The organism is Nocardiopsis flavescens (assembly GCF_900141985.1).
GTDB lineage: Bacteria > Actinomycetota > Actinomycetes > Streptosporangiales > Streptosporangiaceae > Nocardiopsis > Nocardiopsis flavescens.
In genome coordinates, this window is sequence record NZ_FQZK01000006.1 from 170655 (window position 1) to 263689 (window position 93035).

At 73.7% G+C, this 93035-nt stretch carries 81 protein-coding genes (1 of these 81 only partly in view); 34 read left to right on the forward strand and 47 right to left on the reverse strand.

Annotated elements, in window-relative coordinates; genetic code table 11:
• Positions 1-522, forward strand: the 3' portion of a protein-coding gene (locus BUE45_RS31250; RefSeq protein WP_084737188.1) for a hypothetical protein. 39 nt of this gene lie to the left of the window's left edge; 522 of the gene's 561 nt are visible here — the last part of the coding sequence; its start codon lies beyond the left edge, outside the window; its stop codon occupies positions 520-522.
• Positions 523-683: 161 nt separating this feature from the next.
• On the opposite strand, the gene BUE45_RS12955 is transcribed toward BUE45_RS31250, so the two are convergent.
• From BUE45_RS12955 to BUE45_RS12965, 3 genes are all read right to left on the reverse strand, one after another.
• Positions 684-1478: a helix-turn-helix domain-containing protein gene (locus BUE45_RS12955; RefSeq protein ID WP_073379397.1), complete on the reverse strand. Its 795-nt coding sequence runs from the start codon at positions 1476-1478 to the stop codon at positions 684-686.
• 46 nt (positions 1479-1524) lie between these two features.
• Positions 1525-1944 carry a hypothetical protein gene (locus BUE45_RS12960; RefSeq protein WP_073379399.1) on the reverse strand — a complete coding sequence of 140 codons (420 nt, stop codon included), beginning with the start codon at positions 1942-1944 and terminating at the stop codon, positions 1525-1527.
• 430 nt (positions 1945-2374) lie between these two features.
• The gene (locus BUE45_RS12965) at positions 2375-2875 is read right to left on the reverse strand and encodes an Lrp/AsnC family transcriptional regulator (RefSeq protein ID WP_073379401.1); all 501 of its coding nucleotides are present in this window, start codon (positions 2873-2875) and stop codon (positions 2375-2377) included.
• Between the two features lie 67 nt (positions 2876-2942).
• Here BUE45_RS12965 and BUE45_RS12970 point away from each other — a divergent pair, with 67 nt between their 5' ends.
• Positions 2943-3548, forward strand: a complete 606-nt coding sequence (locus BUE45_RS12970) for a LysE family translocator (RefSeq protein ID WP_178378519.1) — start codon at positions 2943-2945, stop codon at positions 3546-3548.
• A 104-nt stretch (positions 3549-3652) separates the two neighbouring features.
• Positions 3653-3907, forward strand: coding sequence for a DUF305 domain-containing protein (locus tag BUE45_RS12975; protein ID WP_178378520.1), 255 nt, complete (start codon positions 3653-3655; stop codon positions 3905-3907).
• 57 nt (positions 3908-3964) lie between these two features.
• On the opposite strand, the gene BUE45_RS12980 is transcribed toward BUE45_RS12975, so the two are convergent.
• Positions 3965-4180 (reverse strand): hypothetical protein, encoded by a 216-nt coding sequence (locus tag BUE45_RS12980; protein ID WP_378664190.1) that lies wholly within the window; start codon positions 4178-4180, stop codon positions 3965-3967.
• A 346-nt stretch (positions 4181-4526) separates the two neighbouring features.
• Between BUE45_RS12980 and BUE45_RS12985 the strand changes: the two genes are divergently transcribed.
• Complete coding sequence (locus BUE45_RS12985) at positions 4527-5822, forward strand: L,D-transpeptidase (protein ID WP_073379412.1); 1296 nt, start codon at positions 4527-4529, stop codon at positions 5820-5822.
• 285 nt (positions 5823-6107) lie between these two features.
• Here BUE45_RS12985 and BUE45_RS12990 read toward each other — a convergent pair whose 3' ends face one another.
• On the reverse strand, positions 6108-6878 hold the full coding sequence (locus tag BUE45_RS12990) for an isocitrate lyase/PEP mutase family protein (RefSeq protein WP_073379414.1): 771 nt from the start codon (positions 6876-6878) through the stop codon (positions 6108-6110).
• A gap of 236 nt (positions 6879-7114) precedes the next feature.
• Positions 7115-7747 (reverse strand): TetR family transcriptional regulator, encoded by a 633-nt coding sequence (locus BUE45_RS12995; protein WP_073379416.1) that lies wholly within the window; start codon positions 7745-7747, stop codon positions 7115-7117.
• Positions 7748-7826: 79 nt separating this feature from the next.
• Here BUE45_RS12995 and BUE45_RS33815 point away from each other — a divergent pair, with 79 nt between their 5' ends.
• Positions 7827-8753, forward strand: a complete 927-nt coding sequence (locus BUE45_RS33815; protein ID WP_073379418.1) for a zinc-binding dehydrogenase — start codon at positions 7827-7829, stop codon at positions 8751-8753.
• Here the strand turns inward: BUE45_RS33815 and BUE45_RS13005 are convergent.
• Positions 8737-9138 carry a CPCC family cysteine-rich protein gene (locus tag BUE45_RS13005; protein WP_218619533.1) on the reverse strand — a complete coding sequence of 134 codons (402 nt, stop codon included), beginning with the start codon at positions 9136-9138 and terminating at the stop codon, positions 8737-8739. The genes BUE45_RS33815 and BUE45_RS13005 overlap by 17 nt on opposite strands.
• Before the next feature lie 375 nt (positions 9139-9513).
• On the opposite strand from BUE45_RS13005, the gene BUE45_RS13010 reads away from it, so the two are divergent.
• A complete protein-coding gene (locus tag BUE45_RS13010) occupies positions 9514-9774 on the forward strand; it encodes a BON domain-containing protein (RefSeq protein ID WP_073379422.1) in 261 nt (86 codons plus the stop codon).
• Between the two features lie 168 nt (positions 9775-9942).
• Here BUE45_RS13010 and gndA read toward each other — a convergent pair whose 3' ends face one another.
• Entirely contained in the window at positions 9943-11382 is a 1440-nt protein-coding gene (gene gndA, locus BUE45_RS13015) for an NADP-dependent phosphogluconate dehydrogenase (protein WP_073379424.1), read from the reverse strand.
• A gap of 283 nt (positions 11383-11665) precedes the next feature.
• Between gndA and BUE45_RS13020 the strand changes: the two genes are divergently transcribed.
• The 5 genes from BUE45_RS13020 to BUE45_RS13040 all read left to right on the forward strand — a co-directional run bounded on the left by BUE45_RS13020 (position 11666) and on the right by BUE45_RS13040 (position 17948).
• Positions 11666-12637 (forward strand): aldo/keto reductase, encoded by a 972-nt coding sequence (locus tag BUE45_RS13020; protein WP_073379426.1) that lies wholly within the window; start codon positions 11666-11668, stop codon positions 12635-12637.
• A 49-nt stretch (positions 12638-12686) separates the two neighbouring features.
• Positions 12687-14402, forward strand: a complete 1716-nt coding sequence (locus BUE45_RS13025) for a dihydroxyacetone kinase subunit DhaK (protein ID WP_073379429.1) — start codon at positions 12687-12689, stop codon at positions 14400-14402.
• A 175-nt stretch (positions 14403-14577) separates the two neighbouring features.
• Positions 14578-15138 carry a helix-turn-helix transcriptional regulator gene (locus tag BUE45_RS13030; RefSeq protein ID WP_245833095.1) on the forward strand — a complete coding sequence of 187 codons (561 nt, stop codon included), beginning with the start codon at positions 14578-14580 and terminating at the stop codon, positions 15136-15138.
• Positions 15139-15309: 171 nt separating this feature from the next.
• The gene (locus BUE45_RS13035) at positions 15310-16131 is read left to right on the forward strand and encodes an ABC transporter ATP-binding protein (protein WP_084737197.1); all 822 of its coding nucleotides are present in this window, start codon (positions 15310-15312) and stop codon (positions 16129-16131) included.
• Positions 16116-17948 carry a hypothetical protein gene (locus BUE45_RS13040; protein ID WP_073379431.1) on the forward strand — a complete coding sequence of 611 codons (1833 nt, stop codon included), beginning with the start codon at positions 16116-16118 and terminating at the stop codon, positions 17946-17948. Before BUE45_RS13035 ends, BUE45_RS13040 begins: the two co-directional genes overlap by 16 nt.
• A gap of 213 nt (positions 17949-18161) precedes the next feature.
• On the opposite strand, the gene BUE45_RS13045 is transcribed toward BUE45_RS13040, so the two are convergent.
• The 5 genes from BUE45_RS13045 to BUE45_RS13065 form a co-directional block, all read right to left on the reverse strand.
• Positions 18162-18341 (reverse strand): hypothetical protein, encoded by a 180-nt coding sequence (locus BUE45_RS13045; protein WP_073379433.1) that lies wholly within the window; start codon positions 18339-18341, stop codon positions 18162-18164.
• A 49-nt stretch (positions 18342-18390) separates the two neighbouring features.
• The gene (locus BUE45_RS13050; RefSeq protein WP_073379436.1) at positions 18391-20535 is read right to left on the reverse strand and encodes a peptidase domain-containing ABC transporter; all 2145 of its coding nucleotides are present in this window, start codon (positions 20533-20535) and stop codon (positions 18391-18393) included.
• Between the two features lie 163 nt (positions 20536-20698).
• A complete protein-coding gene (gene lanM, locus BUE45_RS13055; protein WP_084737199.1) occupies positions 20699-23698 on the reverse strand; it encodes a type 2 lanthipeptide synthetase LanM in 3000 nt (999 codons plus the stop codon).
• A gap of 124 nt (positions 23699-23822) precedes the next feature.
• Positions 23823-24017, reverse strand: a complete 195-nt coding sequence (locus tag BUE45_RS13060; protein WP_073379440.1) for a plantaricin C family lantibiotic — start codon at positions 24015-24017, stop codon at positions 23823-23825.
• Positions 24018-24222: 205 nt separating this feature from the next.
• Entirely contained in the window at positions 24223-24402 is a 180-nt protein-coding gene (locus tag BUE45_RS13065) for a hypothetical protein (protein WP_073379442.1), read from the reverse strand.
• Between the two features lie 307 nt (positions 24403-24709).
• Between BUE45_RS13065 and BUE45_RS13070 the strand changes: the two genes are divergently transcribed.
• Positions 24710-25108: a helix-turn-helix domain-containing protein gene (locus BUE45_RS13070; RefSeq protein ID WP_073379444.1), complete on the forward strand. Its 399-nt coding sequence runs from the start codon at positions 24710-24712 to the stop codon at positions 25106-25108.
• 70 nt (positions 25109-25178) lie between these two features.
• Here the strand turns inward: BUE45_RS13070 and BUE45_RS32515 are convergent, their stop codons facing one another.
• A complete protein-coding gene (locus tag BUE45_RS32515) occupies positions 25179-25352 on the reverse strand; it encodes a hypothetical protein (RefSeq protein ID WP_178378521.1) in 174 nt (57 codons plus the stop codon).
• Positions 25353-25593: 241 nt separating this feature from the next.
• Between BUE45_RS32515 and BUE45_RS13075 the strand changes: the two genes are divergently transcribed.
• From BUE45_RS13075 to BUE45_RS13085, 3 genes are all read left to right on the forward strand, one after another.
• The gene (locus tag BUE45_RS13075) at positions 25594-26634 is read left to right on the forward strand and encodes a methyltransferase (RefSeq protein ID WP_084737201.1); all 1041 of its coding nucleotides are present in this window, start codon (positions 25594-25596) and stop codon (positions 26632-26634) included.
• A complete protein-coding gene (locus BUE45_RS13080) occupies positions 26631-27143 on the forward strand; it encodes a hypothetical protein (RefSeq protein ID WP_073379446.1) in 513 nt (170 codons plus the stop codon). The genes BUE45_RS13075 and BUE45_RS13080 overlap by 4 nt, the downstream gene beginning before the upstream one ends.
• A gap of 92 nt (positions 27144-27235) precedes the next feature.
• Complete coding sequence (locus BUE45_RS13085) at positions 27236-28165, forward strand: LLM class flavin-dependent oxidoreductase (protein WP_073379448.1); 930 nt, start codon at positions 27236-27238, stop codon at positions 28163-28165.
• Between the two features lie 24 nt (positions 28166-28189).
• Here the strand turns inward: BUE45_RS13085 and BUE45_RS13090 are convergent, their stop codons facing one another.
• The 6 genes from BUE45_RS13090 to BUE45_RS13115 form a co-directional block, all read right to left on the reverse strand.
• Positions 28190-28975, reverse strand: a complete 786-nt coding sequence (locus BUE45_RS13090) for a hypothetical protein (protein WP_084737203.1) — start codon at positions 28973-28975, stop codon at positions 28190-28192.
• Positions 28972-29886, reverse strand: a complete 915-nt coding sequence (locus BUE45_RS13095) for an ABC transporter ATP-binding protein (RefSeq protein ID WP_073379450.1) — start codon at positions 29884-29886, stop codon at positions 28972-28974. The genes BUE45_RS13090 and BUE45_RS13095 overlap by 4 nt, the downstream gene beginning before the upstream one ends.
• Before the next feature lie 124 nt (positions 29887-30010).
• Positions 30011-32839 carry a type 2 lanthipeptide synthetase LanM gene (gene lanM, locus BUE45_RS13100; protein WP_073379452.1) on the reverse strand — a complete coding sequence of 943 codons (2829 nt, stop codon included), beginning with the start codon at positions 32837-32839 and terminating at the stop codon, positions 30011-30013.
• Positions 32840-32925: 86 nt separating this feature from the next.
• Positions 32926-33141 carry a hypothetical protein gene (locus tag BUE45_RS13105; protein WP_073379454.1) on the reverse strand — a complete coding sequence of 72 codons (216 nt, stop codon included), beginning with the start codon at positions 33139-33141 and terminating at the stop codon, positions 32926-32928.
• Positions 33142-33242: 101 nt separating this feature from the next.
• Positions 33243-36257 carry a type 2 lanthipeptide synthetase LanM gene (gene lanM, locus BUE45_RS13110; RefSeq protein WP_073379456.1) on the reverse strand — a complete coding sequence of 1005 codons (3015 nt, stop codon included), beginning with the start codon at positions 36255-36257 and terminating at the stop codon, positions 33243-33245.
• Between the two features lie 199 nt (positions 36258-36456).
• Positions 36457-36648, reverse strand: a complete 192-nt coding sequence (locus BUE45_RS13115) for a plantaricin C family lantibiotic (protein WP_073379458.1) — start codon at positions 36646-36648, stop codon at positions 36457-36459.
• Positions 36649-36931: 283 nt separating this feature from the next.
• Here BUE45_RS13115 and BUE45_RS13120 point away from each other — a divergent pair, with 283 nt between their 5' ends.
• Positions 36932-37111 carry a hypothetical protein gene (locus BUE45_RS13120; RefSeq protein WP_073379460.1) on the forward strand — a complete coding sequence of 60 codons (180 nt, stop codon included), beginning with the start codon at positions 36932-36934 and terminating at the stop codon, positions 37109-37111.
• Between the two features lie 96 nt (positions 37112-37207).
• On the opposite strand, the gene BUE45_RS13125 is transcribed toward BUE45_RS13120, so the two are convergent.
• The 10 genes from BUE45_RS13125 to BUE45_RS13170 form a co-directional block, all read right to left on the reverse strand.
• On the reverse strand, positions 37208-40069 hold the full coding sequence (locus BUE45_RS13125; RefSeq protein ID WP_245833104.1) for an AfsR/SARP family transcriptional regulator: 2862 nt from the start codon (positions 40067-40069) through the stop codon (positions 37208-37210).
• 876 nt (positions 40070-40945) lie between these two features.
• On the reverse strand, positions 40946-41746 hold the full coding sequence (locus BUE45_RS13130; RefSeq protein WP_073379462.1) for an ATP-binding cassette domain-containing protein: 801 nt from the start codon (positions 41744-41746) through the stop codon (positions 40946-40948).
• Positions 41743-42828: an ABC transporter permease gene (locus tag BUE45_RS13135; RefSeq protein ID WP_084737205.1), complete on the reverse strand. Its 1086-nt coding sequence runs from the start codon at positions 42826-42828 to the stop codon at positions 41743-41745. The genes BUE45_RS13130 and BUE45_RS13135 overlap by 4 nt, the downstream gene beginning before the upstream one ends.
• A 2-nt stretch (positions 42829-42830) precedes the next feature.
• Positions 42831-43811, reverse strand: coding sequence for a substrate-binding domain-containing protein (locus BUE45_RS13140; protein ID WP_073379464.1), 981 nt, complete (start codon positions 43809-43811; stop codon positions 42831-42833).
• Positions 43812-43893: 82 nt separating this feature from the next.
• Positions 43894-44844 (reverse strand): TIM barrel protein, encoded by a 951-nt coding sequence (locus BUE45_RS13145; protein WP_073379466.1) that lies wholly within the window; start codon positions 44842-44844, stop codon positions 43894-43896.
• A gap of 21 nt (positions 44845-44865) precedes the next feature.
• Positions 44866-46752 carry a 3D-(3,5/4)-trihydroxycyclohexane-1,2-dione acylhydrolase (decyclizing) gene (gene iolD, locus BUE45_RS13150; protein ID WP_073379468.1) on the reverse strand — a complete coding sequence of 629 codons (1887 nt, stop codon included), beginning with the start codon at positions 46750-46752 and terminating at the stop codon, positions 44866-44868.
• Positions 46749-47648 carry a 5-deoxy-glucuronate isomerase gene (gene iolB, locus BUE45_RS13155; RefSeq protein WP_073379470.1) on the reverse strand — a complete coding sequence of 300 codons (900 nt, stop codon included), beginning with the start codon at positions 47646-47648 and terminating at the stop codon, positions 46749-46751. Before iolB ends, iolD begins: the two co-directional genes overlap by 4 nt.
• The gene (locus BUE45_RS13160; RefSeq protein ID WP_073379471.1) at positions 47645-48520 is read right to left on the reverse strand and encodes a Cgl0159 family (beta/alpha)8-fold protein; all 876 of its coding nucleotides are present in this window, start codon (positions 48518-48520) and stop codon (positions 47645-47647) included. The genes iolB and BUE45_RS13160 overlap by 4 nt, the downstream gene beginning before the upstream one ends.
• Entirely contained in the window at positions 48517-49536 is a 1020-nt protein-coding gene (gene iolC, locus BUE45_RS13165) for a 5-dehydro-2-deoxygluconokinase (protein ID WP_281256342.1), read from the reverse strand. Before iolC ends, BUE45_RS13160 begins: the two co-directional genes overlap by 4 nt.
• Positions 49533-50576 carry a Gfo/Idh/MocA family protein gene (locus BUE45_RS13170; protein WP_073379472.1) on the reverse strand — a complete coding sequence of 348 codons (1044 nt, stop codon included), beginning with the start codon at positions 50574-50576 and terminating at the stop codon, positions 49533-49535. Before BUE45_RS13170 ends, iolC begins: the two co-directional genes overlap by 4 nt.
• A 137-nt stretch (positions 50577-50713) precedes the next feature.
• On the opposite strand from BUE45_RS13170, the gene BUE45_RS13175 reads away from it, so the two are divergent.
• Positions 50714-51454, forward strand: coding sequence for a GntR family transcriptional regulator (locus BUE45_RS13175; protein WP_073379473.1), 741 nt, complete (start codon positions 50714-50716; stop codon positions 51452-51454).
• Between the two features lie 79 nt (positions 51455-51533).
• Complete coding sequence (locus BUE45_RS13180) at positions 51534-52199, forward strand: DUF1345 domain-containing protein (protein WP_073379474.1); 666 nt, start codon at positions 51534-51536, stop codon at positions 52197-52199.
• A gap of 14 nt (positions 52200-52213) precedes the next feature.
• Here BUE45_RS13180 and BUE45_RS13185 read toward each other — a convergent pair whose 3' ends face one another.
• On the reverse strand, positions 52214-53152 hold the full coding sequence (locus BUE45_RS13185; RefSeq protein ID WP_073379475.1) for an alpha/beta hydrolase: 939 nt from the start codon (positions 53150-53152) through the stop codon (positions 52214-52216).
• 160 nt (positions 53153-53312) lie between these two features.
• Here BUE45_RS13185 and BUE45_RS13190 point away from each other — a divergent pair, with 160 nt between their 5' ends.
• Positions 53313-54236 carry an aminoglycoside phosphotransferase family protein gene (locus tag BUE45_RS13190; protein ID WP_073379476.1) on the forward strand — a complete coding sequence of 308 codons (924 nt, stop codon included), beginning with the start codon at positions 53313-53315 and terminating at the stop codon, positions 54234-54236.
• Between the two features lie 88 nt (positions 54237-54324).
• On the opposite strand, the gene BUE45_RS13195 is transcribed toward BUE45_RS13190, so the two are convergent.
• The 6 genes from BUE45_RS13195 to aztA all read right to left on the reverse strand — a co-directional run bounded on the left by BUE45_RS13195 (position 54325) and on the right by aztA (position 60261).
• Positions 54325-55671 carry a CoA transferase gene (locus tag BUE45_RS13195; RefSeq protein ID WP_073379478.1) on the reverse strand — a complete coding sequence of 449 codons (1347 nt, stop codon included), beginning with the start codon at positions 55669-55671 and terminating at the stop codon, positions 54325-54327.
• A gap of 556 nt (positions 55672-56227) precedes the next feature.
• The gene (locus tag BUE45_RS33820) at positions 56228-57634 is read right to left on the reverse strand and encodes a PEP/pyruvate-binding domain-containing protein (RefSeq protein WP_178378522.1); all 1407 of its coding nucleotides are present in this window, start codon (positions 57632-57634) and stop codon (positions 56228-56230) included.
• Positions 57631-58218, reverse strand: coding sequence for a hypothetical protein (locus BUE45_RS13205; protein WP_073379480.1), 588 nt, complete (start codon positions 58216-58218; stop codon positions 57631-57633). The genes BUE45_RS33820 and BUE45_RS13205 overlap by 4 nt, the downstream gene beginning before the upstream one ends.
• 152 nt (positions 58219-58370) lie before the next feature.
• Positions 58371-58664, reverse strand: coding sequence for a cupin domain-containing protein (locus tag BUE45_RS13210; RefSeq protein ID WP_245833110.1), 294 nt, complete (start codon positions 58662-58664; stop codon positions 58371-58373).
• 508 nt (positions 58665-59172) lie between these two features.
• The gene (locus BUE45_RS13215) at positions 59173-59478 is read right to left on the reverse strand and encodes a threonine dehydratase (RefSeq protein WP_073379596.1); all 306 of its coding nucleotides are present in this window, start codon (positions 59476-59478) and stop codon (positions 59173-59175) included.
• Positions 59479-59565: 87 nt separating this feature from the next.
• Complete coding sequence (gene aztA / locus BUE45_RS13220) at positions 59566-60261, reverse strand: zinc ABC transporter ATP-binding protein AztA (protein ID WP_073379484.1); 696 nt, start codon at positions 60259-60261, stop codon at positions 59566-59568.
• 51 nt (positions 60262-60312) lie between these two features.
• Between aztA and aztB the strand changes: the two genes are divergently transcribed.
• The 4 genes from aztB (at position 60313) to aztD (ending at position 64651) form a co-directional block, all read left to right on the forward strand.
• On the forward strand, positions 60313-61209 hold the full coding sequence (aztB, locus tag BUE45_RS13225; protein ID WP_073379486.1) for a zinc ABC transporter permease AztB: 897 nt from the start codon (positions 60313-60315) through the stop codon (positions 61207-61209).
• Positions 61206-62414: an ABC transporter gene (locus BUE45_RS13230; RefSeq protein ID WP_073379488.1), complete on the forward strand. Its 1209-nt coding sequence runs from the start codon at positions 61206-61208 to the stop codon at positions 62412-62414. Before aztB ends, BUE45_RS13230 begins: the two co-directional genes overlap by 4 nt.
• A 4-nt stretch (positions 62415-62418) precedes the next feature.
• Complete coding sequence (gene aztC, locus BUE45_RS13235) at positions 62419-63354, forward strand: zinc ABC transporter substrate-binding protein AztC (RefSeq protein ID WP_073379490.1); 936 nt, start codon at positions 62419-62421, stop codon at positions 63352-63354.
• A 109-nt stretch (positions 63355-63463) separates the two neighbouring features.
• Positions 63464-64651, forward strand: a complete 1188-nt coding sequence (gene aztD / locus BUE45_RS13240) for a zinc metallochaperone AztD (protein WP_073379492.1) — start codon at positions 63464-63466, stop codon at positions 64649-64651.
• Positions 64652-64694: 43 nt separating this feature from the next.
• On the opposite strand, the gene BUE45_RS13245 is transcribed toward aztD, so the two are convergent.
• From BUE45_RS13245 to BUE45_RS13255, 4 genes are all read right to left on the reverse strand, one after another.
• The gene (locus BUE45_RS13245) at positions 64695-65591 is read right to left on the reverse strand and encodes an alpha/beta fold hydrolase (RefSeq protein WP_073379494.1); all 897 of its coding nucleotides are present in this window, start codon (positions 65589-65591) and stop codon (positions 64695-64697) included.
• 394 nt (positions 65592-65985) lie between these two features.
• The gene (locus tag BUE45_RS33350; protein WP_245833112.1) at positions 65986-66354 is read right to left on the reverse strand and encodes an MFS transporter; all 369 of its coding nucleotides are present in this window, start codon (positions 66352-66354) and stop codon (positions 65986-65988) included.
• Positions 66330-67319 (reverse strand): MFS transporter, encoded by a 990-nt coding sequence (locus BUE45_RS13250; RefSeq protein ID WP_245833115.1) that lies wholly within the window; start codon positions 67317-67319, stop codon positions 66330-66332. The genes BUE45_RS33350 and BUE45_RS13250 overlap by 25 nt, the downstream gene beginning before the upstream one ends.
• On the reverse strand, positions 67316-68974 hold the full coding sequence (locus tag BUE45_RS13255) for a class I adenylate-forming enzyme family protein (protein WP_073379496.1): 1659 nt from the start codon (positions 68972-68974) through the stop codon (positions 67316-67318). Before BUE45_RS13255 ends, BUE45_RS13250 begins: the two co-directional genes overlap by 4 nt.
• A 141-nt stretch (positions 68975-69115) precedes the next feature.
• Between BUE45_RS13255 and BUE45_RS13260 the strand changes: the two genes are divergently transcribed.
• From BUE45_RS13260 to BUE45_RS13275, 4 genes are all read left to right on the forward strand, one after another.
• Positions 69116-69748: a TetR/AcrR family transcriptional regulator gene (locus BUE45_RS13260; RefSeq protein WP_073379498.1), complete on the forward strand. Its 633-nt coding sequence runs from the start codon at positions 69116-69118 to the stop codon at positions 69746-69748.
• 74 nt (positions 69749-69822) lie between these two features.
• Positions 69823-71004 carry an acyl-CoA dehydrogenase family protein gene (locus tag BUE45_RS33825; RefSeq protein WP_073379500.1) on the forward strand — a complete coding sequence of 394 codons (1182 nt, stop codon included), beginning with the start codon at positions 69823-69825 and terminating at the stop codon, positions 71002-71004.
• Complete coding sequence (locus BUE45_RS13270; protein WP_073379501.1) at positions 71001-72011, forward strand: phosphotransferase family protein; 1011 nt, start codon at positions 71001-71003, stop codon at positions 72009-72011. Before BUE45_RS33825 ends, BUE45_RS13270 begins: the two co-directional genes overlap by 4 nt.
• Before the next feature lie 648 nt (positions 72012-72659).
• Positions 72660-74606 (forward strand): ATP-binding cassette domain-containing protein, encoded by a 1947-nt coding sequence (locus BUE45_RS13275; protein WP_084737208.1) that lies wholly within the window; start codon positions 72660-72662, stop codon positions 74604-74606.
• A 111-nt stretch (positions 74607-74717) separates the two neighbouring features.
• Here BUE45_RS13275 and BUE45_RS13280 read toward each other — a convergent pair whose 3' ends face one another.
• On the reverse strand, positions 74718-75668 hold the full coding sequence (locus BUE45_RS13280) for an NADP-dependent oxidoreductase (RefSeq protein WP_073379503.1): 951 nt from the start codon (positions 75666-75668) through the stop codon (positions 74718-74720).
• Positions 75669-75783: 115 nt separating this feature from the next.
• On the opposite strand from BUE45_RS13280, the gene BUE45_RS13285 reads away from it, so the two are divergent.
• From BUE45_RS13285 to BUE45_RS31255, 4 genes are all read left to right on the forward strand, one after another.
• Entirely contained in the window at positions 75784-76395 is a 612-nt protein-coding gene (locus BUE45_RS13285; protein ID WP_245833118.1) for a TetR/AcrR family transcriptional regulator, read from the forward strand.
• Positions 76396-76722: 327 nt separating this feature from the next.
• The gene (locus BUE45_RS13290) at positions 76723-77634 is read left to right on the forward strand and encodes an alpha/beta fold hydrolase (RefSeq protein ID WP_073379507.1); all 912 of its coding nucleotides are present in this window, start codon (positions 76723-76725) and stop codon (positions 77632-77634) included.
• The gene (locus BUE45_RS13295) at positions 77631-78530 is read left to right on the forward strand and encodes a Vgb family protein (RefSeq protein ID WP_084737209.1); all 900 of its coding nucleotides are present in this window, start codon (positions 77631-77633) and stop codon (positions 78528-78530) included. Before BUE45_RS13290 ends, BUE45_RS13295 begins: the two co-directional genes overlap by 4 nt.
• Positions 78531-79432: 902 nt before the next feature.
• Positions 79433-81190: an AIPR family protein gene (locus BUE45_RS31255; protein WP_178378523.1), complete on the forward strand. Its 1758-nt coding sequence runs from the start codon at positions 79433-79435 to the stop codon at positions 81188-81190.
• Positions 81191-81397: 207 nt separating this feature from the next.
• On the opposite strand, the gene BUE45_RS13305 is transcribed toward BUE45_RS31255, so the two are convergent.
• The 4 genes from BUE45_RS13305 to BUE45_RS13320 form a co-directional block, all read right to left on the reverse strand.
• A complete protein-coding gene (locus BUE45_RS13305) occupies positions 81398-82873 on the reverse strand; it encodes a tyrosine-type recombinase/integrase (protein ID WP_073379602.1) in 1476 nt (491 codons plus the stop codon).
• 2626 nt (positions 82874-85499) lie between these two features.
• Positions 85500-85967 carry a hypothetical protein gene (locus BUE45_RS13310; protein WP_084737210.1) on the reverse strand — a complete coding sequence of 156 codons (468 nt, stop codon included), beginning with the start codon at positions 85965-85967 and terminating at the stop codon, positions 85500-85502.
• Positions 85968-86281: 314 nt separating this feature from the next.
• Positions 86282-87034, reverse strand: a complete 753-nt coding sequence (locus tag BUE45_RS13315; RefSeq protein WP_245833139.1) for a hypothetical protein — start codon at positions 87032-87034, stop codon at positions 86282-86284.
• Between the two features lie 197 nt (positions 87035-87231).
• Positions 87232-87516 carry a hypothetical protein gene (locus BUE45_RS13320; protein ID WP_073379515.1) on the reverse strand — a complete coding sequence of 95 codons (285 nt, stop codon included), beginning with the start codon at positions 87514-87516 and terminating at the stop codon, positions 87232-87234.
• 98 nt (positions 87517-87614) lie between these two features.
• Here BUE45_RS13320 and BUE45_RS13325 point away from each other — a divergent pair, with 98 nt between their 5' ends.
• The 3 genes from BUE45_RS13325 to BUE45_RS13340 all read left to right on the forward strand — a co-directional run bounded on the left by BUE45_RS13325 (position 87615) and on the right by BUE45_RS13340 (position 90345).
• Positions 87615-88376: a helix-turn-helix domain-containing protein gene (locus tag BUE45_RS13325; RefSeq protein ID WP_073379517.1), complete on the forward strand. Its 762-nt coding sequence runs from the start codon at positions 87615-87617 to the stop codon at positions 88374-88376.
• On the forward strand, positions 88373-88552 hold the full coding sequence (locus BUE45_RS13330; RefSeq protein ID WP_073379519.1) for a DUF397 domain-containing protein: 180 nt from the start codon (positions 88373-88375) through the stop codon (positions 88550-88552). Before BUE45_RS13325 ends, BUE45_RS13330 begins: the two co-directional genes overlap by 4 nt.
• A gap of 644 nt (positions 88553-89196) precedes the next feature.
• On the forward strand, positions 89197-90345 hold the full coding sequence (locus tag BUE45_RS13340) for a hypothetical protein (protein WP_073379521.1): 1149 nt from the start codon (positions 89197-89199) through the stop codon (positions 90343-90345).
• A 117-nt stretch (positions 90346-90462) separates the two neighbouring features.
• On the opposite strand, the gene BUE45_RS13345 is transcribed toward BUE45_RS13340, so the two are convergent.
• Complete coding sequence (locus tag BUE45_RS13345) at positions 90463-92004, reverse strand: AbiJ-related protein (protein WP_218619534.1); 1542 nt, start codon at positions 92002-92004, stop codon at positions 90463-90465.
• Positions 92005-93035 lie beyond the last annotated feature (1031 nt).

Sequence of the window (93035 nt, forward strand, 5' to 3'; positions counted from 1 at the left end):
CGGGCCTTCCTGGCCGACTACAGCGCCGCCCTGGTCCGCACGGCTCCTCACACCCCCCGGGACCGCGCCGGCTCCCTGCCGGAGGAGGCCCCCTGGCCGGGCCGCGCGCCCGCACGCGCGCAGGACGTGACGGCGGGCCCGGCGGGCTCCGCCTCGCCGCCGCTGCCGCCGAGCCTGCGTGCCTTCCTCGCGGTGAGCGACGGCTGGTCCCGGCCCCACGGCGCCGCCGAGCGGGTGCACGGGAGCGCGGACCTGCGGTGGTTCCGCGAGAGCGACACGGGGGCCGACCTCATCGAGATCTACGGCTTCGAGCCGCAGGGCGCGGAGGACCTCCTGGCCCTGTTCGGCCGGGCGCTGGAGGTCGCGGGCCACGAGGAGGTGTGGCTGCTCGACCCCGGGGACGTGCGCGCGGACGGCGAGTGGGCCGCCTACGTCTTCCACCCCGGTGACGGGGAGCTGGAGCGGTTCGCCGACTTCGGCGCCCTGATGCGCGCCGGGCTGCGCCTGCTGCGGGAGGACTGACCCTCGCGGCGCCCCGGTTCCCGGGTCCGCGCCCGCCGGAGGCGGCTTCCCGGCGGGCGCCCGTTCCGAGGCGCCGGGCGCGGGCCACGGAGGGCGGTGGGCGCGGCGCCGGCCCGGCTCCCGGCCGCGGTGCAGGGGTTCGGGTACCGGTCCGGGCGGGCTCAGGCCGGGGTGCGGGGCGCGCCCAGTGCGCGGGCGGTGGCGTCGTCGGCGGGGAAGAACGACTCGATGACCAGCTCGGAGACGGTGACGTCGAGCGGGGTGCCGAAGGTCGCCACCGTGGACAGGAAGGACAGCTCCGCTCCGTTCCGGCGCAGCCGCAGCGGTACCGCGAGGGGCGGTGTCCCCCGGGGCGGGCCCGGGTCCGCCCCGGGGTAGGAGGCCAGTTCCCGGTACAGTCCGTCCAGCCCGGCGTCCCCGGTCCAGTCGGCCTGGAGGCGCAGCCGGTGCAGCAGGTGCGCCCGCCACTGGTCCAGGTTGGCCACGGCGGGCGCCATGCCGCGCGGGTGCAGGCCCACCCGCAGGACGTTCACCGGCGGGGCCAGCAGGTCGGGGTCGACCCCCTCCAGCAGCAGGGCGACCCCGGTGTTGGCCTCGACCAGCGTCCAGTCCCGGTCGACCACCACCGCCGGGTACGGGTCGTGGCCGGCCAGGACGCGGCGCACGACCTCGCGCACCGGGTCCATCTCGGCGTCGTCGAGGGGGCGCTCGGCGAACACCGGGGCGTACCCGGCGGCGAGCAGCAGCCGGTTGCGCTCGCGCAGGGGGACGTCCAGGCACTCGGCCAGCCGCAGGACCATGTCGCGGCCCGGACGGGAGCGGCCGGTCTCCACGAAGCTGAGGTGGCGGGCGGAGACCCCCGCCCGCAGGGACAGCTCCAGCTGGCTGAGCCTGCGACGGCCGCGCCACTCCTTGAGGAGCCCGCCCGCCTCCGTGCGTTCGACCGTCCCGGTCACGTCGCCCCCTTCGTCCGTACTGCGGCCCACCCTAGGGGCCGCGGTCTCAGGCCAGGGCCGTGCGGGACAGCGCGGCGGCCTCCAGCGCGGCCAGCACGGCGACCGCCGCGGCCTGCACCAGCAGAAACACCGTGCCGAACCCGTTGGGGTCCACCAGGACGCCCAGCCCCAGGGCGGCCGTGGCCGCGACCCACACGGCGTTGACGGCGACGACGGTGCGCACGGCGGCGCGGGTGAGGCCCCGGCCCGCGGCCAGCAGGCCGAGCCAGGCGCCGAAGACCAGGAGGAACACCCCGGCGGGAACGAGCAGGGCCGCGGGCAGTCCCAGCAGGCCGGGCAGCCACGGGGAGCCGGCGGTGAGCAGCGCTCCGGAGGCGAGGCAGGCGAGGGAGTCGGCGCCCAGCAGCAGGCGCAGCGGGCGGGTGGTGGCCGTGGCGGAAGCGGTGGGAGCGGTACGGGAGGTCATGGCGGTTCCCTTTCAGGTGGTGTCTCCGTCGACACCACCGAGCATCCCGGGCGCGGGGAAGGGCGTCGATTACCTCCCGGGTCATGAGGGGCGTGATCACCACCGCTGAGCTGCGCGGACACCGATCGGATCCGTTGCGCAGCGGTACTCGCGCCGGTGCGCGGTACGGCCGCGGGCGCCGGGCGAGGAGCGCCGCGCGGTACTCGCCCGGGTAGGCGGTGCGGCCCCGCCGACGCGGGTCGGCCGGGCGGGCGGACAAGGCGGTGGCGGGGCTTTTCGACCGGGCGCCTGTGCGGTCGCGGTCGCCCGTCCGGCCGCGTGCGGCGGCTTCCCCGGGCGGGCCGACCGGTCCCGTGGAGGACGACCCGTCGCAGGCGTCGGTCGGGTGGCGGGTCGGACCCGCCGGAGAGGCCACCGCACACCCTCACCGTCAGGTGTCGGGGAGGCGGCGCAGCGGAGTGGTCACGGGGGCGCCGAAGATCAGCTGGGTGTGGCAGTGCGCGACCTGGGGCAGGACGAGCAGCCGGTCGATGATGAGGGACTGCAGGTGGGTGCTGTCGCGGACGGCGACGTGCACCAGGTAGTCCTGCACGCCGCTGACGTTGTACACGGCCATGGTCTCGGGCATCCGGCCCACCCGGGCGACGAAGTCCTCGGCGGCCTCGCGGGAGTGGGGCCGCACCTGCACGGCGATGAACGCCTGCTCGGGGCGGCCGAGCCGGGACGGGTCCACGTGGGCGCGGACGGAGGAGACGACCCCGGTGGCCCGCAGGCGGCGGACCCGTTGCAGGCAGGTGCTCGGGGCGACGCCCACCCGGGCGGCGATGTCCTTGTTGGGGATCGTCGCGTCGTTCTGGAGGATGCCCAGGATCGCCCAGTCCACCGCATCTAGTTCGGTGGATCCGTCTTTTCCCGCATCTGGTTTCGCCATGCTCGCACCGTACCGAACCCGGGGCTAGCGTCCCGCCCGAATGCCGTGGGGGACGAGGAGGACGACCGTGACGTGGTGGACGTTCACGCTGCTGGTGTGGGTGAGCCTGCTGGTGCCCGGACCCGATTTCGTGGTGATCACGCAGGCCGCACTGGCGGGTACCGGGCGGGGCGTGCGCACCGCGGCCGGAGTGGTGGCCGGGCTGTGCCTGCACGGCATCGCCGCGGCGGCCGGGCTGAGCGCGGTGCTGCTGTCGCTGCCCGGGGTGGCGGGTCCGCTGCGGGTGGTGGGCGGCGGGGTGCTGGTCTGGTTCGGGGTCTCCATGCTGCGCACGGCCTCCCCTGCCGACCCGGGCGGGGACGGCGGTCCGCGCGGGGGCGGGGGCCGGTGGTTCCTGCGGGGGCTGGCGGTGAACGCGCTCAACCCCAAGGCGCTGCTGTTCTTCGCGGCCGTGGTGCCGCAGTTCGTCGACACCTCCGCGCCGGTGCTCCCCCAGGCGGCGCTGCTGGGGGCGACCGTGGTCGTCTCGGGGGCGCTGTGGTGGGCGCTGGTGGTGACGCTGGTCCGGGCGGTGCGGCTTCCGGCCGACGGCCGGGTCGAGCGGGTCGCCACCCGGGGCGGGGGCGCGGTGCTCATCGCCCTGGGGGCGCTCCTGGCGGCGCGTTCGCTGTGAGGACGAGGCCCGATACCCCTACCCCGTGGGGGAAGGCGGACCGCCGCCGTGACCGCGCCGGCGCGGCGAACCTCCCGTGTCCCGGGGCCCGCCCGTGGGTGCGGGTGCTGCTGCTCGCGGTACCGCTGACCGCGGAGTTGGACCGCCTGTTCCCGGAGTCGACGGTCGCCCACCACGAGGGGGCGGTGGCGATGGCCGGGGCCGAGCCGGCCGACGGCGCCGACGAGCGGGCCCGCGCACTGGCGCAGGAGATCGCGGACTCCCAGGAGGCCGAGATCGCCGAGATGCAGGAGATGCCCGGCGGGGCCTCCTCGGACGGACCCGGGGGTCCGTCCGAGGAGGAGCACGGGGGGCGCTGAGCCGTCCCGGCGGTCCGGCGGCCCGGCACCCCCGCGGGGGTGCCGGGCCGCCGCCGCTCAGGACCGGCCGCGCCGCCAGCCTCCGCGGCCGGAACCGTATCCGGCCACGTGGAGTGCCAGCGCCGTCAGCCCGGCGAGGGCGAGGGTGGTGGGAGTGACCAGGCCTTCGAGGGAGATGCCGAACAACTCGAAGATCAGGGCCAGACCGAACAGAACTGCGGCGACGGTGGCCGCCATGGTGACCTCCCAGGTCGCGAGGGGACGATGTGGCATCCGTGTACCCTCCGTGTCCCGGCCAAACCCCAGTGTCACGGATTCATGGGCGTCCGTGCAGGTCGGGGCCCCAGAATCCGCTTCGGGGACGGCACGGCCGCCGCGGGCTTTCGGGGCCGGTCCGCGGTGCGGTCCCCCGCGCGAGGGTCCCGCCGGGGTCGGCGGGCGTGCCGGGCGGCGCCCGCGGCGCGGGTCCCGCAGGGGGTCGGCGCCGCGCCCCCGGCGGTCCGGGAACGCCTGGGAACAAGTGAAATATGTCCCGTAACGCCCTGAGTGAGCGAACCTTTTTCGGGGACGGGAGTCTTAAGAGGGAGAAGCGTTCTACCGAAACGAGGACCCCACCGTGATGGGCACGATCCCCCCGTCGGCACTGCGCCGGTGCGGTATCGCACTGGCCGCGCTCGCGCTGGCCGCGACCGCCTGCACCCCCTCCGAGGAGGGCGGCGCCCCCGGCGGGGACACCGCCTCCCAGGACGCGGTGATCACCATCGCCCCCGAGACCGGCGCGGAGGCGGTCGCCCCCGACACCCCGGTCACGGTCACCGCGGAGCAGGGCACCCTCACCGGGGTGACGGTCGACCAGGTGGTGCCGGACCAGCCCGAGGACCAGGCCTCGCCCTTCGAGATGACCGGGACCCTCAGCGAGGACGGCACCTCCTGGGTCGCCGACTGGAGCCTGGCGCCGGGCGCGGCGGTGACCGTGACCGCCACCGCGGACAACGCCGAGGGCGGCGGGACCACCGAGCTGGTGCACGAGTTCACCACCGCGGACGCGGTGGAGGGGCAGCGGCTGGAGCTGAGCCACAACTTCCCCACCTCCGGCGAGACGGTGGGCGTGGGCATGCCGATCACCATCGGCTTCGACCTGCCGGTCACCGAGAAGGCGGCGGTGGAGAGCGCCCTCAAGGTCGTCTCCGAGCAGGGTGTGGCCGGGTCGTGGCGGTGGCTCGACGACAAGACCGCCGTGTTCCGGCCCGAGACCTACTGGGAGCCGTACCAGGAGGTGAGCGTGGAGATGCACCTGGCGGGCGTGCGGGCCGCCGAGGGCGTGTACGGGGTGCGGGACCACCGGCTCACGTTCGAGGTCGGCCGCGAGCTGCGCCTGAACATGAACGTGCCCGACCACGAGATGGTCGTGACCGTGGACGGGGAGGAGACGCGCACCATCCCGGTCAGCAACGGCGACGGGACGTCGAACTTCTCCACCACCAGCAGCGGCACCCACGTGCTCATGGAGCGGCACGAGAAGCTGCTCATGGACTCGGACACGGTGGAGCTGCCCGCGGGGCGCGACGGGTACAGCACCGAGGTGCAGTACGCGGTGCGCACCTCCAACAGCGGCGAGTTCCTCCACGAGGCGTCCTACAACTCCAACATCGGCAGCGCGAACACCTCCAACGGGTGCACGAACATGCGGATGGACGACGCGAAGTGGATCTTCGAGAACACCCTCATGGGCGACGTCCTGGACACCACCGGCACCGACCGCGTCAAGGAGTGGCACAACGGCTGGGGCTACTGGCAGCTGAGCTGGGACGAGTGGCTGGCCGAGAGCGCCACCGGTGAGCCCCAGGTGACCGACGGCTCCAACCCGCCCGGGTCGCCGTTCGGGCAGCCGGCCGGGGACTCCGAGGAGGAGTAGGCGCAGAGCCGTCCCACCGGGGGCGCGGTCCCGGGCCGGGGCCGCGCCCCCGGTCGTGGCGGGGTGCGCCCCTCCCCCGGCGGGCCCCGGACCGGGGCGGCCGGGTGCGGGGCCCGCACCGGCGCGTTCGTGCCGCGCGGCGGCGGAGCGGCGACGGGAGGCGGCCCGCGCGGTCGCACGCGGGCCGTCCCGGGGGTCGGTTCGGCGCCGGAGCCCGGACCGGACGCGGCCCGCCGACGGTGCCCGCAAAGGGTGGGCCTCCCGGCCGAAACGGCGCGCCGGGGCTCACTCCACGGGCGGGACGTCCCCGGCGAGGGACTGCACGTCCGCGTAGGAGAGCGCCCCGGGGGCCGGCCGCCCGTCGCGGACGGCCAGCGCGGCGTCCAGGGCGCTCCCGAGTGCGGCGCGGTACAGCAGGGAGCCGGTGCTGATCCGGGCCACCCCCAGGTCGGCCAGCCTGCGGCGGTCCAGCGCCGGGGCGGCCAGGACGTTGAGCGGCAGGGCGATCTCGACGGCGATGGCCTCGATGTCGCCGGGGTCGGAGACCCCGGGGGCGAACACACCGTCCGCACCCGCCTCGGCGTAGGCCGCGAGCCGGGCGAGCGCCGCGTGGAGGTCGGTTCCGCCCAGCCAGTGGACGTCGGTGCGCGCGTTGACGAACACCCCGGGGGCGGCCTCCTTGACCGCGGAGATCTTGCGGGCCGCCAGCGCGGGGTCGATCAGGCGCCCCCGGGTGCCGTCCTCGATGTTCACCCCGTCGACGCCCAGCCCGGCGACGAACTCGGCGACGGCGGCGGGGTCGTCGGAGAACCCGTCCTCGATGTCGACCGTCACGTACCGGCCCAGCCGGGCGCCGACCAGGTCGCGGGCCAGGCGCGCGGTGGCCTCCCGGGCGCTGCGGGAGGCGTCGGCCAGGCCGTGCGCGGCGGCGACCCCCAGGCTGGTGGTCCCGATCGCGGGGAAGTCCTGCCGGGCGAGCAGCCGGGCGGAGGCCGCGTCCCAGGCGTTGGGCAGCACGAACGGCCGGCCGGGCCGGTGGAGGTCGGTGAACGTCATGGGAGTGCGCACCTCTCGCGGGCGGGTCCGGCAGTGGTACCGGCCATGCTAGGACCCGCGGACCCGCGCCGCGGGCCGGACACCCCGCGCCGGAAGGTGCGCGAAGGCCGTGGGGGGACCCTGCCCGTCCGCGGACACCCGGCGAAGGCCCGCGGCCGGGTGCGACGGGCCGTGCGCCCGGCCCGCACCCGACCCGCACCGAAGGGCCCGCGCGAACCGGGCGGCGCGGGGGCGGGTCAGGGCCGCGGGGTGAGCGTGTAGTCGGGGACCCGGACGACCCGGGCGCAGGCCTGTGCGGCGAGGCGGCGCAGGGCGGCCGGGTCGGGAGCGCCCTGCTGCGACCAGCGCGCGGAGGCCGAGCGCCAGGCCGCGACGAACACGTCGACGGTCAGGCGGGCCATCTGCTCCCCCTGCGGGTCCGCTCCCGTGCGCTCCCGGAGCAGCAACGCGGCCCGGTCGGTGACCAGCGAGCAGTGGCCCAGCGCGGCGGCCCTGACGGCCGGGGAGGCCTCGATGATGCCCAGCGCCGCCGCGAACTGCGCGTGCCACTGGGGGCCGCGTCCGTCGAGGGCGCCGATCACCGCGTCCCGCAGGACGTCGATGAGGGGGCCCTGGAGGGAGTGCGCGCGCAGGGCTTGGAGCATGGCGTCGAACAGCTCCACCTCGGGGGCCAGGACCGCGTCCTCCTTGGCCGCGAAGAACCGGAAGAAGGTGCGCTTGGAGACCTCGGCCCGGGCGGCGATGTCGTCGAGCGTGGCGGTGTCGAACCCGTGCCGCGCGCACAGGTCCAGGGAGGCGGCGACCAGGTCGCGCCGCGTGCGCTGCTTCTTGCGTTCCCGCAGTCCCCCGCGGAGTTCCTCGGTCGTCACGGTCCCACCCTACCGCGTATGGCACGCGAAGGCGTTTGTCACTTGACGACAAATGTCAACGCGTGCCACTATTTCGGCCATGCGAGCACTCACCGTGGACCACTCCGTCCCGTCACGCCTGCGCTTCACCGAGGTACCGGACCCCGTCCCCGCCGCGCACGAGGTCCTGGTGGAGGTCGCCGCCGCCTCCGTGAACCCCGGAGAGGTCCAGGGGCTGCTGCCGCACGCCCCGGACGGGGCCGTGCCGGGGTGGGAGGCCGCGGGCGTGGTCCGCCGGGCCGCCGCCGACGGCTCGGGGCCGCCCGTCGGCACGCGGGTGGCGACGGTCGGGCCGGGCGGCGCGTGGGCCGGGCTGCGGGCCGTGCCCGCCGCGCTGGCCGGGGTGGTCCCCGACGGGGCCGACCTCGTGGCCGCCGCCACCCTGCCGGTGGCGGCGGGCTCGGCGCTGCGGGCCCTGCGCGACCTCGGACCGCTGCTGGGGCGGCGCGTGCTCGTCACCGGCGCGACCGGGGCGGTCGGGCGCTTCGCCGTCCAGCTGGGCGCCATGGCGGGCGCGGACGTGGTCGCCTCCGTGCGGCGGCCGGGCCGGGAGGGCGAACTCGCCCGGCTCGGGGCCCGCGAGGTCCTCACCGGCGGGCCGCCCTTCGCGACGGCGCCCGTGCACGGCGTCGTCGAGACGGTCGGCGGCGAGCAGCTGGCCGCGGCCTTCGCGCTCCTGGCGGCGGACGGGACGCTGGTGTCCGTGGGGCGGGCCTCCGGGGCCGACACGGTCCTGGGTCCGGCGGTGCTGACCGGGGACGCGGGGGCGCACGGCCGGTCGATCCGCACGTTCTACCTGGCCGACGGGCGCCCCGGGCTGGACGCGGACCTGGGCTGGCTGGCCGCGCGCCTGGCCGATGGGCGCCTGGAGGCGGCCGTGGACCGGACCGCCCCCTTCGCCGAGGCGCCCGCGCTGCTGGCGGGGCCGCTCCCGCCGGGCAAGCTGGTCCTCACCCCGCAGGGCTGAGGCCCTCCCCGCGCCGGCGGCCGAACCCGGGGCGCCACCAGTACAGCCCGGCGAGGTCCGCGGGCCAGGGCACCCGCGGGTCGGGGGCGAGCTCGATGTCGTCGATCAGCAGGTCGATGTGGCGAAAGCCCGGCTCCCGCCGGTCGGCGTCCGTCGCGGGCCGCACGTGGGGGCGGTCCTCCTCCCGGCACACACCGTGGTCGGCGTAGTGGCGCTGGGCGTCGACGAGGCGGACCCGGTTCGCCCCGCCCGCCATCAGGGGCCACCGCAGCTGGGCCCGGTCGTCCTCCCAGAAGCAGATCGGGCAGATCTCGTACATCCCCGGGCCGTCCTCCAGGACGAGGTACCCGCAGCAGGGGCACGGCCACCGCCCGGCCCCGCTCACCACCCCTCCCCCGGCGCCCGGGGCGCGGCGGCCCCGCCGTACGGAGGGCGCCGCCCCGCCACCGGCCGCGGGTGCGGCCGGACGGGGCCTGCCAGGGGGTCGTCCACGGGGCCTCCGTCAGCGGGTTCGGGGAAACGGATCCTACGCGGGATGCGGTGCGGGACGGCAAGGGATCCGTCCGGAAGCCCGTTCGGGACACGACCGAATATCCGCACCTCACCGGGTCAATCCGGGGACGAAACCCCCCAGAAACCCTCGAAGCTCCGCCATCGACGGGGCGTGGCGGGCGGCCTCTTGGCTCCGGCCTGCGGCGACCAGGAGGATGTCCGGAGCGGGACGTACGTTCGTGCCCGCGGGAAGAGGGAGGGGACCTCGATGGCCGGTGCCACACAGGGCGCGCTTTCGGACCGACTCATCGGCTCCAAGATCCACCGGGACCTGGCCGAGCGGCTGGGCGTGCCCGAGGAGGCGGTCGTGGTCGAGAGCGACGGGGGGCGCGTGCGCCTGTCCTCGGTGATCCCGATCACCGAGGAGCAGCGCAGCGGCGCGATCGGGATCGCCGCCGCCACCCGCGGGGTGGTCAGCGTGTCCGCCGACGGCCTGATCGTGGACCAGGCCCCGCACCCCGCCGAGTAGGCGTCCCGGCCCCGGGGACCGGTGGCGCCCACACCGTGTCGGCGGTCCGGCCGGACCGGTGGACACCGGTTCCGCCGCCGCCGGGCGGGGGCGCCGCCGCCACCGGAAGCGGTCGGGTTCCGGCGGCGGACCGTGCCCCTTCCGGTCGGCCGGACCCCGGGAGATACCTCAGGCGTCGACCTCGGAGCGGTCGCCGCCCCAGAGCGTGTGGAAGGCTCCCTCGCGGTCGGTGCGCCGGTAGGTGTGGGCGCCGAAGTAGTCCCGCTGGGCCTGGGTGAGGGCGGCGGGCAGGCGCTCCGCGCGCACCCCGTCGTAGTACGCCAGCGCCGCCGCGAAGCCCGGCGCCGGCACCCCCTGGGCGACCGCGGCCGACACGACGGCCCGCCAGTCGTCCTGGGCCCGCCCGATCTCGCGGGCGAACTCCGCGTCCGACAGCAGCGACACCAGGCCCGGGTCGGCCTCGTAGGCGGCGGTGATCCGGTCCAGGAACGCGGCCCGGATGATGCACCCCGCCCGCCAGATCCGCGCCACCTCGGCCGCGTCGACCCCCCAGCCGTACTCCGCGCTCGCCGCGGCGATCTGGTGGAAGCCCTGGGTGTAGGACACGATCTTGGAGGCGTACAGCGCCTGCTCGACCCGGTCCGCGAACGCGTCGGCCTCCGCCTCCGGCAGCGGCCGCGGGGTCGGCCCCGCCAGCCCGCGGGAGGCGGCGCGCAGGTCGGCGTGCCCCGACAGCGACCGGGCGAACACCGCCTCGGCGATGCCCGACACCGGGACGCCCAGGTCCAGGGCGATCTGCACCGTCCAGCGGCCGGTGCCCTTCTGCTCGGCGCGGTCCAGCACCACGTCCACGAACGGCTCGCCGGTGGCGGCGTCCACGTGGGACAGCACCTGGGCGGTGATCTCGATGAGGTAGGAGTCCAGCCGCCCCGTGTTCCAGCGCCGGAACACGTCGGCGATCCGCGCCGGCGTGAGACCGCCGACCTCGCGGAGCAGGTGGTAGGCCTCGCCGATCAGCTGCATGTCCGCGTACTCGATGCCGTTGTGCACCATCTTCACGAAGTGCCCGGCGCCGTCGGGGCCGAGGTGGGTGACGCACGGGGTGCCGTCGGCGGCCTTGCCCGCGATCCGCTCCAGCATCGGGCCCAGCGAGGCATAGGACTCCTCGGACCCGCCGGGCATGATGCTCGGCCCGTGCAGGGCCCCCTCCTCGCCGCCCGAGACCCCGGTGCCGACGAAGTGGATGCCGCTCTCGCGCAGCTCGCGCTCGCGGCGCCGGGTGTCGGCGAAGTGCGCGTTGCCGCCGTCGACGATCATGTCGCCCGGCTCCAGCAGCGGGGCGAACTCGGCGATGACGGCGTCGGTGGGCTCACCCGCCTTGACCATCACGACGAGCCGCCGCGGCCGCTCCAGCGCCGCCACGAAATCCCGCGCGGTCTCGGCCGCGATGAAGTCCCCTTCGTCGCCGAACTCCTCCACCAGGGCGCGCGTGCGCGCGGCCGTCCGGTTGTGCACGGCCACCGTGTAGCCGTTGCGGGCGAAGTTGCGTGCGAGGTTGCGTCCCATGACCGCGAGGCCGGTGACGCCGATCTGAGCCGTGGTGCCCATGGTCGTCCGCTCCTGGACAGAGAATCCGAATTACCCTCCCTGGACCCTAAGCGAACGGCCCTCCGGCGCGCAGGCGTACGCGCCGGGGCCGGGCGGCCCGGGTGCGGCGCGCCCGCCCGCCCCCGGGCCCCCGGCCTGCGGCGCGGGGCCGCCCGTGCCCGGACCGCGCCGCGCGCGGGCGGGGAAGGGGGTGGCCGAGATCATGGAGGTCGGCGCCCGTATCGCGCAGGATGGGACGGGCGCGGACGGACCGCCGCCCGCACACCGCCCGGAAGGTTGCCCAGTGACTCCGACACCACCGACCGCACCGCCCTCGCGCATCGGCCTGGGCCTGGCCGCCGTCGGCCGCCCCGGCTACATCACGCTCGGCCGGGACGCGGACCTGCCCGCCCGGCGCACGCCCGAGGCGCTCCGGGAGCGGGCCTTCGCCCTGATGGACGCCGCGTACGAGCGCGGGGTGCGCTACTTCGACGCCGCCCGCTCCTACGGCAGGTCCGAGGAGTACCTGGCCGACTGGCTCCGGGCCCGGCCCGGCGCCTCCGACGCGGCGGTCGGCAGCAAGTGGGGCTACACCTACACGGCCGGCTGGAGCACCGACGCCGACGTCCACGAGGTCAAGGACCACGGCGTCGACTCCTACCGCCGCCAGCTCGCCGAGACCCGCGCCCTGCTCGGCGACAGGCTCGGCCTGTACCAGATCCACTCGGTCACGCCGGAGAGCCCCGCGCTGGGCGACACCGCGCTGCACGAGGAGCTGGCCCGGCTCGCCGCCGAGGGGGTCGCCGTCGGCCTGTCCACCAGCGGCCCGCGCCAGGCCGAGACCGTGCGCGCCGCGCTGGAGGTCACCGTGGGCGGCCGTCCCCTGTTCGCCAGCGTGCAGAGCACCTACAACGTGCTGGAGACGTCGGCGGGCGGGGCCCTGGCCGAGGCGCACGCCGACGGCCGCACGGTGATCGTCAAGGAGGCCATGGCCAACGGGCGCCTGGCCGGGCCCCACCTGGCACCGGACACCGAACAGGTGGCGCGGATCGCCCGCGACGCGGGGACGACGTCCGACGCCCTGGCGATCGCCGCCGTCGCCGCGCGGCCCTGGGTGGACGTCGTGCTCTCGGGGGCGGTCACCGTCGACCAGCTCGCCGCCAACACCGACGCCGCCGCCACCGCCCCGGACCCCGACCTGCTCGACCGGCTGGCCGGGGCCGCCGAACCCGCCGAGGCCTACTGGGCGCGGCGGTCGCGGCTGCCCTGGCACTGACACCGCCCGCCGTCCCGTCCCGTACACCTTCGAAGGGAAGAGCACCGCCATGACCCACTTCCTGCCGTCCGCCGACCCGGTCGCCACCGCCGCGCGCGGACTGGCCCTGGCCCACCCCGGACTCGTCGAGGTCCACCTCGACCCGCTGTTCCTGCGCGCCCGCACCGCCGCGCCCGGGCGCACCGTCGCCCTGGTCTCGGGCGGCGGGTCCGGGCACGAGCCGCTGCACACCGGCCTGCTCGGTCCGGGCGGCCTGGACGCCGTCTGCCCGGGCGAGGTGTTCGCCTCCCCGCACAACCGGCAGATCCACGCCGCCTGCTCGGCCGTGGCCCGCGAGGGCGGCGTGCTGATGATCGTCAAGAACTACACCGGCGACGTCATCAACTTCGGGATCGCCGCGGAGCGCCTGCGCCACGAGGGCGTCCGCGTCGCCACCGTCCTGGTCGACGACGACCTGGCCACCGACGGCGAGGACAGCGCGACCGGCCGCCGGGGCACCGCGGCGACCGTCGTCCTGGAGAAGCTGCTGGGCGCCCGCGCCGACCGGGGCGCGGGGCTGGAGGAGCTGGCCGGGCTGGGCGCGCGGATCGTGGCCCGCTCGCGCAGCCTGGCCGTCGCCGCCCGCGCGCAGACCTCCCCGTCGACCGGGGAGCCGGCCTTCGGCCTGGACGCCGGGACCCTGGAGTACGGGGTGGGCATCCACGGCGAGCGCGGCACGGGCACGGTGGAGCGCCTGCCCGTCGAGCGGCTGGTGGAGCGGATGGCCGACGACCTGCTCGCGGCGCTGCCCGAGGGCGGGGAGCGGGTACTGGCCCTGGTCAACGGCCTGGGCGCCACCACGGGCCTGGAACTGCACGCGATCGGCTCCCTGCTGTACGACGTGCTGTCCGAGCGCGGTGCCGAGCCGCTGGCGGTGGTGCCCGGCACGTTCACCGCGGCCCTGGACATGTCCGGGTTCTCCCTCACCCTGACCCGGATGGACCCGGAGTGGGTCGGGCTGTGGACGGCGCCCTCGGACACGCCGCTGGTGCTGCCCGCCCGCACCCTGGGGGCGGACGGGGCGGCCGGGGCGGTCGTGCGGGGCGCGGCGGCGGAACCGGAGCCCGGGGACGCCGGGGACCCGGCCGGCCGGGCGGTCCTGGACCGCTTCGCCGAGGCCGTCACGGGGCTGCGCGACGACCTCACCGCGCTCGACCAGCTCGTCGGCGACGGCGACTTCGGCGACAACCTCCTGGGCGGGGTGCGCCGGGCGCAGGCCCTGAACGGGGCGGCGGACGGGGGCGTGGAGGCGCTGTCCCGGGCGTTCCTGGACGAGGTGGGCGGTACCAGCGGGCCGCTGTTCGGGCTGCTGTTCCAGCAGCTCACGGCGGTTTCCTGGCCGCAGGAGGGCACGCCCGACGCCTCGGGTGCCGCCGAGGCGGCCGCCGCCGGGCTGGCGGCCGTGCAGCGGGTGGGCGGGGCGGAGGTCGGGGACGGCACCCTGGTGGACGCGCTCGCGCCCGCGGCGCGGGCCCTGGGCGAGGCCGCCCGCGACGGGTCGGAGACCCCCTTCACCGCGGCGGCCGAGGCGGCGGCACGGGGGGCGGCGGACACCGCGGACCTCACCCCGCGCCGGGGGCGCGCCAGCTACGTGGGCGAGCGGGCCGTCGGGGTCCCCGACCCGGGGGCGCTGGGGGTGGCTCTGCTGTTCGCGGCGCTGGCGCAGGTCTACGAGCCGGAGGCGGCGGCGGGGCTGGCCGACCTGCGGGAGATCGCCGCCCGCTGACCGGGCACCGGGGCGGGCGCTGTACGCCGGGCGGGCGCGCCCGGCACCGTCCGCGCCGGGGTCCGCGCCGCAGGGCCGGGTTGGCCTGGGCGGGCGCGTCCTGGTCACGACCAGGCCGGGCAGCGTCGACGACTACGCCGCCGACCGGCGCATCAGCCACGAGTACGACGCGCCGGTGGGAGCCGAGGGCCTGCGCGCGGTCGCCGCCGTCCCGGTGGTCGTGGAGGGGGCGGTGGCGGCGCTGCTGTACGGCGGGGTGCGCGAGCCGCAGCCCATCGGCGCCCGCACGCTCGCGGCGCTGGAGCGCTCGGCGGCCCGCCTGGCGGCGGAGCTGGCGGTGCGGGCGGAGGTGGAGCGCCGGGTGGCGGGGGTGGAGACCGCCGAGATCACCCGGGCGGCCCGTGCGGCGCACACCGGGCCCGAGTGGGAGCGGCTGCGCGCGATCGCCCAGGAGGTGGCCGACCCGGAGCTGCGCGAGCGGCTGCGGGACGTGCGCGCACGCCTGACCGGGCCCGGACCGGACCGGGGCGGCGCCCCGGGGCCGGCGCTGGCGCCGCGGGAGGTGGACGTGCTGGCGCTGGTGGCGGTGGGCTGCGGCAACGCCGAGGTGGGCCGCCGTCTGGGGCTGGGAGCGGAGACCGTCAAGAGCTACCTGCGCGGCGCGATGCGCAGGCTGGGCACGCACACCCGGATGGAGACCGTGGTGGCGGCCCGCCGCGCCGGCCTGCTGCCCTGACCCGGGGCCGGGCGCGACCGTTCTCCCGCGATGAGGACCGCGGCGACCGCTTGCGGCCAGCGCCCGCCCCTGCGGCCGCGCTGAAAGTACCATCGCGGGAGAGAACGCCGGCCGGGGAAGACGCCTCTCCGGCCGGCTCCCGCGCGGGGAGCGAGCGAAGCAGGGTGAACGATGACAGAGGATCCGGGTCACGTCCCCGGCACAGCGTCCTCGCGGCCCGGTGGGGGCGCCTTCCCGCCGGTTCCGGCGCTGCACGCCACCGGCCTGCGCCGCTCGTTCGGCGGGACGGTCGCCGTGGACGGCGTGGACCTCCTGGTCCCCGCCGGGTCGTTCTTCGGTGTCGTGGGCCCCAACGGGGCGGGCAAGTCCACGTCTCTGCTGATGGCGGTGGGGCTGCTGCGGCCCGACGCGGGCACCGCGCGCATCTTCGGCGTCGACGTGTGGGCCGATCCCGTCCGCGCGAAGCGCATGGTCGGGGTGCTGCCGGACGGCCTGGCGCTGCCCGAGCGCCTCACCGGGCGGGAACTGCTGCACTACCTGGGGCGGCTCGACGGACTGGACGGGGCGTCGGCGGCGCGGCGCGCGGACGACCTGCTGCGCCTGTTCGGCCTGGACGGCACCGGGCGGACCGCGGTGGGCGAGTACTCCACCGGGATGCGCAAGAAGATCGGCCTGGCGACGGCCCTGCTGAACGCACCGCGGCTGCTGGTCCTGGACGAGCCGTTCGAGGCGGTCGACCCGGTGTCCGGGGCCGTCATCCGCGGACTGCTCGAACGGTTCGTCGCCGACGGCGGCTCGGTGGTGCTGTCCAGCCACTCGATGTCCCTGGTGGAGGAGCTGTGCGACCGGGTCGCGGTGATCGTCGCGGGGCGCACCGCACGGGAGGGGACCCTGGACGAGGTGCGCCGGGGGGAGAGCCTGCACGACGCGTTCGCCGGGCTGCTGGGCGCGTCGACGGCGAACGTGGAGATGCCCGCGTGGCTGCGCCGCTGATCGCGATGCGGTGGCGGCTGCTGGGCCGCTCGCTGCGCGGGGCCCGGGCGGCCTGGGTCGCCGCCCTGTCCCTGGCCGGGCTCGGGTGCGCCGCCGTCGCGGCCGTGCTCGCCGCGGACGCCTCGCACAGCGGGCGCACGGGTCTGGCGGTGGCCTTCGCCGTCTGGGGCGCGGGGTGGCTGGTCGTGCCCCTGGTCGGCATCGGCGGGCGCGACGCGCTGAAACCGGAGCACTTCGCCCGCCACGGGCTGACGCACCGGCGGCTCTCGGCGGGGCTGCTGGGCGCGTCGATGGTCGGCGCCGGGTTCGCGGTCACGGTGCTGTTCTTCGGAACCCTGGCGGTCGCCGCGGCACCGCTGGGCCCGGCGGCCCTGGCCGTCGCGGTCGCCGCCGCGGTGCTCACCGCGGTCGTGGCACTGCTGGGTTCCAAGATCGTCGCCGCGACGCTGGCCGAGACCATGCACACGCGCACGGGGGCGGTCCTGGCGTCACTGCCGTGGGCGGTGGTGGCGGCCGCGGCCTCCAACGGCGCGGTCCTGCTCGTGGCGGTGGGGCGGTCGGGGTTCCTGGGCGGGCGGTGGCCGGCGTGGCTCGACGGCGGGGTGCGGTCGGTCCCCTCAGGCTGGGGTGTGGGCGCGGTGGAGGCCGCGGGGCGGGGCGACGTGCTCGGCGCGCTCGCCTGGGTGCTCGCCCTGGCGGGGCTGGGCCTGGCGCTGTTCTCGGGGTGGGCCCGCTTCACGCGCCGCCGGTCGTCCGGCCCGGTGGGCCGGACCCGGCACGCTCGTGCGCTGCCGGTACCGGCGTGGGCCGATTCCCTCGCCGGGGGCGCACTGGTGAAGGAGTCGCGGGCGTGGGCCCGGGACCCGCTGCGGCTCTACCACTGGTTCTTCGCCCTCTGGTTCGCGCTCGTGTACTGCGCGATCCCCGTCCTGGCCGGGACCACGGCCTATCTGCCGTGGGCCGGTGTCGTCTTCGGCATCCTGGCCGCCGCCGGGGCGGCGAACCTGTACGGCATCGACGGCACGGCCCTGTGGCTCACCCTGATGCGCCCGGGACGCGAACGCGCCGACGTGCGCGCCCGGCAGGCGGCGTGGCTTCTGACAACGGCACCGGTGGCGATCGCCCTGACCGGTGCCGGACTGGCCCTGGACGGGCCGTCCGTGATGGCGGCGTGGGTGGTCCCCGTCCTGGTCGTCGTGCTCGGGGCGGGCGCGGGACTGGTGGTGGCGATCTCGGTGCGGGCTCCCGTGGCCGTGCCCGACGCGCACCGGCGCACCACCCCGGCCGAGGACGCGGGGAACACGGTGGGGCTCGTCTGGGCGGTGATCGGCCTGCTGGCCGCCGCGGTGGCCCCCTCCCTGGCGCTCACCGCCGCGGGGGTGCTGGGCTGGCCGCCGGGGGCGGGGGCCGGCCTGGTGTGCGCGGCCGTCACCGCCGTCGCCGCGTGGTGGGGACCGGGACGGCTCGCGGCGCGCCGCCTGGAACGGCGCGGCCCCGAGCTGCTCGACCGGCTCGCAGGGCGCGCGCCCTCGCGGACCGCCGCGCGGACCGCCGCCCCCGATCCCCGGAGCGATACGGCCCGCGTCGCCCTCGGGCTGTCCCTGGGGGCCGGGTGGACGCCGATCGCGATGGGCGTCCTGTCCCTGGTCACCGTGGCCGACGGGTCGCCGTCGTCGACCGCGTGGACCCTTCCGGCACGGCTGCCCGCACGCTGGGCGGTCCTGTGCGCCCTCTGCCTGATCGCGGTGGGCGTGTTCGTCTACGCCCGAGCCGGTCGTCTCGTGTGGTCCCGGATCCGGTCGCGGCCGGATCGGTGACCGGGCCGCAACGCGGGCGCGGTGCGGCCCGCGTGCGGGGGCCGGGCGGGCATCCTGCACCAGGTCGGCGTCGAGTGCCCGGCCCGGGTGATCGAGGTGCGCCGCCCCCGACACCGCGGCCGGGGTCGCCGGGTCCCCTGTACGGCGGCGTCCGCCCGCACGCACGCGCGGGAGGGCCGGGCCCCTCCGGACCCGGCCCCCTCCACCCGCCTCCTAGCGCTTGAGCCGGCGGGTCCGCTGCGCCGAGGCGCCCAGGACGATGATCATGCCCGCCGCACCGATGACCGCCGCGGCGCCCGTGTTGTCGTGGACCACGAACGTGATCAGCGCACTGGCGCCGCAGACGACCGCACACGTCCAGAGCAGGTATTCCATGGCCTGTGACCGCTGCATCGTTCCTCCTTCTCGTTTGCCCTTCGCGTTGCGCGCCCGCTGTCGGGCGTCATGCCGTGACGTCGATCTGCGACCTCACCAGCGCCTGGTAGGGGCCCTGACGGCCGACGAGTTCGTCGTGCCGCCCCGTCTGCACGACCCGCCCCTCCTGGAGAACGACGATGAGATCGGCGTTCATGACGGTGGAGAGGCGGTGCGCGATGATGACTCTCGTGCACCGGAGCCCGTCGAGCGTCGCGGCGATCATGGCCTCGGTCACCGTGTCCAGGGAGCTCGTCGCCTCGTCCAGGACCAGCACCCGGGGCGCCCTGGCCAGGGCCCGCGCGATCGCGATGCGCTGGCGCTGCCCCCCGGACAGGCTCCCTCCCATCTCCCTGACCTGGGTGTGGTAGCCGAGCGGCATCACTTCGATGTCCCTGTCGATCTGCGCCTCGCGCGCGGCCCTGCGGACCGTCTCCGGGTCGGCGTCGGGCAGGCCGAAGCGGATGTTGTCGGCGATCGACCTGTTGCTGAGCGAGATCTCCTGCGGGACGTAGGCCACGTGCCGGTAGAACCAGTCGGCGTCGATCCCGGTCAGGGGGACGCCGTCGTACCTGATCTCCCCGGCACCCAGGGGGTAGAGGCCCATCAGCAGCTTGCTGAGCGTGCTCTTGCCCGAACCGGTGCTCCCCACGACGGCCACCCGGGAACCGGCCGGGACGTCGAAGGACACGTCCTCCAGGACGGGCACCCGGGAGCCGGGGTAGGCGAATCCCACCCCGCGCAGGGAGATCTCCCCGGTGAGGGGCGGTTTCGCGTCGCCGGGCATCTCCTCGCCCGCGGGCTGGTTGAGGATGTCCCCGACCCGTTCCACCTGGGCGTTGGCCGTGATCAGCTGGGTGAAGGCGCCGGAGAGGGACGTCACGGTGCCCAGGAGGGTCGCGGTGAGGGTCTGCACGGCCACCGCCGAGCCCAGGTCCAGCCTCCCCTCGTGCACGAGCCACAGCCCCGTGACCAGGACGGCCAGGGGGCCGAACACCTGGAACGCCGAGTACCCGCTGGAGGCCGCGCCCTGGACGATGATGCGCTTCCAGGTCTGTTTCATGGCCCCGGCGTAGACCGTGCGCCAGGTGTCGAGGAAGGGGCCCGTCATCCCCGACACCTTCAGCGTCTCGATCGAGTTCATGGCCTCCATCTGGATACCGGTGGACTCGGCGCCGGCGCTGATCTCGCGGTCGACCACCGTCCGGATCGGGCGGTAGGAGACCACGGCGATCGCGACCATGCAGAGGAAGACCGCCAGGGCCACGGCTCCCAGGAGCGGGGAGCGGTGGAAGATGTAGCCGAAGACGACGACCAGGCCGCCCACGTCGAGGACGACCGTCATCGCCTGGCCCGAGAGCATGTCGCGCACCGAGGCGATGCTCGCCAGCCGGTACATGAGCTCCCCCTGGGAACGGCCGGCGAAGTACCTGTAGGGCAGGGTCAGGAGCCGGCCGAAGGCCTTGCCCATCATCTCCTCGCCGAGGCTTCTGACGACCGACGCCAGGAACACGCTCCGCAGGAAGGAGACGAGGTAGTAGAGCACCAGGGGCAGCAGCAGCATCGCCAGCAGCGGCCCCACGGGCGCATGCGCGAAATACGCCTCGTGGCCGTTGATCGCGGCCTGGACCCCGAGGGGCACGCACAGCATGAACGCGTGGAGCAGCAGCGACAGCCCGAAGACCCGGGCGAGGGTGGGGCCGGCGCCCCGCAGCGACCGGAGGAACTCCCACCACACGCTCGGGTCCCGGTGGACGACCGGGCGGTAGGCGTCGGTGGGCCCGGCCTCGATCACGATCCCGCTGTAGTGGCTCTCGAACTCCCGTATCGGGTACCTGCGGCGCCCGGAGGCGGGGTCCACCACGGTGACCGTGCTGTCCGTGACCTCCTCCACGACCACCAGGTGGTTGTCGTTCCAGTGGGCCACGAGCGGGAGCCGGAGCTCGCCCAGCTTGTCCGTGCCGGCGCGGAACGACCGCACCCGCATGCCGTACCCGCGCAGGATCGAGGCGACCTCCCGGAGTGAGAGGCCGTCGCGCCCCGTCTCGTGGTCGCGCCGCAGCCGCGCCACCGTCCCCCGGGAGCCGTAAGCCGACAGCACCATCGCGACGCAGCACAGACCGCACTCGGTGCGGGTGAGCTGCTGTACTTCCCGTACACGCCGTGTACGCATCGGCGCACTCCACTTCACAGAGAAAGGCCGGCGGCCGCGGGGCGGCCGGCTCCGTACCCGGACGAGGGCCCGCGCCCGTCCGCGGGGCCCTCCTCCGCTCGGTCCCGTGCGGTTCCCCCCGCGGCCCTGCGCGGGAGGAGCGCACGTTCCGGGCGTCCGCGGCTCATGCGAGGCGCACGATCGACGGGTAGGCCCGGGGGTCCAGGTGGCGCAGGACGGACCAGAGCAGGCCGGACTGCCCGAGCATGATGCCGTGGCTGTAGGCGTACTTCGTGTCCGCCCTCTCGGAGTAGCGCTCCACCACCTCGGCGAACAGCCGGGGGTAGAGGTCCGCGGCGCCGTCGCCGAACAGCCCCGGGGCCGTCTCCTGCGCCAGCAGGACGGTCTCCAGGCTGCCCAGGTCGCCGTGGCAGTAGGTGGGGTTGTTGCCGAAGCCGCGGCCGGCGGTCAGCTCGGCCAGGCGGCCCAGGGCCTCCTCGGGGAAGAGCCCGGGGGCGTGCCGGTTCACCTCCAGGGCGCCCATGAGGATGCCCGGCGCACCGTGGCACCACGCGTAGGAGTAGTCGGACTCCCCCCAGACCCGGGGCCAGTCCCGGTCCCGTCCGGTCCGGGCGTCGCGGACCGCCTCGGCCATGCGGGTGGCCGACGCGAGGGCCTCGCGGTCACCGAAGGCGGCGGCGTATTCGAGGAGCTTCGCGGCGATCCCCATGTCCCCGTGCGCGTAGCCGGTGTAACCGGTGACCCGCCCCTCGCCCCCGCCGCTCTCGCGCACGCCCTTCATCACATGGTCCGCGAAGAAGGCGGCCGCCCTCCCGGTGAGCTCGCGCTCCTCCCCGTCGGCGGCGTCGCGGTGCAGGGAGAGGCAGACGGCCAGGGTGCCCGCCGAGCCGGTGACGAAGTCGTACAGGTTCGGCGTCGCCATGTCCGACACGAGCGCCCGGGCCAGCCGGCCGGCGCCCGGCCCGCCGCCGCCCAGCAGGCGTCTGGCGGTGGCGACGGCGTAGGCGATGCCGTCCGGTCCGCACATGCCGACGACCGTGCCGCCCAGGGCGCCCAGCGACCCGCCGAGCAGCAGTGCTTCGAGCGGTTCCACGACCTTCAGGGCCGCGGCGCGGAAGCGCTCCTGCCCGGTCTCCCGGGCCAGCCCGGCCAGGGCCAGGGCGATCCCCGGCATACCGGTGTAGAAGTCGAACCCCGACGCCCCGGGGGTCCACTCCTCGCCCTCGGGGGCCGCCACCTGGGGGCCGATCCACACCGCGGGGTGCCGGGGGTCGGAGCCCTCGACCATGGCGTCGACGAGCAGGTCACCGATGCGGACGGCCTCGTCGAGGAACCGCGGCCGGTCCGCCCGGGCGGGGGCGGTGCGGCCCGAGGGGCGCCAGGAGAACCCGGTCACGTCGTCGGACAGGGGGAGTTTGGCGACGAAGGAGAGGTCCACCAGGGCCGCCTGCCGGTCGATGGCCCTGCCGTCCAGTCCGGCGATCCGCGCCCGGACGGCGTCCAGGCCGGACTCGTCGAAGGCCTCCTCCAGGACGACCCGTCCGTCCCCCGCCAGCAGCGCCCGGGAGTCCGCGGAGTAGTGGAAGTAGGGGACGTCCCCCTCGGCGAGCTGGCGCGCCTCGTCCTCCGCGATCTCGTACGCGCCCCGGGCCCTCAGGAAGACCCGGGAGAGCAGGGCTTCGCGGATCAGCGGGTCGGTCACCGCGTCGGGGTGCGTGACCATGCTCAGGAGCTGGCTGTAGAACACCGTGGGCTGGTGGAGGAAGCGGAAGGAGGCCTTTCCCAGGTGTTCCCCGACCACGCCCGCGACCGTCTCCTTGTGCGAGGCCGCGTATTCCAGGACGCGCCGCAGCTCGCTTTTGACGGCGTCCCGCTGCTCCCGCAGGGGGAGGTCCGCCGCCCTGGCCACCGAGAGGTTCGCGGTGGAGTTGGCGGACGTCCCGCGGACGAGTTCGACGAACATGTCGTCGCGCCCGGGGTTGCGGAACTGCAGGCTCTTGTAGGGCGCCTCCTGCCCCGGGTCGTAGCCGATGACCCCGACGTCCATGCCGACCTCCCCGGGCCCGGCCCTCCTCATGGTGAAGGGGAGCACGCCGATGCCGGTGACGGACTCTCCGAGCAGGGCGTGCGCCTCCGCCGTCGCGGACCGGTCGGCGTCCTGCCCCCGCGCGGCGAGCCTCGGCGTCAGGAGCGTCTCGGTGTCGACGACCACCGGGCCCCCGGCGCACGTCACCACGTTCTCGAAGTGGATGTCGATGGCCTTGACCAGGTACAGGATGCCCAGCAGCCGACCGATCCGGACGAAGTACCCGGCCGAACCGGAACGGGGCTCGCCCGCCCGGACGTACTCCACGAAGCCCTCGTCGCCGCAGGGGAGCACACGCACCGTGGGAAGGCTCGGCCCCAGCCGTTCGTTGAACCATTCCACGATGGCGTTGAACCCTGTCTCGGATTCCAGCGGGCGCGGCTTGTAGAGCACTCTGGCGCCGTCGGAGAAGACGACCTGGGCGACGGACCTGCCGCCGTTGTGCATGTCCCCCTGGCCCGCCAGTACGGTGGCCACCCGGACCCCGGCCGTGACGCCGGGGAGCGCGTCCAGCCCGGCCCGGTGGGTTTCGATGCGGGACAGGATGTGCCGCAGCCCGGCCCCGGCGTTGCGCACCCGGTCGCGCGCCGACCGGAACGCGCGCGGATAGCGCGACAGGAGCCGGCGGTGGCCTTCGGCGCTGTTCGTCCACTCCCGGAAGCTCCGGTAGCGCTCCTGCGGGGACCCGCCCCGGAGCAGCCCCGCCGACCTCCTCAGGAACAGCTCCCGGAGGAGGGTGCGCACCAGGAGTTCCGCCACGGCCGGGACCTGCGCCGCGACGAAGTCCTCGAAGGCCGTGTTGTCCCCGTCGAGGCAGGTGGAACCGCGCACGTCCGCCTCCAGGTCGCGCGACCAGGCCAGCACGTGGTGCCGGAAGTAGTCGACGAGCCGGCCGTCGGGGTCGCGGCCGGGATCGTAGGGGCCGGGGCCGGGGAACTCCTCCTCGGAGCACTCCTCGAAGGAGGTCTCCCTGTCTTCGAGCCTGCGTGAAAGGTGGTCCCGCGTCTCCCCGGGGGACAGTTCGGGAATGTACGTGTCCAGAACCCGCGACACCGCTTCCGGCTCTACTCTGGCCATTCACCGGCTCCTGTATTCCTTGCCGACCACATCACGCGGAAGAATCCTTTTCCGGGCGATCCGCTTACTTGAGAACAGGGACGATGCAGGGGCGCACGGCCCCCGCACCGCGAAGACCGAAAGGTCAGCACACGGGACCGGGGACGTTGCATTCGACGGTGACGGTGCAGAACCGCCCGGTGTTGTTCCGGCTGAGGAGCGCACAGGCGATCAGGGGGTTCGTGATGCTGATCGTGTTGGGGGCGGCGTCGCCGGCCATGATGTCGTCCATGCTCTGGTCCTGGATCTCCTCGAAAATGCTGGCGTTCATCTCGGACATGGCGACCGTCCTTCTGCTGGGATTTCCGCGAAGAGGTGAATCCTCCCGCTCCGAGAATCCTGGCAGCGACCCAAAGGGGAGGCCATTGGACTTTGGGGAGGGCGACCGCCCCGGCCGGTCCTGCCCGCCGCGGCCCCGCCCGGGGCGCGCCCGCCGGATGCGTCCGGCGCGCGGCCCCGGGCCCCGCGGGCGGTGGGCCGCGCCCTCACGCGTCGTCTTCTCGCAGCCAGTGCCCGCTACAGGCCTTCTCCTTGTCGTCGCACGGTTGCGCGGGGTCCGTCACCGGGACGGCCCCCTCCCCCGGTCCGGCGACGGCGGGGGAGGCGACCGATACGGCGAGCGCCGCGGCTACGGCGACGGCGGCGGTGGTTCTGCGGATTCTCACGTCGATCTCCTGGGCAGAGGGGGCCGGAGGCCTTGCCGGGGCGGGGAGGGAGGGCCTCGCCGGGATGGACCGAACAGTAGGGGACGGTTCCGGCGGAGCCTTATCCCTCCGCTATCCCGACGAACCGCTGCTGGGGCCGCGGACAGACGGGGACCGCCGCGGTTCCGGCCCCCTCACCGGCCGCGGCCGGGGCCGGGGATGCCCCGGGGATAACGGCCGGGGCCGCCCACCTGCTTTGCTGTGCGCGTTCGAGCTCCGGCCGGGAACACGCTTGCTCCGGCACGATCAGCGCGCGAGGTAACAGACCATGCACCCCCCATCCCCTGCGGGCCGACTCGGGGCACCGGACCGGGCCGGCGCGTTCGCCGGCTGCCGCCACTTCCCCGCCCCCGTGCACGACAGCCGCTCCCTCGAAGGGCTCACACACCGCGAACGCGAGGTCCTCACCCTGCTGGGGTCGGGAGCCTCCAACCGGCAGATCTCCCGGAGGCTCAACGTCACCGAACGCACGGTCAAGGCGCACGTCACCCGGATCCTCGAAAAACTGGAGGTGCGGTCGCGCCTGGAGGCGGCGCTCGTCGTGGTGGTGCACCACTGGACGGAATACGGCCTGAGCGGCGGGAGCGCCTGCGACTGCGTCCCGGGGGGAGCGGCGCGGGCCCGTGCGGCTCCCCCGGCGGACGGGCCGCCGACGCGGGGCGCCTGACCGGCCGGGGCGCCCCGCCGGCCTTCGGGCGAGCGAAGGCCGGGGGGACCGCACCGCGGCTACGGCCGTCTCACCCGCAGCCCCCTCCGCAGCTGACCACGGTGAGCATGGTGACGACCGGCATCGTCGGCCCGCAGATGGTGATGTACGAAATGGTCGCGGGCGGGCGGTCGCCGCCCGCGGCGGACGCGAACAGATCCTGGTCCTCGATCTCTTCGAGAATCGCCGCATTCCTGTCGTTCATGGGTCGGCCTCGTTCCTCGGTCGGCGCTCCGGAGGAGGGGATCCCCTCCCCGGGAGATCCTTCCACCCGGTGGATTCGCATTCCATTGGACCTTGGGGAGGACCGGCGACGGGGATATCCGAATCCCCGACCTTTTCCCTCTGAGACCCTGCCGAATGCTTTTCGGATCAGCGCTTTTTCCGCCCCCGTCGGACACCGTTCCGGACGACCACATTCCCCGTTCCGAGAAAGAGCCTGAGAAATGTCCGTCCATTCCCCCTCCGAAGCGCAGGAGACCGCCCGCAGACTGTACGACATGGCGGGGATCCTGCTTCCCGCGGCGATCCGGGCGGCGGCCACCCTGTGCGTGGCCGACCGCATCGCCGAGGGCACCACCTCCGCGGCGGACCTCGCCGTCCGGGTCCGCGCCGACCCGGACGGCCTGACCCTGCTCCTGCGCTACCTGGCCTCGGCCGGCCTCTTCCACCGCTCGGACCACGACCGCTACACCCTCACCGCGCTCGGGGACGCCCTGCGCTCCGACAGCCCCGTGAGCGTGCGCGCCCTGCTCGACTCCGACGGCGTCCTGGGCCGCTCCGACCTGGGCACGGTCAACGTCCTGCACACGGTGCGCACCGGCCGCGCCTGCCACGAGAGCGTGTTCGGCACCGACTTCTGGTCCGACGTCCAGCACGACCCCGCCTACGCCGCGTCGTTCGACACCTTCCTCGGCAACGGCGTGGGATGGGACGCCGGGATCGTCATCGACTCCTACCCCTGGGACACCGTCGGCCACGTCACCGACGTCGGAGGCGGCGGCGGGTCCCTGCTCATCGAACTGCTCCACGCGCACCCCCACCTCAGGGGCCGCGTGGTCGACCTGCCCAACTCGGTCGACCTCGCCCGCGCAAGGCTGGTCCGGGCCGGTCTGGACGGCCGCGGCGAAGCCGTCGTGGGCAGCTTCTTCGACCGGGTCCCCGGCGGGTCCGACGTCTACCTGCTCTCGGCGGTCCTCGCGGACTGGACCGACGAGAGGGCCGTCCGCATCCTGCGCACGGTCGCCGGGGCCGCGGGCCCGAAGGCGCGCGTCCTCCTGGCCGAGGTCACCATGCCCCGGAGCGGAGCGGATTCCCACGACACCGCCTCCACGGCGAACGACCTGTACGTCGCCGCCACGGTCACCGTCCCCGCGCGCACGGACCGGCAGCTGATCGCCATCGCCGAGGCGGCCGGGCTGCGCCTGTCCCGGCGGGGACCGGGGTCCGCGGTCCGCTCCCTCCTGGAATTCACGGTGGCCCGATGACCTCTTCCGCGATCCCCGCACAGCACCCGCCTGCCCGGGCCGGGGCCTCCCCCGTGCCGCCCGACCGGATCGACGCCGTCGCGGAGATCCCGTCGCACCGGGGCCGTGTCGGCGCCGTCGTCGTGCCGGCGCCGCCGTCCTGCGCGGGCACCCTCGCCCTGCCCCTGGAAGAGGGAGGGGGCGGTCCAAGAACACGGCCCGCTCCCCCGAACGCCCCGGCCGTACGGTTCGACGGGGTCGACTACGCCTATGACGGCCGCCCCGCGCTGTCGGGGGTCGGCATCGAAGCGCCCCGGCGCGGGCCGACCGCCGTCGTGGGCCGCTCCGGCGCGGACAGGGCCGTCATCGTCGCGGAGCACCGGCCGCCCACCGTTCGCGAGGCCGACCACATCGTCGCCCTGGACCGGGGGAGGGTCGTCGGCCGGGGTTCGCACGAGGAGCCGGCCGCCGCCTCGCCCGCCTACCGGGCGCTCCCGGAGGGGCAGGGGGCGGCCCCGGCCGGGGCGTAGTGCGCCCGACCGCCCCGCCCCGCCCCGCTCTGCCCCGTCCCGTCCCGTCCCGCAGGACCCTGTCCGATCCCTGTCCGCAAGGAGTGGCCCCGGTGCGTGCATCCGTTCTCTTCCCCCTGTTCCCCGGCTCCGGGGACGACGCCCTGCCCTTCGCCGACCTGGTCGGGGAGGGGGCCGCCGAGCGGCTGTGGATGGGGACCTCGCTCCTCGCGGAGACACAGCAGTACATGGCCTTCCTGGCGGGCGCCGGGTACAGGATCCGGGTGGGGACGTCGGTGAACCTCACCCCCCTGCGGCATCCGTTCCAGGCCGCCCTGGAGGCCCGGTCCCTGGCCCTGCTCACCGGCCGGCCGGTGGTGGCCGGCTTCGGCGGCTCCCACCCCCGGTTCGTCGCCTCCATGCTGGGGAGGCCCTACGAGCGCCCGGCGAGCGCGGTGCGCGACTACGTCGCCGAGGTCCGGGCCGTCCTGGACGGCCGCGACGGCCTGCTCCCGCCGGTCGCGCACCCCGGGGTCGAGGTCGGCGTGGGGGTCCTGCGCCCGGGCATGGCCCGGGCCGCCGGAGCCGTGGCCGACGTGGCGATCACGTGGATGACGCCGCCCGGCTACATCGGGGACACCCTGGCCCCCGCGCTGCGGGAGGGGGCGGGCCGGGACCGGGAGCCGCCGCGGATCGCGACGGTGGTGCACGCCGCGGTGGACCGTCCCGGACGCGTCGCCGAGCGCCTCGCCTACCTGGCCGCCGCCAACCACCTCAGCCTGCCGCAGTACACCGACATGCTCCGGCGGGCCGGAACGGACGCCCACGCCGACGACCCCGTCGCGGGCGCCATGCGCCTGGTGGAGGACGGGGTGTTCCTGTTCGGCGCCCCCGACGAGATCGCGGCGGGACTGGGCGCGTACGCGCGGGCCGGCGTGGACGAGGTCGTCGTCAACACGATGGGGGTCCTCGCGTCGGAGGGCGTCGGGGCCGCGGCGAGGGACGCGGCCGAGATCCTCCGCGCCCTCGCCGGGGCGCGGTGAACGCGCCCCGTCCCGGTCCGGCCCTCAGGCCACCTCGTACCGCGAGAACCTCAGGCTCCCCAGCACGGAGAACACCAGGGCGTACACGGCGAGCACCAGGAATCCCGAGCCCTGTGACGCGACGGCGTTCCCGGTCATGGCGTTGTAGGCCGTCCCGCCCGCCGCGACGTCTCCGGCGATCCCCGGGAACACGAGCGTGAGCCACCGCGGGCCCACACCCGACAGGACCGTCCGCGCCATGGGTTCGACGAACTGGGTCAGCACGACGAGGCCCACGATCGCGACCAGCTGGTCGCGGACCAGCGCGCCGACCCCCACCCCGACCAGGCCCCACAGCGTGAGCACCACGACGGACCCCGCGATCGCGGTCAGGATGGCCGGCGAGGCGAGGTGGGTGTCCTGCCCGTGGAAGGAGAGGACGCCCACGACGACCAGGACGCACACGCCGACCGAGGAGACGCCGAAGACGAACGCCACGCACAGGCCGGCCAGGAGCTTGGCCCCGAAGACGGTGGGGCGGTGCGGTTCGGCGAGCAGGGTCTGGGAGATGGTGCGGTACCGGTACTCGTGGGTGATGACGAGGACCCCCACCGCGAGGGGGAAGACGTAGGCGATGGCCGGGGCGATGTTGTAGGCGATCACCGCGGACTCGGGGGTCGCGAGGTCGACCGGGCTCCGGGAGGTCAGGAAGGGGGACGAGGTGAGGAAGGCGGTGAAGGCCGCGCTGTACGCCACCATGCCCGCGAGCATCAGCCACCACATCCGGGTGGAGGTGATCTTCCTGAGCTCCGAGGTGAACTGGACGATCACCGGGCGTCCCCCTTCTCCGCCGCGCGGGTGAGGAGCACGAACATCTCCTCCAGTCCGCACGGTTCCCTCCGCGTTCCGTACACCGCTTCCCCCGCCTCCTCCAGGGCGGCGCGCACGCGGTCCGCCCCGGCCCCGGCCCACAGGCGGCCGTCGGGCAGGGGGCGGTGCTCCGTTCCCGCTTCCGCGAGTGCCGCGGCCACCTTCTCCCCGGCCCCCTGTTCGGGGGCGAGGACGCACTGGTCCGGATGCAGCAGCTCCTCCAGGGGGCCGGAGTGGACGAGTCGCCCGTGGTCGACGAGGACGACGTCGTCGATGGTCCGCTGCATCTCGCCGAGCAGGTGGCTGGAGAGCAGGACCGTCCCTCCCGACCCGGCGAACTCCTTGAGGAAGGTCCGCAGCCAGATGATGCCGTCCGGGTCGAGCCCGTTGGACGGCTCGTCGAGGACGAGCAGCTCGGGTTCCCCCAGCAGCGCCGCGGCCAGGGACAGGCGCTGCCTCATACCGGTGGAGTAGCCGCCCACCGGGCGGTCGGCCGCCCCCTCCAGGTCGACCAGGGACAGCAGCTCGCCGACACGCCGCTTCCCGGTTCCGGCCGGGCCGGCGTAGCAGAGGAGGTGCGCGCGGCCGGTCCGCCCCGGGACGAACGCGTTCCCGTCCAGCGACACCCCCGCCCTGCGCAGCGGTCCGCGGAGTTTCCCGTAGGGCTCCCCCAGCACGAGGGCGCTGCCCGCGGTCGGCCTGACGAGGCCGAGCAGCGCCCGCAGGGTGGTGGTCTTGCCGGCCCCGTTGGGGCCGAGGAAACCGGCGATCCGCCCCCGTCCCACGTCGAAGGACACGTCGTCGACGGCCCGGATGCCGCCGAAGTGTTTGGACAGCCCCCGTACCGCGATCACGGCCTGTTGGTGTGCCATACCGTTTCCTTCCTTGTTCTCGGTGGTGTCCGGCGCTCGCCCCCGAACGCCGGACACGGGTGTTGATGCGTCTCCCCGCGGTCCGCGCGAGACCGCGCGGGCCCGCGTACGGGTCGCGCGGGCGTCAGCGGCCCCCCAGGCACAGTGGGAGCTCGACGGACGGGTCGTCGGCCATCAGCCGGGTGAAGTGCCATCCGGACAGCCCGAAGAGGAACGAGGGAAGGTCCAGCGCGATCCCCACGCCACACGTCCAGGTACCGTCGCCGTGGCGTTCCAGGAACCGGGCGCCGAGCGCCTTCGCCTCCGTGCGGAGTTCGGGCCAGTCGAGCCGGTCCGCGAGCCAGCACAGCATGGCCACGCGTCCGGAGACCCCGTGGCAGAAGCTGATGTCGCGCCCCGGGTCGTCGCCCACCACCCGCTCCACCTCGGGCGCGATCGCGGCCCGGGTCTGCGCGGCCGAGTGGCCCAGGGCCCGCAGGAGTTTGGTCAGGCCGAAGGCCACGCCGGCGTACCCCTTGCACCAGCCGCCGCTCCCGGCGCGGTCCCGCAGGGCGTCGTCGCGCCACCGGTGGCGCAGGTAGGCCGAGGCGAAGCGCTCCAGGTGCGCGGCGGCCCGGCCCGAGGCGTCCTCCCCCTGCCGCACCATGGCGCTCATCGCGACGATCCGCCCGAAGCGGCCGTGGGCCAGCCCGAGCTCGCCGCCGTGCCCGGTCGGGGGGCCGTCGAGGTCGACGAGCCGCTCCAGGAGCCGGGCCGGTTCCAGTCCGGGGAGCACCGGATCGTCCGGGTCCTCGTACTCACCGCGGTAGGCGAGGTAGCCGCCGAGACCGTTGAGGTAGTCGAAGTCCTCCACCGACAGGCCGTCGGGGCCGGTCTCCCGGCGGTTCTCGAAAGCGGTCCGCGGCAGCGCCTCCCGCACTCCGACACCGAGCCGTTCGAGTTCCAGCCCCGTGACCCGCTGGGAGAGGTTCCCGGTGAAGGGGGACAGGGACAGCGGGGTCGGCGCGGCGGGAGAGGGCAGCGGTTTCTCGACGGCGGCCGCGTAGGCACCGCCCACGTCGATCCCCGTCCCGTTCCCCCCTTGCGCCCGTGCGGCCCCGGCGAGGTACAGCAGGAGGCCGCCCCCCTCGTGGAGGAGGGGGTTGACGGTGCCGAAGCGCAGCGCCGTCCCGTCCAGCACCGGCATGATCCAGGTCGGCCGCTCGGCCCCGCCCAGGGCGAGGTCGGCCAGCCGGGCGTGCCAGGGGCCCGGATCGGCCAATTCCGGCAGCAGCGTCCGGCCGTGCGGCGCCTCCTCCTCGAACGCGCCGTGCCGCTCCTCCCAGACGTCGTCGGGAGAGCAGGCCAGGGCGTAGCGGATGTAGGCGAGGTCGCGCTCGACGGGCCGGTCGAAGAACGCGCGGACGCGTGCGAGCGCGGACCGGCGGGGGGTGACCGCGACGGCGTCGGCGACGGTGGCGCCGGTGCCCGCCATGGCGCGTGAGTCGCACCCCACCTCGTAGAAGGGGATGTCCATGTCCAGGAGGGAGCGGACCTCCTCCTCGAACACGGCGTCGCGGCCGTCCTGGGCCACCCCCCGGTGGTGCCGGGGCAGCTTTTCGAACAGCCTCCTCCGGTCCCGCGCGTCGCGCAGGTAGGCGGGGTGGGTGGAGGCCTGGAGGAAACGCGAGTAGACGAAGGTCGGGCGCACGATCTGGCGGACGGACCAGTCGTCGACGCGGCTCAGGACCTCCTCGACCTCCCCGGCGCGCTCGCGGAGCCGGCCGTGCGCCTCCCGGAAGCCCGCGACGACCTCGTCGACCCACATCGCGGGGTCCACCCACCCGTCGTGCGCCGCCGCCACGTTCGGCCCAGGCTCCATGGTGACCGCCACCTTGTCGAACCTGATGTCGTCCGTGCCCTCGTCCACCACGACGAAGCTGTCCAGGCTGCGCGACCGCGACCGCCGGACGTTGCCGATGGCGGAGATGTCCATGTCCAGCACCATGCCCGGGTACCGGGCGGGGAAGAGGAGGGTGTTGAGGACCGACGCCTCGACGTCGTCGCCGACCGCGTGGCGGTTCTCCGGGTCCGGGCGGTTGGGGAGGGAGACCAGCGTCTCGGTATCGACGACGACGGGGCCGCGGGCGGTCGCGATCACGTTCTCGTAGTGCAGGTCGTTGGCGCCGATCAGGGAGAGCAGGGCGGCCGACCGCCCGAAGCGGCGGAAGTACTCTGCGGCGTCCCCGGGGCCGTCGAGGTGCGTGTGGCGGACGACCCCCTGCCATACGTACTCCGGCCGTACCAGCGCCTTCGGGAACAGGGGGCCGAAGAAGCCGCCGTCCCCGTCGACGGCGGAGCGCAGGGTGTCGACCAGTGCGTGGCAGCTCCGCCGCTGCGGCTTGTAGACGACCGACACCCCGTTGTCGAAGGTGACGAAGCACACGGTCCGCCCGCCGCGGTGGGAGTCCCCCAGTCCGGGGGAGACGGCCGCGACCCGGCCGCGCGCGCCGAACTCGCGCGCCAGTTCGGCGGCGTCGCGCCGCACCGCGTCGACGACCTCGCGCACGAGGTCCACCCGGCGCCGCGCCGCCAGGACCAGCAGGCGCTCCAGTTCGGGGAAGTCGTCGAACAGCTCCCGGCGGCCCGCGTCCGTGCGGACCCGGGCGTGGAAGTCGGCGTATCCGAGGCGGGGGCGCCCGCGGGAGTCCTCCTGCGACCGGAAGGCGGTGATCAGGGTGCGCGCGCCGATGGACTGGCACAGGTCCATGACCGAGCCCAGGACGGAGGCCGCCAGGCCCCGCGGGTCGACCGACCGCGCGTACCCGGGTCCCCGGTCCGGCTCCCATGCCCGCATGCGCTGTGCGCAGTCGAGGAGGAGGGGCCGGTAGAACCCACCGAAGAGGCCGCTCTTCTCCTCCACACGATCGCGGACCAGGCGGTGCAGGGTGTCGTCGTCCAGTCCTGTCCCCATGCGCGCTCTCCCCCGGTTCTTCCCTTGTTCGTCGACTGCGGGAGCGGGCGCCCCGCCACGCGGCCGGGGCGCCCTGGACGGCACCTTCAGCACCTGCTGGTGCAGACGGTGGTGGGGCACCCGTCCCCCCAGGCGGCGCTGATGGCGGTGACCGAGGCGACCGTCGCCGAGATGGCGCACGGGACGGAGGTGGCGATGGGCATCATGTCCTCGCCGACCGACCCCCCGGGCGTCTCGGTGATCGCCTCCAGCTCCTCTTCGGAGATGAAGCCGGTACTGGCGTCCAGGAGCATCGTGGTCATGAGGTCTTCCCTTCTTCTGGGTGGTCGGCCCCCGGGACCGGGGGCCGTGGCGGTCCCGCGGGCGGACGTGCCGCCCGCGGGACCCGCTCGGGGACCGCGGCCTAGGAGAGCCGCAGCACGGAGGGGTAGGTCCGGGGGTCCAGGTGGCGGAGAAGGGACCAGGCGATGCCGGCCTGGCCCAGCATCAGGCTGTTGCTGAAGGCGTACTTGCCGGCCGCCCTGGTGTCGTAGCGTTCGAGCACCTCGGTGAACAGCCGGGGGTAGAGGTCGGCGGTCACCTCCTCGCCGACGAGGCCGGGGACCGTCCGCTCCGCCAGCAGGACCGCCTCCGCGGTGCCCAGGTCCCCGTGGCAGTACGTGGTGTTGTTGCCGAAACCGCGTTCGAGGGTGAGCTCCGCCAGGCGCGCGAGCCGGTCCCGGGGGAAGGCGTCGGGCACGTGCCGCACCGCGGACACGGCCCCCATGAGCAGTCCCGGAGCCCCGTGGCACCAGCCGTAGGCGCGGTTCGCCTCCTCCCCGCTCCATTCGCGGGGCCAGTCCCGGTCGGTCTCGTCGTAGGCGTCCGCGACGGCGCGCATGGCCCGGACCCCCAGGTCCCGGATGCCCTCGTCCCCGAAGACGGTCCCGTACTCGATCAGCCAGGGGGCGACCCCGGCCGCGCCGTGCGCGTAGCCGAGGTACTCGGTCGCCCGCGCGGTCGCGGTGTCCACCCCGAACGCCTCCGGCCCGAGCGCGACGATGCTCGCCGCCGCGGCGGCCGTGCGCTTGCGGTCGTCCTCGTTCACGGAGTACCGGTGCAGGGCCATACAGGCGGCCAGGGCACCGGTCGTACCGGACAGGAAGTCGGTGGCGCCCCCGGGGCCGGCCGCCTTCACGATCAGGTCGGCCCGCTCCCCCGGGGTCATCGCGCCGGGGGTGCCCAGCAGGCGCCGGGCGGTGTCCAGGCAGTAGAGGGTTCCGCTCAGCCCGCTCATGCCGCCGACCGAGGCGCGCAGCTCCGCCAGCGTCCCGTCCTTGAGCCGCGCTTCCAGGGGGTCGATGACCTTCAGGGCGGCGTTCCGGTACCGGGTGTCCCCGGTCTCGCGGGCCAGGCCGGCCAGGACGAGGGCGATTCCGGGTGTTCCGCTGTACAGGTCGAACGCGAGGACCCCGGGGCTCCACTGGTTCTCCTCCGCTCCCATCACCACGGGGGCGATCCAGGTCGCGGGGTGGCTGCCGTCCTTTCCGACGATCATGCCGTCGACGAGGGCGTCGCCGATACGGACGGCCTCGGCGAGGAACCGGTTCCGGCCGGGCTTGGGGTCCTGCCCCCTGCGGGCGCCCCGCGGGGTGAACCCGGTGGTCTCCCACTCCCGGGGGAGCTTGTCGACGAAGGTGAAGTCGACCAGCGTGAGCTGCCGTTCCACCTCCGCCGTGTCGAGGCCGGCGAGCCGGGCCAGGGTGGACTCCAGCCCGGACTCGGCGAAGGCCTCCCGGAGCACCGTCCGGTCCACGGCCTCCAGGTCCCGGGAGTCCGCCGTGTAGGTGAAGTAGGGGACGTCCCCCCGGAGCAGCTGCCGCGTCTCGTCGTCGCCGACCTCGGCGGCGGTGTCCGGGCGCAGGGCGGTGCGGTGCAGCACCGCCGTCCTGACCAGCCGGTCGCGCAGGGCGTCCGGGTGGGTCGCCATGCGCAGCAGCTGCATGTAGAAGAGCGTGGCGTTGTTCAGGAACCGGAACCGCGCCCCGCCCAGGAAGCGGCCGATGGCGCCGGCGACCTCCTGCCGGTGGTCGCGGGCGTGGAGCAGGACCCGGCGCAGCTCGCGTTTGAGGATGTCGCGCTGCTCGGTGACCGGCAGGGGGGCGTTCTGCGACACCGACGGGTTCGCGTTGGCCTCCGAGGCGACGGCCGAGGCCAGTTCCGCGAACATGTCGTCGCGGCCGGGGTTGCGGAACCGGATGTTCCGGTAGGGGCTCTGCTGGCCCTGCGCGTACCCGATGACCCCCACGTCGATCCCGGTGTCGGCCCCGTTGGGCTTCATGACCAGGGGCAGGACTCCGATGGTCACGACCGAGTCCTTGAGCGTGCGGACGGCGTGCCGCCACGCGGACCCCTCCCCCTCCGCGGGTTCCTCGGCCATCCGGGGGGTCAGCAGTGTCTCGGTGTCGACGACCACCGGGCCGCGGTCGCTCGTCACCACGTTCTCGTAGTGGATGTCGACCGCTTTGAGGAGGTAGAGGATGCCCGTGAGCCGGCCGATCCGGGCGAAGTACTCCTCCGTGCCGGAGTCCCAGGTCCCCGTGCTCACGTACTCGACGAAGCCCTCGTCCCCGCAGGGGAGCACGGCGAGGGTGCGCAGGTCGGTCCCCAGCCGCTCGTTCATCCAGCCCACGAACCCGTGGTAGCCCGCCTCGGCCTCCATGGGCCTGGGCTTGTGGACGACCTGCCCGCCGTCGTCGAAGACGACGCGCGCGACCGTCCGTCCGCCGTTGTGCGTGTCCCCCTGGCCCAGGGCCACGGTCGTGATCCTGCTCCCGGGGACCACCCCGGGGATCCGCTCGTCCAGCAGGCCGCGGTTGCGCTCCACCTCGGAGAGCACGTGCAGGAGGTGGGACGCGGCCGTGCGCACCTGCTCGCGCGCGGTACGGAAGAGGTGGGGGTTCTCGGCCAGGAGCGCCCCGTGGCCCTGCGCGCTGTTGGTCCACCGGCGAAAACTCGCGTACCGCTCCTGCGGGTCGTCCCCCTCCAGCTCCCCCCGGGCCCTGCGCTCGTACAGCACCTCCAGGAGGGTGCGGGTCATGAGCCAGGCGACCCGCCCCGACTGGGTCGCGACGAAGTCGGCGAAGACGGAGCCGTCCGCGGCCACCTGCGGGGACGCGGACACCTTCGCCTCGACCCCCTCGGTCCACGCCAGGACGTGGTGGCGGAAGTAGTCCTCCATCTGGCCCTTGGCGTCCAGGGCCGGGTCGTAGGCGGCGGGGGCGGGGAAGTCGCGCGGGTCCGGGTCGCCGGCGGTGTCGGGGGCCGAGAGGTCGCGCAGGAGCTTGCCGTGCAGCCGGTCCCGGGTCTCCTCGGAATCGAGTTCCGGAAGATAGGTGTCCAGGGCACGGGATATGTCATCCGGTGTCACTTCGAACATAGAAAGACTCCAAGGAACGCGGGCCGGGCACCGCGCGGAACGAGACCACGAAAAGATCCGACGACCGAACGAGAAGAAGGGGAGAGCACTTTCCGTTCTCCGTTTTTTCCGGCAGGGGCATGGAGGACACCGTGCTCTTTCTCCGATGCCCCCGCCCGGCGGTGAGGACGGCGGACGGATCCGTACCGTCTTCGCCCGGCTAGCAGCTGCCCTGGCACTCCACGGACAGCGTGCAGGCCCACCCGGGGTTGCCGATGGCCCAACTGGCCAGGCAGCTGGGGCAGAGGCTCGCGATGCTGATGCTGTTGGGATCGGCGTCGGATCCCGCGCCGACGGCGTCCAGTCCCTGTTCGGAGATCTCTTCGAGGATGCTGACGTTCTTATTGGTCATGTCGTTCTCACCACACCGTGTCTCGTTACCGGAAAAGGCATCGCCTCTCGGACACGCATCATCCTGGCACCGCGGTGATCGGGCCGGTATTGGCCTTTGGGGAGGGTGGGGGCCACTGATCGGACCGAAGGCGCGGCCTCTCCCCAAAGTCCAATGGAAAGCGGTGCCGCGGGGTGGCAGGGTGGCCGGTCAGGAACGCCTTCCGGCTCCCGGACAACGGCAGCGGGACCAGGCGCCCGCGCACCCGGCCCGGACGCGGGGAACCCGAAGAGAGCGGATCATCATGCGTGATAGGAACGTCGGCATCCTCGAAGAGATCAACGAGCAGTCCCTGGACGCGACGGCGGCCGCGGCGGACGAACCCGTGGTGACCCAGCAGATCTTCTGCGCCCCGTCCTTCGTCACGTGCCCGCAGATCTCCATCCTGTGGTGCCCGCCCGGCTGGCCCGACGCCGGCGTGTGAGCGGGGCCGCCCCACCGGCCCCTCGCGCGTGCGGCGCCGGCGGCGCCGCACGCGCCGTGCGGTGCGACCGCCCCGGCCCCCGCGGGCCGGACACGGTCACACCGCGCGGCGCGCCACCACCGGGATGTCGTCGAGGACGCCCTTGACCTGGGACACCCCCTCCTGGTCCCCCAGGTGCTCCCACAGCTCCAGCGAGCGTTCCAGGAACTCCCGCGCCGAGTCCGTTTCCCCCAGGGCGATGTGGGCCCGTCCCAGCCCGAACCCGAGCAGCGCCTCGCCCACGGGGTCGCCGGGGTCGGCGATCAGTTCGAGCGCCTCGTGGAAGCGGTCCCTGGCGTCGGAGTACGCACCGCTCGCCAGGTCCACCCCGGCGATCTGGTGCAGGACCTGGGAGCACGCCCGGGGGTCGCCGGACATCTCCGCGCTCGCCAGTGCGCGTACCAGGTGGGCCCGCCCGTCCTCGTACTCCCCGCGGTCCGCGGACATCCGGCCCAGCAGCACCAGGGAGCGCCACACGGCGCTCGCCCGCCCCTCGGACGTGAAACCGGCCAGCGCCGTCTCGCACAGCTCCCGGGCCGCCTCCGTGTCGCCGCGCCAGTAGGCGAGCTCGGCCATCCACTCCCGGCACAGCGCCGCGCCGAACCCCTCCCCGACCTCGGAGAACCCCGCGAGCGCCCGGGCCAGCCCCCGTTCGGCGCCGTGGATCTCCCCGCGGTTGATCATCAGCGAGGCGGACGAGAAGTCCATCGCCGCGATCCCCCGGACGTTGCCCGAGGCGCGGACGGCCTCCGTCGCGGACTCCAGCGCCTCGGCGAAGTCGTCGAAGAAGCCGCGCCTCTCGGCGTACACGCAGAACTGGGAGACCAGCTCCCAGCACTCCTCGTCCAGGCCGGCCCGCGCCGCCTGCCGGATGACGGCCAGGATGTTGACCCGTTCGCGCTCCATCCACTGGTGCGGGTCGGTGAGCAGGCGCTCGACGTAGTCCGGGGGCGGCGACCAGCGGGCACCGCTCCCCACGGCGCGCAGGAGGTTGACGCCGAAGACCCTCCTGTTCGCCTCCTCCGTCAGGAAGAGCCAGCCCCCGGCCCACCGGCGCACCTGCTCCGTCCCGGCGGAGGGGTCCTGCTCCCCCTTCTCCCTCGCGTACTCGCGTACCAGGTCGTGGAAGCGGTAGACCGGCCCTCCGGCGCCGTCGACACCGACGGCGCCGAGCAGGTGCGTGTCCACCAGCGTCTCCACCAGGTCGGCCGGGGCCGTGCCCCGGTCGTCCAGCAGCGCTCCCGCCGCCCACACCGGGATGACCGGCGCCTCCACGAGGCCGAGCAGGCCGAACAGCCGTGCGCCGGCCCCGTCCAGCGCCTGGTGGCTGAGGGACAGGCTGGTCCGGACCTTCATGTCGCCGTGGACCAGTTCGTCGAGCCGGCGGCGTTCGTCGGACAGCCTCTCGACGATCGTCGGCAGTGTCCAGTGCGGTTTGGCCGCCAGCCTGGCCGCCACGATCCGCAGCGCCAGCGGCAGCCGGCCGACCATCCCCACCAGGCGGCGCGCGGCCCCGGGGTCGGCCTCCACCCGGGCGGCGCCGACCACCCGGCGCAGGAGAGCGACCGCGTGGTCCTCCGCCAGGGGGTCCAGGTCGAAGCGGCGGGCGCCCGGGATGCCCGTCAGCCGGGCCCGTGAGGTGACCAGGACCCCGCAGGTGCCGCCGCCGGGGATCAGCGGTGCCACCTGCGCCTCGGAGGAGGCGTCGTCCAGGACGACCAGGACGCGCCGGGAGGCCAGGAGGCCGCGGTACATCACGGCGCGTTCGTCCAGGTCGTCCGGGATGGCCTGGCCGGGTACGCCGAGGGCGCGCAGGAAGCGTCCCAGCACCTGCGACGGCGACAGCGGCGACCCGCCCGTCCCCCTCAGGTCGCAGTAGAGCTGGCCGTCCGGGAAGTACTCCCGCGCCAGCCGGTAGGCGACGTGCACGGCCGCCGCGCTCTTGCCGATGCCGGGCGGTCCCAGGATCACCGCGACGCCGGAGGACCCCCCGGCGCGGACCAGGGCCTGGGCCACGGCCGCCTCGGTGTCCTCGCGCCCGATGAAGTCCGGGGTCGGGCCGGGCAGCTGGAACAGCAGGCGCTGGTCGATCGGCGGCGGCTCCTCCCGCGGGGCGGCCGGGGCGGCGCGCTCGCGCGGTTCCAGGGCCGGGTCCTGGGCGAGGACGGCCCTCTCCAGGGTGCGCAGTTCCTCTCCGGGTTCCAGGCCGAGCGCCTCGACGAGCCGGGCCCGGAAGGCCCGGTAGACCTCCAGTGCCTCCCCCTTCCTCCCCGACCGGTAGAGCGCGAGCATCAGGTGGGCGCACAGCCGCTCCCGCAGGGGGTTCTCCTCCAGGAGCGCCGGGATCTCCGTCACCAGGCGGGCGTGCCTGCCGAGTTCGAGGTCGAGTGCCAGGCGCCGCTCCAGGGCGTCGGTCCTCTCCGCGCCGATCCGCGCGGCCCGCGTCCTCATGGCGTCGGTGTCGATTCCGTCGAGCGCCGGACCGCGCCAGAGGTCGTCCGCCTCGCGCAGCAGGTCGGAGGCCTCCTCCGTGCGCCCCGCCTTCTCCGCCGCTCCCGCCCGGCGCACCCGGACGCGGAACAGGTAGAGGTCGACCGTCTCCGGGTCGGCGCGGAGGAGGTAGCCGGAGGAGCGGGTGTCGATCACGGCGCGGAGGGGGCCCAGCCGGCGGCGCAGGCGGGAGATGCAGATCTGCACCTGGGTGCGGGCGGTCTCGGGCGGGTCGTGCGACCAGAGCGTGTCCATCAGCGCCTCGATGGAGACCACGCGGTTGAGATCCAGCAGCAGTGCCGTCAGAACCGTCTGCTGGCGTCCCAGCGGCACGTGGACGAGGCCGTCGGCACCGCCCACCTCCAGGGTCCCCAGCAGCCGGAAGCGAATTCCCGAGACGTCACTCCCGGCTGTTCTCTCACTGCTCATTGCGACCTGTCGATTCTGTTTCCGTGTTCGGCCGGACACACGCTTCGCACCGTCGGTCGGCTCCCGCGCAGGACCGCGGAGAAAAGGATGACGGACCCGGGCGGCTCCGGAAAGCGGAATAAGGGGGAAGGGCGATGAGAATCGGTCGTCCGGGGCGGCGCGGTTGCGGGGAGGGCGCCGTTCCGGCCGCTCGGAGCGGGCCGCGCCGCGGGGACCGCCCCGTGCACCCCCCGTCCGCCGGCCGGGGCGCCGCGCCCGGCCGGCCGGCCTCCGGGGCCGGCCACGGCGGGCCCGGCCGGAGGGGGCCCACCGCGGGCGGAGGCGGTCGCACCGTCGCGCGCGGACGGGCTCCGGCGGGGTCGCGGGCGTCCGTCACCGGGCGGGTCCCGCGGCTCAGGCGCCGGTCTCGTCGGCGGGCCAGGGCCGGGCGGCGCCGGTGGGGGCGGGGCGGGCGGGGCGGCTGCTCATCTTCGATACTTTCCAAGGCGCGCGGGAGGGGGCGGGCCCGGCGGGAGCGGAGCCGGGGGTCACGCGGGAAGGGCGGGCGGTCGCTGTGACGGGCGGACCCCGACCGGGTTTCGGGCGTTCGCGGCGGAAGGGCCGCGTCCGGCGCCGATCATCGGCGCCGTTTCGCCCCACCGGATTTCACGATCGCCTTTTCCGGTCGATACGGGACATGAAGGTAACACGTTTTCCGACGAGCGCCACGGAATTCCCCCCGGGGTGGCCGCACGGGGTGCGGCGGCCCGTTCCGCACGGCCGGGAACGGGCCGCCGCGGGCCCGGGGGCACGCGCCGGCGCGCGGGGGCGCCGCGCGCCGCTCCGCGTCCGGGCGCGGCCCCGGGCCGGACCCCGGGCGCGGACCGGCCGCCCCGGCTATCCCGGGGCGGCGGGGCCGGCGCCGCGTTCGAGCTCGTGCCGCAGGTCCTCCAGCTCGGCGCCGCCCGACATCTGGCGCACCAGGTCCTCGGGCTCCACCTCGGCGCGGGGCGCGTCCAGCTCGACCTCTCCCAGCTTGAGCACCACGAAGTGGTCCCCGACCAGGTGGGCGTGGTGGGGGTTGTGGGTGATGAACACGACCCCGAGCCCGGCCTCGCGGGCGGCGGCGATGTACTTGAGCACCACCCCCGACTGCTTGACGCCCAGCGCGGCGGTGGGCTCGTCCAGGATCAGCACCCGCGCGCCGAAGTGCACCGCGCGGGCGATCGCCACCACCTGGCGCTGGCCGCCGGACAGCCGCCCCACGGGCGCGTCGATGTCGGGCAGGTCGATACCCATCCGGCGCAGTTCGGCGTCGGCGGTGCGGCGCATCCCCGCCGCGTCCAGCATCGAGAACGGCCCCCACCGGCGCAGCCGCTCCTCGCCCAGGAAGAAGTTGCGCCACACCGGCATCAGCGGTGCCATCGCCAGGTCCTGGTGGACGGTGGCGATGCCCAGGTTCCGGGCCTGGCGCGGGGAGGACAGGGAGACCGGGCGCCCGTCCACCCGGTAGACCCCGGTGGTGGGCGGGTGCAGTCCGGCGATGACCTTGATCAGCGTGGACTTGCCCGCGCCGTTGTCGCCGAGGACGCAGGTCACCTCGCCGGCCCGCACCGCCAGGTCGACCCCGGTGAGCGCACGGACGGTGCCGAAGGCCTTGCCGACCCCGGACAGTTCCAGCAGCGGCGTGTCGGTCACGGCCCGCCCACCCCCTTGTCGGCCTGGGCGCGGAACCACCCGTTGACGACGACGGCGGCCAGCAGCATGGCGCCGACGAAGAACATCACCAGGTAGTTGTCCCAGCCCGCGTACACGATGCCCTGCCGGGTCATCCCGTAGATGAGCGCTCCCACCGCGGCCCCCACCACCGTGCCGTAGCCGCCGGTGAGCAGGCAGCCGCCGACCACGGCGGCCATGATGTACAGCAGCTCGTTGCCGATGCCCTCCCCGGACTGCACGGTGTTGAACGCGAAGAGCAGGTGCATGCCGGAGAACCAGGCGAAGAACCCGACCGTCATGAACAGCCCGATCTTCACCCCCGCCACCGGCACGCCCATCGCCCGGGCCGCCTCGGCGTCCCCGCCCGCCGCCTGGACCCAGTTGCCGACCCGGGTGCGCAGCAGCACCCAGGTGGCCAGGGCGGTGAACAGCACCCACCACACCACGGTGACGCGCAGGTTCAGCCCGCCCACCGCGAAGGAGGACGCGAACACCGCCCGGGCCGACTCGAACCCGTCCATGTCGGAGATGTTGCGGGTGGACACCCCGTCGACGACCAGGCGGGTGACGGCGACGTTGAGCCCCTGGAGCATCAGGAACACCGCCAGTGTCACCAGGAAGCTGGGCAGCCGGGTGCGCACCAGGATCCACCCGTTGAGGAACCCGATGCCCAGCGACACCGCCAGCGCGATCGCCACGCCCGCCCACACGTTGAGCCCGAACCACCAGGCGGTCATGGACGCGGTGAGCGCCGAGGAGATCACCGCGACCCCGGCCGACAGGTCGAACTCGCCGCCGATCATCAGCAGCGCCACGCCGACCGCCATGATGCCGATGGTCGACCCGGCGTACAGGACGGTGCCCAGGGCCGAGGCGGTGCGGAACGGTTCGGCGACGGCGAAGAACACCGCGAACACCACCACCGCACCCAGCACCGACCCCAGTTCGGGGCGGGTGGCCAGACGGCGCAGCGGCGGCCTGCGGCGCGGCCCCGCCGCCCGCTCCCCGCGCGGCCCTTCTCCGGCCGGTTCCGGCGCCCGGAGCGCCTGCGTGCCCTCCACGGCTACCGGGTCCCCCTCTCGGCGTACTCGGCCACCTGGTCGATGTTGCCCTCGTCGATGAACGCCGGACCGGTGAGGACGGCCTCTCCGCCGCCGATGGTGTTGCCGTTGGTGTTGTACAGCCACAGGGAGTCGACCGCCAGGTACCCCTGGAGGTAGGGCTGCTGGTCGACGGCCCAGGCGACGTCTCCGGCGCGGATCAGCTCGACGAGTTCGGCGTTGGTGTCGAAGGTGGACACGACGGCCTCCGAGCCGGCGTCGGCGACGGCGTCCACGGCGGTGACGGCGATGGGGGCGCCCAGGGCCGCCACGTGGTCGATGTCGGCGGACTCCTCCAGGCGGGAGGAGATGGTGGAGCGCACCTCGGGCATGTTGGCGCTGTCGACGTAGAGGATGTCGGACTCGCCGCCGAAGCCCTCGGCCAGGCCCTCGCAGCGGGCCTCCAGCGAGACGTTGCCCTGCTCGTGGATGACGCAGACGACGTTCTGGGCGCCCTCCTCGGCCAGGCGCTCGCCGAAGGCCTCCCCGGCCAGGTGCTCGTCGGTGCCGAAGTACTGCTGGACGCCCATGTCCTGCCACTGGTCCATGCCGGCGTTGAGAGCGACCACGGGGATGCCCGCCTCGGTGGCGGCGTCCACCGCCCCGGCCATGGCGTCGGGCGAGGAGAGGGTGAGGGCGATGCCGTCGACGCCGCGGTCGACGGCGTTCTGCACGAGGTTGGCCTGCTCGGAGGCCTCGGGGTCGGCGGCGTACTCCAGCGTGGCGCCGCTCTTGTCGGCGGCGGCCTCGGCACCGGTGCGGACGATGTCCCAGAAGGTGTCGCCCTGGACCTGGTGGGTGATCATGGCGATGGTCAGCTCGGGGGCGTCGGCGCCGTCCGCGGCGGGTTCGGAGCGTCCCCCCTGGGAGCTGCACGCGGTGGCGGCGAGCAGGAGCGCCGCGGCGGCCAGGGCCGGCGCGGTGCGAGGGTTCGGGCGTGGCATGGGTCGTGTTCTTTCTCGGTCAGGGGATGTCGGTGGTGTGCCCGCCCCCGGTCGCGGACCGGGGGCGGGCGGGGCGTCCGGGTCAGGGTCTCCCCTGGCGCCGGGCGCCCAGGCCGCAGGAGCCGAGGTAGCGGCGGGTGCGCTCGGCGATGGGGGCGGGCACGTCCGGCTCGCAGGGGTACAGGTCCTGCTCGACGATGACGAAGAGCCGGGCGTCGACCCCGCGCAGCGCCTCGATGACGGCGGCGGGGGCGGGCTCCCCGGCGGGCGGTTCCACGCACACCCCCAGCTCGACGGCCTCGCCGAAGGACAGGCCCTCGGCGTGGACGCGGCGCAGGATCGCCGGGTCCATCTGCTTGATGTGAACGTAGCCCACGCGTTCGGAGTAGCGGTGGACCAGGTCCACCGCGTCGCCGCCGCCGTAGGCGACGTGGCCGGTGTCCAGGCACAGCGACACCAGGTCGGGGTCGGTGGCGTCGAGGAAGCGCTCGATGTCGGGCTGGGTGAGGATGTGGGTGTCGGCGTGGGGGTGCAGGCACAGCCGCACCCCGTACTCGCCCAGGAGCATGCGGCCCAGCTCGTCGGCGGTGGCGGTGAGCCGCGCCCACTGGTCGGCGTCCAGGACGGGCGACTCGGTGTGGGCGCCGGTCTTCTCGTCGCGGAACATGGGCGGGATGAGCACGAGGTGGCGGGCGCCCACCGCGGCGGTCAGCTCGGCGACGGCGCGCACCACGGCCACGGTGTCCTCCCGCGCGCGGGGGTCGTGGAGGTTGCCGAAGGCGGTGCCGCCGCTGACCCTCAGGCCCCGGCGGCCCACCTCGTCGGCCAGGCGCAGGGGGTCGGTGGGCAGGTAGCCGTAGGGGCCGAGTTCGAGCCACTCGTAGCCGGTGGCGGCGAGTTCGTCGAGGAAGCGGTCCCAGGGGAGCTGGCGGTCGTCGTCGGGGAACCACACCCCCCAGGAGTCGGGGGCCGATCCCAGGATCAGCCCGTCCTCCGCGGGGCCGGTGGTCGGGGCGCCGGTGCTGTCGGTCATCTGGCGTCCGGTCCTTTCCGTCTACAGGTGGTGGCGGCGGGCGGTGCGGTCGCGCTCGTAGGCCAGGCGGGCCCGGCGGGTGGTGTCGAGCGCGGAGGTCTCGGCGACGGGCACGTCCCACCAGGCGCCGGAGTCGGGCCCGGGGGCGCGGGGGTCGGTGCGCACCTCGATGACGGTGACCCCGTCGTGGTCGCGGGCCCGGGCCAGGGCGGCGCGCAGGTCGTCCAGGGTGCGGGCGCGCACCGCGCGGGCGCCCAGGGAGGCGGCGTTGGCGGCCAGGTCCAGGGGCAGCGGCGGCCCGTCGTCGCGGCCGGTGGCGGGGTCGCGGTGGCGGTGGGCGGTGCCCAGGCGCTGGGAGCCCACCGACTCCGACAGCCCGCCGATGGACGCGAAGCCGCGGTTGTCGACCAGGACGACGGTGACCTTGAGGCGCTCGGCGACCATGGTGGCGATCTCCTGGGCCATCATCAGGTAGGAGCCGTCGCCGACCAGGACGACGACCTCGCGGTCGGGGGCGGCCAGGCGCACCCCCAGCCCGGCGGCGATCTCGTAGCCCATGCAGGAGTAGGCGTACTCGACGTGGTAGGCCTTGGGGTCGCGGGCGCGCCAGAGCGCCTGGAGGTCGCCGGGCATGCTCCCGGCGGCGTTGACCACCACGGCGCGGTCGTCGAGGGCGTCGTTGAGCGCGCCCAGGACGGCGGTCTGGGCGAGCAGGCCGTCGGCGCCGGGCGCGCGGTGCAGCCGGTCCACCTCGGCGGCCCACTCCCGGGCCAGGTCCGCGGCGCGCTGCCCGTGCTCGGCGGGGACCCGGTATCCGTCCAGGGCCGTGCGCAGGGCGGCCAGGGCCTCGCGGGCGTCGGCGACCACCTGTAGGGCGCCGAGCTTGGCGGCGTCCATGCGGGCGACGTTGACGTTGACCAGGCGCACGTCCGGGTCGCGGAAGACGCTGCGGCTGGCGGTGGTGAAGTCGCTGTAGCGGGTGCCCACGCCGATGACGACGTCGGCCGCGGCGGCCAGCCCGTTGGCCGCGGGGGTCCCGGTGGCGCCCAGCCCGCCGACCGCGCACGGGTGGTCCCAGGGCAGGGCGCCCTTGCCCGCGTGGGTGTCGGCGACGGGGATGCCGGTGGCCTCGGCCAGCTCCCGCAGCTCGGCCGCCGCTCCGGAGTACACCACCCCTCCCCCGGCGACCAGCAGCGGGCGCCGCGCGGCGCGGACCGCCGCGGCGGCCCGTTCCAGGGCGGCGGTGTCGGGGCGGGGCCGGTCCACGTGCCACACCCGCTCGTGGAGGAACGCCACGGGCCAGTCGTGCGCCTGGGCCTGCACGTCCTGGGGCAGGCACAGGGTGACGGCGCCGGTCTCGGCGGGGTCGGTGAGCACCCGCATCGCGGCCAGGGCGGCCGGGACGAGCTGCTCGGGGCGGGTGAGGCGGTCCCAGTACTTGGAGACGGGGCGCAGGGCGTCGTTGACGGTGACGTCCCCGGCCCGGGTGTCCTCCAGCTGCTGGAGCGCCGGGTCGACCGCGCGGGAGGCGAACATGTCGGAGGGCAGCAGCAGGACCGGGAGCCGGTTGGTGGTGGCCAGGGCGGCGCCGGTGACCATGTTGGTGGACCCGGGGCCGGTGGAGGCGGTGCAGGCGAAGGCGGACAGCCGGTCGCTCGCCTTGGCGTAGGCGGTGGCGGCGTGCACCATGGCCTGCTCGTTGCGGGCCGGGTGGTAGGGCAGGTCGGCCTCCCGGCCGTGGGCGGCCTGGAGCAGGGCCTGGCCCAGGCCGGCGACGTTGCCGTGGCCGAAGACGCCCCACACCCCGGCGATGAGCCGGCGGCGCTCCCCGTCGCGCTCGGTGTACTGCGCGGCGAGGAACCGCACCAGGGCCTGGGCGGTGGTGAGGCGGACGGTGTCCCCGCTCATCGGGCCTCCCCGGCGCCCCGGGCGGTGCACAGCGGCAGGCGCGGGTCGGTGTCCCGGCCGGCCCAGGTGCCGCGGACCCAGCCGTGGGCGGGGTCGTCGGTGATGTGCCAGGCGCGTTCGGGGCCCGGACCGGCCATGACGTTGAGGTAGTACAGGTCGTAACCGGGCGCGGCCATGGAGGGGCCGTGCCAGCCGTGCGGGATGAGCACGACGTCCTCCGAGCGCACCTCGGCGAGCAGGTCGGCGGGCCGGTCCGCGGTGCCGTACACGCGCTGGTAGCCCACGCCCGGACCGGCCGGTCCGGGGGCGACCTCGAAGTAGTAGATCTCCTCCAGTGCGCACTCGGTGGCGGTGGCCTCGTCGTGTTTGTGCGGCGGGTAGGAGGACCAGTTGGCGCCGGGGGTGAGGACCTCGCAGCAGATGAGCCGGTCGGCCTCGAAGCTCTCAGGGGTGCACAGGTTGTTGACCTGCCGTGAGGCCTGGCCGGCGCCGCGCAGTTCCACGGGGACGGCCTCGGCGGGCCCGTAGCGGGCGGGCAGGCGGCGCTCGCAGCGGGCCGAGGGCAGGGCGAACCGGCCGCCCCCGGCGGAGGCGACCGTCGCGGCGGCGTCGCGCGGCAGGTAGGCGAAGTCGCTGACCCGGGAGAACACGTCGCGGCGCCCGGTCAGCTCGAACACCTCGCCCTCCTCCGTGGTGACGGTGCAGCCCCCGTCCAGGGGCAGGACCAGGGTCTCGGCGTCGCCGGTGGCGATCCGCGCCTCCGTGCCCGGGGCCAACTCCAGGACCCGCAGCCCGGAGTGGGTCCACCCGGCGGCGGCGGGGGTGACGACGGTGCGAAAGGGCGGCGCCGCGGTGCTGAGCGCCGGGAGGTGGTGGCGGTGGTCGGTGGATGTCACAGGAGCCCCACTGCGGTGTCGACGGCGGCCTCGACATCGTCGTCGGCCGGGTACAGGAGTGAACGGCCCGCCGTCAGCCCGATGACGGTGGGCAGGGCCAGGGCCCGCGCCCAGCGCGCGTAGGCGGCCCCGGGGTCGGCGGCGGCCTCGCCGCCGAGCAGGACGACGGGCAGGGTGCTGGCGGCGGCGACGCGTTCCATGTCGTCCACCACCGGGAGTTTGAGCCAGGTGCGGGCGGAGGTGTCGCCCAGGCCGGAGGCGATCGCGGCGGAGCGGGCGACCGCCTCGGTGGACAGGTCGTTGCCCAGCACGCCGCCGGTGCGGCGGGAGACGAAGGGCTCGACCATGGCCACCAGGCGGGAGGCGTTGAGCAGGCTGACCGCCCGCCCGCACCGCTCCAGGACGGGGGCGGTGCGCCCGTCCGCGTAGTCCAGGCGCAGCAGCATCTTGCCGCCCTGGAGCCCGGAGCGGACCAGGCCGTCGGGCGTGTAGCCGGTGAAGCGGTCGTCGATCTCCCAGTCGGCCCCGGCCAGGCCGCCCCGGTTCATGGAGCCGAACACGGACTTGCCGTCCAGGGCGCCGAGCAGGAGCAGGTCCTCCACGACGTCGGCGCCGGCCAGCACCCCGGTCACCCCCGGCCGGGCCAGGGCCGTGCACAGCCGGTCGAGCAGGTCGACGCGGTCGGCCATGGCCAGGGGGCGCCCGCCGGTGGCCAGGGCGCCGCGGGCCGGGTGGTCGGCGGCGACGATGAGGACCCGTCCGGCGGGGCCGACCGGTGCGGCGGGCGGGATCCGGCGTGCGGCCGCCTCGGCGATGGCGTCGGGGCGGTGCACGCGGGTGGCGACGAGCTCGCGGTAGCGGTCGGCGATCACGGGCCCTCCCCCGCCGGCGGGCCGCCCGGTCCGGCGGCGGGCCCGGGGTCCCCCAGCAGGCGGCGGACCTCGGCGGTGGTGGGCATGGCGTCGGCGCAGGACAGGCGGGAGGCGACCAGGGCGCCGGCGGCGTTGGCGAACCGGACGGTGGCGGCGGTGTCCCACCCGGCCAGGAGCCCGTGGCACAGGGCGCCGCCGAAGGCGTCCCCGGCGCCCAGGCCGTTGACGACCTCCACCGGGACGGGGGGCTCGCGGTGGACGGTACCGGCGGTGGCGGCCAGGACCCCGTCGGGGCCCTGTTTGACCACCACCGTCTCCAGTCCCACGTCCAGTCCGCGCCGGACGGCCTCGGCGGGGTCGCGGGTGCCCACCGCGACCTCCCACTCGTCGAGGTTGCCGCAGGCGACGGTGGCCAGGGGCAGCGCCCGGGCCACCTGGTCCCGGGCCTCCTCGCGCGAGTCCCAGAACACCGGCCGGTGGTCCAGGTCCAGGACGGTGTGCCGGCGGCGGCCCCGGATGCGCAGCGCCTCCAGCGTGGCGGCGCGGGAGGGCTCCCGGCACAGCCCGGTGCCGGTGACCCAGAACAGGCCGGCCCCGGCGATGGCGTCCGCGTCCAGCTCGGCGGGGTCGATGAGCAGGTCGGGGGCGGGGTCGCGGCCGTAGAAGTACAGCGGGAAGTCGTCGGGCGGGAAGATCTCGCAGAGGGTGACGGGGGTGGCGGTCCCCGGGACGGCGCGCACGTGCCGGTCGTCCACCCCGAACCCGGTCAGGGCGCGGCGCACGAACCGGCCCAGCGGGTCGGCGCCGACGCGGGTGAGGACCGCGGCGGAGCGGCCGTGGCGGGCCGCGGCCACGGCGACGTTGGTGGGGCTGCCGCCCAGGTACTTGCCGAAGGAGGTTACCTCCTCCAGGCCGGCCCCGACCTGGTCGGGGTAGATGTCCACGCCGACGCGGCCCATGGTGAGGACCTCGGCGGGCGGGGGCGCGGGGTCCCCGCCGGCGGGTGCGGCGCTCACGCGGTCCCCCTCGCCGCCCCGTGCGCGGCGCGGGCCCGCGGGCGCACCTCGTCCACCCGCACCGGCCGGTGCTCGCGCCGGGACAGGTCGGCGGCGTCGGCGACCAGCACCGCCTCCAGCGCGTCCGCGACCGTGCACGGGCTGGGCGTGCCGTCGCGGACCATGGCGATGAACGCGGCGATCTCGGCCTCGTAGGCGGGTGTGAACCGGGACCAGAACTCCTCCCAGGGGTCGTCCGCGGGGAAGTCCGCGCCGGGCTCGGCCGAGCGCAGCGGCGCGCGCCCGTCCAGTCCGACGGCGAGGGTGGCGCGGGTCCCGGCGAGTTCCATGCGCACGTCGTACCCGGCGCCGTTGTACCGGGACCCCTGGAGGGTGGCCAGGGTGCCGTCGGACAGGCGCAGGACGGCGGCGGAGGTGTCGACGTCGCCGTGCTCGGCGAAGTAGGCGGCGCCCCGGTTGGCGCCGTAGGCGAAGACCTCCTCCACCTCCAGGCCGGTGACCCAGCGCAGGATGTCGAAGTCGTGGACGTGGCAGTCGCGGAACAGGCCGCCGGACCCGGCGATGTAGGCGGCGGGCGGCGGGGCCATGTCGCAGGTGGTGGCGTGGACCCGGTGCAGGTCGCCCAGCTCGCCCGCGCGCACGGCGCGGTGGGCGCGCCGGTACCCGGCGTCGAAGCGGCGCATGAAGCCGATGTGGACCCGGGCCCGGGAGCGCTCGACCTCCTCCAGCACCCGGGCGGTCTCGGCGACGGTGGGGGCGACGGGCTTCTCGCAGAAGACGGGGATCCCGGCGGCGGCCCCGGCGAGGATGAGCCCGGGGTGGGCGCCGGTGGCGGCGGTGACCACCAGGGCGTCGACGGCGCCGGGGGCGAGCAGGTCCCCGACCCGGTCGGCGGCGCGGGCGCCGGTGCGCTCCGCCGCCGCGCCGGCGCTGGCGGGGTCGAGGTCGGCGACGACCAGGTCGTCGACCTCGGGTCGGGCCGCCAGGGCGGCGGCGTGGGAGAGTCCGATGCGTCCGGTTCCGATGAGGCCAATGCGCATGGAGCGCCCTTTCAGGAACGAGGGGTGTGCGTCAGGTCACACCAGCGCACCCATCGTCACTCCGCCCCCGTTCTCTGTCAAGACTTTGTCTAGACATATGGACATCATGATCTCCGGTCAATCTGTACACTGGCACCGTGACCCAGACGCCCCTGTCGATCCCGTTGGACCGCTCCAGCCCGATCCCCCTCTACTTCCAGGTGGCCCGGGAGATCGAGCGCCGCATCCTGGAGGGCGAGCTGGCCGCGGGCACCCGCCTGGAGAACGAGCTGGTGCTGGCCGACCGGCTCGGCCTGTCCCGGCCCACCCTGCGCCGCGCCATCGAGTACCTGGTCGACCGGGGCCTGCTGGTGCGCAGGCGCGGCGTGGGCACACAGGTGGTGCGCCCCCGCGTGCGCCGCCCGGTGGAGCTGTCCAGCCTCTACGACGACCTCGCCCGGTCCGGGCAGGAGCCCCGGACCGAGGTGCTGCGGCTGGCCCTGGAGGAGCCGCCCCCGGCGGTGGCCGCCGCCCTGGAGCTGCCCGCGGGGACACGGGTGTACGCCATCGAGCGGCTGCGCGGCGCCGGCGGCGAGCCGCTCGCGCTGATGCGCAACCACGTGCCCGCGGACCTGCTCCGCCTGGACGCCGAGGCCCTGGCCGGCCAGGGCCTGTACCGGCTGCTGCGCGCGGCGGGGGTGCGGCTCAAGGTCGCGTCGCAGAGCATCGGCGCCCGCGGCGCCACCGCGGCCGAGGCCCGCGCCCTGGACGAGCGTCGCGGGGCGCCGCTGCTCACCATGGACCGCACCGTCTACGACGACGTGGGCCGGGTGGTCGAGCACGGCTCCCACCTGTACCGCGCCTCGCGCTACTCCTTCGAGATGACCCTCACCGGCTGACCCGGCCCCGCCCGCCCGGTTCGGGAGAGCCCGGCGTGTCCGCTCCCGTTCGGGGCGGGCGGTCGCGAGGGTGGCGGACATGACCACCACCGCCACCCGGACCGGGTTCGCCGCGCTGGCCCTGACCCGGCTGGTCGAACTCCTCATCCTGCTGCTCGGGCTGTTCCTGATCTTCGGCGGCGACCCCGAGGAGGACCTCGGGCTCCTGCTGCTGTGGGACGCGGCCGTGCTGGCCTACCTCGCCGCCGGGATCCGGGCGGTGCGCCGCCGCGCGCTGCGGGGGCCGGGCCCGGGGGAGGGGGTCCCCCGGCCGCGCCGCCGGTGGGAGCACGTGCTGCGGCCCAGGAGGTTCATCCTGGTCTTCCCGGTGCTGGCGGGGTTCACCGGGCTCAGCGCCGCCCTGCTGGTCCTGGACTTTCGCGACGACGCGGCGGTCGGCTCGGCGATCGCCGGGTTCGGCGCGCTCACCATGGTGCTGGGGTGGGTCCTGCTGCACTCGGGCTACGCGCGCTCCTACCGGGCCCGGGACGAGGACGAGCGCGGGCTGGAGTTCCCGGGGACCGGGCACCCGACCATGCCCGACTACCTGTACTTCTCCTTCGTGATGGGATCGACCTTCGCGGTCTCGGACGTGGCGGTGGTGACCACCCGGATGCGCTGGCACGTGATGCTCCACGGGATCCTCGCGTTCTTCTACAACGCCGTGGTGCTGGCCACCGCCATCGGGGTCGTCACCGGCGGCTGAGCGCCGCCGGCGGGTCAGGGCGCGGGCAGGAGCGCGGCGCGCAGCGCCTCGGTCTGCTCGGCGCGAAAGCCCCGGACCACCCCGGTGTCGGCGAAGGGGATCTCGAACCCGTGGAAGGCGCCGGGCACCAGGGACAGCGCGCACGGCACCCCGGCCGCCTCCAGGCGGCGGGCGTAGGCGACGTCCTCGTCGTGGAAGAGGTCGTTGGTGCCCACCCCGATCCACGCCGGGGGCAGCCCGGACAGGTCCTCCCGGCGGGCGGGCGCGGCGTAGGGCGGCACCTCCTCCGAGCCCGGCTCGCGGCCCAGCAGGGCACTCCAGGCGTACCGGTTGGCGGCGGGCGACCACAGGTACATGTTCGCGGTGTCGAGGTCGGTGCGCAGCGCCGTGCGGTCGTCGAGCATCGGGTACACCAGCAGCTGGAACACCAGCGCCGGGCCGCCCCGGTCCCGGCACATCTGCGCCAGGGCCGCGGCCATGCCGCCCCCGGCGCTGGCCCCGCCGACCGCGATGCGGCCGGGGTCCACGCCCAGGGCGCCGGCCTGCTCCGCCATCCAGGACAGCGCGGCGCGGGCGTCCTCCAGCCCGGCCGGGGCGGGGTGCGCCGGGGCCAGCCGGTACCGGACGGCGACGACGGTGATGCCCAGGTCGCGGGCGAAGGCGATACTGCCCTTCTCGTCCTGCACGGGGTGGCCCATGACGTGCCCGCCGCCGTGGATCCACAGCAGCGCGGGCGTGGCCCCCACGACCCCCTCGGGCCGGTAGACCCACACCTCGACCGGCGGCGCGCCCGGCGGCCCGGGCACGGTGCGGCGCTCCACGGAGATGCCCGCGGGCACCGGACCGGGGCGCATCTTGGACGTGAGCCAGCGCAGCACCCCCGCGGTCCCCCTGCGGACCGGCGGGGAGGGCAGGAAGCGGACACGGCGCAGCTCGGGGTGCAACGGGGGCAAGGCGACTCCTCGGTTTCTCCGGCTGTAGGCTATCGGCCGCCCACGACATCCCAGCGCCGCCCGAGGTGAAGCCGTGCGTTGACCCCGGCCCGGCCGTGCCCGGGCCCCGCCCGCTCCTTCGCGACCCCGACGACCGCCCATCGCGAAGGAGAGACCACCCGTGCCCGAACCCCTGCACTTCGACGTCCCCGAGGCGCTCACCGCCTCGCACGGCTCCACCCCCGGGGGCCGCGCCTGGCTCGCCGGGCTGCCCGCGCTCGTGGGCGGACTGCTGGAGCTGTGGTCGCTGCGCCCCGACGGCCCGTTCCGCAACGGCATGGCGGGCCTGGTCCTGCCGGTCGTGCGCGCCGGCGGCGCCCCGGCCGTGCTCAAGGCCCAGCCGCTCACCCCGGAGAGCGCGGATACCGCCCCGGGGCTGCGCGCCTGGAACGGCGCCGGCTCCGTCCGGCTGCTGGAGCACGACCCCGCCACCGGCGGCCTGCTGCTGGAGCGGCTGGACGCCGCCCGTCCGCTGTCCTCGGTGCCCGACGGCACCGAGGCCCTGGAGGTCCTGGCCGACCTGCTGGCCCGGCTCACGGCCGTGCCCGCGCCCGCCGGGATGCGCACCCTGGCCGGCGTCGCCGCGGCGATGACGGCCGACGCCCCCGCGGCGGTCCCGCTGCTGGGGCGCGAGGGCGACCGCGCGCTCGTGCGCGCCTGCGCCGGGGCCGTCGCCGACCTGCTGGAGTCCCCCGGGGACCGGCTGCTGCACTGGGACCTGCACTACGACAACGTGCTGGCCGCCGACCGGGAGCCGTGGCTGGCCATCGACCCCGAGCCGCTGGCCGGGGACCCCGGGTTCGACCTGCTCCCGGCGCTGGACAACCGGTGGGAGGAGGTCGAGGCCTCCGGCGACGTGGCGCGGGCGGTGTTGCGCCGGTTCGACCTGCTCACCGAGCGACTGGGGCTGGACCGGTCCCGCGCCGCGGGGTGGACGCTGGGGCGGGTGCTCCAGAACGCCCTGTGGCAGGTGGAGGACGGCGACGAGGTGCTGGACCCCGTGCAGGTCGCCATCGGCTCGGCCCTGCTGGAGCACCGGTACTGACCGCCCCGCCGCCCCGGGCCCGAACGCGGCGGCCCGGGGCGGCGGGGCGGGACCTGAGCAGGGCGGGGCGGGAGCGGGGCGGGGCGGGTCAGCGCCAGGCGGGCGCGTCCGAGCCCTGGCGGGTGGGCGACGACGCCCAGTCGCGGGGCGCCCCGGCGTAGCCGATCGGCGGGCGGGCGTACCGCAGCCCTCCGTAGGGGGAGTCCGCGGCGGTGAGCCACCGCTCGGGGTCGTGGACGCCCCCGGGCGCGGGGGCGGGCGCGATGCCGTGCAACAGCAGCCCGGCGGTCCCGGCCAGCGACAGGCGCAGGTCGCGTCCGCGTCCGTCCGCCGCCCGGTCGGTGAGGGCGCGCAGCACGGCGGCGGCCAGCAGGTAGCCGGTCCCGTGGTCCAGGGCCTGGGCGGGCAGCGCGCCGGGGGCGCCGTCCTCCCCCGCCTCGGCGGCGGCGATGCCGGTCCCGGCCTGGACCAGGCTGTCGAACCCGCGCCGCCCGGAGAAGGCGCCGGACCGGTCCCAGGCGCACAGGGACGCGGTCACCAGCCCGGGGCGGCGCTCGGCCAGGTCCCGCGGGGACAGCCCGTACCGGTCCAGGGCCCCGGGGCGGTAGCCGGTGACCACCACGTCCGCCGCGGCCAGCAGGTCCTCGAACACCGCCCGGTCGCCGGGGGCGCCCAGGTCCAGGAGGGCGGAGCGCTTGCCGGGCGCGGTGTCGACGTGGGTGTCGCGGTCCTCGGGCAGGCCCGGCGGGTCCACCCTCAGGACGTCGGCGCCGAGCAGGGCGAGCGTGCGCGTGGCGACGGGCCCGGCGATCACCCGGGTCAGGTCCAGCACCCGCACCCCGGCGGCGGGCAGGTCCGCCGGGCCCGGGACCCGGTCGGCGGTGCCCGGCGCGGGGCGCCTCTCCACCACCGGGGGCCGGGCGGGGTCGGGGCGGTCGGCCACGGCGACCGCCAGTCCCCCGGCGGCGTAGACGGACTCCTGCACCCGCCGCGCGGGCAGGGCGGCGAGCGCGCGCCCCAGGTCCTCGGCGCCGGCGTCCCGCGCCAGGTCCAGGGCGGCCAGCAGCCGCCGCCGGTGGTGGGGGTAGTTGGCGTGGGTGCGCACCCAGCCGTCGGCGGTGCGCCAGAACCCGGATAGCGGTGCGAAGGGCACCATCGGCCGCCCGTCCACCCGCAGGTGGCGCTCGCTGACGAACGCGGTGGCCACGGCGCCCTCGTCCACCTCCACCGGCCGCACGGCGCCGCCGCAGCGCGCGGCGAGCAGTTCGGCGGCGGCCAGCGAGCACACCCCCACCGCGGCGCGGGCCAGTTGCCGCACCGGCAGCCGGGCGGGGAGCACGGCCCCGGAGCCTCGGTAGGAGACGCCCTCCTCCAGGCCGGGCGGCCCGCCCAGCGCGGACCAGAGCAGGGACGTGGTCGCGTCGGTTCCACCCATGGGAGCATTCTGCCCAACGTCGGCGCCCCGCGCCGCCTCCGCCCCCGGTGCGCCGGGCGCCCGCCCCCGGAGCGCCGCCCCCGGTGCACCGACGGCGCGCCTGCGCGAGGCGGGGGGCGCGCGGGCCGCACCGCTCGGTGGGCCGCCGCCCGGGTCGCAGAGCCGCGGCGGACCCGCCCGCCGGGCCCGCTCCCCCGCGTCCCCCATGGAATCCCGGACGCACGACCCCGCCCGGGTATCCCGAAGCCCCCGTGCGAACACCCGCCCTCCCCGCCCCGAGCACGCCCCGCGCCCCACGACACCACCCCGCGCCCCGTCCCACCCCACCCGGGCCCCGGACCGCTCCCCCCACGTCCCGGAGCATGACCCACGCTACGAGCCCGCGCCCTCGCACCCCACCCACACGAGTACCCGCCCCGGAGCACACCCCGCGACCCCGGCGACCGGCGTGCGCCCGACGTCCGGGGCGCGACGGCCCGGCCGTCCCCGACCACCCGCTTCACCCGGAGCGCGTCCCCGCGACCCCGGCGGCCCCGGGGACGGAACGCCCGTCCGCTCACGCCCCGAGGAGGCGGCGGGCGGCGGCCAGGCGCTCGGCGTCCCCGACGCCGTCACCGGCCCCGCCGGTGACGGCGTCGGCCCAGGACAGCAGGGTCCGGACCGCGGCGTCGGCGGGCGGTGCCACGGCGGGGTGCACGCCCAGCGCGACGCGGCCGGTGGTCCCGTCGAGGGTGAGCAGGTCCCCCTCGGCCGCCCAGCGCTCCCCCGCGCGCACCCTTCCGGGTTCGACGTGCAGGTCCGCGGCGCCCACCACCGCGGGCCGCCCCAGGGAGCGCGCCACCACGGCGGCGTGCGAGGAGGCCCCGCCCCGGGCGGTGAGCACCCCCGCCGCCGCGGCGATCCCCGCCATGTCCGCCGGGGAGGTCTCCGGGCGCACCAGCACCACCGGCCCGGACGCGGACAGGCGCACCGCCGCCGCGCTGTCGGTGGCGATCCGCCCCGCGGCCACCCCCGGTCCCGCGCCGGTGCCGCGGGTCCACAGGGCGGCGGTGGCGGCCATGACCGGGCGCCGGGCGCGCTCCAGGTCGTCCGGGGTCACCCGGGCCAGGGCCTCGGCGCGCTCCAGGACCCCGGCCCGAGCCAGGTCGACGGCGGTGCGCACGGCCGCCGTCCCGGTGAACCCCGCCCGGCGCACCTGGAGCAGCCAGAGCCGGCCCGACTCCACCGTGAACTCCAGGTAGCAGGCGTCCCGGTAGTGGTCCCGCACCCGGCCCAGGGCCCGCTCCAGGTCGGCCCACGCCCCGGGTTCGCGGTCGGCCAGCGCGGAGAGCGGCAGCGGCAGCGCCCGCCCCGACACCACGGCGTCGCCGCGGCTGCGGAAGAGGACGTCGCCGCCGGGGCCGGGCGAGCCGTCCACCGGGTCGCGGTCGAACGCCACCCCCGAGGCGCTGCGGTCGTCGCGGTCCCCGTCCACCATGGCCTGGACCACCACCGCCGTGCCCGCCCCGTCGTCCAGGCCGTGCAGCGCCCGGTAGGTGCGCGCCCGGGGCGCGTCCCAGGAGGCGAGCACCGCCGTGACGGCCTCGGTGAGCCGCTCCCGGGCGGCGGCCCTCCCGGCCGCGGGGCCGTCCCCGGGTGGCGCCCCCAGTCCCAGGACGGTGGTCATCATGCCGGGCATGGACACCGCGGCGCCCGAGCGCACGGACACGGTGAGCGCCGGGTCGCCGCCCAGCGTGCGCCCGGTCCGCCGTTCGAGGGCGGCCAGGGCCGTGTCGACCTCGGCCTCCAGCTCCTCGGGCGGCCGCCCGTCCCGGCGATACGCCCGGCAGGCCGCGGTGGTGATGACGAACCCCGGCGGGACCGCCAGTCCCAGGCGGTGCAGCAGGACCAGCCCGTGGGCCTTGCCGCCGATCGTCGCGGGCCCCTCCGCCAGGTCCGGGCCCAGGGGTCGCACCAGGCTCACCACCGGGGGATCCCCAGGGTCGCGAGCAGGTCCTCGTGGAGCTGGAACCAGTACGTGTGGTACGAGGCGGGGTCGTCGGCGACGTACTCCGTGCGGCCCGCGCGGGCCAGCTCCAGCGCACGGGCCAGCCCGGGCCGGTAGCGGCCGAACCGGGGCAGCGCGGCGGCGAGCGCGTCGCAGACGGGGGCAGCCCGCCGGTCGAAGCCGGCGAACAGGTCCAGGACCCGGGCGTCGGCGGCCGGGTCGCCGGGGCGGCTCAGCTGCCAGGCCGAGCACAGGTCGAGGAGTTCGGGGTTGAGGTCCAGGAACCGCCCGTAGGCGGCGGTGACGGCGGGGCGGGCCCCGGCGGCGTCCAGTTCCGCGGACCGCGCGCGGTCGTCGGCCCCGCGCCCGGCCGGGGTCTGCGCCCAGCCGCCGAAGGGCCCGGGGTCGCGCAGCACCAGTCCGTCGACGGCCAGGTCGATGAGGGCGGACTCGGCCTCGCCCGGGTCCAGGCCGGTGACGGCGGCGACGGTCCGCGCCGAGGCGGAGCCGGTGTACCGCAGCGCGGACAGCACCGCGGCGGTCGGTTCGGGGGACGCCATGTCCGCACCTCGCAGAAATTCAGATGATATCGACATCCAGATGATAGTCCCATCTGAAATTCGGCGCGCGCGGACACCGTGCCGCCCCGCGGCGGGGGCGCGCGGGTGCCGTCCCGGACGGGGGCCGGTGCGCGGCCCGGCCCCGCCCCGGCCTACTCCCCGCGCTCGGGGTCGTCCCGCGGGGTGCGGTGCACGGTGCCGTGCGGGTGTTCGGCGGGGGCGTACACCGAGTACAGCTTCAGCGGGACCTCACCCACGTTGACGATGTTGTGCCAGGTCCCGGCGGGCACCAGGACGGCCGAGCCGTCACCCGCCTTGTGCACGAAGTCGAGGTCGTCGCGGGTCGGACCCATCTCCACCCGGGCCTGTCCGGCCTCGACGCGCAGGAACTGGTCGCGGTCCCCGTGGACCTCCAGCCCCACGTCGCCCCCGGGCTCGATGGACATGACGGTGACCTGGAGGTTTCCGCCCGTCCACAGGGCGGTGCGGAAATGATCGTTCCGCAGGGTCAGGTCTTCGATTTCGATAACGCTCGGTTGCGGACCCCGGTCTTCCATTTCTTCCTTTCCCTCGCGCTGCGCGCCCGGAAGGGCCGGGCGCGGCGGTGCCGTCCGAACGCTCCGGTACCGGGCGACCGGGCGTATTCGCCCCTGCCCGCGGTGTGACCGGCGGCTCCGCTGCCCCTTTTCCTTGCCTTTACCGGGAGCCCTCACACCGCGGCTCCGAAAAAGGTTCCGATCCTCACACTCCGTCGGCGGGGATTCACGGAAAAAGGGTCCGGGAGGCACTTGTGGAAAAGGCGCGGCCCCTTCCTGCGGTACCGGGGGCGCCGTTGCGCGGGCGCACCCCGGCCTGCCGCCGGCGGCGGGGACGGCCCCGCGGCGGTCGGGGCGGGCCCCGGCACACGAGGGGCCCGGCCCCGGCGGTGCGCCGGGACCGGGCCGTGCCGCCGGGTCAGTCGGCGGAGTGCTCGTCCCAGTGGCCGTCGTGGCCGCGGTGCAGGTGGCCGTCGTGGACGTAGTCCACGTGGTCGCCGTGCGGCACCGCCACGTGGCCGCAGCCCTCCCCGTGTTCGTGGCCGTGGTCCTCGTGGACGGCGTGCCCCCCGACGGGGCACTCGTCCCAGTGGTCCTCGTGCGTGTGGTGCAGGTGGCCGTCGTGGACGTAGTCCACGTGCCCCTGGTGGGGCACCGCCACGTGGCCGCACCCCTCACCGTGCCGGTGCGCGTGGTCCTCGTGCACCGTGTGCGTCGTCGTCATCTCCACCCCCGCGAGACGGACCGCGTTCCGCCGCGGCGGAACCCTCACGCACCAGTCGACCAGAGACCGCGGCGACGGCGGGTCGGCTCACGACAAAGGTTCCTTGACCGGGGCTTCACCCGCGACCGGGCGCCCGCCCTCCATGACCAGGACGCGGTCGGCGCGGTCGGCCTCCCCCCGGGAGTGGGTGGCGTGCACGACGGCCGCGCCGCGCCCGCGCTCCTGGTCCAGGACCGCCGCGATGCGCTCGCGCGAGTCGGCGTCCAGCCCGGTGGAGGGCTCGTCGAGCAGGAGCAGGTCCGCCTCCTGGGCCAGCCCCTGGGCGAGCAGCACGCGCTGGCGCTGGCCGCCGGACAGCTCGCCCAGCCGGCGCCGGGCCAGGTCGGCGACCCCGAGCCGGTCCATGCACTCGCCCACCGCGGCGCGGTCCCGGCGGGTCGGCCGGCGCCAGGGGCCCAGCAGCCCCCACCGGCCCATCGCGACGGCCTCGCGGGCGGTCAGCGGCAGCGCGTCGGAGGCGGCGCTGCGCTGCACCACCAGGGCGGGGCGGCGCGGTGTGCCCAGGGTCACGGTCCCCGACCGCGGCGCCAGCACCCCCGCCATGACGGCCAGCAGGGTCGACTTGCCCGATCCGTTGGCCCCCACCAGGGCGGTCACGGTGCCCGCGTGGAGCGCCAGAGCGGCGCCGTGCAGGACGTCGCGGTCGCGGTAGCCCGCCCGCACGTCCGCCAGTTCGATCACCGGTGCCTGCCCCTGCGCCGCCCGGGCCGGGTCCGCGGTCATGTCCGCCTCCGATTTGGTAGTGAAAACGGTTTTCATTATAGAGTGCCCGCCATGGAAGCCCTGTTCGCCCCCTTCGAGGTCGTCTTCGTGCAGCGTGCGCTGTGGGGAGGCATCCTCGTCTCCCTCATCTGCGCCCTGGCCGGGACCTGGGTCGTGCTCCGCGGCATGGCGTTCCTGGGCGACGCGATGTCGCACGGGATGCTGCCCGGGGTCGCCCTGGCCTCGCTCCTGGGCGGCAACCTGTTCGTCGGCGCCGCCGCTGCCGCCGCGGCGATGGCCCTGGGGGTCACCGCGCTCGAACGCTGGTCGCCGCGCCTGTCCCGGGACACCGGCATCGGCCTGCTGTTCGTCGGCATGCTCTCGGCGGGGGTGATCATCGTCTCCCACTCCGGGTCCTTCGCCGTCGACCTCACCGGCTTCCTGTTCGGCGACGTCCTGGCGGTGCGCGAACAGGACCTGGTCCTGCTCGCCGCGGCCCTGCTCGCGGCCCTGGCGATCGCGGTCCCGGGCCACCGCGCCTTCACCGCGCTGGCCTTCGACCCCCGCAAGGCGACCACCCTGGGGCTCGCGCCCCGGTTCGCCCACGCGGCCATGCTCGGCCTGGTCACCCTGGCCGTGGTCGCCTCGTTCCACGTGGTGGGCACCCTGCTCGTCTTCGGCCTGCTCATCGCGCCCCCGGCCGCGGCCGCGGTCTGGGCGCGCAGCATCCCGGGGATCATGCTCGGCGCCGCCCTGCTGGGCACCGCCTCCACCGTGGCCGGCCTGCTCGTGTCCTGGCACTGGGGCACCGCCGCCGGGGCCAGCATCTCCGCCTGCGCCGTCGCCCTCTTCTTCGCCTCGGTCGCGCTGCACCGACTCGGCTCCGGCCCCGCGCGGGGCCGCCGCCGCACTCCCCCCGCCGATCCCCCCGCACCCCTTCCCGTGGACGAAAGGTCGAACGCGTCATGATCCGCACCCATCGCAGGAGCGCCCTCCCGGCGGCCGGCGCCGGCCTGCTCGCCGCGGCGCTGCTCGCCGGCTGCGCCGCCGGACCGCGGGAGGAGCCGCCCGCACCGGCCGAGGAGACCCCGCACGGCTACGTCGAGGGCGCCGAGGAGGCCGCCGAGCCGCAGTCCCGCCTGGTCCTGGCCGACGACGAGGGCGCGGTGGAGGTCCTGGACCTCATCACGGAGGAGACCACCGCCCTTGACCCGGTCGGCCCGGTCGACGGGATCACCGGCGACGGCAGGTTCGCCTACCTCTACTCATCCGATGAACGGACCACCTCGGTCGTGGACAGCGGCACCTGGACCGTCGACCACGGCGACCACTTCCACTACTACCGGGCGCGGATCCGCGCCCTGGGCGCCGTCGAGGGGGTCGCCGCCCCCGAGGCCGCGGCCGACACCGCCCTGACCGCCCTGGCCGACGGAAACGGGTCCGCGGCCCTGCTGGAGCGGCCCGCCCAGGAGGACGGCGGCCTCACACCGGTCGACCTGCCCGCCGGCGCCGCCGCCCCGGCCGTGGCCGTCCCCTACGGCGGCGCGCTCGTCACCGCCTCCGACGACGGCGTGCACGTCCACGACCGCTCCGGCGAGCCGCTGGCCTCCCCGGACGCCGCCTGCGCCGACCCCGCCGGCGCCGCCGTCACCCGGCGCGGACTGGTCATCGGCTGCACCGGGGGCGCCCTCCTGGTCACCGAGGACGACGGGGAGTTCACCGCACAGGAGCTGCCCCACCCCGACGGCCTGCCCGCCGGCGCCCACGTGGACGACTTCCACCACCGGCCCGGGGCCGCCGCCCTGGCCGCCCTCCCCGCCCCCGGCACGGTGCTGGTGCTCGACCTCGCCGAACAGCGCTGGCACCACTGGGACCTGCCCGGCGCCGTCGCGGTGTCGGCCGTCGGCGAGGGCGCCTCCGTGCTCGCCCTCACCGACGACGGCGCCCTGCACGCCCTGGACCCGGAGACCGGCGAGGAACTCGCCCGCACCGACCTGCTGGAGGAGGTCGACACCGAGCACCCCCCGGTCCTGCAGGTGGACACCTCCCGCGCCTACGTCAACGACGCGCACGGCGGCCTGGTCCACGAGATCGACTACAACGACGACCTGCGCGTGGCACGCACCTTCGAGACCGGCGTCGCCCCCGTGCACATGGTCGAGACCGGACGGTGAACCGATGAACGCACCCCGCACCCCGCACCCGCGCACCACCGCCCTGGCCCTGGCCGCGGCCACCGCCCTGACCCTGACCGCCTGCACCCCGGACGAGGGCCCCCGCACCGGCGTCGTGGTCACCACCAACATCCTCGGCGACCTCACCCGCGCGGTGGTGGGCGAGGAGACCGGGGTGACCGTCCTGATGAAACCCGACGCCGACCCGCACTCCTTCGGCGTCTCCGCCCAGGAGGCGGCCCTGATCGAGGACGCCGCCCTGGTGGTGCACAACGGCCTGGGCCTGGAGGAGGGGGTGGCCCGCAACGTCGAGGCCGCCGAGCAGGCGGGCGTGCCGACCCTGGCCGTCGGCGAGGCCGTGGACCCCCTGCCCTACACCTCCGACGAGAGCGAGGGCGAGCCCGACCCGCACTTCTGGACCGACCCCGAGCGGGTCGCCGCCGCCGTCGACCTCATCGCCGACCAGGTGGTCGAGCAGGTGGACGGGGTCGACGCCGAGGCCGTCCGCGCCAACGCCGAGGCCTACGGCGAGGAGCTGCGGGAACTGGACGCGTGGATGTCCGCCGAGTTCGACACCATCCCCGAGGGGGAGCGCCGGCTCGTCACCAACCACCACGTGTTCGGCTACCTCGCCGACCGCTACGGCTTCGAGGTCATCGGCGCGGTGATCCCCTCCGGCACCACCCTGGCCTCCCCCAGCGCCTCGGACCTGGAGTCCCTGGCCTCCGCCGTCGAGGCCGCCGGGGTGCGGGCGGTGTTCGCCGACTCCTCCCAGCCCGACCGCCTGGCCACCGTCATGGCCGAACAGGCCGGGGTGGACATCGACGTCGTCCCGCTCTACTCCGAGTCCCTGACCGGACCGGACGGCGGCGCGCCCACCTACCTGGACATGATGCGCGCCAACACCGACGCCATCGTCGCCGGCCTGACCGCCCCCTGAGCACCCCCCGACCGCCCACCCGGCCCTGCCCCCCGGCCCCCCGCGCCGCGGCGCCCGACCCCGCGCGCCCGGCAGGACACCACCGAAAGATACGAGGACAGAGAACACCATGAGATCACCGCACACCGTGACCAGGGCGGCGCTGCCCGTCGCCCTCTCCGCCGGCCTGCTGCTGACCGCCTGCTCCGCCGGACAGGACGGCACCGCCGAGGAGGCCGGCGCCGACGCCTCCCCCGCCGAGGCGGTCGTGGCGAACCCCGTCGCCACCACCTACGACGGCGGCGTCTACATCCTGGACGGCGACACCCTGGAGGTCGTCGCCGACATCGAGCTGGAGGGCTTCAACCGCCTCAACCCGGCGGGCGACGACCGCCACGTGTTCGTCTCCACCTCCGAGGGCTTCCAGGTCCTGGACGCCGCCGGGGGCGAGCTCACCGACACCGTGTTCGCCGCCGACACCCCCGGCCACGTGGTCCGCCACGCCGGGCGCACCGTGCTGTTCGCCGACGGCAGCGGCGAGATCACCGCGTTCGACTCCGACGCCCTGGGCGCCGGGATCCCCGAGGACGTGGACGTCCACAACGCCGAAGAGGCCCACCACGGGGTGGCCGTCGAACGCGAAAACGGCGAGCTGCTGCTCACCCTGGGCAACGAGGAGGAGCGCACCGGCGCCTTCGTCCTGGACGCCGACGGCGAGGAGGTCGCCCGCAGCGAGGAGTGCCCGGGCGTGCACGGCGAGGCCGCGGCCGAGGGCGACACCATCGTCATCGGCTGCGAGGACGGCGCCCTGGTCTACCGGGACGGCGCGTTCACCAAGGTCGACTCCGAGGACGACTACGGGCGCATCGGCAACCAGGCCGGCACCGACACCTCGCCGATCGTGCTGGGCGACTACAAGACCGACCCCGACGCCGAACTGGAGCGCCCCGAGCGCATCGCGCTGATCGACACCGCCGACGCCTCCCTGGAGCTGGTCGACCTGCCCGCCAGCTACACCTTCCGCTCCCTGGGCCGCGGCCCGCAGGACGAGGCGCTGGTCCTGGGCACCGACGGGTCCCTGCACGTCATCGACCCCGAGTCGGCCGAGCTGGTGGACTCCATCGAGCTGATGGACTCCTGGGAGGAGCCGCTGGAGTGGCAGCAGCCGCGCCCGGCCCTGTTCGTCCGCGGCGGCACCGCCTACGTGACCGACACCGCCACCCGCCAGGTGCACTCCGTGGACCTGGCCACCGGCGAGGTCACCGCCTCGGTCACCCTGGACGAGACCCCCAACGAGCTGAGCGGCGTCGCCTCCTGACGCCCCGGGGCCGGTGCGCCTCGCGCGCACCGGCCCGCCGGGCTCAGTCCCCGGCGGCGCCGGCGTGCTCGCCGATCAGCCCGACCAGCCGGTCCACCACCCCCGGCGCCAGGTGGTGCGCCATCCCCTCGATCTCCACGAACCTGGCCCCCGGGACGGCCCGCGCGGTGGCCCGGCCGCCGCTGGGGTGCACCATGAGGTCGACGTCGCCGTGCACCACGAGCGTGGGCGCGGCGATCCGCGCCAGCTCCCGGGTGCGGTCGCCCGAGGCGTGGATGGCGCCGATCTGACGGGGCACCCCGCTACCGGCCCGCGGCCCCCCGGCCCGCTCCCACAGCCCGGTCGACCAGGCGACCTCCTCGGCCCGGTCGGGCGGAAAGGCCGCCGACCCGATGTGGCGCAGCATCGCCAGGTGCTTGCGCACCGACTCCGCGCACGTGCGCGCGGGCAGGCCGCCCATGCGCAGCAGGGTCGACCACGCCACCCGGCCCACGCCCCGCTCCCCCGTGGTGGAGAAGATCGAGGTCAGGGACGCTGCCCGCCCCGGGTAGCGGGCCGCGACGGTCTGCCCGATCATGCCGCCCATCGACATCCCCACCAGGTGGGCGCGGCCGATGCCCAGGTGGTCCATCAGCCCCACCGTGTCCGCCGCCATGTCGGCCAGGTCGTAGGAGTCCGGGCGGGACCGGCCCAGCACGCTGTGCAGCGGGCTCGGCGAGGGGGCGGGCATCCGCGTGGAGCACCCGGCGTCCCTGTTGTCGAACAGCACCACCGGCGCGCCCAGCCCGGCGAGCCCGTCGACCATCGGCCGGGGCCACGACGTCAGGTCCAGCCCCAGGCCCGCGATGAGCAGCACCGGGACGCCCCCGCCCGCGCCCTCGACGCGGTAGCAGATCCGTGTCCCGCCGGGCAGGTCCACGAACCGGTCGGTACCCGTCACGCCCTCGCCTCCGTCCGTGCGTCCCCCGCGGGCCGCGTCCGCGCACCCGCCGTCACCGGGCGCGGCCCGGGGCCGACCGCGCGGTCGGCCCGCGGCGGCGCCCCGTCGGCATGGTAGACGGTCGGCGCCGGCTCCGGGTTCGGTCCCGGCCTCCGGGGGTGCGACGCCCCGGACGAACCCGCGCGATCCGTCCGGCCCGATCGCGCACGCGCCCCGGACCGCCGGTCCCGCGCCGCGTCCCCGGGAAGGAACACACCCCGCCCGGTGATCCGACCCCGCGCCGCCCCTCACCGAGCGGGCGGAGGCGCCCGCCGTCCGCCCGTTCCGGCCGGGTCCCGGCGGCGCGGGCCCGGTCCCCCGCCGCCGCGCCGGGGAGTGGGCCCCCTCCCGGGGCTCACTCCCCGGCGAGCACCATCCCCCTGGTCTCGCGGATGAACAGGCACGACAGCCCGGTCAGCGCGCACAGCGCCATGATGTAGGCGCCGAACACCCACTCCGCGCCCAGGTTGCCGAACAGCTGGTTGAGGTAGGGCGCCGTCCCGCCGAACACCGCCACCGACAGCGAGCAGGCGAACCCGATCCCCTGCGTGCGCACCCGGGTGGGGAAGCTCTCCGACAGGATCGCCGAGAGGATCGACGCCGGGGCCGACACCACCAGCAGGGCCAGCGAGGTCGCCACCAGCAGCGTCCACCCCTCGTCGGTGATCATCCGGGTGAGCGGGTACTGCAGGGCGAACATCAGCACCGCGAAGAACACGAGCATGGGCCTGCGGCCGATCCGGTCCGACAGCAGCCCCAGAACGGCAGCGACACCAGCGCGACGACCTGCGCCGCCACCGACATCCAGTAGGCGGTGCCCGGGTCCATGCCCTGCTGGGTGATGGCGTAGGTGGACACGTAGGAGGTCCACATGTAGTGGGCGGCGGTGATGCCCGAGACCATGGCGATCATGACCAGCACGGCGCGCACCACGCCCGCCCGCGACATGCGCGGGGCGGCCGGCGCCGCGGGGTCCGACGGGCTCCCCGGGGCGGGGGCGTCCCCGCCCTCCCGGGCACGGTCGGCCTCGAAGACGTCGCTCTCGTCCATGTCCCGCCGCAGGTACAGCGCGACCAGCGCCAGCAGCGCCCCCAGCAGGAACGGCACCCGCCAGCCCCACTCCGCGACCGCCGACTCCGGCAGCGCCGAGGTGAGCGCCCCGCCCAGGGTGTAGGCCAGGACCGAGCCGCCGAAGATCGCGATGAACGCGACGCTGCCCCACATGCCGCGCCGGTGCGGCGGGGCGATCTCGCCCACGTAGGAGTAGGCGGTGGCCGACTCGCCGCCGTGCGCGAACCCCTGGAGCACCCGGGCGGACAGCAGCACCACGGAGGCCCACGCGCCGATCGCCGCGTAGGTGGGCATCAGGCCGATGACCAGGCTGCCCGCCGCCATCATGAGCATCGTCGTGACCAGTACGAACTTGCGCCCGCGACGGTCGGCGATCCGGCCGAACACGATGCCGCCCAGCGGCCGCATCAGAAACCCGACGGCGAACACCGCCAGGGTCGACAGCAGCGCCGAAAGGGGATCGCCCTGGTCGAACATCACCACGGCGATGAAGGGCGCGAAAACCGCGTACGCGCTCCACTCATACCACTCAAGGACGTTGCCGACGGTGCTCGCCAGCAGGGACTTCTTCTTCGAACGCAGGGACGCGGCGCCGGGCGCCGGAACGGTGACGCTCATGCGCCGCCTCCGGAGGTGTCGGTGGGAAGGGGGGTGGCGGGGGCCGGGGCCTCCCGCAGCGCCCGCCGGCGGATCTTGCCGGTGGCCGTCTTGGGCAGGGCGTCCACGACGTGGACCTCGCGGGGCCGCTTGTAGGCGGCCAGGTGCTCGCGCGCGAACCCGGCCAGCTCCTCGCCGGTCGCCCGCGCCCCCGAGGCCAGGGAAACGTAGGCGACGACGGACTCGCCCCGGTAGGGGTCGGGGCGGCCGACCACGGCGGCCTCGAACACGGCCGGGTGGCGGTGCAGGACGTCCTCGACCTCGCGCGGCCACACCTTGTAGCCGGACACGTTGATCTGGTCCTTGAGCCGGTCCACCAGGTACACCCACCCCCGCCCGTCGACGACGGCGACGTCGCCGGTGCGCAACCGACCGCCGGGGAAGGCGGCGGCGGTCTCCCCGGGCCGGTCGCGGTAGCCGGGGACCACCGAGGGGCCGCCGATCTCCAGCTCGCCCTGCTCCCCCGGCGCGACCGGCGCACCGGAGGGGTCCACGGTGCGCACCGTGACGCCGGGCAGCGGGCGGCCGACGGACAGCGACCCGCTCACCGGGTCCACCGGGGCCCGCTCCCCGAGCGGGACGGCGATGACGCCCGAGGTGGTCTCGGTCATGCCGTAGGCGTTGTGGATGTACACCCCGAACCGCTCCTCGAAGCGCTCGACGGTGGAGGGCGGGACGGGCGCGCCCCCGGAGTACAGGGCGCGCACGGTGCGCAGGTGGCCGGGCCGGGCGCCGGGGTGGTCGTACAGGGCGTTGAACGCGGTGATGGAGCCGATGGTGAAGGTGACGCGGTGCTCGGCCACCGCCTCCAGCGCCACGTCGGCCCGGAACCGGTGCGCGAAGACCAGCAGCGTGTCGTGGACCAGCGCCAGGGCGGCGTTGATGACGGCGCCGGTGATGTGGAACAGCGGTGCCAGGGCGAGCACCGCGTCGCCGGGGCGCAGGTCCGCGTGGCGGCCGAAGGTGGAGGTCACCGCCAGGACGTTGGCGTGGGTGTTCATGGCACCCTTGGGCGGCCCGGTGGTGCCGGAGGTGTAGGTGAGCAGGGCGGTGTCCCCCGGCGCGACGGCGGCCGGGGGCGGGCGCCGCCCGGCGTGCCCGCGGGCCAGCGCCAGCAGGTCCCCGTCGGGCGAGGGCGCGGCCCGCTCCGCCGTCAGCACCCGCGGGTCGTCGCGGCCCTGGAGGTCGCGGTCGCAGGTGGTCAGCACCCAGCGCACGCCGGTGGCGTCCAGGGCCCCGCGCACCGCGGCGTGGTCGGTGTCGGCGCAGACGATCCCGACCGGCGCGGCGTCCTCGACGAGGCGGCGCAGCTCCCCGCCCCGGTACATGGGGTTGACGGGCAGAGCCGCGGCGCCCAGCTTCCACAGGGCCAGCAGGGTGAGCGCGAACTGCGGGATGTTCTGCAGGCGCACGCCGACGCGGTCGCCGGGGCCGACCCCGCGCTCGGCGAGGGCGCAGGCCAGGGCGTCGGAGAGGGCGTCGGCCTCCCGGGCGGTGAGCACCCGGTCGAAGTAGGCCAGGGCGGGCGCGTCGGGCGAGGAGCGGACGCGGAGCCGCCAGGCCCCGGGCAGGGTGTCGGGCGGGGCGTGGGGGTCGGGGGGAAGGTCGGATGTCATGTCGCGGCCCTTCTGTCTGCGGCGACGTCGACGCGCGAACGACCGACCGAACGATCGCTCGGTCGCCTGTAGTGTTGTGGATCACACCAGCGCTGTCAACACCCCGGAGCGCGCGCCCGGCCGGGCCGCGGCACCGATAACGTGCTGGCGACGGACCACGAGGAAGCGGGGAACACGGTGTCGGAGTCCTGGCGTTCGTTCGGCGAGCAGCGGCTGTCCGCCCCCCTGGCGGCGGCCCTGGCCTGCTTCGTCGAGCAGGGGTACCACGGGACCACCATCCGGCGGATCGCCGAGCGGGCCGGCCTGTCCGTGCCCGGCCTGTACCACCACTACCCGTCCAAACAGGCGCTGCTGGAGGGCCTGGTGATGACGGTGATGCACGAGCTGCTGGACCACACCCGCCGCGCCGCCGCCGAGGCCGGGGACGACCCGGGGCGCCGGTTCGACAACATCGTCGAGTGCCTGCTGCGCTTCCACATGCACCGCCGCGACCAGGCGTTCGTCGCCTCCACCGAGATCCGCGGCATGGACCCCGGCGTGCGCGGGGCCTACATCGCCCTGCGCGACGAGCAGCAGCGCATGGTCGACGACACCGTGCGCGAGGGGGTCGACCGGGGCGCGTTCGCCACCCCCTACCCCAGGGACGCCGGCCGCGCCGTCACCACCATGTGCGTCGCCGTCTCCTCCTGGTACCGCCCCGACGGGGAGCTCTCCCCCGACGAGGTCGTGGAGCACTACCTCGCCCTGTGCCGGGCCACCGTCGGCGCGCGTTGACACCGCCGCGCGGGCCGTGGCACGCTGTGGCCTCCAACACCGACCGAGCGATCGCTCGGTCAGGGAGGCGCCACGTGATCGACCTTCAGCCCACCCCCGCCTCGGCCGACCTCGCGCGGGCCACCCTCGCCTTCGTCCGCGACGAGGTCCTGCCCCTGGAAGAGGAACACGACGGCGACGCCGCCCGCGGCGGCGAGGCCCTGCGCGCGCACCTACAGGAACGCGCCCGCGCCGCCGGGGTCTTCGCCCCGCACGCCCCCCGCGCGTACGGCGGCCACGGCCTGGACATGCGCGACCGCGCCCCCGTGTTCGAGGCCGCCGGCCACTCCGTGTTCGGCCCGCTGGCCCTCAACATCGCCGCCCCCGACGAGGGCAACGTCCACCTGCTGGACCACGTCGCCACCCCCGGCCAGCGCGAGCGCTTCCTCGAACCCCTCTGCCGGGGCCGGGTCCGCTCCGCGTTCGCCATGACCGAGCCCGCCCCCGGCGCGGGCGCCGACCCCTCCGCCCTGGCCACCACCGCCGCCCGCGTCCCCGGCGGCTGGCGCCTGGACGGCCGCAAGACCTTCATCACCGGGGCCGACGGCGCCGGGTTCCTCATCATCATGGCCCGCACCGGCGGCTCCCCCGGCGACCGCGGCGGCGCCACCATGTTCCTCTCCCCCGCCGACGCGCCCGGGCTCACCGTGGAACGCCACGTGCGCACCATGGACGCCTCCATGCTCGGCGGCCACTGCGAGGTCGCCCTCGACGGCCTGTTCGTCCCCGACGAGAACGTCCTGGGCGAGGTCGACGCGGGCTTTCGCAACGCACAGGTGCGCCTGGGCCCGGCCCGCACGACACACGTGATGCGCTGGCTGGGCACCGCCCGGCGCGCCCAGGACATCGCCCTGGCCCGCGCCGCCGAGCGCGAGCTGTTCGGCTCCCGCCTGGGCGACCTGGGCCTGGCCCGCCAGCTCATCGCCGACAGCGAGATCGACCTGGCCGCCGCCCGGGCCCTGCTGCTGCGCGCCTGCTGGGAGCTGGACACCGGGGCCGACGCCCGCACCTCCACCTCCATCGCCAAGACGTTCGCCTCCGAGGCCGTGCACCGGGTCGTGGACCGGGCGATCCAGCTCTGCGGCGGCCTGGGCGTGAGCGAGGACCTGCCGCTGGCCCGGCTGCTGCGCGAGGTGCGCCCCTTCCGGATCTACGACGGCCCCTCCGAGGTGCACCGCTGGTCGATCGCCGCCCGCGCCGTCAGGGCGGCGGGGTGAGCGGCGCCCCGCCCCTGGACACCGCCGCCCTCGCCGCCTTCCTGGGCGTGCCCGGCCCGCTGGCCGCCGCGCCGGTCGCGGGCGGCAAGTCCAACCTCACCTACCGGATCGACGACCCGACCGGCCCGCGCTGGGTGCTGCGCCGCCCGCCCACGGCCGGGCTGACCCCCTCCGCCCACGACATGGGCCGGGAGTTCCGCACCGTGGCCGCGCTGCGCGACACCGGCGTGCCGGTCGCCCGCGCCGTGGCCCTGTGCGAGGACCCGGCGGTGCTGGGCGCCCCGTTCTCCGTGGTGGAGTACGTGGACGCCCGGGTCGTGCGCACCCGCGACCAACTGGAGGGCTGGGACGACCGCGCGGTCGCCGGCTGCGCGCACGCCCTGGTGCGGGTGCTGGCCGCCCTGCACGCCGTCGACCACCGCGCCACCGGCCTGGCCGGGCGGCCGGAGGGGTACCTGCGCCGCCAGGTGGACCTGTGGGGCCGCCAGTGGGCGCGGGTGCGCACCGGCGACCTGCCCGACCTGGACCGGCTGCACGCCGCGCTGGCGGCGTCGGTCCCGGAGTCCTCCTCCCACGCCGTCGTGCACGGCGACTACCGCATCGACAACGTCATGCTCGACCACCGCGACCCCGCCCGGGTGCGGGCGGTCGTGGACTGGGAGCTGTCCACCCTGGGCGACCCGCTGGCCGACGCCGCGATGATGTGCGTCTACCGCGCCCCGGGCCTGGACCTGGTGCTGGGCGAGCCCGCGGCGTGGAACAGCGAGCGCCTGCCCGACGGCGCCGCCCTCGCCCGGATGTACGCCGCGGCCTCGGGCCGGGAGCTGGAGCACTGGGGGTTCCACCTGGGCCTGGCGCACCTGAAGCTGGCGGTCATCGCCCAGGGCATCGAGTACCGGTCCCGGCAGGGCGCGGCGGGCGCGGGCCGCGACCGGGCGGGCGAGGCGGTCGGGCCCTACGCGGCGGCGGGGCTGCGGGCACTGGCGACGGGCGGGCACGGGGTGTGAGGTGGGGGGTGGGACGGGGGTGCGCGGTGGGACGGCTTCGCCTCTCCGATCGAACAAAAAGGACATGTGCCTTTACGAGGTAGATTTCCCACGTTTCGGTGGCGGGGCGCGGACGGCGACGCCGGGCCGCGCCGGCCCCGCGCGGCGCTCCCTCCGCTGATCCGGGAAGCCGGCCCCTGCCCCGCGCCGGCGCCCGCCCGCTGTGCTCGCCTTCTCTGACCGCGGCACCGCCCCCGGCACCGTTCCTCCGCACGTCGGCGGCCGTGCGCGGGGGTGGGCGCCCCGGCCCTGCGGCGGCCGGAGAAACCGGTGCCCCCGCCCCGCGGACCGCACCGGCGGGCACCCGGCCGACGCCGTGGCCGGCGGCGCCCGCCACCCCTGCCCGGGGCCCGGCGGCCACCGGGGCGCGGGGGTTGCGCCCGGCCCGATTCCCGCCCGGATCCGGACCGCACCGATCCACGGAATCTTCCGCACGCGGGTTCGACCCGGACCTCCCACGGCCACGGGGACCCCGCGCCGCCGCGGTGCCCGCGGCCCCGGATGAGGACCCACCACAACCCCCCGCCGCCCCGAGAACCCCCTGGCGGGCGCCGGGTCCGCGCGGGCACGATCGCACGGCCGACGCCCCCTGAACCCCTGAGGAGCCCTATGCGTCGATCCCGTCAGCGACCCGCGCAAACCGCACCGGCGGACCCTCCCCGGGCACCCGGGGCCGCCCCCTCCGACACCGGGTCGGAGGAGGACCTGACCGCCCCCAAGTGGAACTTCTTCAACGACGAACTGGTCCGCACCGGCCTGTGGACCAAACTCACCCGCATGCCCGCCCTCACCGCGGCCGCCGCCGGATGGGCCTGGCGCGCCAACCGGCGCGACCTGCTCATCGCGCTGGGCGCGAGCACCGTCGCCGCCGTCCTGGCGGCGGTGAGCCTGGTCTCGGTGACCCGGGTGCTCGACGCCCTGCTCGCCCCGGGCCCCCTGGCCGACCGGGTCGGGGCGGCCCTGCCCGCCGTGGCGGTCGTGGCCGGGGTGGCGGCCCTGTCCGGCGCCGTCCGGCTGGTCTCGGAACTGGCCCTGGCCCGGCTGGGCCCGCAGACCGAGCGCCTGGTCGAGCTGGAGCTGTTCGGCCTGACCACCCGGGCCCGCCTGGTCGCCTTCGACGACGAGGAGTGGGCCGACGCGATGTACCGGGCCCGGGACCGGGGCGTGTACGAGGTGCCGCGGATGGTCACCGCCACCCTGGAGGGCCTGGCCGGTGTGGTCTCGCTGGTCTCCCTGGGCGGGGTGCTGGCCGTGCTGCACCCGCTGCTGCTGCTCCTGCTGCTGGTGAGCGTGGTCCCCACCGGCTGGGCGGCCACCCGGGCGGCGCGCATGGAGTACGAGGCCCAGCGCCGGCTCAGCACCGGGCGCCGGCGGCGGTGGATCCTCGGCGACCGCATGGCCTCGCGCGACTCCGCCGCGGAGCTGCGCTCCTACACGATGCGCGACTCCCTGATGGCCGACTACGGCGCCCTCGCCGACCGCGAGCGCGAGACCATGCTCGCGGTGGCCTGGAGCCAGACCCGCACCCGGGCGGTGGGCGGCACGGCCGCGGGCGCGGCGACCGCCCTCACCTACGCCTGCCTGGGCACGCTGCTGGTGGCGGGCATGATGCCGCTGGCCGCGGTGGGCACCGCCGTCCTGGCCCTCCAGCGCACCCAGGGGCAGATGCAGAGCCTGCTGTACCTGCTGAACCGGGTGTACGAGTCGGGACTGTACTTCGCCGACTTCACCGAGTACTGCGCCCTGGCCCGGGTCCGCACCCCGGCCGCGCCCACCGCGCCGCCCCCGGCCCGGCTGGAGCGGCTGGAGGTGCGCGACGCGGTCTTCACCTACCCCTCCGGCGGCACGCCCGCCCTGCACGGGGTGAACGTGCACGTCGAGAAGGGCGAGACCGTCGCGCTGGTGGGCGAGAACGGGTCCGGCAAGTCGACCCTGGCCCGGCTGCTCGGCGGACTCTACGAGCCCCAGGAGGGCGCGGTGACCTGGAACGGCACGGACTTCACGGCGCTGGGCCCGGCGGTCCGCGAGCGGATCAGCGTCATCATCCAAGACCACACCCGCTGGCCCATGACCGCCCGCCGCAACGTCACCATGGCCCAGGGCTGCGACCCGGACCGGCTGGAGCACGCTGCCCGGCTCAGCGGCACCGACGAGGTGGTCGCCGAGCTGCCGCGCGGCTGGGACACCCTCCTGGACACCACCTTCGCCTCCGGGGTCAACCTGTCCGGCGGCCAGTGGCAGCGCGTCGCCGGGGCCCGGGGCTTCTACCGGACCGCCGACCTGCTCATCGCCGACGAGCCCACCTCGGCGCTGGACGCCCGCGCCGAGGCGCGCTTCTTCACCACCATCGGCGAGCACGCCGCCCGCACCGGGGCGGCGGTCGTGCTCATCACCCACCGCATGGCCTCGGTGCGGATGGCCGACCGCATCTACGTCCTGGACCGGGGCCGGGTCATCGAGCACGGCACCCACGCGGAGCTGATGGCGGTGGCGGGGCGGTACCGGGAGCTGTACACGCTCCAGGCCGACGCCTACAGCGACCCCGGGCGGGGGTGAGGCGCGGGGGCGGTGCGGGCGGGACGGCCGTCCGCACCGCCCCGGTGCGCCAGGGACGGGGCCTCCCCGCGACTCCGGCCCTGCCCCTGCCCGCCCCGACCCGCCGCCCGGTCAGGGCGTGAGGATGATCTTGCCGCGCACCCCGCCGCGCTCGGCCATCCGGTGCGCCTCGACGACGTCGTCCATCGCCAGCACGGCGGCGACCACCGGTCTGACGGTGCCCCCGTCCACCAGCGCGGTGAGCTCCTCCAGCTCCTGCGGCGAGGGGTCGTTGCTGAACAGGGCGATCCGCGTGCGCCGGTCCAGCATGCCCGCCGCCGTCCGCAGGGCCGACCGGAGGGGCCGACGCGGGTCCAGGGCCAGCGGCAGCAGCGTGCCCCCGCGGACGAGGTGCGAGCGCACCTCGGGCAGCCGCGTGCCGACCAGGTCGAGGACCACGTCGAACCGGCCCAGCTCGCCGAGTTCCGTCGTGCGGTGGTCGAAGGCCTCGGCCGCGCCCGTCCCGCGCAGCCAGGCCAGGTGGTCGGCCCCGGCCAGCGCGGTGACGTGCGCGCCCAGGGACGCGCCGAGCTGTACGGCGACCACCCCCACTCCCCCGGCCGCACCGCGCACCAGCAGCCGCTGCCCGGCGGACAGGCGGGTCCGGCGGGTGAGGGCGTGCAGGGCCGTGGTGCCCGAGGCCGGCAGCGCGGCGGCCTCACCGGGCGAGACCGAGCGCGGGGCCGCGGCGACGCGCTCCTGCGGGACGACGACCGACTCGGCGACGGAGCCGAAGGTGCCGTGCGGCATCAGCCCCCACACCGCGTCGCCGACGTTCGCGCGGGTGACGTCCGGCCCCGCCTCCGCGACGGTCCCGACGAAGTCGACGCCCGTTCCGGCCGGCAGGCGCCGGCGCAGCAGGCGGCGCAGGTGCCCGGCGCGGATGGCCGTCTCACCGCCGCCGACCGCCGTGGCGGCCACCTCCACCCGCACGTCGGCGGGGCCGACCGGGGGCGTGGGGAGCCCGTCGACGACGGCCAGGACCTCGGGTCCCCCGTAACGGTCGTAGCGGACTGCGCGCATGGTCTCCTCCTCGTGCGGGGAAGCCCCCGCCTCGTCCGTGGGTTGACCACCGGTGGGGGCCGGTGACGACGGTGGCAACCGGGACCCGCGGACCCCTCATCCCGACGGCGCGGAAGTGAGACGAGCAGTGGTCGAGGACTCGCAGTTGCGCCCCGAGGACGGCGTTCCCGGAGCGCTGAGGCAGGACGCCCGGCGCAACCGGCTCAGCGTGCTGCGGGCCGCCCGGGAGGTCTTCCGCGACCGCGGCCTGGAGGCGACCGTGCGGAACGTGGCCCGCCGCGCCGGGGTCTCGGCGGCCACGGTCCACCGGCGCTTCCCCGGCCGGGACGCGCTGGTGGAGGACCTGGCCGGGCACGCCGCCGGGGAGCTGACGGAGCACTTCGCGGAGCTGTCCCGCACGCTCCCCGCGGACCTGGCGCTGGAGCGCGGCCTGCGCAGGGTCGCGGCGGAGGCGGTCTCCTCGCGTGTGTGCGGACCCGACCACCGGGAGCGCTTTCCCGAGCGGGCACGCGCCCTGGACGCGCACCTGCACCGGGAGCTGCACCGGCTGCTGGTCCGTGCCCGGGAGGGCGGCCACGTGGCGGCGGAGATCACCGAACAGGACCTGCGGCTGGCCACGTCCGCGGTGACGGCGGCGGTGGCCGCCGAGCCGGACCCGGAACGGGCCGGCCGGACGGCCCAGCGGCTGGTGACGCACTTCCTGCGGTCGTTCCGCAGTACGGGGTGAGCGGGGGCGGGGTGGGGCGCGGTCCGCGGTGGGCCGGCGGGTGTCCACCCGTCACGGTCCCCGCGCCACCCCGGCCCGCCGCACCGCCGACGTTCGGGGGAAAGCGCGCACCCGCCCCGGCCGTGGCTCCTCACGGATACACGCCCTGCGCGCCGGTACCCGCCCTGGCCTTTCGCCTCCGTACCGGCACCCGGGGCCCGTCCCGCCCCGCCGCTCTCACGGCCGCGTTCCCGCGCCGTCGGGTCCACCCGGACGCGCCCTCCTCCCGTCCGCCGCGACACGGGAAATACGGTTGCGCCTCCCCTGCCCCGCGTCCAGGATGGTCCGGTGCGCATCCCAGCAGAGATCACCCTCGACCTCGGCGGACAGGCCCTGGCCGGTCTGGACTTCGGCGGTTCGGGCACGCCGGTCCTGCTCGTCCACGGCAGCGGGCACAACGCGGCGGCCTGGGCCGACGTCGCGGCCCGTCTGACCGACCACTGCCGGGTCGTCGCCGTGGACCTGCGCGGACACGGGCGGACCACCGCGGACTCCCGGAGTGCCGAGCAGTACTGGCGCGACCTGGCCGGTGCCGCCCGGGCCCTGGGGTGGGAGAACCCCGTGCTGGTCGGGCACTCCCTGGGCGGTTACGCCGTCACCGCCGTGGCCGCCGCCGGCCTGGTCCGGCCCGCCGCGGTGTGCGTGGTCGACGGCCTGGTCCTGAACTCCCGGGAGGAGGCCGTGGCCGATCAGGCGCGGTGGACCACCCCCGAAGCGGCCGAGGCGCTGCGCGCGCGGTTCCGCTACGGCTGGTCGGCCGCTCCGGACGAGGTGGACGCGTACATCGAGCAGTGCGTGCGGGAGGCGCCCGACGACGAGCTGAACACGGACTGCCGACCCGGCCTGGTGCGCGACGTGCTGGAGCGCTCCTTCACCGCCGGGGAGGGGGTTCGGCTGCGAAGGCCCACGCCCGAGCAGATCGCGGTGATCAGCGCGGCCGACCCGGAGGCCGCCGTCCACCCCGGCGTGGACGTCTACGACCGCCTGACCTGCCCGCTCACGATCGTCCTTCCCGACGAGGGGTTCTACGCCGACCGGCGGGACGAGGTGCGGGCCATCGTCGCCGGCCGCCCCGAACGAACGCTGGTGGAGATGCGCGGGCACCACAACGTGCCCATGGCCCGGCCCGGGGAACTGGCCCGGATCATCCTGGACCTCGTCAAAGCCCTGCCCGCCCCGGACTCCGGAGACTCCACGTGACGAACAGCCCCGAGCAGCGCTCCGTGCGCGAACACCCGCTGGCCGAGCCGGGCGCGGGCCCCTACGGCATCGCGGCCGACACCGACGGGTCCCTGTGGGTGACCCTCGTGCACCACGGACGGGTCGCCCGCATGGCGCCGGACGGCTCCGCCGTCCTCCACGCGCTGGACTCCGCGGCGTGCGGACCCTCGGTCATCACCGCGGGGCCCGACGGTGCGGCCTGGTTCACCCGGGCCCGGGACAACAGGATCGGCAGGATCACCCGCGACGGGAAGTCGGACTCCTTCGTGCTGCCGAACCCGGAGTCGGGCCCCTTCGGTATCACCCGTGGGCCTGACGGGGCGCTGTGGTTCACTGAGATGAACGCCGACCGGATCGGCCGGATCACCCCGGACGGCGAGATCACCGAGTTCCCGCTGCCGACCGAGGGAGGGTTCCCCTCCTTCATCACCTCGGGGCCGGGAGACGCCCTGTACTTCACCCTCAACCAGGCCAACGCCATCGGACGCATGACCACCGACGGCCACGTCGACCTCCACCCCCTCCCGACCGCCGGCGCGGGCCCGGTCGGCATCACGAGGGGCCCTGACGACGCCCTGTGGTTCGTGGAGATCATCGCCGGCCGGATCGGCCGCATGACGCCGGACGGGCGGATCCGGGAGTTCCCCCTGCCCCGGCACGACGCCAGACCCCACGCGATCACCGCCGACCCCCGGGGCGGCTGCTGGTTCACCGAGTGGGGCGCGAACCGGATCGGCCACATCACCGCGGAAGGCGACATCACCCTGGTCGACCTGCCGACCCCCGCCAGCGAGCCCCACGGCATCACGCTGACCCCCGACGGCACCGTGTGGGCAGCCCTGGAGCCCGGAGCCGTCGCCGCCCTGGCCCCCTGAGCCTGCCCCGTCGGGATAACGGCGCGCCAGACCCACGGACCCTGAAGGCCCGAACTCGCTTGATCCCCCATCGGACTTCTCATCCGATGGCCGCAGGTTCGAATCCTGCCGGGTGCGCCCAAAAACCCCAGGTCAGAGGGGGTGCAAGAGGACCTCGCAAGAGGTCCTCGCCGCGTTTCGTGCCGATGTGTGCTCCTGGTGTGCTCCCCAGCACAAGGTCAGTACAGGTGGACCCCCACCTCGCGGAGCACTTTGCCGTCCCGTGACAGCCGCCCACGGTCCGCAACTGCCTCCGTCACAAGGCCACCCAGAAATATGCGTGCTTTACCGTCCAAAGTGCTGCTTGCAGACTCTTTGCCCAAATATGCCCTTTACGCCCGACTCCGAGCACTCCAGCCACGCACAGTAATCGAACGGGCATCCCAGTATTGATCGTCGCAGCAGCGAACCCCGGCCTGGTAGCGAGCAAGGACTGGCGGGAGTGGGTGTCCGAGCTAAGCTCCCACTCCGCCAGTAACCAGACGTTCTTGCGCTCCAGGACGCTGAGCAGAAGCAGCAGGCAAAATTTGGCCTACAGCCAAGCCGACGCAGCCGAAGAACAGAGCCAAGACCTGCAAGAACAGTTCGTTGAACCGACTCTCCTACACTGAGGCACCAGCCTCTATTAGAGTAGACGGAACGGCTACCGGTAACCACCCAATCCCAACACACCGATATGATTACCGCAGTGATCGTCTCATCTCCGAGCCTCGATGCAGAAGAACCTTCAAAGACGCACAGATGTTCGAGACAGGGGCGGTGCCACAGAAGCAGAATACCTAGGTTTTCCAACTACTAGAACGTTTGAAATCAGAGGCTTCAAGTCTTCCGACCTGCAGACCCACGAGAAGAAAGTATGTCAAATGAGCGCACTTAGCGCAGATCAGCTTGTCGTCAAATCGCTGTTTGGGGATTACTGTGCGACCGAGTACCCCGGAGAAGATCCTGACGACGTCTTCGAGAAGTACGGTGCGACACAGGTATTGAAACCAAAAGAACTTACCACTGAAGAGCTTTCCGCTGGAATCGTCGACGGAGACAAGGATGGAGGAGTGGACAGCTTTTTTGTCTTCCTAAATGGGGCACTTCTAAACCCTGATGATCCAGTGCTAAAACCAGGCGATCCTGCACTTCGACACATCGGATCGCACCCCGAGCTCGAGATTTTTCTAGTGCAGTCAAAGAACAAAAAGAACTGGGAGGAATCAGTTTGGGAGAAACTGCTTTCCTCTCTCGCAAATCTCCTCGATACTAACGCCGAAGACACGGAACTCGAGGATCTCTACCGACCATCGGTTGTCGAAAGAACAGGCATACTTCGCAAAGCCATTAAATCCTTGGCAGCCAAATTCCCGAAGGTCACATTTAGAGTTGTCTATGTTACCCAGGCACCGGAAGCAAATCTCACAGAGACCGTTCGAAAGCGAGGTGAGCAAGTAGCATCTTTGGTGCGCTCCAGGCTTACGACTGGCGCGTTGGTGACAGCTGAACACGTAGGAGTTGAGGCACTGTATAAACTAGCAGGAACTGAATACAGCAAACCCGGAATCCTCACATTTAGGCATCTCATCCGCGAGGATGATGACTCATTCCTGGGCGTCGCCTCACTCGAGGAATATCTAAAATTTATTCGCAATGAGTCAGGTTCCTTGCGCGAAGAAATTTTCGACTCAAACGTCCGAGACTACGAGGGCGATAACACAGTAAACGCAGCCATCGGAAGCACCCTCGAGTCCAGTGATGGACCCGAGTTCTGGTGGCTAAACAACGGCGTCACTGTGCTTGGTGATGACGTCGACAGCCCACAAAGCACGCTTACGATATCCAGGCCACTCATCGTAAACGGCCTACAGACTTCTCATGTTTTGCATAAGGCTGATCGGGACGGCCTCCTATCTCCTGATCGACTAAACAATGGTGTAGTCGTTCGTGTCATCAAGTCAGTGGACGAAGACACGCGAGATCGAATCATCGCAGGAACAAATCGCCAGACCCGGGTTCCTGGTCCGGCCTTGTATGCCACCCAATCCTTGCAGCGGGACATTGAACGCTTCCTGCTCGTTCATGACTGGTATTACGAGCGCAGAAAGAATCGTTACAAGAACCAAGGCATGCCTGCAAAGCGGCGTATCACGATCGGCTTGCTCGGGCAAGCGCTGATCACCTTGAAGCTAGGACAGCCCGATGCCGCCCGCGCTCGACCATCAACCTTGCTGTCGCGCCAAGAAGGCTATAACAGTTTGTTCCCGGAGAACATGGACCGCAATGCATACCTCACCGCAATCGAGGTAATCAAATCCGTTGACCAATTCCTGTCCACGGAAGAAGCTAGGTCCATTCTTGACGATTACACGAACGCTCGCTTCTACGTCGCGGCTGGATACCTGATCCTGGAGCTGCAATTGAAGAATACAAGTGACTTCCGATTCGAAGTTAATTTTCGCCGCTTAGCTCGCCCCCTCAAAACAACCTTACTTTCAAAGGCACTGACTGTGCTTGCCACAACAGCAGAGTCATTTCAGTCTACTCATCCACGTTCTTCACGAGACTCCGTCTTCAAAAGTTCAGATTTCCGAAGGCTATACTTTCAAGAACTCACAAAAACTCTTAAATCCAAGTAGATATATCAACCATGCCAAGCCGAGAACAATCTTTCCAATTAAGAATTAAAAATTCTTTTTTCGCGAACATCTCAAAGTCCAGGGAACCTTTGATCCGATGGCCGGCCTGCCCCGTCCACGAGGTAGCCCCAGGCCGGGCGGGGTGAACCCGCCGCACGGCCCGGGGCTGGGGGTGTTCAATCGCTCCTGGTGTGCTCCCCCGTCCCGCTACCCGACCGGAACCGGCTCCCCGCGTAGCAGCGCGGCAGTCGCCTCCGCCGCAGCCTTGGCGACATCGGGGTAGACCGACTGGTACGTGTCCTGGGTGAAGTGCGTGGTCGCGTGGCCCAGCTCGGCCGAGACCACCTTCACGTCCGTGCCCGCCGCCAGCGCGAGCGAGGCGGCTCCGTGGCGCAGCCCGTGCAGCGTGATGGGCGGGAGCCCGGCGGCTTTGGCGAGGCGGCAGAACCAGTCACTGACCTGACCCGGATGCCACCCCGAACCGTCCTGACGGGTGAACGCCAAGCCCGTCACCTGCCAGTTCTTACCCGCTTGGAGCCGGGCCTCGTTCTGGAACCTCTTCCAACCGCGGAGAATCTTGACGGTGTCGGCGTCCAGGGTGATGGTGCGTTGTCCCGCTGCACTCTTGGGGGTCGAGGTGATCGTCTCCCACGCGAGCTGGACGACCTGGACGCGGATGTCGATCTGGCCGTCCAGCAGCCGGGTGTTCGCCCAAGGCAGCCCCACCGCCTCACCCCGGCGCAGCCCCTTAACGGCGATGAGGTGGAACATAGGGAACAGCCACGTGTACTTCTTCGCATGGGTCAGGAAGGTCCGGGTCTGCTCGGGTGTCCACACCATCACCTCCCCCGGCACCGTGCCGTCCTTCTCCCACTGGCGCACCCGGTCGGCCGTCCACACCAGGGGCCGCTTCCTCGGGCAGGACGGCAGCCGTACGTGGGAGGCGATGTTCACCGACACCGGTAGGTCCGGGGAGCGGACCGCGTCCGACAGTGCGCTGCGCAGCGTGGCGCGGATGCGGTGCTTGGTGGACAGCGAGATCACCCGCCGCCCCCGCACCGAGGCCCGTACCTGTGGGTCCTCGGATTCGCGGCACTCCAGGATGTACACGTTAGCTTCCTCCACCGCCGCGAACATCGCCTCCACGTGACGCGCTTGGAGCCGGTCCAGACGGAACCCGCCGAGATGCGGGACCAGGTACTTGCGGATGTGCCCGTCGTAGGAAGCCCGAGTCCCCTCGGCGAGATCGGGCTTGCCGTCCAGCCACTCCCTCAACCACACCCCCACCACCGGCGGCTCCCGCCGGACGTCCGTCCCCGCGCCGATGCGTTTACGGACCTCCTCCACCTCCGGCAGAGGCCGGCGGCCCTTGAGCGCGATCTGGATCAGGTCCGCGACCTGGACTTCAAGCTCCTGCTCACCTTCTCCCAGGACCAGCAGCGCCTTCACGTGGTCGAGCTGGCACCGGGCCTCCTCCTGCGAGGCCAGACCGCCCCTGCGCGCCTGGCGACGCTTGCCCTCAACCGTGCGGGGCAATTCGAGCTGGAACCACCAGTTCCCGTGCCTGGGGTTCCACGCCCCGTCCTCCCGACGCAACCTCGGACACTTCACCCCCAGCGCCTGGCCGCTGTCCTCGTTCCGGCACCCGCACCGCTTGAACACCGACCCCTCGTACACGCCCATGCAGACGTTCACCCCTTTTCCGTGGTGTTCGTACGCGCACCGCACCCGCCGCTGGTAGCGGTGGTTGGGGGCTCCAAGCCGAGGTAGGACAACACCCCGGCAGTCGGAACCACCCACGTCCTCCCCACCACCTCTGAACTGAACGAACACGGCACGCGACCCCGCCGACGGCGGGGCACCACGCATCCACGCTCGACCTCGCCGAGGTGGTCAAGCGGATTCGACGAAATGCCTGTCCGATGGGCGGAGAACCTCGCTCCAGCACCCGTTTCGTGAGCATTCGCCCCATTCCCTCCACGCACCCGTCCAGCACGGGAACCGAGGGCGACCGATGCGGGGCCGCCAAACGGCCCGACCGCCCCGACCAGCGCGCCCTGGGGCGGATGGCCGGGCACGGCCGGTGGGGCCGACGTCGGGGCGCTGGTGGCCGCGCACGTCCCAGGCCACGACCCCGGGGGCACGGCGGCACCAGCGACCCCCTACAGGGCCCCGGACGGCCCCGCCTCCAGGGGACGTCCGCTGGCCCAGGTTGTGGGGCCAGGTGGAGGTGGATGGGTCTCGTCACCGGCGGGCCTCTTCCCCGTGTCGTCATCTCTCCCTGATGAACCCCGATGAAGACGCCCCCGCAGCCGATGCGACACCCGCCCAGCGAACCGCCCAGGCCACACGGCCCCGCGCCGCTCCTCCCGCTCTCGAAAACCCTCACGAGTCGGTGCCGATGCCGGGGCATCCACCACGCGACGCCGGACGATCTTCACGCCCGGACCGCCACGCCCCCAGCACTGCTCCGCCGTCCAGGTCGATACAGGTGAACAGAAAAGGAAAAGCAGAAAGGAAGGGAGATGGGGGTGCAGCGAGGGCCGTGGGAGGCTGGGGTTTACCGGAGGCCGCAGGGCGGAGAACTCCCGCTCGCCGGGGGCGCCGCCCGCCCCCTACGTGAAGAGGACTACCCACCGGGTATGAGTCTGGGCAGGCGTTGGACCATCTGAGCAACCCCTGAACTGCAAGAATGGACCTGGTGGGGGGATCCAAGAGCGCGGACCGCCCGTTGGACCCCCTGGTGGACCACCCGGTGGACCCCTTCTCACATCGCTCTCACTCAGGGGTTCACCCCCAGGACCACCCCGAAGAAGAAGGACGACACGAAGTACCGCGGTGTCTACTCCAGACCGGTCGGCCACCGCTCCACCGTCCGACGGTCGAGCGCGCTCCACCGGACGGAACCGGACCGCACCGGCCTTGGACGGGCACACTCCAGGAGCGGCAGGAAAAAAGGGCGGTGGAGGCCTCTTCCTTCGTGGGTTCTTCGCCAGGGACCTCCCACACCCCCCGCGTCTTCGATGCGACCTCGAACGCGAAGCCCTCACGCAGCACGCCCTCGTCCACCAGGAGCAGCGCCCCGACGCGCGGACGAGGCGGCGGCCGGCGCACCGAATCGTTGGATCCATGAACCACCTCGTCCTGGGACATCGGCCACCATCCCGGACCGGTCGCTTTGAAGCCTTTGCTGGAGGGTTCTTCCAACAAGCCGAGAACAGAAGCGCGAAGCCAGGACGGCAATCATGCGGGTGAGAGGCCTGACCCGCGCGGCGGAGAGCGGTCGAGGACACGGGCGAGGACCCGTCGCCAGGGCGGGGGCGCCCCCGCCCTACGTGAAGCGGAACTACCCACTGGGTATAAGTCTGGATCCGTGAGACGCCGCCAAATGCGCTGTGAGCTGCAAGGATGCGCGAAATGCGGGTGGTCGTGCCCGAGGGGGCATTGGCGTGGCCACAGGAGGAGGCAGGGGAGGAGTCACAGGCATAGTCACAGGAACGGCCATTGGAGTAGTCACAGGAGTACCCACTTCAAGCGGAAATGTCACCACGCTCGCGAACCCAATGCAGCATTCCTGCTGTGGCTCGGTCCGGCCAGACCGGCGGTGCCCCTGCGCTCGGTGTCTCCCGCTCCCGAGCCGCGGTCGGTGAGGATTCCTCGCGCAGCGCGCCCTGATCCGCTGGGAGGATCGCCTCGGCGCACGGACGAGGTGGCGACCGGCGCACCGCCGCGCATGTCCATCGATCACCTCGCTCTGGCACGCCCGCGCCCCGGTCCGGGTTATTTTCCAGCGTTTCCGAGAATGCCTTTCCAAGTAACCAGAGAAAGGGAATGCAGGGCGCTGGGGAGAGTAGCAGAGCGGGAAGGTGACCGCACGGAAGGGCATCGCCAGGCTGGCGGGCCAGGGCCCGCCAGCCTCGGGGGCGGCCCCGCCCTACATGAAGAGGAACTACCCACTTGGGTATGTGTCTGGGTTGCGAAAGGCCCACCCCCAGCGGCTTCGACCTGCACTGATAACACGGATGGGGTGGGCCGCTCTAATGGGCCCACGCACAGGCGGAGTCACAGGGACCCCGTTGGGCCCAGTCACAGGCCCAGTCACAGGCGGAGTCACAGGCCCACCCCGCAAAAGCCGCAAAACCGGCACCCCTGGAAGCCGACCCAGCGCATCGATTGGCTGAAATCCCGTCTTTGGTTTTTCTTCTAAGCCATTGATCGAGCAATGCATGGCACCTCGGAGTGCCGCAGAAAAACGCCTGGGGGCGCCTCCTCCCGCAGGAGAAGACGCCCCGGTCCGTTCAGGTCTTTCTCAGCCCCGCAGCGCCAGGTAGGCGCGGATCCGGGCGGTCAGCTCGGCGAACTCCTCCTTCACCGGCCCGGGCTCCACACCCGAAGGCGATGCCGGGTAGTCCTCCGGCTCAGCCGGGCGGGGGCGCGGAACTGACCCGAGGTCGAGGTAAGGGCGCACCAGAGCCCCCGCGACCAGGTCGGGATCGGCATCCACCCGGTCCTCCGCCGTGAATGGGGCGCAGCGGTCTCGGTAGGCCTGCTCCCAGCGGGCCGAGGCGGTCGAGGCCCCGGCCGCCCAGGCGTGCTGTGCGGGGAAGCCGGGCGGGTCGGTGAGCAGGTCGCCCCGGCTGAAGGCGTTGGTGGTCGGGGGTGCTGCGGGCAGCGCGCGCGGAACCCGGCGAGGGAGTCGGTACGGGCCGGGGCTGAAGAGTGCGGCCAGGGCGGTGGCCAGCAGCGCGGCGGTCAGCGCCCACACACGCCCGGCCATGCTGTGACAGGGCCGCCGGTGACGGCCGGTAGTAGGGTGTTCCACGGTCTCCTCCTGGTGCTTTCAGGTGGTGATCTCGCCCCGGCCCGGTGTTCGCGCACCGGTCGGGGCACCTCTGTGCTTTCAGTTTTTGAAGCGGCTTCTCGTGCGGGTGTCCTTGGCCCCGAAGGGCTGCGCTTCCCGCCCGAACCCGCTCAGGGCTGTCCCTGCGCCCCGTGGGGGACGCGGGGTTCCCGGCGGGCTGGTCGATGGTCGCTCTGCCTCGCGAGGTGGTTCAACCCCCAACCGGAATCCCGCACATACACGGGTCGCCGTCAGCCCGGGCCTGGCAGCCCAATCCCGGAACCGTCAGCGCCTGTCGGCGTCCGGGCCCGGGTCTTGGCCACCCGGGAGGCGATCAGTCCTCGGCTGACACCGAAAGACTCGGCCAGCGCCGCGTAGCTCTCCCCGGCCTCGTGCCGCGCCAGCAGCTCGCTGTCGGGCACCCCCAGGTCGCGGGGCGGTCGATGCCCGTAGCGGCGCACATGCCCCTCGGCCTTGCGCTGCAATGCGCGGCGTTTGCGCAGCCGGACCAGGTACATCACGTTCTGGTGCCGCGCCCCGGAACGGTCGTAGCCCCACAGCAGGGACGGGGTCTCGCCCTCGTGCCACAAAGACAGGAACGCCCGCCGGGCCCTACCCAGCACCCGCTTGAACGCGACCGGGTCCATGTTCAGGGAACGTTCCGCGCGGCGTCGGTCCCCGTGCTCGGCCAGAGCGGTCAATACTTCCCGGTGGGCGGGTTTCAGCGCGGTCCAGATCTGCGCCAAAGCCAGCCGATCGACGATCTGCTCCTCGTGAGAGTGCGCCGGCGCCGAGGCACTGGTCCAGTACCGCACGAACGCCCGCGTCAACAGGGCCTTGTCCTTGCCGCCCAGCCCACGGACCTTGAGGTCCTGGTAGTGCTGCGCCTTCATCGCCTTCCACCCGACGGCGATCAGCTCCGTCTCCTCCGGACGCTCGTGGGCGAGCTGGAGGTGTTCGACGATGGCCTCCCACGCGGTCTCCGCCCGGTGCACCGGGTCCATGGCGTCCACCCACCGGCACTCCCGCGCCGCCCGCACCGCCAACCGCACCACCTGGAAAGCCGTGTACCCGTGCCCCACCGGATCGTCGGCCCGCGGCGGCGGCAGCAACGGACCGAACTCACTCGACCCATACGGAGCGGTGTTGTTAGCGAACTGGCCCCTTCCCTGTGGGTGGGGGGTGTTCGGGTTGGGCCTGCTCATGCCGACCCGCTGATGCGCCCGGCGCGTTCCCTGACCAGACGGTTGACGCATTCAGCCGGGTCGGTGACGGGAACCCGCACCCGGGGTGTGGTGATGCCGAGGAAGGTGTACTGGTCGTCCTGGACCCGCACGGCGGCCTGGCCCAGGTACGGGTCACAGCACAGGGTCGGGGTCAACTCGCCCTGGTCCACGGTGACGGCGAGCCTACTGCCCAGCTGCCGGTCGGCCAGGGCGTTCTGGAGATCCCGGAGGTAGATGACGCGTTCGTCTTCAAGTTCCATGGCGCCAGCGTGGCCCGAACAGGGTCTCTTACCTCAGTACGTGCGCCATTCTCGTAACTTCCTGACGGCACGCGGAAGCCGCGCGTAACATCACGCGTATGAGCGAACCCCCCTTCCATGAACTGCTCACCACCTACCGCGAGCTTGCGGGGCTGACCCAGCAACAGCTGGCCGGCCACCTGGGGTGCTCGGCCGCGTCAGTGTCCCGGTGGGTGTGCGGGCACGCGCTGCCATTCCGGGAGACCGCCGAGCAGCTGGACCGGCTCCTGGACGCCGAGGGCAAGATCATCTCCGCCTGGCGGATGGCCAAGTCCGGCAAGTCCACCCCCGAGTGGGCCCGCCCGCTGATGAACATCGAGACACGGGCACGGCACGTCCAAGCCGCCTCCCCCGCCCTGGTACCCGGATACCTGCAAAGCCCCCTGTACGCGGGGGCGGTGTTCCGGGCCTGGCACCCGGCCGCCTCGGATGCGGAGATCGCGCGTCTGGCGCAGATCCGCACCCAGCGGCTGGGCCAGCTGCCCGAGCTGCGCATCACCGCGGTCTTCCCCGTGTACGGGATCACCGGCTTCGACGACGCCGCGCGCACCGAGCAGGCGCGCCACCTGGTCGAGCTGGTCGAACAGGGGCGGGTCCGCATCCATCTGGTTCCGGAGGGGTCGATCCTGTTGAGCGTCACCTCGCCGGTGCTGGTGTTCCGTCTGGATTCGGGGGAGACGGTTATTTCCAGCGATCACATGGACGGTAACGTCATCTACGACGCCGACCGCAATGACCGACTCGCCGCACTGGTCACGGGGGCCATGGCCGACGCGCTTCCCGCCCGGCTCTCCCTCCAAGCCCTGAAGGAACTCGCATGAACACCGATTGGCACAAGAGCACCTACAGCAACACCGGGGGCAACTGCGTGGAGGTCCGCGAGCTGGCCACCGGCGCTCTGGTGCGCGACACCCAGAACCGTGACACGGGCCACCTGGAATTCCCCGCCGACCAGTGGGCCGGACTGCTGGCCGGGGTGCGTGCTGACCAGTCCTGAGCGGAAGCGACCGACCTACCTGGGCCAACGCCGCCTGGGCTGGGGTCAAGCTCAGGCGCGCACGCCGGCCAGAGGGAAAGGAGCCCAGGAAACCTCTGCAGAGCGTCTCCGGGGCTTTCGTATGCGGCTTGGTGGGACGCTGACCTGGAGCTGGTGTCCGAGGCGATCACAAACGCCACAAGTCCACGCATGCCAGGAGGCGATCCCGACACATGCCAGAGCCTCCAACCAATCTGGCACGAAACACCAGGGCCGCCCAGTGTGGAAGCTCGCCGAGCGCATCGAGGCCGCCGGGCTCATCGGCCTGGGAGGCAAGGGCCACATCGGGTTGTCCGAGGTGACGTTCTGCCCGTTCAAGGGCCGCGGCAAGCCGTAGTGGAAGAAGGACTCCAACTCCACCCATGCCAGGCTCTGCTCACTAAGTGAGCGGCGATCACCCAACTCAAGAATTGGGGCATCCTGGGCCGTCTACGCTGCTGCCTACAGCAGGCCGACCGGATCACCCGCGCTGTCCTGGTCCTCCAACTTCGAGAAGCAGGATGAAAAGGGCTCAGCGGGGACAGTAGAAGTTTAACGTGCCCACAGACTTCACCGGGATCGGAACGAAACACTCGCTGAGAGATCATCAGGAGTAGAGTTGCGGCATGAGCGCTCCGACATTCCGGTGGCTCCCCGAGCGTCATCTCGGGGTGGCCGCGACGCTGTCGCATGCCGATGAGCTGATCGGGCAGATCAGTGATCACCTCTTTGAGTACATGGCGAGAGAAGGTGGTCCGGTCGGCCTACGAGAGGTTCTGGTAGGCCCTACCAGTCAGGCGGTAGTGGACCGCGTAGCCCCTATACCGCGTAAGATTCCACTACTCGTGGCAGACGCACTCGTATCCTTACGCGCTGCTGTCGAGCACACAATGTTCACAGAAGCTGAATTTCTGAACGGCGGGCCGCTCGATGAGAAGGCTGCCCGATCCATTGAGATGCCAGCCAACCTCACTTACGAGGAGTTCGAGAAGTGGACTAATAATCGGTCTCGTCGAGGTCCCGATTCACTGCGAGTCGGCGGCGAACTTCTCAGACGAGTGAAGGGTTTGCAGCCCTTCCAGCGCCAAGTCGCACCGCGCTTGCATCCACTGGCACGGTTGGTACTTCACACGAACCATGCGAAACACAGGACTCCAGCAGTGACAGCAGTAAGGTTGCCCGCGGTGATCCGGGAGGACGAGAAGGTTCATTCCGTTCGCGATCTTCCTCCGCGCGCTGAAGAACCCCTCCGCGTGGGCGAGGTAATCGCCGAAGTTCCAGTAGGCAAGAGAGTTCCTATCACACTTTTCCCTACAGTTGGAATCAACCGTCCTGGCACTGATGAGTGGCCGGTATTGATGCACGAGTTGGACGAGATCGCCTATTGGATCAGGACCCAAGCCGTTCCACGCTTGATCACGGGAAGTGAACCACCGGAATCACCACTCCCTCCGCGTTACGAGATATCCATCGGCCATCTGGACGAGCGGCTCGCAATCTCAATGGGATCAACCACTTCAGCCGCTGAACGCAACAAGCAACGCTTGGGCGCCGCAAGCGCTCGAAACGACCTAGTGGACCTCATTTATGGGATGCCAGACGCACCCGATCGAGAGAAAATTTCGGCTTGGCTTGAGAAATTGACAGATGAAGAGATCATCGACAGGATTTCACGCCTATCAGCGAACCACTCGTACGACCCAAATATAATACGCAGCAACTTGGAGGCTTTACAGGAACTCCGAAACGAGGCCGTTGCCTTCACCAACGAGTAGGCCCGCCGTGATTGTGGATTATAGAAGATGGCCCACGTTGAACGCCAGACATGCCAAACACAGGTGCACTTAATCATTAGCCTAGAGCCACTTGCATTGAGCAAGGTAGATATCACTCTAGCACTCGATCAGTTCGGCGAAAAAATGGCGGAGCATAGCCCGGGCACCATCAAGCCCAAGTTCATATCCACCAAACCTGTATACCTCATAACCCTTGAGCCGTAGCGCCCGATCTTCGGCGACCATCTTCGAGTACAATCGTGGGGACGCTTCCCCACCATCAGCGTAGTGGTGCTGTCCGTCCACTTCCAGCACGATACGGACCCCCTGAGGCAGCAGGAGCAGGAAGTCCATACGTTCGCGGCCGAGAACACTGTCCTTGTCCCCGCGCTCTTTTCGCGTCTTAGGGTCCATGTGCAGGTACACCTGCGGGAGCAGTGCAGGAAAATCAGCCCCTGTTTCGTTGATGGGATAGAGCTCGCAGTAGGTGCGGAAAACCGTCTGCTCAGGCGAGCGCCATTTAGGCCGTTGGGGATCCCTATGCAAAGATGCCCCCAGCCGCTGGTACAGGGCGCGGCCGACCTCGCTGTCCGTCATTTTCTCCGGGAGGGATTCTCGGTCCCTCCACCAGGTGATCATCTCTCCCCAGGTCAGGCCGGACACACCGAGTGGTTGGCTGTACACCAGACAGAACTGTTCGTTCTTCACGATCTCAACATCGTTGTTGATGGCGTCACGGAGTACGAACTCCGGCTTGAGTCCGTCGGCTGCGAAGATTAGATTCTTCAGAGAGCCGGGCACTCCAGCACCGATCGTGCGGGCATCGAACACCGGTGCGCCGCTGATATTGTCCACCTCGATGAGCTCGTAGCCATCCGGTGCGAGCGTCTCGTTGAAGAACACACGGAGGCGCTCGACCACAGCCGGGTCGGTGCGCACCACCGGATGCAGCATTTCAGCCAGGAACCGCAGGAGGGCCTGGTCGTTATCGACCAGGCCGAACCGCTCGTCGTGCCAGATCCAGTCATCGTCCCAGTCCTCCGGGTTGTTGACGCGGTGCTGCCAGAGGTCCTGGGCGGCTGTCGCGAACCTGGGGTCATGGCTGGGCAGGTTGTTGAGGTCGTACAGGCGCTCCAAGAACTCCTCTTCGCCAAGAGCGCCGGCCCACCAATCCTTGAGACCGTCGCGCAGTCGTCGGCGAGTGACATCGGTGATACGACTCATTTGGTCTGGGCCTTGACGGAGGTGGGGATGGTAGTTGTCCAACCGGTTCAGGGCCGGCTCGAAGACACCGTTGATGTAGCGCCTACGTGTGTCGTAGCTGCCGCTCATCCGCTGGTCTATCCAGTACCGTTTGAAGCCCTTGAAGTCCCGGAAAGGCAGTTCGAGGACCACACCGAGGCGTCTGAGTACCGCAGTCAGGGACCTGAGGAGAACCGCCATCTCCTCGTCATCGAGGGCCTCACCTCCGCCTGTGCCGAACGCTTCAAGGTCGTTCAACGCGATCTTGGCCAGCTCGTGGGCAGCGTCCAAGTCGGTCATATCGCTCAGGCGGCCGTTGCGGAGGCGCTCCACGCGGGCCACGTTCAGACCGGTCCTGGAGAAGCTGAACGGTTCCGTTCCGACTTGCCGCACGACCCAAAAGCTCTGCTTTGTCACCCTCCCATTGTCCGTCCAGAAGGTGACAGTCGGATGGCAAGGTGCCGCACACACGGCAGCGCTCGTTCTGCAGACGAGGACAAGGAGAAGCTGATCGTTGGGATGACAGCTGCACCCGATGATGTCGCTGTGAGATAGGTATGAGCCCGGGCTGAAACTCCTCAGAAGAGACCGCCCTGAAAGGTCGCAGCATGGTACTTGAGGGGAGTAGCCCCACGGAGGCCCTGGCACATGCTCCGAAGTGGGAGAACCACCCTTCAAGAACCTCGTGAGGTGCCATCGGACGCCGCCGTCGGCCCGTGTGTGCTCCGTTCGTGCTCCGGCGTCCTGGACTGGAACAACACAGGACGGTACCAGGCGTCAGCAGGCGGCACTGTGAATCGGGTGGGGTGGGACGGAACGGCACAGAATGGCACGTGGCGGCACGGAACCAGCTAACTTCTAATCCGATGGCCGCAGGTTCGAATCCTGCCGGGTGCGCCCCAAAACCCCAGGTCACACGGGGTTTCCCGAGGACCTCGCAAGAGGTCCTCGCCGCGTTCCGGGCCGATGTGTGCTCCTCGTGTGCTCCCCAGTACAAGGTCCCGTACAGGTGGGGCATCCACCTCCGGAGCACTTTGCCGTCCGGTACCCCTGTGTCCCCTGCCCGGCGGCACCCTGTGTCCGGCCTCCCTGCTCCCTGTCAGATCGCATACGGCCGTTTCAGCCGAGCCCCCTTACACGACTGGCCTCACGCAGAAAGAAGCCGATGTGATCGATGCGTTCGACTGGGGTTCCGTTCCCGGTCCTGTGGACTACTACCGTGCGACAGCGGTCCGCGACGGTTTCCGAGGTCTCACATGCTCGCGGGCGCATGGACGCGGCGTCGGCTGCGTCCCTCCTGGCGGGTGGAGGAATCATCCATGACCACAGCGGCACGGTCCTGCCCGCTGCCGTCCCGGCGGCCCCGATCCTGCTCCAGATAGCGGAAAAGGGCTGTAGCGGGGTGCAAGAGGCCGCGCTGGAACTCATCGTGAACGCGTTGGACTTCC

What these genes read in the sequence shown, in the direction of transcription:
- BUE45_RS12960 (WP_073379399.1), bottom strand. Translation starts at nt 1,944, where the DNA reads ATGACCTCCCGTACCGCTCCCACCGCTTCCGCCACGGCCACCACCCGC.
- BUE45_RS12965 (WP_073379401.1), bottom strand. Translation starts at nt 2,875, where the DNA reads ATGGCGAAACCAGATGCGGGAAAAGACGGATCCACCGAACTAGATGCG.
- BUE45_RS12980 (WP_378664190.1), bottom strand. Translation starts at nt 4,180, where the DNA reads ATGCCACATCGTCCCCTCGCGACCTGGGAGGTCACCATGGCGGCCACC.
- BUE45_RS12985 (WP_073379412.1), top strand. Translation starts at nt 4,527, where the DNA reads ATGGGCACGATCCCCCCGTCGGCACTGCGCCGGTGCGGTATCGCACTG.
- BUE45_RS12990 (WP_073379414.1), bottom strand. Translation starts at nt 6,878, where the DNA reads ATGACGTTCACCGACCTCCACCGGCCCGGCCGGCCGTTCGTGCTGCCC.
- BUE45_RS33815 (WP_073379418.1), top strand. Translation starts at nt 7,827, where the DNA reads ATGCGAGCACTCACCGTGGACCACTCCGTCCCGTCACGCCTGCGCTTC.
- BUE45_RS13010 (WP_073379422.1), top strand. Translation starts at nt 9,514, where the DNA reads ATGGCCGGTGCCACACAGGGCGCGCTTTCGGACCGACTCATCGGCTCC.
- gndA (WP_073379424.1), bottom strand. Translation starts at nt 11,382, where the DNA reads ATGGGCACCACGGCTCAGATCGGCGTCACCGGCCTCGCGGTCATGGGA.
- BUE45_RS13025 (WP_073379429.1), top strand. Translation starts at nt 12,687, where the DNA reads ATGACCCACTTCCTGCCGTCCGCCGACCCGGTCGCCACCGCCGCGCGC.
- BUE45_RS13035 (WP_084737197.1), top strand. Translation starts at nt 15,310, where the DNA reads ATGACAGAGGATCCGGGTCACGTCCCCGGCACAGCGTCCTCGCGGCCC.
- BUE45_RS13045 (WP_073379433.1), bottom strand. Translation starts at nt 18,341, where the DNA reads ATGCAGCGGTCACAGGCCATGGAATACCTGCTCTGGACGTGTGCGGTC.
- BUE45_RS13050 (WP_073379436.1), bottom strand. Translation starts at nt 20,535, where the DNA reads ATGCGTACACGGCGTGTACGGGAAGTACAGCAGCTCACCCGCACCGAG.
- lanM (WP_084737199.1), bottom strand. Translation starts at nt 23,698, where the DNA reads ATGGCCAGAGTAGAGCCGGAAGCGGTGTCGCGGGTTCTGGACACGTAC.
- BUE45_RS13060 (WP_073379440.1), bottom strand. Translation starts at nt 24,017, where the DNA reads ATGTCCGAGATGAACGCCAGCATTTTCGAGGAGATCCAGGACCAGAGC.
- BUE45_RS13070 (WP_073379444.1), top strand. Translation starts at nt 24,710, where the DNA reads ATGCACCCCCCATCCCCTGCGGGCCGACTCGGGGCACCGGACCGGGCC.
- BUE45_RS32515 (WP_178378521.1), bottom strand. Translation starts at nt 25,352, where the DNA reads ATGAACGACAGGAATGCGGCGATTCTCGAAGAGATCGAGGACCAGGAT.
- BUE45_RS13075 (WP_084737201.1), top strand. Translation starts at nt 25,594, where the DNA reads ATGTCCGTCCATTCCCCCTCCGAAGCGCAGGAGACCGCCCGCAGACTG.
- BUE45_RS13080 (WP_073379446.1), top strand. Translation starts at nt 26,631, where the DNA reads ATGACCTCTTCCGCGATCCCCGCACAGCACCCGCCTGCCCGGGCCGGG.
- BUE45_RS13095 (WP_073379450.1), bottom strand. Translation starts at nt 29,886, where the DNA reads ATGGCACACCAACAGGCCGTGATCGCGGTACGGGGGCTGTCCAAACAC.
- lanM (WP_073379452.1), bottom strand. Translation starts at nt 32,839, where the DNA reads ATGGGGACAGGACTGGACGACGACACCCTGCACCGCCTGGTCCGCGAT.
- BUE45_RS13105 (WP_073379454.1), bottom strand. Translation starts at nt 33,141, where the DNA reads ATGACCACGATGCTCCTGGACGCCAGTACCGGCTTCATCTCCGAAGAG.
- lanM (WP_073379456.1), bottom strand. Translation starts at nt 36,257, where the DNA reads ATGTTCGAAGTGACACCGGATGACATATCCCGTGCCCTGGACACCTAT.
- BUE45_RS13115 (WP_073379458.1), bottom strand. Translation starts at nt 36,648, where the DNA reads ATGACCAATAAGAACGTCAGCATCCTCGAAGAGATCTCCGAACAGGGA.
- BUE45_RS13120 (WP_073379460.1), top strand. Translation starts at nt 36,932, where the DNA reads ATGCGTGATAGGAACGTCGGCATCCTCGAAGAGATCAACGAGCAGTCC.
- BUE45_RS13125 (WP_245833104.1), bottom strand. Translation starts at nt 40,069, where the DNA reads ATGAGCAGTGAGAGAACAGCCGGGAGTGACGTCTCGGGAATTCGCTTC.
- BUE45_RS13140 (WP_073379464.1), bottom strand. Translation starts at nt 43,811, where the DNA reads ATGCCACGCCCGAACCCTCGCACCGCGCCGGCCCTGGCCGCCGCGGCG.
- BUE45_RS13145 (WP_073379466.1), bottom strand. Translation starts at nt 44,844, where the DNA reads ATGACCGACAGCACCGGCGCCCCGACCACCGGCCCCGCGGAGGACGGG.
- iolD (WP_073379468.1), bottom strand. Translation starts at nt 46,752, where the DNA reads ATGAGCGGGGACACCGTCCGCCTCACCACCGCCCAGGCCCTGGTGCGG.
- BUE45_RS13170 (WP_073379472.1), bottom strand. Translation starts at nt 50,576, where the DNA reads ATGCGCATTGGCCTCATCGGAACCGGACGCATCGGACTCTCCCACGCC.
- BUE45_RS13180 (WP_073379474.1), top strand. Translation starts at nt 51,534, where the DNA reads ATGACCACCACCGCCACCCGGACCGGGTTCGCCGCGCTGGCCCTGACC.
- BUE45_RS13195 (WP_073379478.1), bottom strand. Translation starts at nt 55,671, where the DNA reads ATGGGTGGAACCGACGCGACCACGTCCCTGCTCTGGTCCGCGCTGGGC.
- BUE45_RS13205 (WP_073379480.1), bottom strand. Translation starts at nt 58,218, where the DNA reads ATGGCGTCCCCCGAACCGACCGCCGCGGTGCTGTCCGCGCTGCGGTAC.
- BUE45_RS13210 (WP_245833110.1), bottom strand. Translation starts at nt 58,664, where the DNA reads ATGTCCATCGAGCCCGGGGGCGACGTGGGGCTGGAGGTCCACGGGGAC.
- BUE45_RS13215 (WP_073379596.1), bottom strand. Translation starts at nt 59,478, where the DNA reads ATGACGACGACGCACACGGTGCACGAGGACCACGCGCACCGGCACGGT.
- aztA (WP_073379484.1), bottom strand. Translation starts at nt 60,261, where the DNA reads ATGACCGCGGACCCGGCCCGGGCGGCGCAGGGGCAGGCACCGGTGATC.
- aztB (WP_073379486.1), top strand. Translation starts at nt 60,313, where the DNA reads ATGGAAGCCCTGTTCGCCCCCTTCGAGGTCGTCTTCGTGCAGCGTGCG.
- BUE45_RS13230 (WP_073379488.1), top strand. Translation starts at nt 61,206, where the DNA reads ATGATCCGCACCCATCGCAGGAGCGCCCTCCCGGCGGCCGGCGCCGGC.
- aztC (WP_073379490.1), top strand. Translation starts at nt 62,419, where the DNA reads ATGAACGCACCCCGCACCCCGCACCCGCGCACCACCGCCCTGGCCCTG.
- aztD (WP_073379492.1), top strand. Translation starts at nt 63,464, where the DNA reads ATGAGATCACCGCACACCGTGACCAGGGCGGCGCTGCCCGTCGCCCTC.
- BUE45_RS33350 (WP_245833112.1), bottom strand. Translation starts at nt 66,354, where the DNA reads ATGCTCGTGTTCTTCGCGGTGCTGATGTTCGCCCTGCAGTACCCGCTC.
- BUE45_RS13250 (WP_245833115.1), bottom strand. Translation starts at nt 67,319, where the DNA reads ATGAGCGTCACCGTTCCGGCGCCCGGCGCCGCGTCCCTGCGTTCGAAG.
- BUE45_RS13255 (WP_073379496.1), bottom strand. Translation starts at nt 68,974, where the DNA reads ATGACATCCGACCTTCCCCCCGACCCCCACGCCCCGCCCGACACCCTG.
- BUE45_RS13275 (WP_084737208.1), top strand. Translation starts at nt 72,660, where the DNA reads ATGCGTCGATCCCGTCAGCGACCCGCGCAAACCGCACCGGCGGACCCT.
- BUE45_RS13280 (WP_073379503.1), bottom strand. Translation starts at nt 75,668, where the DNA reads ATGCGCGCAGTCCGCTACGACCGTTACGGGGGACCCGAGGTCCTGGCC.
- BUE45_RS31255 (WP_178378523.1), top strand. Translation starts at nt 79,433, where the DNA reads ATGAGCGCACTTAGCGCAGATCAGCTTGTCGTCAAATCGCTGTTTGGG.
- BUE45_RS13305 (WP_073379602.1), bottom strand. Translation starts at nt 82,873, where the DNA reads ATGGGCGTGTACGAGGGGTCGGTGTTCAAGCGGTGCGGGTGCCGGAAC.
- BUE45_RS13310 (WP_084737210.1), bottom strand. Translation starts at nt 85,967, where the DNA reads ATGGCCGGGCGTGTGTGGGCGCTGACCGCCGCGCTGCTGGCCACCGCC.
- BUE45_RS13315 (WP_245833139.1), bottom strand. Translation starts at nt 87,034, where the DNA reads ATGGACCCGGTGCACCGGGCGGAGACCGCGTGGGAGGCCATCGTCGAA.
- BUE45_RS13320 (WP_073379515.1), bottom strand. Translation starts at nt 87,516, where the DNA reads ATGGAACTTGAAGACGAACGCGTCATCTACCTCCGGGATCTCCAGAAC.
- BUE45_RS13325 (WP_073379517.1), top strand. Translation starts at nt 87,615, where the DNA reads ATGAGCGAACCCCCCTTCCATGAACTGCTCACCACCTACCGCGAGCTT.
- BUE45_RS13330 (WP_073379519.1), top strand. Translation starts at nt 88,373, where the DNA reads ATGAACACCGATTGGCACAAGAGCACCTACAGCAACACCGGGGGCAAC.
- BUE45_RS13340 (WP_073379521.1), top strand. Translation starts at nt 89,197, where the DNA reads ATGAGCGCTCCGACATTCCGGTGGCTCCCCGAGCGTCATCTCGGGGTG.